The sequence below is a fragment of the Rhizobium sp. 10N414 genome (assembly GCF_056394785.1).
Map to the genome: position 1 here is coordinate 112,203 of NZ_JBFTIN010000005.1, position 98,682 is coordinate 210,884.

At 60.0% G+C, this 98,682-nt stretch carries 104 protein-coding genes, 1 tRNA gene and 1 pseudogene (1 of these 106 cut by a window edge); 59 read left to right on the forward strand and 47 right to left on the reverse strand.

The features are described 5' to 3' along the window. The 4 genes from fabF to fabD all read right to left on the reverse strand — a co-directional run. Nucleotides 1–511 carry the beginning of a beta-ketoacyl-ACP synthase II gene (gene fabF / locus AC1DE4_RS07665; RefSeq protein ID WP_112656260.1) on the reverse strand. Its footprint begins 752 nt before the window's first position, so only the first 511 of its 1,263 coding nucleotides appear in the window; it begins with the start codon at nt 509–511; the stop codon falls past the left edge of the window. Between the two features lie 94 nt (nt 512–605). Then, complete coding sequence (locus AC1DE4_RS07670) at nt 606–842, reverse strand: acyl carrier protein (RefSeq protein ID WP_003547058.1); 237 nt, start codon at nt 840–842, stop codon at nt 606–608. 289 nt (nt 843–1,131) lie between these two features. Continuing rightward, nucleotides 1,132–1,869, reverse strand: a complete 738-nt coding sequence (fabG, locus tag AC1DE4_RS07675) for a 3-oxoacyl-[acyl-carrier-protein] reductase (RefSeq protein ID WP_018857373.1) — start codon at nt 1,867–1,869, stop codon at nt 1,132–1,134. Between the two features lie 30 nt (nt 1,870–1,899). Further along, entirely contained in the window at nt 1,900–2,844 is a 945-nt protein-coding gene (gene fabD, locus AC1DE4_RS07680; RefSeq protein WP_018857374.1) for an ACP S-malonyltransferase, read from the reverse strand. A gap of 207 nt (nt 2,845–3,051) precedes the next feature. Here fabD and AC1DE4_RS07685 point away from each other — a divergent pair, with 207 nt between their 5' ends. The 6 genes from AC1DE4_RS07685 (at nt 3,052) to rplI (ending at nt 8,780) form a co-directional block, all read left to right on the forward strand. Beyond that, a complete protein-coding gene (locus tag AC1DE4_RS07685; RefSeq protein ID WP_025659826.1) occupies nt 3,052–4,095 on the forward strand; it encodes an aldo/keto reductase in 1,044 nt (347 codons plus the stop codon). A 201-nt stretch (nt 4,096–4,296) separates the two neighbouring features. Continuing rightward, a complete protein-coding gene (locus AC1DE4_RS07690; protein ID WP_169681069.1) occupies nt 4,297–6,072 on the forward strand; it encodes an adenylate/guanylate cyclase domain-containing protein in 1,776 nt (591 codons plus the stop codon). Between the two features lie 253 nt (nt 6,073–6,325). Beyond that, on the forward strand, nt 6,326–6,784 hold the full coding sequence (rpsF, locus tag AC1DE4_RS07695) for a 30S ribosomal protein S6 (RefSeq protein ID WP_018857377.1): 459 nt from the start codon (nt 6,326–6,328) through the stop codon (nt 6,782–6,784). A 12-nt stretch (nt 6,785–6,796) separates the two neighbouring features. Beyond that, nucleotides 6,797–7,045, forward strand: coding sequence for a 30S ribosomal protein S18 (rpsR, locus tag AC1DE4_RS07700; RefSeq protein WP_004680498.1), 249 nt, complete (start codon nt 6,797–6,799; stop codon nt 7,043–7,045). Between the two features lie 154 nt (nt 7,046–7,199). After that, nucleotides 7,200–8,183, forward strand: a complete 984-nt coding sequence (locus tag AC1DE4_RS07705) for a YybS family protein (RefSeq protein ID WP_018857378.1) — start codon at nt 7,200–7,202, stop codon at nt 8,181–8,183. A gap of 21 nt (nt 8,184–8,204) precedes the next feature. Further along, a complete protein-coding gene (rplI, locus tag AC1DE4_RS07710) occupies nt 8,205–8,780 on the forward strand; it encodes a 50S ribosomal protein L9 (RefSeq protein ID WP_025659829.1) in 576 nt (191 codons plus the stop codon). 57 nt (nt 8,781–8,837) lie between these two features. Here the strand turns inward: rplI and AC1DE4_RS07715 are convergent, their stop codons facing one another. Genes AC1DE4_RS07715 through AC1DE4_RS07725 form a run of 3 tightly spaced genes read right to left on the reverse strand, consistent with a single transcriptional unit; the run spans nt 8,838 to nt 12,054 of the window. Continuing rightward, nucleotides 8,838–9,902 (reverse strand): HlyD family secretion protein, encoded by a 1,065-nt coding sequence (locus AC1DE4_RS07715; RefSeq protein WP_018857380.1) that lies wholly within the window; start codon nt 9,900–9,902, stop codon nt 8,838–8,840. Nucleotides 9,903–9,917: 15 nt separating this feature from the next. Then, on the reverse strand, nt 9,918–11,600 hold the full coding sequence (locus AC1DE4_RS07720) for an MFS transporter (protein WP_169681071.1): 1,683 nt from the start codon (nt 11,598–11,600) through the stop codon (nt 9,918–9,920). A 10-nt stretch (nt 11,601–11,610) separates the two neighbouring features. After that, nucleotides 11,611–12,054: a MarR family winged helix-turn-helix transcriptional regulator gene (locus AC1DE4_RS07725; protein WP_018116191.1), complete on the reverse strand. Its 444-nt coding sequence runs from the start codon at nt 12,052–12,054 to the stop codon at nt 11,611–11,613. Nucleotides 12,055–12,393: 339 nt separating this feature from the next. Here AC1DE4_RS07725 and AC1DE4_RS07730 point away from each other — a divergent pair, with 339 nt between their 5' ends. Beyond that, a complete protein-coding gene (locus tag AC1DE4_RS07730) occupies nt 12,394–13,890 on the forward strand; it encodes a replicative DNA helicase (RefSeq protein WP_018857382.1) in 1,497 nt (498 codons plus the stop codon). Nucleotides 13,891–13,921: 31 nt separating this feature from the next. Here AC1DE4_RS07730 and AC1DE4_RS07735 read toward each other — a convergent pair whose 3' ends face one another. The 3 genes from AC1DE4_RS07735 to AC1DE4_RS07745 form a co-directional block, all read right to left on the reverse strand. Further along, the gene (locus AC1DE4_RS07735; protein WP_018857383.1) at nt 13,922–14,224 is read right to left on the reverse strand and encodes an AzlD family protein; all 303 of its coding nucleotides are present in this window, start codon (nt 14,222–14,224) and stop codon (nt 13,922–13,924) included. Further along, nucleotides 14,221–14,925 (reverse strand): AzlC family ABC transporter permease, encoded by a 705-nt coding sequence (locus AC1DE4_RS07740; protein WP_018857384.1) that lies wholly within the window; start codon nt 14,923–14,925, stop codon nt 14,221–14,223. The genes AC1DE4_RS07735 and AC1DE4_RS07740 overlap by 4 nt, the downstream gene beginning before the upstream one ends. A gap of 72 nt (nt 14,926–14,997) precedes the next feature. Further along, entirely contained in the window at nt 14,998–15,819 is an 822-nt protein-coding gene (locus tag AC1DE4_RS07745; RefSeq protein ID WP_025659832.1) for an AraC family transcriptional regulator, read from the reverse strand. Nucleotides 15,820–15,998: 179 nt separating this feature from the next. Between AC1DE4_RS07745 and alr the strand changes: the two genes are divergently transcribed. Next, nucleotides 15,999–17,165 carry an alanine racemase gene (gene alr, locus AC1DE4_RS07750; RefSeq protein ID WP_192241505.1) on the forward strand — a complete coding sequence of 389 codons (1,167 nt, stop codon included), beginning with the start codon at nt 15,999–16,001 and terminating at the stop codon, nt 17,163–17,165. A gap of 4 nt (nt 17,166–17,169) precedes the next feature. Here alr and AC1DE4_RS07755 read toward each other — a convergent pair whose 3' ends face one another. Beyond that, nucleotides 17,170–17,805: a LysE family translocator gene (locus tag AC1DE4_RS07755; protein WP_113470709.1), complete on the reverse strand. Its 636-nt coding sequence runs from the start codon at nt 17,803–17,805 to the stop codon at nt 17,170–17,172. Nucleotides 17,806–17,955: 150 nt separating this feature from the next. Here AC1DE4_RS07755 and radA point away from each other — a divergent pair, with 150 nt between their 5' ends. The 4 genes from radA to AC1DE4_RS07775 all read left to right on the forward strand — a co-directional run bounded on the left by radA (nt 17,956) and on the right by AC1DE4_RS07775 (nt 22,566). Then, nucleotides 17,956–19,359, forward strand: coding sequence for a DNA repair protein RadA (gene radA / locus AC1DE4_RS07760; protein ID WP_018857388.1), 1,404 nt, complete (start codon nt 17,956–17,958; stop codon nt 19,357–19,359). A 93-nt stretch (nt 19,360–19,452) separates the two neighbouring features. After that, a complete protein-coding gene (locus tag AC1DE4_RS07765) occupies nt 19,453–20,082 on the forward strand; it encodes a CvpA family protein (protein WP_169681077.1) in 630 nt (209 codons plus the stop codon). 171 nt (nt 20,083–20,253) lie between these two features. After that, complete coding sequence (gene purF, locus AC1DE4_RS07770) at nt 20,254–21,744, forward strand: amidophosphoribosyltransferase (protein WP_018857390.1); 1,491 nt, start codon at nt 20,254–20,256, stop codon at nt 21,742–21,744. Nucleotides 21,745–21,822: 78 nt separating this feature from the next. Beyond that, complete coding sequence (locus AC1DE4_RS07775; RefSeq protein WP_062369333.1) at nt 21,823–22,566, forward strand: SDR family NAD(P)-dependent oxidoreductase; 744 nt, start codon at nt 21,823–21,825, stop codon at nt 22,564–22,566. Nucleotides 22,567–22,573: 7 nt separating this feature from the next. On the opposite strand, the gene AC1DE4_RS07780 is transcribed toward AC1DE4_RS07775, so the two are convergent. After that, nucleotides 22,574–23,320, reverse strand: coding sequence for a glycoside hydrolase family 25 protein (locus AC1DE4_RS07780; RefSeq protein ID WP_477880824.1), 747 nt, complete (start codon nt 23,318–23,320; stop codon nt 22,574–22,576). Between the two features lie 358 nt (nt 23,321–23,678). Between AC1DE4_RS07780 and cysS the strand changes: the two genes are divergently transcribed. The 6 genes from cysS to cimA are packed head-to-tail and all read left to right on the forward strand — an operon-like array spanning nt 23,679 to nt 29,102. Then, the gene (cysS, locus tag AC1DE4_RS07785; protein ID WP_025659838.1) at nt 23,679–25,070 is read left to right on the forward strand and encodes a cysteine--tRNA ligase; all 1,392 of its coding nucleotides are present in this window, start codon (nt 23,679–23,681) and stop codon (nt 25,068–25,070) included. Beyond that, a complete protein-coding gene (locus AC1DE4_RS07790; protein ID WP_018857394.1) occupies nt 25,067–25,543 on the forward strand; it encodes a GFA family protein in 477 nt (158 codons plus the stop codon). The genes cysS and AC1DE4_RS07790 overlap by 4 nt, the downstream gene beginning before the upstream one ends. Next, nucleotides 25,540–26,028: a GFA family protein gene (locus AC1DE4_RS07795; protein WP_169681079.1), complete on the forward strand. Its 489-nt coding sequence runs from the start codon at nt 25,540–25,542 to the stop codon at nt 26,026–26,028. Before AC1DE4_RS07790 ends, AC1DE4_RS07795 begins: the two co-directional genes overlap by 4 nt. After that, on the forward strand, nt 26,025–26,504 hold the full coding sequence (locus AC1DE4_RS07800) for a GFA family protein (RefSeq protein WP_169681081.1): 480 nt from the start codon (nt 26,025–26,027) through the stop codon (nt 26,502–26,504). Before AC1DE4_RS07795 ends, AC1DE4_RS07800 begins: the two co-directional genes overlap by 4 nt. Beyond that, nucleotides 26,497–27,456 carry a prolyl aminopeptidase gene (gene pip, locus AC1DE4_RS07805; RefSeq protein ID WP_169681082.1) on the forward strand — a complete coding sequence of 320 codons (960 nt, stop codon included), beginning with the start codon at nt 26,497–26,499 and terminating at the stop codon, nt 27,454–27,456. The genes AC1DE4_RS07800 and pip overlap by 8 nt, the downstream gene beginning before the upstream one ends. 29 nt (nt 27,457–27,485) lie before the next feature. Further along, nucleotides 27,486–29,102, forward strand: a complete 1,617-nt coding sequence (cimA, locus tag AC1DE4_RS07810) for a citramalate synthase (protein WP_018857398.1) — start codon at nt 27,486–27,488, stop codon at nt 29,100–29,102. Between the two features lie 3 nt (nt 29,103–29,105). Here cimA and AC1DE4_RS07815 read toward each other — a convergent pair whose 3' ends face one another. After that, nucleotides 29,106–29,972 carry a protein-L-isoaspartate O-methyltransferase family protein gene (locus AC1DE4_RS07815; protein ID WP_169681084.1) on the reverse strand — a complete coding sequence of 289 codons (867 nt, stop codon included), beginning with the start codon at nt 29,970–29,972 and terminating at the stop codon, nt 29,106–29,108. Nucleotides 29,973–30,077: 105 nt separating this feature from the next. On the opposite strand from AC1DE4_RS07815, the gene rarD reads away from it, so the two are divergent. After that, nucleotides 30,078–30,992, forward strand: coding sequence for an EamA family transporter RarD (gene rarD / locus AC1DE4_RS07820; protein WP_025659843.1), 915 nt, complete (start codon nt 30,078–30,080; stop codon nt 30,990–30,992). Nucleotides 30,993–31,001: 9 nt separating this feature from the next. On the opposite strand, the gene AC1DE4_RS07825 is transcribed toward rarD, so the two are convergent. Beyond that, complete coding sequence (locus AC1DE4_RS07825) at nt 31,002–31,628, reverse strand: LOG family protein (protein WP_026371809.1); 627 nt, start codon at nt 31,626–31,628, stop codon at nt 31,002–31,004. Between the two features lie 155 nt (nt 31,629–31,783). Between AC1DE4_RS07825 and AC1DE4_RS07830 the strand changes: the two genes are divergently transcribed. The 6 genes from AC1DE4_RS07830 to AC1DE4_RS07855 all read left to right on the forward strand — a co-directional run bounded on the left by AC1DE4_RS07830 (nt 31,784) and on the right by AC1DE4_RS07855 (nt 39,848). Next, entirely contained in the window at nt 31,784–33,736 is a 1,953-nt protein-coding gene (locus AC1DE4_RS07830) for a LysM peptidoglycan-binding domain-containing protein (protein WP_169681086.1), read from the forward strand. A gap of 203 nt (nt 33,737–33,939) precedes the next feature. Beyond that, nucleotides 33,940–35,817: an ABCB family ABC transporter ATP-binding protein/permease gene (locus AC1DE4_RS07835; protein WP_018857403.1), complete on the forward strand. Its 1,878-nt coding sequence runs from the start codon at nt 33,940–33,942 to the stop codon at nt 35,815–35,817. Between the two features lie 241 nt (nt 35,818–36,058). Then, nucleotides 36,059–36,757 (forward strand): phosphatidylserine decarboxylase, encoded by a 699-nt coding sequence (locus tag AC1DE4_RS07840; protein WP_025659847.1) that lies wholly within the window; start codon nt 36,059–36,061, stop codon nt 36,755–36,757. 13 nt (nt 36,758–36,770) lie between these two features. Then, nucleotides 36,771–37,619: a CDP-diacylglycerol--serine O-phosphatidyltransferase gene (gene pssA, locus AC1DE4_RS07845; protein WP_018857405.1), complete on the forward strand. Its 849-nt coding sequence runs from the start codon at nt 36,771–36,773 to the stop codon at nt 37,617–37,619. Between the two features lie 162 nt (nt 37,620–37,781). Beyond that, the gene (locus AC1DE4_RS07850) at nt 37,782–37,922 is read left to right on the forward strand and encodes a hypothetical protein (RefSeq protein ID WP_007531226.1); all 141 of its coding nucleotides are present in this window, start codon (nt 37,782–37,784) and stop codon (nt 37,920–37,922) included. A gap of 153 nt (nt 37,923–38,075) precedes the next feature. Further along, a complete protein-coding gene (locus tag AC1DE4_RS07855; RefSeq protein ID WP_477880829.1) occupies nt 38,076–39,848 on the forward strand; it encodes an adenylate/guanylate cyclase domain-containing protein in 1,773 nt (590 codons plus the stop codon). On the opposite strand, the gene AC1DE4_RS07860 is transcribed toward AC1DE4_RS07855, so the two are convergent. The 3 genes from AC1DE4_RS07860 to AC1DE4_RS07870 are packed head-to-tail and all read right to left on the reverse strand — an operon-like array spanning nt 39,845 to nt 41,638. After that, the gene (locus AC1DE4_RS07860; protein WP_113470698.1) at nt 39,845–40,468 is read right to left on the reverse strand and encodes a LysE/ArgO family amino acid transporter; all 624 of its coding nucleotides are present in this window, start codon (nt 40,466–40,468) and stop codon (nt 39,845–39,847) included. The genes AC1DE4_RS07855 and AC1DE4_RS07860 overlap by 4 nt on opposite strands. A 38-nt stretch (nt 40,469–40,506) precedes the next feature. Further along, nucleotides 40,507–41,271 (reverse strand): SOS response-associated peptidase, encoded by a 765-nt coding sequence (locus AC1DE4_RS07865; RefSeq protein ID WP_169681090.1) that lies wholly within the window; start codon nt 41,269–41,271, stop codon nt 40,507–40,509. 46 nt (nt 41,272–41,317) lie between these two features. After that, nucleotides 41,318–41,638: a YnfA family protein gene (locus AC1DE4_RS07870; RefSeq protein ID WP_169681092.1), complete on the reverse strand. Its 321-nt coding sequence runs from the start codon at nt 41,636–41,638 to the stop codon at nt 41,318–41,320. An 88-nt stretch (nt 41,639–41,726) separates the two neighbouring features. Between AC1DE4_RS07870 and AC1DE4_RS07875 the strand changes: the two genes are divergently transcribed. The 8 genes from AC1DE4_RS07875 (at nt 41,727) to AC1DE4_RS07910 (ending at nt 46,400) form a co-directional block, all read left to right on the forward strand. Continuing rightward, a complete protein-coding gene (locus AC1DE4_RS07875; RefSeq protein WP_169681093.1) occupies nt 41,727–42,146 on the forward strand; it encodes an NUDIX hydrolase in 420 nt (139 codons plus the stop codon). A gap of 60 nt (nt 42,147–42,206) precedes the next feature. After that, complete coding sequence (locus tag AC1DE4_RS07880; protein WP_026371811.1) at nt 42,207–42,638, forward strand: TIGR02301 family protein; 432 nt, start codon at nt 42,207–42,209, stop codon at nt 42,636–42,638. A gap of 100 nt (nt 42,639–42,738) precedes the next feature. Further along, nucleotides 42,739–42,996 (forward strand): hypothetical protein, encoded by a 258-nt coding sequence (locus AC1DE4_RS07885; RefSeq protein ID WP_018857413.1) that lies wholly within the window; start codon nt 42,739–42,741, stop codon nt 42,994–42,996. A 17-nt stretch (nt 42,997–43,013) separates the two neighbouring features. Then, a complete protein-coding gene (locus AC1DE4_RS07890) occupies nt 43,014–43,760 on the forward strand; it encodes a glycoside hydrolase family 12 protein (RefSeq protein WP_169681095.1) in 747 nt (248 codons plus the stop codon). Between the two features lie 61 nt (nt 43,761–43,821). Further along, nucleotides 43,822–44,655 (forward strand): CAF17-like 4Fe-4S cluster assembly/insertion protein YgfZ, encoded by an 834-nt coding sequence (gene ygfZ, locus AC1DE4_RS07895; RefSeq protein ID WP_169681096.1) that lies wholly within the window; start codon nt 43,822–43,824, stop codon nt 44,653–44,655. Next, nucleotides 44,652–45,257 (forward strand): YfbR-like 5'-deoxynucleotidase, encoded by a 606-nt coding sequence (locus tag AC1DE4_RS07900; RefSeq protein ID WP_477880833.1) that lies wholly within the window; start codon nt 44,652–44,654, stop codon nt 45,255–45,257. The genes ygfZ and AC1DE4_RS07900 overlap by 4 nt, the downstream gene beginning before the upstream one ends. After that, a complete protein-coding gene (locus tag AC1DE4_RS07905) occupies nt 45,254–45,790 on the forward strand; it encodes a tyrosine phosphatase family protein (RefSeq protein ID WP_477880835.1) in 537 nt (178 codons plus the stop codon). Before AC1DE4_RS07900 ends, AC1DE4_RS07905 begins: the two co-directional genes overlap by 4 nt. A gap of 34 nt (nt 45,791–45,824) precedes the next feature. Beyond that, on the forward strand, nt 45,825–46,400 hold the full coding sequence (locus AC1DE4_RS07910) for a hypothetical protein (RefSeq protein WP_169681100.1): 576 nt from the start codon (nt 45,825–45,827) through the stop codon (nt 46,398–46,400). Nucleotides 46,401–46,413: 13 nt separating this feature from the next. Here the strand turns inward: AC1DE4_RS07910 and AC1DE4_RS07915 are convergent, their stop codons facing one another. Both AC1DE4_RS07915 and AC1DE4_RS07920 read right to left on the reverse strand, forming a co-directional pair. After that, entirely contained in the window at nt 46,414–46,929 is a 516-nt protein-coding gene (locus AC1DE4_RS07915) for a superoxide dismutase family protein (protein WP_062369316.1), read from the reverse strand. A 117-nt stretch (nt 46,930–47,046) separates the two neighbouring features. Further along, complete coding sequence (locus AC1DE4_RS07920; RefSeq protein WP_018857420.1) at nt 47,047–47,364, reverse strand: hypothetical protein; 318 nt, start codon at nt 47,362–47,364, stop codon at nt 47,047–47,049. 455 nt (nt 47,365–47,819) lie between these two features. Here AC1DE4_RS07920 and AC1DE4_RS07925 point away from each other — a divergent pair, with 455 nt between their 5' ends. The 3 genes from AC1DE4_RS07925 to AC1DE4_RS07935 all read left to right on the forward strand — a co-directional run bounded on the left by AC1DE4_RS07925 (nt 47,820) and on the right by AC1DE4_RS07935 (nt 51,269). Beyond that, entirely contained in the window at nt 47,820–49,691 is a 1,872-nt protein-coding gene (locus tag AC1DE4_RS07925; RefSeq protein WP_477880838.1) for a putative bifunctional diguanylate cyclase/phosphodiesterase, read from the forward strand. A gap of 69 nt (nt 49,692–49,760) precedes the next feature. Further along, on the forward strand, nt 49,761–50,405 hold the full coding sequence (locus AC1DE4_RS07930; RefSeq protein ID WP_018857422.1) for an HD domain-containing protein: 645 nt from the start codon (nt 49,761–49,763) through the stop codon (nt 50,403–50,405). Nucleotides 50,406–50,414: 9 nt separating this feature from the next. Then, nucleotides 50,415–51,269, forward strand: a complete 855-nt coding sequence (locus tag AC1DE4_RS07935) for an MOSC domain-containing protein (protein ID WP_169681105.1) — start codon at nt 50,415–50,417, stop codon at nt 51,267–51,269. Here AC1DE4_RS07935 and AC1DE4_RS07940 read toward each other — a convergent pair. From AC1DE4_RS07940 to rpoZ, 12 genes are all read right to left on the reverse strand, one after another. Continuing rightward, nucleotides 51,266–52,267: an aldo/keto reductase gene (locus AC1DE4_RS07940; RefSeq protein ID WP_477880840.1), complete on the reverse strand. Its 1,002-nt coding sequence runs from the start codon at nt 52,265–52,267 to the stop codon at nt 51,266–51,268. The two genes, AC1DE4_RS07935 and AC1DE4_RS07940, sit on opposite strands and share 4 nt — an antisense overlap. Before the next feature lie 106 nt (nt 52,268–52,373). After that, nucleotides 52,374–53,132, reverse strand: coding sequence for a DNA repair protein RecO (gene recO / locus AC1DE4_RS07945; protein ID WP_477880842.1), 759 nt, complete (start codon nt 53,130–53,132; stop codon nt 52,374–52,376). 67 nt (nt 53,133–53,199) lie between these two features. Continuing rightward, nucleotides 53,200–53,562, reverse strand: a complete 363-nt coding sequence (locus AC1DE4_RS07950) for a response regulator (RefSeq protein WP_018857426.1) — start codon at nt 53,560–53,562, stop codon at nt 53,200–53,202. A gap of 231 nt (nt 53,563–53,793) precedes the next feature. Next, nucleotides 53,794–54,546, reverse strand: a complete 753-nt coding sequence (locus AC1DE4_RS07955) for a Crp/Fnr family transcriptional regulator (RefSeq protein WP_018857427.1) — start codon at nt 54,544–54,546, stop codon at nt 53,794–53,796. Between the two features lie 133 nt (nt 54,547–54,679). Next, nucleotides 54,680–55,618, reverse strand: coding sequence for a GTPase Era (gene era, locus AC1DE4_RS07960; protein WP_477880844.1), 939 nt, complete (start codon nt 55,616–55,618; stop codon nt 54,680–54,682). Nucleotides 55,619–55,626: 8 nt separating this feature from the next. After that, entirely contained in the window at nt 55,627–56,346 is a 720-nt protein-coding gene (rnc, locus tag AC1DE4_RS07965) for a ribonuclease III (protein ID WP_025659862.1), read from the reverse strand. Continuing rightward, the gene (gene lepB / locus AC1DE4_RS07970) at nt 56,343–57,086 is read right to left on the reverse strand and encodes a signal peptidase I (RefSeq protein WP_025659863.1); all 744 of its coding nucleotides are present in this window, start codon (nt 57,084–57,086) and stop codon (nt 56,343–56,345) included. The genes rnc and lepB overlap by 4 nt, the downstream gene beginning before the upstream one ends. Nucleotides 57,087–57,200: 114 nt before the next feature. Beyond that, a complete protein-coding gene (gene acpS, locus AC1DE4_RS07975; RefSeq protein ID WP_025659864.1) occupies nt 57,201–57,605 on the reverse strand; it encodes a holo-ACP synthase in 405 nt (134 codons plus the stop codon). Continuing rightward, nucleotides 57,602–58,186: a DUF2062 domain-containing protein gene (locus AC1DE4_RS07980; RefSeq protein WP_025659865.1), complete on the reverse strand. Its 585-nt coding sequence runs from the start codon at nt 58,184–58,186 to the stop codon at nt 57,602–57,604. Before AC1DE4_RS07980 ends, acpS begins: the two co-directional genes overlap by 4 nt. A gap of 141 nt (nt 58,187–58,327) precedes the next feature. After that, the gene (locus AC1DE4_RS07985; RefSeq protein WP_082728477.1) at nt 58,328–58,477 is read right to left on the reverse strand and encodes a DUF3563 domain-containing protein; all 150 of its coding nucleotides are present in this window, start codon (nt 58,475–58,477) and stop codon (nt 58,328–58,330) included. A gap of 182 nt (nt 58,478–58,659) precedes the next feature. After that, entirely contained in the window at nt 58,660–60,900 is a 2,241-nt protein-coding gene (locus tag AC1DE4_RS07990; protein ID WP_018857434.1) for a RelA/SpoT family protein, read from the reverse strand. 100 nt (nt 60,901–61,000) lie between these two features. Next, nucleotides 61,001–61,405, reverse strand: a complete 405-nt coding sequence (rpoZ, locus tag AC1DE4_RS07995) for a DNA-directed RNA polymerase subunit omega (RefSeq protein ID WP_018857435.1) — start codon at nt 61,403–61,405, stop codon at nt 61,001–61,003. A 285-nt stretch (nt 61,406–61,690) separates the two neighbouring features. Between rpoZ and AC1DE4_RS08000 the strand changes: the two genes are divergently transcribed. Next, on the forward strand, nt 61,691–62,272 hold the full coding sequence (locus AC1DE4_RS08000; protein WP_018857436.1) for a LabA-like NYN domain-containing protein: 582 nt from the start codon (nt 61,691–61,693) through the stop codon (nt 62,270–62,272). Between the two features lie 32 nt (nt 62,273–62,304). Here the strand turns inward: AC1DE4_RS08000 and smpB are convergent, their stop codons facing one another. Both smpB and dapA read right to left on the reverse strand, forming a co-directional pair. Beyond that, entirely contained in the window at nt 62,305–62,784 is a 480-nt protein-coding gene (gene smpB / locus AC1DE4_RS08005) for an SsrA-binding protein SmpB (RefSeq protein ID WP_025659866.1), read from the reverse strand. 103 nt (nt 62,785–62,887) lie between these two features. Further along, the gene (gene dapA, locus AC1DE4_RS08010) at nt 62,888–63,772 is read right to left on the reverse strand and encodes a 4-hydroxy-tetrahydrodipicolinate synthase (protein ID WP_477880848.1); all 885 of its coding nucleotides are present in this window, start codon (nt 63,770–63,772) and stop codon (nt 62,888–62,890) included. Nucleotides 63,773–63,985: 213 nt separating this feature from the next. Between dapA and AC1DE4_RS08015 the strand changes: the two genes are divergently transcribed. Next, nucleotides 63,986–66,058 carry a lytic transglycosylase domain-containing protein gene (locus AC1DE4_RS08015; RefSeq protein ID WP_477880850.1) on the forward strand — a complete coding sequence of 691 codons (2,073 nt, stop codon included), beginning with the start codon at nt 63,986–63,988 and terminating at the stop codon, nt 66,056–66,058. A 63-nt stretch (nt 66,059–66,121) separates the two neighbouring features. Beyond that, the gene (locus tag AC1DE4_RS08020) at nt 66,122–67,009 is read left to right on the forward strand and encodes an alpha/beta fold hydrolase (RefSeq protein ID WP_477880852.1); all 888 of its coding nucleotides are present in this window, start codon (nt 66,122–66,124) and stop codon (nt 67,007–67,009) included. Nucleotides 67,010–67,108: 99 nt separating this feature from the next. Here AC1DE4_RS08020 and AC1DE4_RS08025 read toward each other — a convergent pair whose 3' ends face one another. The 4 genes from AC1DE4_RS08025 to AC1DE4_RS08040 form a co-directional block, all read right to left on the reverse strand. Beyond that, complete coding sequence (locus AC1DE4_RS08025; protein WP_477880854.1) at nt 67,109–68,161, reverse strand: porin; 1,053 nt, start codon at nt 68,159–68,161, stop codon at nt 67,109–67,111. A 567-nt stretch (nt 68,162–68,728) separates the two neighbouring features. Next, a tRNA-Ser gene (locus AC1DE4_RS08030) sits at nt 68,729–68,819 on the reverse strand. Between the two features lie 80 nt (nt 68,820–68,899). Continuing rightward, the gene (locus AC1DE4_RS08035) at nt 68,900–70,117 is read right to left on the reverse strand and encodes an NAD(P)/FAD-dependent oxidoreductase (protein ID WP_025659871.1); all 1,218 of its coding nucleotides are present in this window, start codon (nt 70,115–70,117) and stop codon (nt 68,900–68,902) included. Nucleotides 70,118–70,201: 84 nt separating this feature from the next. Continuing rightward, nucleotides 70,202–71,317: a Gfo/Idh/MocA family protein gene (locus AC1DE4_RS08040; protein ID WP_477880856.1), complete on the reverse strand. Its 1,116-nt coding sequence runs from the start codon at nt 71,315–71,317 to the stop codon at nt 70,202–70,204. Between the two features lie 205 nt (nt 71,318–71,522). Between AC1DE4_RS08040 and AC1DE4_RS08045 the strand changes: the two genes are divergently transcribed. The 5 genes from AC1DE4_RS08045 to iolB all read left to right on the forward strand — a co-directional run bounded on the left by AC1DE4_RS08045 (nt 71,523) and on the right by iolB (nt 78,124). Further along, on the forward strand, nt 71,523–72,386 hold the full coding sequence (locus AC1DE4_RS08045; protein WP_018857444.1) for a MurR/RpiR family transcriptional regulator: 864 nt from the start codon (nt 71,523–71,525) through the stop codon (nt 72,384–72,386). 103 nt (nt 72,387–72,489) lie between these two features. Next, entirely contained in the window at nt 72,490–74,424 is a 1,935-nt protein-coding gene (locus AC1DE4_RS08050; RefSeq protein WP_477880858.1) for a bifunctional 5-dehydro-2-deoxygluconokinase/5-dehydro-2-deoxyphosphogluconate aldolase, read from the forward strand. A 23-nt stretch (nt 74,425–74,447) separates the two neighbouring features. Continuing rightward, on the forward strand, nt 74,448–76,298 hold the full coding sequence (iolD, locus tag AC1DE4_RS08055) for a 3D-(3,5/4)-trihydroxycyclohexane-1,2-dione acylhydrolase (decyclizing) (RefSeq protein ID WP_025659874.1): 1,851 nt from the start codon (nt 74,448–74,450) through the stop codon (nt 76,296–76,298). 65 nt (nt 76,299–76,363) lie between these two features. Next, a complete protein-coding gene (iolE, locus tag AC1DE4_RS08060; RefSeq protein ID WP_025659875.1) occupies nt 76,364–77,281 on the forward strand; it encodes a myo-inosose-2 dehydratase in 918 nt (305 codons plus the stop codon). Nucleotides 77,282–77,326: 45 nt separating this feature from the next. After that, nucleotides 77,327–78,124, forward strand: a complete 798-nt coding sequence (iolB, locus tag AC1DE4_RS08065; protein WP_025659876.1) for a 5-deoxy-glucuronate isomerase — start codon at nt 77,327–77,329, stop codon at nt 78,122–78,124. Between the two features lie 99 nt (nt 78,125–78,223). On the opposite strand, the gene AC1DE4_RS08070 is transcribed toward iolB, so the two are convergent. Continuing rightward, entirely contained in the window at nt 78,224–78,664 is a 441-nt protein-coding gene (locus tag AC1DE4_RS08070; RefSeq protein ID WP_025659877.1) for a glyoxalase superfamily protein, read from the reverse strand. 338 nt (nt 78,665–79,002) lie between these two features. Here AC1DE4_RS08070 and AC1DE4_RS08075 point away from each other — a divergent pair, with 338 nt between their 5' ends. Then, nucleotides 79,003–79,329 (forward strand): hypothetical protein, encoded by a 327-nt coding sequence (locus tag AC1DE4_RS08075; protein ID WP_025659879.1) that lies wholly within the window; start codon nt 79,003–79,005, stop codon nt 79,327–79,329. Between the two features lie 81 nt (nt 79,330–79,410). Here the strand turns inward: AC1DE4_RS08075 and AC1DE4_RS08080 are convergent, their stop codons facing one another. Continuing rightward, nucleotides 79,411–79,857, reverse strand: coding sequence for a baeRF12 domain-containing protein (locus AC1DE4_RS08080; RefSeq protein ID WP_477880885.1), 447 nt, complete (start codon nt 79,855–79,857; stop codon nt 79,411–79,413). A 275-nt stretch (nt 79,858–80,132) separates the two neighbouring features. On the opposite strand from AC1DE4_RS08080, the gene AC1DE4_RS08085 reads away from it, so the two are divergent. Then, entirely contained in the window at nt 80,133–80,528 is a 396-nt protein-coding gene (locus AC1DE4_RS08085) for a hypothetical protein (RefSeq protein ID WP_018116335.1), read from the forward strand. 94 nt (nt 80,529–80,622) lie between these two features. Next, on the forward strand, nt 80,623–81,735 hold the full coding sequence (locus AC1DE4_RS08090; RefSeq protein WP_018116336.1) for a pyridoxal phosphate-dependent aminotransferase: 1,113 nt from the start codon (nt 80,623–80,625) through the stop codon (nt 81,733–81,735). 133 nt (nt 81,736–81,868) lie between these two features. Here the strand turns inward: AC1DE4_RS08090 and AC1DE4_RS08095 are convergent, their stop codons facing one another. Then, nucleotides 81,869–82,135, reverse strand: a complete 267-nt coding sequence (locus AC1DE4_RS08095) for an SEL1-like repeat protein (RefSeq protein WP_477880862.1) — start codon at nt 82,133–82,135, stop codon at nt 81,869–81,871. Nucleotides 82,136–82,571: 436 nt separating this feature from the next. Here AC1DE4_RS08095 and AC1DE4_RS08100 point away from each other — a divergent pair, with 436 nt between their 5' ends. Beyond that, nucleotides 82,572–82,910 carry a DUF2147 domain-containing protein gene (locus AC1DE4_RS08100; protein ID WP_018116338.1) on the forward strand — a complete coding sequence of 113 codons (339 nt, stop codon included), beginning with the start codon at nt 82,572–82,574 and terminating at the stop codon, nt 82,908–82,910. Between the two features lie 74 nt (nt 82,911–82,984). Here AC1DE4_RS08100 and AC1DE4_RS08105 read toward each other — a convergent pair. Then, nucleotides 82,985–83,671, reverse strand: a pseudogene (locus AC1DE4_RS08105) (glutathione S-transferase N-terminal domain-containing protein). Between the two features lie 168 nt (nt 83,672–83,839). Between AC1DE4_RS08105 and AC1DE4_RS08110 the strand changes: the two are divergent. Both AC1DE4_RS08110 and AC1DE4_RS08115 read left to right on the forward strand, forming a co-directional pair. Continuing rightward, entirely contained in the window at nt 83,840–84,016 is a 177-nt protein-coding gene (locus tag AC1DE4_RS08110) for a hypothetical protein (protein WP_018116339.1), read from the forward strand. Nucleotides 84,017–84,111: 95 nt separating this feature from the next. Then, complete coding sequence (locus AC1DE4_RS08115) at nt 84,112–85,608, forward strand: AMP nucleosidase (RefSeq protein WP_018857456.1); 1,497 nt, start codon at nt 84,112–84,114, stop codon at nt 85,606–85,608. 10 nt (nt 85,609–85,618) lie between these two features. Here the strand turns inward: AC1DE4_RS08115 and AC1DE4_RS08120 are convergent, their stop codons facing one another. Continuing rightward, nucleotides 85,619–85,843 (reverse strand): hypothetical protein, encoded by a 225-nt coding sequence (locus tag AC1DE4_RS08120; RefSeq protein ID WP_018116253.1) that lies wholly within the window; start codon nt 85,841–85,843, stop codon nt 85,619–85,621. A 147-nt stretch (nt 85,844–85,990) separates the two neighbouring features. Here AC1DE4_RS08120 and AC1DE4_RS08125 point away from each other — a divergent pair, with 147 nt between their 5' ends. Genes AC1DE4_RS08125 through AC1DE4_RS08140 form a run of 4 tightly spaced genes read left to right on the forward strand, consistent with a single transcriptional unit; the run spans nt 85,991 to nt 88,332 of the window. Further along, entirely contained in the window at nt 85,991–86,350 is a 360-nt protein-coding gene (locus tag AC1DE4_RS08125) for a YciI family protein (RefSeq protein WP_477880865.1), read from the forward strand. A 10-nt stretch (nt 86,351–86,360) separates the two neighbouring features. Then, entirely contained in the window at nt 86,361–86,720 is a 360-nt protein-coding gene (locus AC1DE4_RS08130; protein ID WP_018857459.1) for a YciI family protein, read from the forward strand. 4 nt (nt 86,721–86,724) lie between these two features. Then, complete coding sequence (locus AC1DE4_RS08135) at nt 86,725–87,084, forward strand: YciI family protein (protein WP_018116256.1); 360 nt, start codon at nt 86,725–86,727, stop codon at nt 87,082–87,084. 3 nt (nt 87,085–87,087) lie between these two features. Further along, complete coding sequence (locus AC1DE4_RS08140) at nt 87,088–88,332, forward strand: RNA polymerase sigma factor (RefSeq protein WP_477880867.1); 1,245 nt, start codon at nt 87,088–87,090, stop codon at nt 88,330–88,332. On the opposite strand, the gene AC1DE4_RS08145 is transcribed toward AC1DE4_RS08140, so the two are convergent. Continuing rightward, complete coding sequence (locus AC1DE4_RS08145) at nt 88,300–89,262, reverse strand: lysylphosphatidylglycerol synthase domain-containing protein (protein WP_477880868.1); 963 nt, start codon at nt 89,260–89,262, stop codon at nt 88,300–88,302. The genes AC1DE4_RS08140 and AC1DE4_RS08145 overlap by 33 nt on opposite strands. A 69-nt stretch (nt 89,263–89,331) precedes the next feature. Between AC1DE4_RS08145 and AC1DE4_RS08150 the strand changes: the two genes are divergently transcribed. Both AC1DE4_RS08150 and AC1DE4_RS08155 read left to right on the forward strand, forming a co-directional pair. After that, a complete protein-coding gene (locus tag AC1DE4_RS08150) occupies nt 89,332–90,348 on the forward strand; it encodes a glycosyltransferase family 2 protein (RefSeq protein WP_025659884.1) in 1,017 nt (338 codons plus the stop codon). After that, entirely contained in the window at nt 90,341–91,837 is a 1,497-nt protein-coding gene (locus tag AC1DE4_RS08155; RefSeq protein WP_477880870.1) for a glycosyltransferase family 39 protein, read from the forward strand. The genes AC1DE4_RS08150 and AC1DE4_RS08155 overlap by 8 nt, the downstream gene beginning before the upstream one ends. 72 nt (nt 91,838–91,909) lie before the next feature. Here the strand turns inward: AC1DE4_RS08155 and AC1DE4_RS08160 are convergent, their stop codons facing one another. Next, a complete protein-coding gene (locus AC1DE4_RS08160; RefSeq protein ID WP_477880872.1) occupies nt 91,910–92,854 on the reverse strand; it encodes a diacylglycerol/lipid kinase family protein in 945 nt (314 codons plus the stop codon). Nucleotides 92,855–93,170: 316 nt separating this feature from the next. Between AC1DE4_RS08160 and AC1DE4_RS08165 the strand changes: the two genes are divergently transcribed. Both AC1DE4_RS08165 and mgtE read left to right on the forward strand, forming a co-directional pair. Then, nucleotides 93,171–94,391 (forward strand): MFS transporter, encoded by a 1,221-nt coding sequence (locus AC1DE4_RS08165; protein ID WP_477880874.1) that lies wholly within the window; start codon nt 93,171–93,173, stop codon nt 94,389–94,391. A gap of 313 nt (nt 94,392–94,704) precedes the next feature. Next, nucleotides 94,705–96,081: a magnesium transporter gene (mgtE, locus tag AC1DE4_RS08170; RefSeq protein ID WP_477880876.1), complete on the forward strand. Its 1,377-nt coding sequence runs from the start codon at nt 94,705–94,707 to the stop codon at nt 96,079–96,081. A 30-nt stretch (nt 96,082–96,111) separates the two neighbouring features. Here mgtE and AC1DE4_RS08175 read toward each other — a convergent pair whose 3' ends face one another. Continuing rightward, nucleotides 96,112–96,585, reverse strand: a complete 474-nt coding sequence (locus AC1DE4_RS08175; RefSeq protein ID WP_018857467.1) for an Lrp/AsnC family transcriptional regulator — start codon at nt 96,583–96,585, stop codon at nt 96,112–96,114. A gap of 146 nt (nt 96,586–96,731) precedes the next feature. Between AC1DE4_RS08175 and AC1DE4_RS08180 the strand changes: the two genes are divergently transcribed. Beyond that, nucleotides 96,732–97,637, forward strand: coding sequence for a DMT family transporter (locus AC1DE4_RS08180; protein WP_025659889.1), 906 nt, complete (start codon nt 96,732–96,734; stop codon nt 97,635–97,637). Nucleotides 97,638–97,695: 58 nt separating this feature from the next. On the opposite strand, the gene AC1DE4_RS08185 is transcribed toward AC1DE4_RS08180, so the two are convergent. After that, nucleotides 97,696–98,217: a GNAT family N-acetyltransferase gene (locus AC1DE4_RS08185; protein WP_477880879.1), complete on the reverse strand. Its 522-nt coding sequence runs from the start codon at nt 98,215–98,217 to the stop codon at nt 97,696–97,698. 9 nt (nt 98,218–98,226) lie between these two features. Beyond that, the coding region (locus AC1DE4_RS08190) for a 4Fe-4S dicluster domain-containing protein (RefSeq protein WP_477880881.1) at nt 98,227–98,682 on the reverse strand (456 nt) is incomplete at its 5' end.

Genomic DNA, 98,682 nt, shown 5'->3' on the forward strand with positions numbered 1-98,682 from the left:
AGCATGCCGTGACCACCGAGTGGTTCGGCCCGCGCAGCTTGTGGCGGATCGACACCTGTCCGGATACGAGGTTGATCAGACGGCCAGGAATGAAGAAGGGCGAAATGCGGCGCGGGCCCTTGTCGCGCAGCGTGTAGCCTGCTTCGACAATGCCTTCGATGCCGCCAATGCCGGAGCCGATCAAGACGCCGGTCGCAACCTGGTCCTCATCGCTCTCGGGGTGCCAGTTCGCATCTTTAAGCGCCATATCGGCGGCGGCCATGCCATAAATGATAAACGGATCAACCTTGCGCTGTTCCTTAGGCTCCATCCAGTCGTCGGCGTTGAAGGTGCCGTCGCTGCCGTCACCAACCGGAATGCGGCAGGCAATCTTTGCGGGCAGATCGTCGACTTCGAACTCAGTGACCAGGCGGGCGCCGTTTTGACCCGCAAGCAAGCGGGACCACGTCACTTCCGTTCCGCATCCCAAGGGCGATACCATGCCGGTACCTGTTATGACGACCCGTCTCATCGACTGCATTCCCCCGCCTTTTATGTTCTTGGAGAACCATGCCAGAAATAAAAAGGGCGGACTCCGGGTCCGCCCTTTTCTCAATCGCTCAGGATTAAGCCTGAGCCTTTTCGATAAACTTCACGGCATCGCCGACCGTCAGGATCGAGTCTGCAGCGTCGTCCGGAATCTCAACGCCGAATTCTTCTTCGAACGCCATGACCAGTTCGACGGTGTCGAGCGAGTCAGCGCCCAGATCGTCGATAAAGCTGGCGCTTTCAACAACCTTGTCGGCGTCGACGCCAAGATGATCAATAACAATTTTCTTTACGCGTTCTGCGATATCGCTCATGTCGGTTTCCTCGACCTTATATCCTGATCAGAATGCCTTGTGACATCCCTACCCTGTTTCAGCCTGCGGCGCCGTTAAGCCACCCTCGGCAAACTCTTTGAACCCGGCTACCAGAAATGTCCCAGGCTTGCACAAAAGCCCGCCGGTCCGTCTGCTTTCTCGGGAGACTGTTCACAGTCATGGCCCGCTTAACACGGTTTAAGTCTGCCGCAAAGCCAGAAAATCAACCCCATCGGGTTGCTCAACACGCTATTGCGGCGAAAACTGCCTCGAAACGCAGTTTCCCGTTTCAGATCATGGCCATGCCGCCGTTTACGTGCAGCGTCTGGCCTGTCATATAAGCAGCTTCCGACGAGGCGAGATAGGCAACCGCAGAGGCGACTTCCGCGCCGGTGCCCATGCGTTTCATCGGGATCGCTCCCATGATCGCTTCCTTCTGCTTGTCGTTCAGCTTGCCGGTCATGGCGGACTCGATGAAGCCAGGCGCCACGCAGTTGACCGTGACGTTGCGGGTTGCGATCTCCTGAGCCAGTGACTTCGTGAAGCCGATCATGCCCGCCTTGGAGGCGCAGTAATTGGCCTGGCCCGGATTGCCGGTCACGCCTACGACCGACGTGATGTTGATGATACGGCCATAGCGGCGGCGCATCATCGGGTGGGTCATCTCGCGCGTCAGGCGGAACATCGCCGTCAGGTTCACTTCGATGACGCTATCCCAGTCCTCGTCGCTCATGCGCACAAACAGGCCGTCCTTGGTGATGCCGGCGTTGTTGACGAGGATGTCCACACCTTCGAGATCGGCTTCCGCCTTGACGCCGAGCGCCTTGACTTCGTCGCGGTCTGCGAGGTTGGCCGGGAAGATCTTGACGCGATCGCCGAGATCGTTGGCCAGCGCCTCAAGCTTCTCGACGCGGGTGCCATGAAGGCCGACGATTGCGCCCTGCTTATGCAAGATACGGGCGATTTCTTCGCCGATGCCGCCGGATGCGCCGGTAACCAGAGCCTTGCGGCCGGAAAGGTCGAGCATGGGTAGTGTTCCTTGTAATCGTTAAATCTATCAGGCCATCAGGGCGGCAACGGCCGCGTCGATATCAGCAGGCGTGTTGACGGCGATGCCGTTCACCGTCTTGTCGATGCGGCGTGCAAGGCCGGTCAGGACCTTGCCGGAGCCGACCTCGTAAAGCGTCGTCGCGCCATTGGCCGCGAACCACTCGACAGTCTCGCGCCAGCGGACCTGGCCCGTCACCTGCTCCACCAGCAGCTTTGCAATCTCGTCGGCGTCGGTCACCGGCGCAGCGCGCACGTTGGCGATAAGAGGCACGACCGGGTTGGACTTCCTCACGCCGGCCAGCGCTTCGCGCATCGCTTCTGCAGCTGGGGCCATCAGCGAAGAATGGAAGGGAGCGGAGACCGGAAGCAGGATCGCGCGCTTGGCGCCCTTCTCGGTCGCAATCGCAGCGCCCTTTTCGACGGCCGCCTTCTCGCCTGATATGACGATCTGACCGCCGCCGTTGTCGTTGGCGATCTGGCAGGAGCCGACGGCCGAGGCTTCCTCGCAGACGGCGGCGACATCGGCATGTTCAAGGCCAATAATGGCCGCCATCGCGCCGACGCCGACCGGTACGGCGGCCTGCATGGCGTTGCCGCGGATGCGGAGCAACCGTGCAGTGTCGGCCAGCGAGAAGGTTCCTGCGGCGCAGAGCGCTGAGTATTCGCCTAGCGAATGACCGGCGACATAGGAGACCTTTGCCTTTAGGTCGACGCCGTTGGTTTCGAGGACCCGGATAACCGCCATCGACACCGCCATCAAGGCCGGCTGCGCATTGGCCGTCAGGGTCAGCGTATCTTCCGGCCCATTGAACATCGTCTCGGACAGCTTCTCGCCCAGCGCTTCGTCGACTTCTTGGAAGACGGCGCGTGCCTCGGCGAAGTTTTCAGCGAGATCCTTGCCCATGCCGACAGCCTGGCTGCCCTGCCCCGGAAATGTGAAAGCGATGGTCATCCTATGTCCTTTATAATTGGACCTCTGGTTATTTCGCCTCCAATTGACATTCTTTCCTGCAGAGTCAAGTGCCGGAGCCCCGCGCTCCAAGGCTTTTGCAGCTGCGAGAACGCAGCGTTTTGGCCCCTTGCGCTTACTCAATTCCAGTCTAGATTTGCGCCGCCCCTCCAGACCATTTCTTTTTCAGATCACTTTCAAGGCTTTCAGATGAAATACAGGAAACTTGGCCGCACGGATATTTCCGTGTCCGAAATCTGCCTCGGCACCATGACGTGGGGCACGCAAAACACCGAGATCGAAGCGCACGAGCAGATGGACCATTCCGTCGAGAAGGGCGTCAACTTCTTCGACACGGCCGAGCTCTATCCGACTACGCCCGTTTCGGCGGAAACGCAGGGGCTGACCGAAGACTACATCGGCAGCTGGTTCCAGAAGACGGGCAAGCGCAAGGATATCGTGCTCGCGACGAAGGTCGCGGGCCCCGGCCGTTCCTACATCCGCAACGGCGACGGTGCCGACGCGAAGAATATTCGCCTGGCGATCGAGGCAAGCCTGAAGCGCCTGCGGACCGACTATGTCGACCTCTACCAGATTCATTGGCCGAGCCGCGGACATTTCCATTTCCGTCAGGCTTGGCACTACGATCCCTTCAAGCAGGACCACGCCAAGGCCGTCGCCAATATCACGGAGATATTGGAAACGATGGGTGCTCTTGTGAGGGAAGGCAAGGTTCGCGCCTTCGGCCTTTCCAACGAAACCACCTGGGGCACCCAGAAGTATCTGACGCTCGCCGAACAGCTCGGCCTGCCGCGCGTTGCCACGATCCAGAACGAATATAATCTGCTCTACCGCCACCACGACCTCGATCTGGCGGAGCTGTCGCATCACGAGGATGTCGGCCTGCTCGCCTATTCCCCCCTCGCCGGCGGCATCCTGAGCGGCAAGTATATCGACGGCGCCAAGCCGGAAGGCTCGCGCGGGGCGATCAATGGCGATCTCGGCGGTCGGCTGCAGCCTTTGCAGGAAGCACCGACGAAGGCTTATCTCGATATCGCTGCACGGCATGGGCTCGATCCTGCTGCGATGGCGCTCGCCTTCTGCCTGCATCGCCGATTCATGGCTTCGGTGATTATCGGCGCGACGACGATGAAACAGCTCGATACAGACCTGAGCTCCGTCAATCTCAAGCTGTCGCACGACGTTCTCGTGGAAATCGAGGCGGTTCATCGCCAGTACCCGATGCCGATCTAAGGCAACCGGACGATGCATCACGATCTGGCCGTCGACGGCCAGATCACTGCCCTGAAACCATTGCATCGGGGCCCGCCCCACGCAAGTCGCCACAACGACAAGTTTCGAGAACTTTGCCCGCGCGGCAATTTCCGCTTCTCCGTCCTGCGCAATTCAGCTACGTTTATAGGGCTCTGTGTAGGGCCGCGGGGAGCTCATTCCGTGGAACGGAAGCTCGCAGTCATCCTTGCCGGCGACGTGGCCGGTTACAGCCGCCTTGTTGCAGCCAACGAGGAGGATGCGCTTGCGACCCTGAGCGTCTACAGCACCACGATTGGTGACCTCGTTTGCGAGCATGGCGGGCGGATTTTCGGCAGCTCCGGAGACAGCGTGGTGGCGGAATTCCACAGCGCAGTGCAAGGCGTTCGCGCAGCGGTCGCCATCCAGCGCGCGCTCAATCGCCGAAACGCCGACTTGCCTGTGGATCGCCGAATGGAGTTTCGCCTCGGGCTCAATCTCGGGGACGTCGTGGTTTCCGGCGATAACCTGCTCGGCGACGGGGTGAATGTCGCCGCCCGCCTTCAGGAGGTGGCGCTACCTTCGGGTATCTGCATCTCTGGCGCCTTGCGCGAGCAGATCGAAGGAAAGCTGGACTTCCCTCTCGTGCCGATGGGCGATCGTACGCTGAAGAACATTCCGCGCCCGGTGCCTGTGCATAAGGTCGACTGGACCGGCGAGGACCCCGTGGAGGGCGGCGCGCTCGGGGGGCCGCTCCGACTGCCTGACAAACCCTCGATTGCGGTATTGCCCTTCGTCAACATGTCCGATGACCCAGAGCAGGAGTTCTTCGCCGATGGCTTGACCGAAGACATCATCACCGCGCTTTCGCTCTACCGCTGGTTTTTCGTCATCGCCCAGAATTCTTCCTTCGCCTATAAGGGGCGGGCCGTCGACGTGAAGCAGATTGGACGCGATCTCGGTGTCCGCTATCTCGTGGAGGGTAGTGTGCGCAGGTCCGGGACGCGGGTCCGCGTCACGGGGCAGCTGATCGAAGCGGAGAGCGGCGTTCACCTCTGGGCACAGCGCTACGACCGCGAAATCGCCGACATCTTCGCCATCCAGGACGAGCTCACCCAAAATGTCGTCGGCGCCATCGAGCCGGAAATCCTGATAGGCGAAAGCCGCCGGGCACTGCTTAGAACGACGGACAATCTTGATGCCTATGAAAGCCATATGCGCGGCACATGGCTCCACAATGCCCAGGATACCGCCGAACACTTCATCGAATCCATAGCCTGGCATCGCCGAGCCATCGAGCTCGACCCCGAATTCGCACGCGCTCACATGATGCTGGCTCGCTCGCTCTACGCGCGCTGTTTCCACGGCTTCAGCAGCGATGTCGACAGGGACAGCACGGAACTTCGGGCGGAGGCAGAGCGCGCAGTGGCGCTCGATCCGCGCGATCCCTATTCCCACTACGCCATGTGTCTTGGCCATTTCGTCGCTCACAACGCCCCGGCCGCAGTAGAAGAGGCACAGCAGGCGATCGATCTCAATCCCAATTTCGCGCTGGCGCATATGGGACTTGGGTGGGCCAGAATCTTCACTGGCCACTTTGCGGCAGCTTGCGATCCACTCCATATGGCCCTGCGGCTCAGCCCGCATGATCCCCTGGCCTACCTCATCCTCGACCGGCTGGCGCTGTCGAACTACCATCTCGGCAACTACGAGGAAGCGATCCACTATTCCGAGCGCGGCCTTTCCCTGCGACGCGCCTATTTCAATCGCGTCGTTCTTCTTGCAAGCCTGGGGCAATTGCAGCGGCGCGAGGAGGCACAGCGCCTGATCCCGGAAATTCTCGCGAATGTCCCCGCCGACCTGGAGCATTACTGGAAGATCCTGACGCCCTACGTCGACCCCGGTCACTACGACCATTTCGTCGACGGGCTGCGCAAGGCCGGGCTACCGTCGTTGAACTCGCAACGAGAACATTGCTGACTGTCCCTTGCGTTTCCGCCAAAAATCCGTATAAGCGCCCTGTTCGCAAACCCGGTCTTCTGGCTGGTGGCTGAACGGAGGGCCGGTTTCCTACGGGAAATCGTTCGGAACGGAAGCGTTCCAGCCTCCCGTGTCTCCGCTCTCGACCGTCTCGGAAACGCTTTTCTTGCCTGGGTCCGCCCATTCAGGAGCAGTCGTTGAGGCTTAGCCGCCGAATATCGGGTTGAATAAACGCAAGAAAGGCAAAGCTGTCATGGCTCTTTATGAACATGTATTCCTTGCCCGACAGGATATTTCCGCTCAGCAGGTTGATGCCCTCGTAGAACAGTACAAGGGTGTTATCGAAGCTAACGGCGGTAAGGTCGGGCGCGTAGAAAACTGGGGCCTCAAGTCCCTCACCTACCGTATCAAGAAGAACCGCAAGGCTCACTACGTTCTCGTCGACATCGACGCCCCGGCTGCTGCCGTGCAGGAAATGGAACGTCAGATGCGCATCAGCGAAGACGTCCTGCGCTACATGACGATCGCTGTTGAAAAGCACGAAGAAGGCCCGTCTGCCATGATGCAGAAGCGCGACCGCGACGACCGCGGCCCGCGTGAAGGCGGCGACCGTGGCCCGCGCCGCGAGTTCGGCGACCGTCCGCCGCGCCGGGATGGCGACTTCCAGCGTGGTCCGCGTCCGGACCGTGCTCCCCGCGAAGACCGTGCATAAGGAGATCTAAGAATGTCTGAAGCTTCCTCCGCTCCGGTTCGTCGCCCGTTCCACCGTCGTCGCAAGACTTGCCCGTTCTCCGGCGCAAACGCTCCGCGCATCGACTACAAGGACGTTCGTCTCCTGCAGCGCTACATTTCCGAGCGCGGCAAGATCGTTCCTTCCCGTATCACGGCTGTTTCCCAGAAGAAGCAGCGCGAACTCGCCCAGGCGATCAAGCGCGCTCGTTTCCTTGGCCTGCTGCCGTACGTCGTCGCTTAATCAGCCGACGAGACCAAATCGAGGGAAGGCAGCAGTGCCTTCCCTTCTCCCTTTCGCGATGGGCGCGGATCGGAACTCTTAAAACCCATGTTGAGGCTTTTCTGAAGCTGTTCAGAAGAACCCTCTAACTGCTCGATGAAGCAGGACAGCGACCGTGAACCGACTGAACACAAAAACGCTAAGCATTGGCGCACTCGCCGGAGTGACCGCAGCACTTCTGGTGCTCGGCGCGAGCCTGCAGCCGTCGTTCAGCGCGGTCCTCTACGCTGCTTCGGCACTTCCCATTCTTCTCGTCGGCCTCGGCTGGGGCAACATGGCGGCAATCTCTGCCGTCGTCGCAGCCGCTGTAGTCGGCGCGATCGCCATCTCGCCGTCCTTCGCGCTGATGATGACGCTGGTCACGCTGCTTCCGGCCGGGTGGCTCAGCCACCTTGCGAATCTTGCCCGTCCCGCCTCGGAGCTTGGCGGGCCTGAGCATCTGATGGCCTGGTATCCGCTTTCGGATATCCTGCTGCATCTCTGCGGCCTCGTCACCATCGCGGTGATCGTCGTTGGCGTGATGATCGGTTACGGTCCTGAGCTCATCGACCGGCTGGTCGATGTCCTGTTCGGCTCGCTTGCGCAGCAGCAGCCAGAGTTTTCGCCCGATCCGGCAGTGACGGCACAAACCAAATCGCTGGTCCTGCTCATGCTGCCTGCCATCCAGGGCGGCATGTGGGTGGTCATGCTGTTTTCCGCCTACCACATCGCAACCCGGATCGTCAGTGCATCCGGCCGTGGTCTGCGTCCGCGTGAGGACATTCCTTCGGCACTGCGCATGAACCGCAATTCAATCTTCGTTTTTCTCGTTGGGCTTGCCGCCACGTTCTTCGGCGGCATACCGGCGATGATCGGAGCAACCGTCGTCGGCACCTTCGGCGCCGGCTTCCTGCTTTCCGGCTTCGCCGCGCTGCACTTCCGCACGCGCGGCAAGGATTGGCGCCTGCCGGCACTCATCCTCTGCTACCTGGCATCGCTCGTCCTGATGGTGCCAGCCTTTTTCATCCTCGTGGTGGGACTGAGCGATACCCGCAAGGCGATCGCACTGACCCCGAACAAGGATGTCGATGCCCCCAAACAGACAGACACGAAAATCTAAAGACACGAAAGGAACACCAACATGGAAGTCATTCTTCTTGAACGCATCTCCAAGCTCGGCCAGATGGGCGAAACCGTAAAGGTTCGCGACGGCTTCGCTCGTAACTACCTCCTGCCGCTCGGCAAGGCTCTTCGCGCCAACGAAGCCAACAAGAAGCGTTTCGAATCCGAGCGCGCAACGCTCGAAGCTCGTAACCTCGAGCGCAAGTCGGAAGCACAGAAGGTTGCTGACGTTCTCGACGGCAAGTCCTTCATCGTCGTTCGCTCGGCTGGCGAAACCGGCCAGCTGTACGGCTCGGTTGCTGCTCGCGACGTCGTTGAAATCCTCGCTGCCGAAGGCTTCAACATCGGCCGCAACCAGGTTCACCTGAACACCCCGATCAAGTCGATCGGCCTGCACAAGGTTGAACTGCAGCTCCACGCTGAAGTCGAAATTCACGTCGAGCTCAACGTTGCGCGTTCGGCTGAAGAAGCTGGCCGTCAGGCGAAGGGCGAAACCCTCACCTCCGTCGATGCCATCTACGGCGTTGACGAAGACGCCCTGCGTCCGGAAGACTTCTTCGATCCGGAAGCCGACCTCGAAGGCGACGAAGCTTAATCTTCAGAGAAACCTCTCTGGAATGTACGAAAGCCCGGCTCACGCCGGGCTTTCTGCTTATTTGGATGCTGTGTTCTGTTGCGGCGCGGCACTTTTGTCGACATCGACGACGACCGAGAGACCCGGGCCCAAGTCCTTGACTGCCGGCTGGTCGGGATCGAAGCGGATGCGCACGCCGACACGCTGCGCGATCTTCACGAAATTGCCGGTCGCATTGTCAGCCTTGATGACCGCGAACTCCGATCCGGCGGCCGGCGAGAAGCGCTCGATGTACCCCCTCAGCTGCCGCCTGCCGAGCGCATCGACGGTGATGGTTACCGGCTGGCCGACCTGCATGCCGTAAAGCTGCGTTTCCTTGAAATTCGCGACGACCCAGACGTCCTCCGGCACGACCGCCATGAGCTGCGTGCCGGCCGTCACGTACTGCCCGATTCGAACCCCGACTTCGCCGAGGTGACCGTCGCGTGGCGCCAGGATCCTGGTGTTCTGGAGGTCGATTTCCGCCAGATGCACCACGGCTTCAGCGCTTGAGACGTTGGCTTCCAGCAGCGAACGGTTGACGATGATCGTCGCAAGGTTTTGCTTGGAAACCTCGAGTGCGGCCTTCGCCTGGTTCAGGGCGGCCTTTGCCTGGTCAAGCGTCGCCTGTGCGGCCTCTGTCTCACTCTGCGATGCGATCCCGCGGTTGCTGAGGTTGTTTACGCGATCCCAGGCCTGCTGCGCGCGCGTCAACGCTGCGTTCGCGCTATCGATCTGCGCCTCGCTGGAGGCGATACTCGCCTTTGCCGCAAGCTCGGACTGGCGGGAATTCTCGAGCGACGCCTTCTGCCCGTCGAGCGCAGCACGCGCCTGGGCAAGCTTCTGGACGTAAATGCGGTCATCGATCTGGGCGAGCGTGTCGCCCTGCTTGACCTGCTGATAGTCCTTCACGGGCACATCGACGACATAGCCGCTCACCTGTGGACTCAAGATCGTGACGTAGCCTCGAACATAGGCATTGTCGGTCGTCTCCACTGACGTGACGAACGGCGGAAGGCGCCATGCATAGAGAACGAGAAGGACGCCGGCGATGCCGGCGAGCACTGCGATGATGGTCGAGGGGGACCGAAGAAATTTCAACATGCTGACGCCCTGAGATCACGATTGAGCGGGGATTGCATCGGACTGGCCTGTCCCTGACCACGGCAGCCGGCGCCACGCTTGATGCAGAAGAATGACGATCAGGCCGAAGACGGAGGAGTAGCCGATGACAAGGAACGTATCGTTGTAGGCGAGAATATAGGCCTCGCGGCTGACCTGCTGCGCGAGCAACATCAGGGCCTCCGCGTTGAGCAGCGTCTTGTCGCCAAGCACTTTGCCGTAGGCCGCGCTCATCTGGGAGATGCGCTGCGCCACGATCGGATCTTGCAGCAGAATATGCTCGACGAGCACGTTCGAGTGGAACTTCTCCCGGATCGTCACGAAAGTCCCGAGCATCGCCGAGGCAAAGAGCGAGCCAATGCTCTGCGTGAAGACGAAGATCACCAGGAAATTCACGATATACTGCACGCCGCGGGAGATCGCCGCCTTGAAGCCATTCGCCATGACAGGCGGCAGGAACATCGCCGCACCGGCGGCGACCATCGCCTGGCTCAGATACATCTGAGGCGGACGCGTCAGGCTCGTCGACTGGCTGTCCATGAAGGCGCCGGCTGCAATAAGGGCGAGCGCCAGCACGTGGGCGGTCTCGACGTAACGGGTCGTCATCAGAAATGCGCAGAAAAGACCACCAACCAACGAGGCGAGGAGAATGATCGCGTAGAGCGTCACGGTCTGATCGTTCAGAAGCCCGAGCTGCTGATAGAAATTGGCAGCGGTTGACGACTGCTCGGAGGAGACGAAGCGGAAGAGCAGCAGGACGCCTGCCATCCGCAGGTTCGCGCCGGTGAACAGCCAGCGGAAATCGATCAGGGGACTGGCGCGTGGCAACTCCATGGCGAGCATGAGCGCAAGCGAGCCGACCGACACCGCCAGCAGCACGCCGATCCACGGCGCCTCGAACCACCAATAGAGCCGGCCAAGCGTCAATACGACGGCGAGACATCCGAAGCCGACCGCCAGCAGGAGATAGCTCACTATATCCTGCCGCTGGATGACATTGGCCCGCGGCGGTGCTGTGAGCGGCAGCAGATAGATGATTGGAAAGGCGACGAGCGCGAGCCCCATCTCGAACATATAGAGCGCCTGGTAGCCGCCGAAATGAAGCAGCGAGGGCGAGACGATGCGCGCCACCGGCGAAGCAAACAACGTACACATCAGCGCAAGGCTGATCCCCAGCGAGAGCTTCTTTTCCTGGGGGAAAGGCTCCAGCATGTAGAGGAAGCCGAGCGTCGACAGCGGTGCTGCAGCCATGCCGCTCAGCGTGCGCACGACGATTGCGGAATGCAGGTCGGTGATAAGAAGATTGAGCACCGCCGCAGCGACGAAGCAGATAATGCCGAGTTCAGCGAAACGGCGAAGGCCGTATTGGCTACGGATCTTGAAGAGTGCAATCGACATGCTGGCGTAAGGCGCCATGTAAGCCGCCGACAGCCAGGAGAGTTCAGTCGTGGTCGCCGAAAACGAACCCTGCAGCTGATAGATATTGGCGGTGAGCAGGTTCATGCCGAGGCCCTGCGTCAGAAAAAGCAGGACCGACGCCGCCATGTAGAGCGGCATTTTCCAGGCCGGCATCGGTACGCCCGCCGCTGGAGGCGGCGACGGCATCGGTTGCGTGTCCGGCTTCGCCTCCCCGGCTGGCCTTGGCGCCACATTGTCGTTGGCGGTCTGGGCGAGGCTCATCGGCAGGACCTCAAATTCCCCGAATGCCCTGCAGGTTGGCTTGCATGGCCCGTATCACGTCCAAAGTAGTCTTCAGATCGCTTTCGGGAATACCGGCAATGACCTGCGCCCGCACTTTTACTGCGATGTCTTCAATCTCACCCGCCACGACCTTGCCGGTCTCGGTGATGTAGATTTCCTTGGCACGGCGATCGGAGCCGGCCACGCGCCGCTGCACGAAGCCCTGCGCTTCCATCGCATCGAGGATCCTGACGAGCGTTGGCGTCTCCAGCTCCAGCCGTTCGGCAAGTTCGCGCTGATTGATCCCATCTTTCTTGTTGAGCGTGAAGAAGACCCGGGCGCGCGGCAACGTCATGCTGCGCTCCCGCACTATCTTGTCGAAGACGGCCCTAAGCTTGCGATTGAAGGCAGCAAGGTCTTCGATTAGCTCACGCCCAAGGGTGGGTTTTGCCATATATTTCAGCCCCATTTTGTTAGTGCACTAATTATATCCTTACTACCTATATTATTTTCCGTTGTTTTTCAAGTGCCGACGCGCCTGCTCGGATGCAAGTCTCCTCCGACAGGCCTAGACTACCAAATAAGGCACAATGGAAGTGAGTCGTTTTGGCCGTGTTCCGCAGGTGACACTTTCGGTATTTTTGCATTAACCGCAAGTGAGACTGTGGAGAAGTCGAACAATGGGCAAAGCTCCCCTGTATCGACGGCGGCATTGGCGTCTTCTCTCTTCCGCACTTGATTTTGTCGCGCGCGCGCGCCACACCCGAAGCTGAACAAGACAGAACGGATCAAGATGAACGACGTCGCTCGAAAGATTGCCGCCGTTGCTCCCGCGGAGCAGCACTACCGGGAAGCCCCGAACAATATCGAGGCCGAACAGGCGCTTCTCGGCGCGATCCTGATGAACAACGACGCCTATTATCGGGTGTCGGACTTCCTGAAGCCGATCCATCTCTACGAACCGCTGCATCGCAAGATTTTCGAAGTCGCGGGCGACATCATCCGCATGGGCAAGATCGCCAATCCGGTGACGATCAAGACCTTCCTCAAGGCTGAGGAAAAGGTCGGTGACATGACGGTCTCCGAATATCTGGCGCGTCTTGCCCGCGAAGCCGTCACCATCATCAATGCCGAGGACTATGGTCGCGCGATCTACGATCTGGCGCTGCGTCGCGCGCTGATCACCATCGGCGAAGACGTCGTCAACATCGCCTATGACGCCCCGCTCGACATGCCGCCGCAGACACAGATCGAAGATACGGAACGTCGTCTGTTCGAACTCGCCGAGAACGGCCGCTACGATGGCGGCTTCCAGTCCTTCAACGATGCCGTGGCGCTTGCGATCGACATGGCAGCCGTCGCCAAGGAGCGCGACGGGGGTCTGTCCGGCATCTCCACCGGCATCCATTCGCTTGACGGCAAAATGGGCGGTTTGCAGCGTTCTGACTTGATCGTGCTTGCCGGTCGTCCGGGTATGGGCAAGACTTCGCTAGCGACCAACATCGCCTACAATATCGCGGCTGCCTATGAAGGCGAAGTGCAGCCCGATGGCAGCTACAAGGCCAAGAACGGCGGCGTCGTCGGCTTCTACTCGCTCGAAATGTCCTCCGAACAGCTGGCCACCCGTATCATCTCGGAACAGACGGAAGTCTCCTCCTCGAAGATCCGCCGCGGCGACATCAACGATGCCGACTTCGAAAAGCTCGTTGCCTGCTCGATGATGATGCAGAAGGTGCCGCTCTATATCGACCAGACCGGTGGTATCTCGATCGCGCAGCTTTCCGCCCGCGCCCGCCGCCTGAAGCGCCAGCGCGGCCTCGATTGCCTGGTCGTCGACTACATCCAGCTGATGACCGGCTCGGGCAAATCAGGCGAAAACCGCGTGCAGGAAATCACCCAGATCACGACGGGCCTGAAGGCGCTCGGTAAGGAACTCAACGTTCCGATCATTGCACTCTCCCAGCTGTCGCGTCAGGTCGAAAGCCGCGACGACAAGCGCCCGCAGCTTTCCGACCTTCGTGAATCCGGCTCGATCGAGCAGGACGCCGACGTCGTGCTCTTCGTGTTCCGTGAGGAATACTACGTCAAGAACCTCGAGCCGCGCGATCCGAACGATCCGAAGTATGCCGAATGGGAAGCGCTGTTCGACAAGGTGAAGGGTACGGCCGACGTCATCATTGCCAAGCAGCGCCACGGGCCGACCGGTACGGTGAAGCTCGCCTTCCAATCGGAATTCACCCGATTCGCCGACCTCGCCGATCCCTCCTTCATTCAGTACGAAGAGCACTGACGGGACCCTTTCCGTGAGCACACTGCTCGATCTACAAGCCGGCAGTTCGCAGGATGGCAACGGTCGCCACACCGACGGCAACACTTGCGAGCATCGGCAGCCGCCGCGCTGCGAGCGCCGTCACCAGGGAGGCCGCCGTTTCGGCCCAGCCTGTCGCAAAGGCGGTGGGCGCGATGACAGCCATCAGAACCGCTGGCGGTATCGCCTCGATGGCCGTGCGAGTCTGTTCCGTCATCTCGACATGGCGAAGGAGAAACAGGCCGCTCATGCGGGTCAGCACCGTTGCAGCCGCCATGGCGAGGATCGCAAGAAGCGTATGTAAGTCCAGGGTCATGCCGTGACTGCCTTTGTCTTGCCTGTCCAAAGCGCCGCGGCAAGTCCAGCGAGGGCCCCAGCTGCGATGTACCAAACGCCGGGCACGAATTGGTGCACCAGAACAGCGGCCAGCGCACTGGCGGCGAGCACCGAGCCCGTCGCGCGTCCCTTCCAGAAACCCATTGTCAGCACGACGAAGACTGCCGGAAAGGCGAAGTCGAGCCCGATCGCGGCAGGGTTGCCAAGGAAGGCCCCGAGCGATGCGCCAACCAGGGTCGACCCGACCCAGGCTGCATAGAACGGCGCCGCGACGCCCGCAAACCATGATGGCGTCAGTCGCGCTACGCCCACACGGAACTCTGCGATCGCCCATATCTCATCGGCGAGGAACAGCATGGCGGCATACTTCCGCAAGCCCGAGAAGGCCTGCATCTTCGTGCCTATCGATGCGCTCATCAGGACATGGCGGATATTGACAAGCAGGGCGGCAAATCCGACGCCCGCCCAACTGGCGGGGTGCGTCCAGATATCCATAGCGACAAACTGCGAGCCACCGGCAAAGACGAGTGCGCTCATCAGAGTGGCTTCGAGAGCAGACAGCCCTTTCGTGGCCGAAACCGCGCCAAAGACAAGACCGATCGGAATGACGGCGACGACGAGCGGCAGGATTGCCTTTGCCCCGGCAAGAAAATCGTCTGTCCGTCGCCTTTGAGTGAACATTGAAACCTCCAGAACTGCGAAAGTTCGGAGGGTGTTAAGCCGTTGCACGGCGATGGTCTTGAACGAAAGTGATCAACCCACGCGATACTGCCCCGGCGTGACGCCCGTGCGTGCCTTGAAATGGCGGGTGAAGTGCGCCTGGTCGGCGAAACCGCATTGGATCGCCACATCGGCGGGCGCTTGCCCTGCCCGCAACAGCTTGCGCGCCTCGCGCACCCGCTTGTCGGTCAGGAAGGCATGCGGAGTGATGTGATATTCGCGCCGGAATGCCCGGATGAGATGCGCGCGACTCAGACCCGCGACGTTAGCCAATTCGTCCAGCCCGACGTCGCTGTCGAAATTGTCGGTCAGATAGTCTCGCGCGCGGCCGACTGCGGTGCGCTCCTTGGTGTCCACCGGCACGACGATCGTGCTGCCGTAACGCTGGAAGATCGCAGCAAGCACGCGAAACATCGCCTCCTCGGATTCCAACGCTCCGGCGCCGCTCTCCAAGACGCGATGGGCGGCGTGGAAGGTGGCGGCCATCTCGGGATCGCTGAGAAGCTCCTTGGGGAAGGATGGGGTGGCGTTGAAGGCCTTGCCGGTCACGTCTTCGAGGATATCGACGAAGAGTTTGGTGTCCGGATAGATCATTCGGTAGCGATAGCCATCGCCACCCGGCACACCGTCATGCACGACGCCCGGGTCGATGAGATAGAGATCGCCTGCGCCGGTTTCCTCCCGGACGCCCTTCATCGTCGCGATCTGCGTGCCGCTTTCGATCGCGCCGATCGAGAAGGTGTCATGGGCATGCGGCGCATATTCATGCGTCACGAAGCTCGCGCTCAGGCACTCCATGTTACGGAAACGCCGGTCGCGCCAGAACCGTGCCCGCTCCATGCCTGCCAGCGGCATCGCGTCGGCCGCCTCTTTCTGCGATACGTTCTCCATCGAACCAAACTACTGCAGGCGCGCCCCTGCGTCTTGAACAAAAGTGATCGCAAGATGGATATCTCCTTGGCTTGCTTCCACTTTGCCTTATTGATCTCTAGACTGCGACCCGACTAGCACTCTCCCTATTTTTGTGAAGCACGATGACTGATTTTGTTGATAGTTTCGAAGATGAAGACCCATTCGACTCCGCTGGCCTGCGCCTGACCGTCGATCTGACGGCGCTGACGGAAAACTGGAAGGACATGGCGCGGCGCTCCGGCAAGGCGCGAGCCTCCGCGGTCGTGAAGGCGGATGCCTACGGCACCGGGATCGAAGACGCAGGCGAGGCGCTTTTCATGGCCGGCGCACGCGATTTCTTCGTGGCGACCGTCGATGAGGGCGTGACGCTTCGGCCTTATGCGCCCGACGCCCGCATTTTTGTCCTGTCCGGCGTCTGGCCTGGTACAGAGCGGCGGCTCTTCGAAAACGACCTCGTCCCGGTCATCTCATCGGAGGAGCAACTCGCCTTTTGGATGGCGGTTCTTGCCGACTACGGCGACTACCCCTGCGCGCTCAATGTCGATACGGGCTTCAACAGGCTGGGCCTTTCCATGGAAGAGGCAATGGCGCTCGCTGACGACGTTTCACGCCCGGCAAGTTTTGCGCCGGTGCTCGTCATGAGCCATCTCGCATGCAGTGACGACCATTCCTCGGAGATGAACAAGCAACAGCTTGAATCATTTCGGCAGTTTAGCGCGGCGTATGAAGGCATCGATTCAAGTCTTGCGGCGTCGGGCGGCATCTTCCTCGGCAGCGACTATCACTTCGATCTCACGCGCCCCGGCATAGCACTCTATGGCGGCGAAGCGGTCAACGGCCTGGCGAACCCGATGCGACCGGTGGTGACCGCCGAGGCGCGGATCATTCAGGTGCGCACGGCCAAGGCAGGCGAGTTCGTCGGCTACGGCCGTGCCTTGCAACTGACCCGCGACAGCAGGCTCGCCGTCGTGTCGGCGGGCTATGCCGATGGCTACCTGCGTAGCCAGTCGAGCGGTGGCGTGCCACTGCGACAGGTCGTGCCCGAGGGAGGTTATGGCTTCCTGGCTGGCCGGAAGATTCCCATTGCCGGCCGAATCACCATGGACCTGACGATTTTCGACGTCACTGACCTTCCGGAAAACGCAGTGCGCGCAGGCGATTACGTGGAATTGTTCGGAAAGAACGTGCTGGTCGACGACGTCGCTAGGTCGGCGGGTACGATCGGCTACGAAATCCTGACCAGCATCGGCCTTCGGCACGAGCGGCGTTACCTGCACGAGGAAGACTAAGGACCTAGCGCGTCGTTAGCGCCAATCGCACGCCCAGTGCCACCAGCAGCGCGCCAAGGCCGCGATCGAGCCAGAGGCCGATACTCTTTCTGCGTTTGATGAGATCGGCGAGGCGCCCTCCCGCCAGGATGAGCGGCGGCTCGATGAAGGCTGCAACGACAATGATGAAGACGCCATGGACCGCCAGCTGCAGCCACGTCGGTCCGGCACCCTCCACCACGAACTGCGGGAGGAAGGCGAGGAAGAAGACCGCGACTTTCGGGTTCAGCAGCGAAACGAGGATGCCCTCCTTGTAGACGCGGCTCCAGGGCAGGACATCCTTCGCCGCATTGACCAGGCCTCCTCCGCCCTTCGAGCGCAATGCCTGAATGCCGAGCCAGACGAGGTAGATCGCGCCGACCCACTTCACCACCGAGAAGGCCAGCGCGGAGGCGGCGAGGATCGCCGAAAGACCAAATGCCGCCATCGCCACATGCAGGCCGGCGCCCGTCCAGATGCCGAACAGCGCGGCGAAGCCGGTCCTCGTGCCGCTTTTGACGGTGTGGCCGAGAATGAAAGCCATGTCCGGACCGGGCGACAGATTGAGCAGGACCGCCGCGGTCAAGAACGCGATCCAATGCGCAAGCGAGTAATCCAGCATCGTCGTGGCCTCCAAGACAGTGGAGAACAGGTGCCACCGCAGCCCCTGATAGGGAAATCATTAGTTTTGATCGGTGCCGGGAATGATTATTTGAGCCATCAAAGTGATTCGATGCGACGCGTTGCGGCCATCCAACCGAAAGCATGATTGATGGCGAAGGCCAGGACACATTTCATCTGCCAGAGCTGCGGCGCGGTCCACAACCGCTGGGCGGGCAAATGCGATAACTGCGGCGAGTGGAATACCATCGTCGAAGAAGACCCGATGGGCGGCATCGGCGGCGGCCCGGCGAAGACGCCGAAGAAGGGCCGGCCGGTCACCCTGACGACGCTGTCAGGCGAAATCGAGGAAGCTCCACGCATCCACACAGGCATTTCCGAACTCGATCGGGCTCTCGGCGGCGGCTTCGTGCGCGGCTCGGCCGTGCTGATAGGCGGCGATCCCGGCATCGGCAAATCGACGCTGCTGATGCAGGGAGCGGCAGCTCTATCGCGCCATGGCCACCGCGTCATCTACGTATCGGGTGAAGAGGCGGTCGCCCAGGTACGGCTGCGTGCGCAGCGCCTGCAGGCTGCCGACACCGATGTGCTGCTCGCCGCGGAAACCAATGTGGAGGACATTCTGGCGACGGTCGCCGAAGGCAAGCGGCCCGATCTCGTGATCATCGACTCGATCCAGACGCTTTGGAGCGAACTGGCCGAGTCCGCGCCCGGAACCGTAACGCAGGTACGCACCGGCGTTCAGTCGATGATCCGCTTCGCGAAACAGACCGGTGCAGCCATGGTTCTTGTCGGTCACGTCACCAAGGACGGACAGATCGCGGGGCCGCGTGTCGTTGAGCATATGGTCGATGCCGTGCTCTACTTCGAAGGCGATCGCGGTCACCACTATCGCATCCTGCGAACGGTCAAGAACCGCTTTGGGCCGACGGACGAGATCGGTGTCTTCGAGATGTCGGACAAGGGATTGCGCGAGGTTGCCAATCCATCCGAGCTATTCCTTGGCGAGCGCAACGAGAAATCACCGGGAGCGGCCGTCTTTGCCGGCATGGAGGGCACGCGCCCGATCCTGGTCGAAGTGCAGGCGCTCGTTGCCCCGACATCGCTCGGCACCCCGCGCCGCGCAGTGGTCGGCTGGGACTCGGCGCGCCTGTCGATGATCCTTGCCGTACTCGAGGCGCATTGCGGCGTTCGGCTCGGTCAGCACGACGTCTATCTGAACATTGCAGGCGGTTACCGCATCTCGGAACCGGCGGCCGATCTCGCCGTGGCCTCGGCCTTGGTTTCATCGCTCGCCGGTATTGCCCTGCCGGCCAATTGTGTCTATTTCGGCGAAGTCAGCCTGTCGGGCGCCGTCCGGCCGGTTTCACAGACGTCCCAGCGCCTCAAAGAAGCCGAGAAGCTGGGCTTTTCTGCCGCGCTGCTTCCCTCGGCGTCAGCCGACCTGCCAAAGGGTTCCGGCGGTCGCTGGAGCGAGATCGAGAGCCTTCCGGACCTGGTTGCACGCATTGCCGGTTCGAAAGGCGCACTGCGACGTGTGGAAGAAGAGGTTTGATCCTTTCATCGCCTACACCGGTGATGTTATAGGAAGCACGCAATGAGGCGCGACCAAGCCGTATATAAACGGCGGTCCTGGAGTTGAATTTATATGCCCATTACGATTTTCGACGGTATTGTCATCGGCGTCGTTCTTTTCTCCGCCGTACTTGCAATGGTCCGCGGCTTCTCCCGCGAAGTTCTTTCTATCGCAAGCTGGGGCGGCTCTGCAGCCGCCGCATACTATTTCTATCCCTACCTCGTCCCCTACGCGAAGAAGTACACCGACGACGACCGCATCGCGCTCGTCGGTTCGGCAGCTGTCGTGTTCCTGATCGCGCTGATCGTGATCTCCTTCATCACCATGAAGATCGCGGACTTCATCATCGACAGCCGGATCGGGGCGCTGGACCGCACTTTGGGCTTTCTCTTCGGCGCGGCTAGGGGCATACTTCTTCTCGTCGTGGCCGTCGCCTTCTGGAACTGGCTCGTGGACGCGGATCACCGCCCGGCCTGGGTGAACAACGCCAAGTCGAAGCCGTTCCTGGACTCGATGGTCGTCAAGTTGCAGTCCGTACTACCGGCGGAATTCGCGCAAATGGTGCGGGCGAGCGTGATGGACAAAATTCAGCCGCAGGGCGGCAATACTGACAGCGGCAACGCGCCGGCATCCGACCAGGCGGCGCCAGCCGAAGATGCAGCTCCTGTCCCTGCAACCGGCGCACAGCAGCCGTCTAATTGACGCAGTGTTCAACAGCTTGACCCGCCGCCTGGCAATTGCCATCTGAGCGGAACGTGAATAAAGGTCCGGCCGGGCATCCGCTCTGCCGGGCCTCAGCCGTTTAAAACGCATGATCACGGCGTCATGCTATGGAAAGCCGATCCATTCTTGTGAGAGCAAAGGCCCGCATCGATGAACCAGTCCCATTCCTTGACGCTTAATGACGAATTCGATGGAGACACCCTCCACGAAGAATGCGGCGTCTTCGGCATTCTTGGCCATGACGATGCGTCTACCCTGACCGCGCTCGGCCTGCATGCACTTCAGCATCGCGGGCAGGAAGCAGCCGGCATTGTCTCGTTCGATGGACTGCGCTTTTATTCCGAACGTCACATGGGTCTCGTCGGCGACCATTATACCAATCCGACCACGCTTGCTCGCCTGCCCGGAAACATCTCCATCGGCCACAACCGCTATTCAACGACCGGGGAAGTCGCCCTCCGCAACGTGCAGCCGCTCTTCGCCGAACTTGAAGTCGGCGGCATCGCTATCGCCCACAACGGCAACTTCACAAATGGCCTGACCCTTCGTCGCCAGTTGATCGCCGGTGGCGCCATCTGTCAGTCGACCTCCGATACGGAAGTGGTTCTCCACCTCATCGCCCGCTCGCGCTACACCTCCACGGCCGACCGCTTCATTGATGCTATTCGCCAGATGGAAGGCGGCTATTCGATGCTCGCCATGACACGCACGAAGCTCATCGCGGCACGCGACCCCACGGGTATCCGCCCGCTGGTTATGGGCGAACTCGACGGCAAGCCGATCTTCGCTTCCGAGACCTGTGCACTCGATATCATCGGCGCGAAATTCATCCGCGACGTCGAGAACGGCGAAGTCATCATCTGCGAGATCCAGCCTGATGGTTCAATCTCGATCGACGCGCGCAAGGCCGGTAACGGCCAGCCGGAACGCCTCTGCCTGTTCGAATATGTCTATTTCGCCCGCCCTGACTCGGTGGTCGGCGGTCGCAGCGTCTATGTCGCGCGCAAGAACATGGGCATCAATCTTGCAAAAGAAGCCCCGGTTGACGCCGACGTCGTCGTTCCGGTTCCGGATGGCGGCACGCCGGCTGCACTCGGCTATGCTCAGGAAAGCGGCATCCCCTTCGAATACGGTATCATCCGCAACCACTATGTCGGCCGCACCTTCATCGAACCGACGCAGCAGATCCGCGCCTTTGGCGTCAAGCTGAAGCATTCCGCCAACCGGGCGATGATCGAAGGCAAGCGCGTCGTGCTCGTCGACGATTCGGTCGTGCGCGGCACGACGTCGCTGAAGATCGTGCAAATGATCCGCGATGCCGGTGCCAAGGAAGTGCACCTGCGCGTCGCAAGTCCGATGATCTATTATCCTGATTTCTACGGCATCGACACGCCTGATCGCGAGAAGCTTCTCGCCAACCAGTACGACAGCCTAGAGGCCATGTGCAAATATATCGGCGCGGACTCGCTGGAATTCCTGTCGATCAACGGCCTTTATCGCGCCGTCGGCGGCGAGGATCGCAATGACGCCCGTCCGCAGTTTACCGACCACTACTTCACCGGTGACTATCCGACCCGCCTCCTCGACAAGGAAGGCGAAACGATGGGCCGCAAGGTTTCCCTGCTCGCGACCAACGGCTGACAGCCATTGGCTTTGACATTTGATTAAGGGGCGCTTATTGCGCCCCTTAATTCTTCAGCGACGCAGGACCGGGGCACAATGACTATCAACCTTGAAGGCAAGATCGCGCTCGTTACCGGCGCATCCCGAGGTATCGGCTATTTCACGGCGCTGGAGCTGGCAAAGGCCGGAGCGCATGTGATTGCCTGCGCCCGCACGGTCGGCGGCCTCGAGGATCTCGATGATGCGATCAAGGCCGCTGGTGGCTCCGCCGCTACCCTCGTCCCGTTCGACCTCGCCGACATGAACGCCATCGATGCGCTCGGTGCCTCGATCTTCGAGCGCTGGGGCAAGCTCGACATTCTCGTCGCCAACGCAGGTGTGCTCGGCGTGATTTCGCCAATCGGACATGTCGAGGCAAAGACCTTCGAGAAGGTGATGAACATCAACGTCACCGCGACATGGCGGCTGATCCGCTCGGTCGATCCGCTGCTTTCGCGCTCCGACGCCGGCCGCGCCGTCATTCTCTCATCGGGTGCTGCGCACAAGTGTCGTCCGTTCTGGGGCCCCTACTCCGCTTCCAAGGCAGCCGTCGAAGCACTGGCGCGCACGTGGGCTGGCGAAACGCAGCGCACGCCGCTTCGGATCACCAGTGTCGATCCGGGTGCGACCCGCACTGCTATGCGTGCCCAGGCTGTCCCGGGAGAAGATCCCGAGACGTTGCCGCATCCCTCCGAGGTCGCCAAGGCGATCCTGCCGCTGGTCGGCCCTGATGTGACCGAAACCGGTAAGCTCTTCATCGTCCGCGAGAACAAGCTCGTCGACTACCGCCTACCGGAATAAGCACGCTTCACTTGGCGGCCAGAGCCGGGAACAGGTGCGCGAAACCTGTTTCCGATGGGCAGAGCGCGTTAAGGTCGACCGAACCCTTAATGCCATCCAGCCCGCCGTTGTCAGCGAATTGCCAGATCGACCAACCGCCGCAGTCCTCCCGTTTCGGCGCCTGGCCGATGCTGCGTAGCCAGAGATAGTGATCAGGAAAACGTGCCTCGTTGCCCTTCAGGTACTGATCGAAGAATTGCTGGTTCAGGTAGAAGATCGGTTTGCCGGGATAGGCACCGTTCAGCTCATCAAAGAACGCGCTGATCTCGGCGCTCAACTCCTCGAGCGTCGGCACCTTGCCGCAGTTTCCGGTAAATTCGAGGTCGATCGCGATCGGCATCGCATCCATTTCGACCGGGACGGTTCCCATGACATTGCGCGCCTGTTCGCGGCCGGGGCGGCAGAAGGTGAAGAAGTGATAGGCGCCACGCACGATGCCGGCGTCCCTCGCCGCCTTCCAGTTTTCGGCAAAACGCTTGTCGCGGTGGTCGCCCCCCTCGGTCGCCTTCATGATCGCGAAACGGACGTTCGGCTGGCGTGCCAGCGCTTGCCAATCTATGGCACCCTGATGGTGGCTGATGTCGACGCCCTGTATGGGATAGTCCGCAAGCGTCGGAGGTGTGAACGGTGCCATGGCGCGATCGTCTGACAGATACGATGCGACCGCGACAGCTAGAATCACCACCGCGAGGACTGTTCGATAGAGGGTTTTCATCACTCCAATGGTCTTTCGTTTTCCTTGACGCGTTGTAGCAGAATTTCGTGAGGTCGCGGCGGATGGCATCAGCCCGGCCCTGCGCTTGCGCTTCGGGCGTTCGGCGCTGCAATCGATTCACTGGATCGATTGCTCCGGTTAGGGGCCGGACCGCTTCTCACCCCCCTTGACCAAACCGGGTTAGCGCGCCATAAAACCCGCCATGAAAACGGTTATCTGCATTATCTGCCGGAAGATTATTCGCTAGCGCGCTCGCTGGCCTGGCCGTTTTCGTCTCCTGAAAAGTCCAAGATGAGAAACGCCCCGGCCCGCCGGGTAGCAGCATTTTTTTCGGATCATTGCATTTGGGAGAGTAGACATGGCCGGCGCGCCAGACACAAAGAAGCCGGAACTGAAGCTTTACAACACGCTGACGCGCGAAAAGACGGCCTTTGCGCCGATCGATCCGCAGAACGTGCGCATGTATGTCTGCGGCCCTACCGTCTATGACTACGCCCATATCGGCAATGCACGCCCGGCCATTGTCTTCGACATTCTGTTCCGCCTGCTCCGGCACGTCTATGGCGCCGAGCACGTCACCTATGCGCGCAATATCACTGATGTCGATGACAAGATCAATGCAAGGGCTCTGCGGGACCATCCCGGTTTGCCGCTGAACGAGGCGATCCGCCTGGTCACCGAAAAGACCGAGACGCAATATCTCGAAGATGCAAAGGCGCTCGGCTGCCTCGACCCGACGATCCAGCCCCGGGCGACAGAAAACATCGCCCAGATGATCGAGATCATCGAGAAGCTGATCGCCAAGGGCCATGCCTATCAAGCGGCCGGCGAAGTGCTGTTCGACACGAAATCGATGGTCGACTATGGCCAGCTTTCGAAGCGCAATCTCGATGAACAGCAGGCCGGAGCCCGCATCGCCGTCGATGCGCACAAAAAGAACCCCGGCGACTTCGTGCTCTGGAAACTCTCGAGCGAGAGCGAGCCAGGCTGGGAGAGCCCCTGGGGCCGTGGCCGCCCCGGCTGGCATATCGAATGCTCGGCCATGAGCGAGCGCTATCTCGGCGAGGTCTTCGACATCCACGGCGGCGGTCTCGACCTGATTTTCCCGCACCATGAGAACGAGATCGCACAGTCGCGTTGCGCCCATGGCACCAAGGTCATGGCGAATGTCTGGATGCACAACGGCTTCCTGCAAGTCGAAGGCCGCAAGATGTCGAAGTCCGAAGGCAACTTCGTCACCATCTATGAACTGCTGCATACTCAGAAGTTCGGCGGTCGGCAGTGGCCAGGCGACGTGCTGCGCCTTGCAATGCTGATGACTCATTATCGCGAGCCGATCGATTTTTCCGTCAAGCGGCTGGAAGAAGCCGAGCGCCTTCTCGCCAAATGGCCAGCAGCCGATGCCGCGGGCGCAGAGCCCGATGCCACGGTGGTCAGGGCCTTGGCCGACGACCTCAACACGGTGGCGGCGATCCAGGCGCTGCATACGCTTGCCCAGTCCGGCGATCACGCAACGTTCGCCGCGAGTGCCGCGCTGCTCGGCGTCCTTCCTGAGATGGCCGAGATCGACGAGGCGGTTGCGATCGAAATCGACCGGCGCGTGAAGGTACGGCTCGAATTGCTGAAGGCGAAGAACTTCGCCGAGGCCGACAAGATCCGCGAGACGCTGCTTGCCGAAGGCATCCAGCTCAAGGACGGCAAGGATCCGGCTACTGGCGAGCGGGTAACGACATGGGAGGTGAAGAGATGAACACCTATACCGGCGGATGCCAGTGCGGAGCAATCCGCTTCCGGGTTCGCGGAACCTTGAAGGATTCATCCATCTGCCATTGTCGCATGTGCCAGAAGGCGTTTGGCGCCTACTACGCACCTCTGGTTTCCGTCCGTGGCGCAGAGTTCGAGTGGACGCGCGGCGAGCGCAAGCGCTTCCGCTCGTCGAACCTGGTCGAGCGCGGCTTCTGCGCCGATTGCGGTACGCCACTGACATACGAGGCGCCGGATGGCATGGCGATCGCGGCTGGCGCCTTCGACGATCCCTCGGCGCTTCCGCCGGTCATTCAGTTCGGCACGGAGCGCAAGATCGGCTTCGTCGATCACCTGCATGAGTTGCCCGCGCGCGAGACCGAAGAGGACGTTGAGGCTGCGCCCTTCGTGCTCGACATCGTTTCCTACCAGCATCCGGATCACGACACGACCACCTGGCCCGAGGAGAGGAACCCGTGACAACAGCTGCGGCTCTGAGCGGAGGTTGCCAATGCGGCGCGGTTCGCTACCAGGTCGTGGGTGAACTCGGCTATCCGCACCTTTGCCACTGCCGCATGTGCCAGAAGGCGGCTGGAAACTACTTCATGCCGCTCGCCGCCGCCAAGCGAAGGGTTTTTGCGCTGACGCGTGGCGAACCGAAGTGGTTTCACTCGTCCGATATCGTCCGCCGCGGCTTTTGTGCCGACTGCGGGACGCCGCTTTTCTATGATGTTCCGGATGCGGATTTCGTCAACATCGTGCTCGGCTCCTTGGACGATCCCGATAGCGTCAAGCCGGTGATGCAATCGAACACCGGACGCAAGATGAGCTGGTTTCATGAGCTCGACGTACTGCCCATCGAGCCCGAAGCGGAAACGCCCGAGAGCGAAAACGCGATTGCCGCCAGCAATCACCAGCACCCCGACCACGACACAGCACATTGGCCAACCGGAGCGTCAGCATGAGCGAACCCATTCGTACCGGCGGCTGCCAATGCGGCGCGGTCAGATTCCGCACCAGCGGCAAGCTTGGCCGCCCCTCGATCTGCCATTGCCGCATGTGTCAGAAGCAGTTCGGCGGCCTCTTTTCCGCCCTTGTGACCGCGCCTGACGAGGGGATGGAGTGGACACGCGGCGAACCCAGCTATTTCCAGTCGTCGGTCAATATCGAGCGCGGCTTTTGCAAGAACTGCGGCACGCCGATGACCTACCGCCACCCGGGCGGCCTCGAACTGGCGATCGGCACGTTCGACGAGCGCAGCGACCTGGCCCCGCAGATCCAAGTCAACTACGACGCCCGCATTCCCTGGGTCGAGACTATCTTCGACCAACGCATTCACAAAGAACCCGATTTTTATGCACGGCAGGAGGCGATCATCTCCTTCCAGCATCCCGATTACGATACTGCAATCTGGCCAACCGAAGGCGTAGAACATGACTGAAGTGCTCCGTACTCTCTATCCCGAAATCGAACCCTATGCCTCAGGGCATCTCGACGTCGGCGATGGCCACAAGATCTATTGGGAACGTTCGGGCACAGCGGGTGCAAAGCCGGCAGTCTTCTTGCACGGCGGACCGGGCGGCGGCTTCTCTCCGAGCCACCGCCGCCTGTTCGATCCCGCACTCTACGATGTGCTGCTGTTCGACCAGCGCGGATGCGGCAAGTCCACGCCGTATGCCGATCTCAATGCCAACACCACCTGGCATCTCGTCGCCGATATCGAGCGACTGCGTGAAATGGCAGGCGTCGAGAAGTGGCAGGTGTTCGGCGGTTCGTGGGGCTCGACGCTGGCGCTCGCTTATGCCGAGACGTACCCGGAACGCGTTTCCGAACTGGTCGTGCGCGGTATCTATACGCTGACCAAAGCCGAGCTCGACTGGTACTATCAGTTCGGCGTGTCGGAAATGTTCCCCGACAAGTGGGAGCGCTTCATCGCGCCGATCCCGCCCGAAGAGCGCCACGAGATGATGCTGGCCTACAATCGCCGGCTCACTGGTGCGGACCGGTCCGTTGCCCTTGAGGCCGCTCAAGCCTGGAGCATCTGGGAAGGCGAGACAATCACGCTGCTGCCGGAAAAATCGACCAGCGGCAAGTTCGAGGATGCCGACTTCGCCTACGCCTTTTCCCGGATCGAAAACCACTTCTTCGTCAATGCCGGCTGGATGGACGAAGGCCAACTGCTGCGCGATGCCTACAAGCTGAAGGATATTCCAGGCGTCATCGTGCATGGCCGCTACGACATGCCCTGCCCGGCAAAATACGCCTGGCTGCTGCACAAGGCGTGGCCGCAGGCTGAGTTCCATCTGATCGAAGGCGCCGGACACGCTTATTCGGAGCCCGGCATCCTCGACCAGTTGATCCGGGCTACGGACAAGTTCGCCGGAAAGCAATAACGAGGCACAAGGCCGACAGGACGACCATCATGACACGCGAAAAGATCTACCTCTTCGACACGACGCTCCGCGACGGGCAGCAGACGCCCGGCATCGACTTCTCCGTCGAGGACAAGATTGCGATCGCGAGCATGCTGGATGAGTTCGGCCTTGATTATGTCGAAGGCGGATATCCCGGCGCCAATCCGACGGACTCCGCCTTCTTCAGCGAGAAGCGCACGACACGGGCCCGCTTCGTCGCCTTCGGAATGACGAAGCGAGCCGGCATCTCGGCCTCAAATGATCCGGGCCTCGCAGCCCTCCTGCAGGCTGAGAGCGACGCGATCTGTTTCGTTGCCAAGAGCTGGGACTACCATGTGAAGGTCGCGCTCGGCTGCACCAACGAGGAAAATCTCGAAAGCATCGCCGAGAGCGTCAAGACCGCCGTTGCCGCCGGTAAGGAGGCAATGGTCGACTGCGAACATTTCTTCGACGGCTACAAGGCAAACCCCGCCTATGCCATCGCCTGTGCAAAGACGGCCTATGACTCCGGCGCGCGCTGGGTCGTTCTCTGCGACACCAACGGCGGCACGCAGCCGCCGGAAATCCGCGCGATCGTCGAGGCGCTGATCGTGGCGGGCGTTCCCGGGCACTGTCTCGGGATCCATGCGCATAACGATACCGGTCAGGCGGTGGCCAATTCGCTCGCAGCCGTGGAGGCAGGCGTTCGCCAGATCCAGGGCACCTTGAACGGGATCGGCGAGCGCTGCGGCAATGCCAATCTCGTGACGCTGATCCCGACACTGGCGCTGAAGGAAACCTATTCCCATCGCTTCGAGACAGCGATCGACAGTGAACGGCTGACCAACCTGACGCGCCTGTCGCATGCATTTGACGAACTTCTGAACCGCTCGCCGGACCACCAGATGCCCTATGTCGGCGCTTCGGCCTTCGCGACCAAGGCCGGCATCCATGCCTCCGCGCTGCTCAAGGATCCCCGCACCTACGAGCACGTGACGCCTGATAGCGTCGGCAATTTCCGCAAGGTCATGGTCTCCGACCAGGGCGGCAAGGCGAATTTCATCAACGCTTTGAAGCGCCGCGGCATCGAGGTCGGCAAGGATGATCCGAAACTCGACCGCCTGATTGCGCTGGTCAAGGAGCGGGAGGCTTCCGGTTACGCCTACGAGGGCGCCGACGCGAGCTTCGAACTATTGGCGCGCCGCACCCTCGGAACCATCCCGGAATTCTTCTCGATCGAGGGCTTCCGCGTCATGGTTGAGCGCCGCTTCGATTCCCATGGCCGCGTGAAGATCGTCTCGGAAGCGGTCGTGAAGATCGTCATCGAGGGGCAGACGATCATGTCGGTTGCCGAAGGCGACGGCCCGGTCAACGCGCTCGACCTCGCGCTGCGCAAGGATTTCGGGAAGTATCAGCATGAGATCGACGATCTGGTGCTGGCCGACTTCAAGGTGCGTATTCTCAATGGCGGCACCGAGGCCATCACCCGCGTTCTCATCGAATCCACCGATAGCGACGGCGTGCGCTGGTGGACGGTCGGCGTGTCCGAGAACATCATCGATGCGTCGTTCCAAGCGCTTGTTGACTCGGTCATCTACAAGCTGATGAAGAACCGGCAATTGGCGGGCAAGATCGCGGCGGAGTAGCCGTCAGCGGCTGTAGACAAGGCCCCAATCCTTCTCCGAATACCATTCGTCGCCCTGTCGCTCGGTTTTCCAGCGCAGGGCGCAAACATGTTGCATCCCGCCGCGGCCGAACGAGGCTTCAAGCCGTCTGTAGCTGTCAAATCCGCCGGATACGGCCTCCGCCCAAACGAAAGCCACCGGGCACAGAAACTCCACCGCGTAAGCATCGTCTTCACGGCGAAAAAGGAAAAAGCCGGCATAGGAAGCCAATCCCGTCGGCCCCGTGGCATCGACGTCGGGAACGCCGAGCGGAAAGATTAGCCGACCACCGATCGACAGGTGCTCCACCCAGGGATCGGCGGGACGGTGAACCGCAAAATTGACGTAGACGGCATTGGTCAGTTCGCGTGGCCACTCCACCCCGTTGCCATGGACGACCTTCACATTTGGATAGTCCCGAAGATTGGCCTCAGCGCGCGCCGCCAGTTCCCCGTCGAACTCCACGGCAATCACGCAACCCTCGGCGCCAACGAGCAGGGACATGATCGCTGTATAATAGCCGCTGCCGGCGCCCACATGACAGACCATGTCGCCGCGCCGGAGCGCCAGCTTGTGTATTCCCCGGGCGTGTAGGCTCGGGCTGCCGTTGTTGACGTGCCGCTTGTGCTGAAGCGCAAACAACGCATCCTGATAGACGACGGAGGCATCGCCCGAGGGAACATCGACGTAGCCGTACCAACCTGCCATCCTCCACGGTGGCGGCCCCAGAAAGCGCTCGCGCGGGACAGTCGCGTAGGCCTGCAACAACGCATCGTCGTCCTGAATGCCTTCCTTCGTAAGCACCCGTGATGCATATGCTCTGCGACACTGCGCAAGAGCTTCGTCGTCCATATCCTTCACCATCGCGATGGCCGGCAATATTCACCGAAATGAATTGGCCTATTCACGTCCGTTAAGTTAAGCGGCTCATAACGAGAACAAATATGGAAACACTCGATGTCTGCTAATGCAAGCGCCGCGATTGCCAAAAACGAAGACAGTCCCCGTGGCTTCGCCTTTGCGCTGGTAGCCTATCTTCTGTGGGGTTTCCTACCGATCTACATGAAGGCCGTCGCTCATATCTCGCCGGCCGAGGTCATTGCTCATCGAATTCTCTGGTCCTTGCCCCTGGCAGGTCTGGTGCTCATCGTTCTCGGCCGCACCCAGGATATCCGGATAGCCCTGCGGTCACCGCGGATGCTGGCCATGGCAGCGCTCACGGCAGCGCTGATCACCGTCAACTGGGGTACCTATGTCTGGGCGATCGGCGCCGGCCATTCGCTCGATGCGGCGCTCGGCTATTTCATCAACCCGCTATTCAGCATCCTACTCGGCTCCGTGCTATTGAAGGAGCGGCTGCACCCCATTCAGATCGGAGCGATTGCGTTGGCTGGACTTGCAGTCGTCGTGCTGGCGCTCGATAGCGGCGGTGTTCCATGGGTGTCGCTGACGCTGACGATTTCCTGGGGGCTTTACGCTCTGTTTCGCAAGACGTTGCCGCTCGGCCCGAACCAGGGTTTCTTTCTCGAAGTGCTGATCCTCAGCATCCCGGCGTTTTTCTACATTCTCTATCTCGAACTCGGCAGCGGGGAAGGACACTTCTTTCGCACCGGCGGGGCCGATACGGCCCTGCTGCTCGGTTGCGGCGTCGTTACCGCCGTACCGCTGATGATCTACGCCAACGGCGCCAAGCTGCTGCGGCTTTCGACCATCGGCATCATGCAATACATCGCGCCGACGATGATCTTCCTGATTGCGATCTTCGTGTTCCACGAACCTCTCGGCACCGCACGCATGATCGCCTTCCCACTGATCTGGGCGGGACTCTTCCTCTACAGCTGGGCGATGATCAAAGGGAACCGGGAGCGCTAACTCCCGGCCCTACATCTTCGAAATAACGGCGTCCTCGCCGTCACTGTCGACCGAAGCAATTTCAGCCGCCTGCGCCATGATGCCAGGGATGATCTCGGATATGTCGTCGATGACGAGCGGCTGAACGCGATGGGCGGTGTGGACGAAGCCTTCGTCCGTCATGTGGCGCATGAGCTCCATCATCGGGTCCCAGAAGCCGTTGACGTTGGCAAAGACCATCGGCTTCTCGTGACGGCCGAGCTGCGCCCAGGTCATGATCTCGACGATTTCTTCGAGCGTGCCGATGCCGCCCGGCAGCGCGACGAACGCATCAGAGCGCTCGAACATCGCATGTTTGCGGGTATGCATGTTAGGCGTTACAATCAGTTCATTGAGCTGGCCGAGGGAATGGCGAGTAGCCTCCATGTCGATCAGGAACTCGGGAATGATCCCGGTCACCTGGCCCCCGTTCGAAAGCACGCCGCTCGCCACAGCCCCCATGATGCCCTTGGTGCCTCCGCCATAGACGAGGCGCAGGCCGTAGTCCGCGATTTCCTTACCCAGCGCACGGCCGGCCGCCATATGGCGAGGATCGCTGCCCGGTCGCGAGCCGCAGTAAACACAAATGGAGCGAATGGAATGAGATTGATCTGTCATAGGGGCAAACAACTATTCTCTCTGTCTCCAGTCAAGAAAAATGACGGAAAAGCTGCGTCGTACTATTGCCTTACCGCTTTGACTGCTTGTGCAAAGCAGCGGGAATCGCTAGCAATTTTAGTAAGTCCGGCAAGATTGCCGCCTGGGGAGACGTGATGATGAGAAACCGTGCCGGCTTGCTGGCCCTTGCAGTGCTTGTAATCGCAATTCTATTGATGGTCTTTTTTGTCATGCCCCGCATCGGCGGAGACGCCGCCAAAGTTGGTGATGCAATTAACCAGGCCGGCTCCGAAGTAAAGAAAACAGTCACCGAAACCGCCAAGACATCGCGCCCTTCAGTTCCCGACGATGCAGAGACCACGCAGAAAGTCGGTCGGCTTGCTTCGGAGGCGGGCCAATCCATCTCCGAACTTAAGGCGCTCTTTGCAGACGGCAAGGGTCCGACACAGGAAGTTTTCGAGACAGCCAAGTCGAAGGCGACGACCTCACTGCAGGCACTTGCGGACTTTGCGATTCCTGATGGCACGAACCCGGTCACGGCTGCCGCCGCCACCAAGGCAAAAGACGATGCAGCCAAGGCGCTGACGATCGTCAAGGCGCTACCGGAGAATATTGCCGATGCGGCAACGGCGATCGCAAAAGCCGAAGCGGCGCTGACAGGCTCCCCGGAGCCGGCCAGCGAACCGTCGGTCGCGGCCTCGCCTGCGGAAAACACCAACAAGCTCCCCACTTTCGACGTGCTGCGCGTAGAACCGGATGGCTCTACGGTCATCGCCGGTTCGGCAGTACCGAACAGCAAGCTTGAAATCCTGGATGGGGACAAGGTCGTAGCGACGACGGACGTCGGCCCGACTGGCGATTTCGTTGCGGTGCTCGATAATCCGCTCTCCGCCGGCGACCACCAGCTCGTCCTGCGAGCCACCGGCAAGGATGGCAAAGCTTCGACATCGGAAGAAGTTGCGACCGTATCCGTTCCCACGGATGGCAAGAACTCCGAACTGCTGGCGATGGTCTCCAAGCCGGGCACCGCCAGCCGCGTCATAACCGCGCCCAAGCCGGATACTCAGGTCGCCTCCAATGGCAGTACTGCTCCGAGTTCGTCGGATGCCGCGAGCGCGCCGGCTGGTGCAGGTCCGACGACGGCTAACGATGTCATGGTCAGCGCCGTCGAGATCGAAGGCGACAAGATCTTTGTCGCAGGCATGGCGAAGGCCTCGGCGAACGTCGTCGCCTATGCCGACGACCAGCTGATCGGCAAGGCGAAGGCCGGTCCCGACGGTCATTTTGTTGTCGATGGCGTGATGCCGCTTTCGGTCGGCGATCACAAGATTCGCGTCGATGTTCTCAATGACGCCGGTAAGGTCGCCGTTCGCGCGTCGGTGAATTTCAACCGCCCGGAAGGAAATCAGGTCACTGTTGCCGCGCAGAGCGTGAAGCCTAACGGCGGAAGCGCGGCGGGGACCGTGCCACTGGATGAAAGTACGCTCGGAAAGCTGAAGAATGATGCCGCCAAGGCCTTCTCCCTGCTCAACGGGCTCTTCGCCGACGGCAAGATACCGGGAGTGGAAGAGCTCGCGGCTGCCCGCTCTGCCACCGAGTTCGCCCTGCGTGCCATCGTGGAATTCCGCACCGCGGCCGATGCCACAGCCGACGTCAGGCAGCAGGCTTCGACCACAGCCCAGGCCGCAGCCGATGCCCTGAGCATGCTGCAGGCTCTGCCAAAGGATGCGAAATCCGTCGGCGATGCGCTGGGCAAGCTCGGCGCCGGCATCGCCCAGCTGACCGCTCCTTCCACTGCACCGGCCGCGCCGAATGCACCTGCGACCAACGAGATCGCTGGAGACCAGGGCGGTCCGACGACGATCGAGCAGGCGCCGCTCGCACCGAGCAACGAGACGGTCATTATCCGCCGCGGCGATACGCTCTGGCAGATATCGCGGCGCGTCTATGGTGCGGGCGTTCGCTACACGACGATCTATGTCGCCAACGAGGACAAGATCACAAACCCGGACCGCATCTTGCCGGGACAGATCTTCGGCCTTCCCAAGGATGCCCTGCCGAACGCGGAAGAGCTTCACCGCAAGCGGCTGTCGGGCGAACACCTCTAAGGCGATCCCATCTTGATAGAGCGGCCGGACGGATATCACGTCCGGCCGCTCTTTTCCTGCGGCACCCATTTGTTGTATTGGTCCCGCCAACCCCTGTGTGGCGGTGACGACGATCATGTCCGGCGAGCCTCTTTCGGCATTTCCGCGGCTCCCAAATTTGTCGGCAACGCAGCGCCATCAGCGCCTTTCGGCGGGAGATTCGCATGGCAAACGACAAGACAGTCTCTGATTCCAACCTCCTGCGGACGCTGTTCAATCTGTGGCCCTACATGTGGCCAACAGGTCGCCCGGATCTCAAGATGCGGGTCGTCTGGGCTTCGGTTTACCTCCTCGTTTCCAAGTTCGTACTGCTGCTCGTCCCCTATTTCTTCAAGTGGTCGACCGATGCGCTGAACGGGAAGATGGACCTCGCCGGCAAGCTGCCGGACCTGCTTGTCGGCGCGACGGCGTTGGTCATTGCCTACAACCTCACCCGCCTCATCCAGCTCGGTCTGAACCAGTTGCGCGACGCGCTCTTTGCCAGCGTCGGGCAGCATGCTGTCCGGCAATTGGCCTACAAGACCTTCGTGCACATGCATGAACTGTCGTTGCGCTTTCATCTCGAACGCAAGACGGGTGGACTTTCGCGTGTCATCGAGCGTGGCACCAAAGGGATCGAGACCATCGTGCGGTTTACGATCCTCAACTCCGTGCCGACGCTGATCGAATTTTTGCTGACGGCCATCATCTTCTGGTGGGGCTACGGCTTTTCCTATCTCGCCGTCACCGCGTTCACCGTCTGGGCCTATATCTGGTTCACGATCCGCGCCAGCGACTGGCGCATCGCGATCCGCCGGGCGATGAACGACAGCGATACCGACGCCAATACCAAGGCTATCGACTCCCTCCTCAACTTCGAGACGGTCAAGTATTTCGGCAACGAGGAGATGGAGGCCCGGCGCTTCGACAGGTCGATGGAACGCTACGAGAAGGCGGCCACGGATGTCTGGACCTCGCTCGGCTGGCTCAACTTCGGCCAGGGCGTGATTTTTGGCCTGGGCACGACGGTGATGCTCATCCTGTCGGCCCTTGCCGTCCAACGTGGCGAGCAGACGGTCGGCGACTTCGTCTTCGTCAACGCCATGCTGCTGCAGCTTTCCGTTCCCTTGAACTTCATCGGCTTTGTCTATCGTGAAATTCGCCAGGGGTTGACGGATATCGAGCAGATGTTCGATCTCCTCGAAGTCAAGGCTGAAGTGATGGATGCGCCCGAGGCGGCGCCTTTGGATATCAGGCAAGGTGCCATCTCCTTCAAGGATGTGCACTTTTCCTATGACCCTGCCCGTCCGATCCTAAAAGGTATCTCCTTCGAAGTGCCTGCGGGCAAGACGGTCGCCGTGGTTGGTCCGTCGGGCGCCGGTAAATCGACCTTGTCGCGCTTGCTCTATCGTTTCTATGACATTCAAAGCGGTTCGGTCTCGGTCGATGGCCAGGACATCCGGACAGTGACCCAGAAGAGCCTGCGATCGGTCATCGGGATGGTCCCGCAAGACACCGTCCTTTTCAACGATACGGTTGCCTACAACATCCGCTACGGGCGTCCATCGGCTACTGATGCAGAGGTCAAGGCAGCAGCCGAGATCGCCCAGATCGCTCACTTCATCGATCTGTTGCCCGAGGGCTTTGATACCAAGGTTGGCGAGCGTGGCCTGAAACTCTCCGGCGGTGAGAAACAGCGCGTTGCGATCGCCCGAACGGTCCTAAAGGCGCCGCCGATTCTGATCCTCGACGAGGCAACATCGGCCCTCGACACCACCACCGAGCGCGATATCCAGACCGCACTCGATGTCGTATCCAAGAACCGCACAACGCTCGTCATCGCCCACCGGCTGTCAACGGTTATCGGCGCGGACGAAATCATCGTTCTGAAAAGCGGCGAGATTGCTGAACGCGGCACCCACACCGCACTTCTCCAGAAAAATGGCCTATATGCCTCGATGTGGAACCGCCAGCGCGAGGCCACGCAGGCCGAAGAGCATCTGAAGCAGGTCCGCGAGAGCGATGACATGGGGGTTGTGAACAGGCTTGCTCCGGCGAGCTAGCCTGAATGGACGGCATTTGAGCTGCTTTGCTGTTCAGAAGCCCGTCATAGATGTGTGGTCAAGGAGCCGCAGCATTGCCCCAGCTGCGGTTTCCCTGTAACCAGCGATGAGAAAAGAGCGTCAAAGCACAACGCGATCTTTCAGATTCGCTTGTTGCGCTTTAGTTCTTTGTTTTCACGCATGTCTTTGGCCCGAAACCGGTTGCCGCTTTCGGGAGACATGCTTTAGGAGCGCGGCATAAATGAGCTTGTTCAATACGGTACGCAACACGATCGTTCCGGTGCACAAGGAAGGTTATCCCTTCATCGCCGCCTTCTTCGTCGCCTCGCTCATTCTGGGCTGGATCTTCAAGCCGCTGTTCTGGATCGGGCTGATCCTGACGCTGTGGTGCGCCTATTTCTTCCGTGATCCCGAGAGAATGACGCCGCAGGATGACGATCTCGTCATCTCGCCGGCCGATGGCAAAGTGTCGTCGGTCCAGATGGTCGTACCGCCCGCCGAACTGAATCTCGGCAGCGAGCCGATGCTGCGGATCTCGGTGTTCATGAACGTCTTCAACTGCCATGTGAACCGCTCCCCGGTGCGCGGGCGGATCGTCAGCGTCAACTACCGGTCGGGCAGCTTCGTGAATGCCGAACTCGACAAGGCAAGCGAAGACAACGAACGCAACGGTCTTGTCATCGAAACCTCGCACGGCCAGATCGGGGTCGTTCAGATCGCCGGCCTCGTTGCTCGGCGTATCCTTTGCTGGGCCAATACCGGCGAGCCTCTGGATGCCGGCGAACGCTTCGGCCTGATTCGCTTCGGTTCGCGCCTTGATGTATTTCTCCCGGCCGGCGCAGCGCCCCGGGTGACGCTCGGCCAGACGGCAATTGCCGGAGAAACCGTGCTGGCCGAATTCGGCTCCACCAAGGGCCCGGTCGTCAGCCGTCGAAGCTAGACTGGAGCGCGACATGGAAACGCCCTTCCCGCCTTTCGAGCCCAACGGTCCGCCTGACGATTCGGGCCGCGGACCACGGCTTCGCGAGATCCCGCTTCGCCTTATCATTCCCAATCTCATCACGATCCTGGCGATCTGTGCCGGCCTCACCGGCATCCGCCTTGCATTCGAGAACCGGTACGAGCTTGCGGTCGGCATGGTGCTTCTCGCCGCGTTCCTCGATGGGATCGACGGCCGCGTTGCCCGCCTGATGAAGGCGACGTCGAAGTTCGGCGCGCAGATGGATTCGCTGGCTGATATCGTGAATTTCGGCGTCGCGCCCGCGCTTGTCGTCTATGTCTTTGCACTGGATCAGGCCCGCTCCATCGGCTGGATCGCCGCCCTGATCTACTCCATTGCGGCGGGCCTTCGTCTGGCTCGCTTCAACGTCATGGCCGAGCGCGAGAACAAGGCAACCTGGCAGTCGGAGTATTTCGTCGGCGTGCCCGCGCCAGCCGGCGCAATGCTGGTGCTGCTCCCTGTCTATCTCGGCTTCCTTGGGCTGACGACCGATCGCACTTTCGCTTATTTTTCATCCGTTTATACGGTTCTGATCGCGTTCCTGCTCATTAGCCGCCTTCCTGTCTGGTCGGGCAAGTCCGAGGGCAGCAGGCTGCGGCGTGATCTGGTGCTGCCGGTCATGCTCGGGGTCGTTCTCTACGTGGCGCTACTGTCGAGCTTCACATGGGAAGTCATGGTCGTGACCGCCGTCATCTACCTGCTGACGTTGCCGTTCGGCGCGCGCAAGTGGAAGCGGAAATACGGCACGCTGACCATCGAGGAACCGGGTGTCGGCGAGGACGATATCGGCCGTCACATCTGACATTTTTCAACTCTCCTTTGCCGAAGAATGCCTGACTCAAGCCTCGCGAAATATGCATCGGATACACAATTCCTGATAAGCGGCGCCTCGATTTTGTCGCTATTACACGCAAAAGAGCAATAAATATAAGAGTCTAGGGACAGCACACGTGAGGAGAGTATTGTGACCCCGAAGAAGACAAGCGTCGAACAGCCGGCGAAGTCCGACCTCAGCGCCAACTACCGCCCGCTCGGCCTGAAGGCCGTTCTTGCGGCCGCCCTGATGCTCAAGAGCAAGCCACCGCTCGTCAAGAAGATTGCCTAGGGCGAGGCAAATGCCGCGCTGTCGATGGGACCGACAGCGCCAAGACCAGGCTCTTGCCTCCATGCTTCATTGAAAATCCAACGCGCGTCCTTATCCCGCGCGACGTGGTTGAACCGAACTGCTAGGATGTCCATAGGCCAGTTCGGAGGCGATATGACCGACGTCCAGACAAATCGCAAGCTCAGTGCGATCCTTGTCGCTGATGTCGTTGGCTATTCGCGGATGATGGCAAAGGATGAGGCAGGCACGCTTGCCGCGTTGAAGCATCACCGGCTGTCTGTCTTCAATCCYGAGGTCGAGAATCACAACGGCCTCGTCATCAAGCTTGTTGGCGACGGCGCTCTCGTCGAGTTTGGCAGCGCCGTTGATGCGGTCAAGTTTGCGCTTTCGGTGCAACGCACCGCCGCCGCTTCGGGCAACGACGCCTCCCATCCAGGAATCACGCTGCGCATCGGGATCAATCTCGGCGATGTCGTTATCGATGGTGACGATATTTATGGTGACGGCGTAAACATTGCCGCGCGTCTGGAACCGCTGGCGGAACCCGGCGGTGTCTGCATCGCATCGAGCGTCAGGGAGAACATCGTAGGCCGCGTCGACGCGGAATTCGAGGACGGTGGCGACGTCCAACTCAGGAACATCGATCGGCCAGTCCGGATCTGGAAATGGCAGCCGGACGCTCACCCAAGCCCTACCAGTGCTCTCTTGCAAAAGGCAAAAGACAACCTCCGGCCGTCGCTGGCCGTGCTTCCCTTCCAGAATATGAGCGGCGATGTCCAGCAGGAGTATTTCGCCGATGGCGTTGTCGAAGACATGATCACGGCGCTCAGTCGTTTCCGCTCCTTCGCGGTGATCGCCCGCAACTCCTCCTTTATCTACAAGGGCCGCGCGATCGATGTGCGCCAGGTCGCTCGCGAGCTTGGCGTACGCTACGTGCTGGAAGGCAGCGTGCGGCGCGCCGGTAACCGCTTGCGCATTACCGCACAGCTCGTCGAAGGCGCGACCGGTGCGCACCTGTGGGCAGAGCACTACGATGGCTCTGCGGAAGAAATTTTTGATTTCCAGGATCGCATCACTGAGAGCGTCGTCTCGATTGTTGAGCCCCAGATCAAGTCTGCCGAGATCGCGCTTTCACGAAGGGAGCGGCCAGAGAGCATTGAAGCCTATGATTTCTACCTTCAGACCATGGGAAGCTTCTACTCCGACATGCCAGAGCGGAACGACGCCTCCCTCGCCCTGATCAACAAGGCAATCGCCCTCGAGCCTAACAACGCGACCTATCTTGCGACGGCAGTCGGGTTGCTCATGCAACGCGGCACTCTGGGCTGGAAGCTGCCGGGGGTCGAGGATCAGCGAGCACTCTGCGAGAACTACATCGAGCGGGCGCTTGTGCATGGCCACGGCGACGCGTCCGTCGTGGGGATCTGCGGCAATACTCTGATGCAGTACCTGAAGCAGTACGATCGAGGTTTCGAGTTGGTCTGCCAGGCCGTTGCCTTCAACCCCAACAACCTCGACGTCGTCAATTATGCGGGCGTCGCGAACCTCCATTGCGGCAGTCTCGATGAGGCCGTCACATATTTCCTGCGCGCCGAACGACTGAGTCCAAACAGCCTTGGTGCTCATTGGAACCTTACCGGGCTGGCTCATGTCGAAATGGTCCGCGGGAACTATGAAGAGGCTCTGGCCTGGGGGCGCAAATCCATGGCGGCGAATGCCTATTACGGTCCGTGCTTCTGGATGATGATTGCGGCCAATGCAAAACTCGGACGCATGGACGAAGCGCGGCGGCACCTTGCGGGTCTGCTTGCATTCTCGCCCGGCGTCACAGTCGCCCGCATCCGCGCCGGCCAAGCCGCCAAGAACCCTAACCGGATCGAACCGATCCTCACAGGGTTGGCGCTCGCCGGCATGCCGGAAGCCTAGGCCGGGTGGAAGAAGCGGACCAGCAGACTGATCGCCAGCAGCCCCATGACAATGCCGATGATGACATCGAGAACCCGCCAGGCTGCGGGTTTTGCAAAAACCGGCTGCAACAGGCGAGCGCCGTAGCCTAGGCCGAAAAACCAGATGAACGACGCCGTCGCGGCACCGACACCGTAGGCGATGCGGTCTGCACCGCTATAGGGCGCGGACAGACTGCCAATCAGAACGACCATGTCCAGATAGACGTGCGGGTTCAGAAAGGTAAAGGCTAGGCAAGACGCGACTGCAGCCTTCAGACCCAGTGTCTGCGGAGAACCCGCCTGCATCGCGCCGGGATGGAGAGCGCGACGGAATGCCAGAACGGCATACGAACCGAGAAAAATTGCCCCACCTAGCGTCACAGCCGAGATGAGAGTCGGCGACTGGGCAACAAGCGTTCCCAGCCCGGCAACGCCGGCTGCGATCAGCACTGCATCCGATACGGCGCAGATCAGGCACAGGATGAAGACGTGTGAGCGCAGCAGGCCTTGGCGCAGAATGAACGCATTCTGTGCACCAATGGCGATAATGAGCGACGCACCAAGGAAGAAGCCGGAAAGCGCGGCAGAAATGGAGATCATGTGATTTTCCGGAAGAATTATGCGGTGGGATTATCAGCTTAGAAGAAGCTGAGCTGGCCGTCATCCGGCTTTTTCTTTTCAGGCGGCGACGGCAGCTTATCAACAGCCACCTTATCCTGGAGGTCGGACCCCATATTGGTCACTTTGTTGACCTTGTCGGAGACGGGGATCGCCTCGAAGAAATCTTCTTCGACCGGCTTCATCAAGTCGGCGACGTCCCGTGGCTCCTGTGTCTTGCAATCCAGCCAGCGCGAAAAGTCTTCCGGCTTGATGACGACGGGCATGCGGTCATGGATCCGAGCGATGGCGGCATTTGCCGCGGTCGTCAGGATCGCGCCGGTGTCGACTTCCGAACCGTCTGCGGACGACCATGTTTCCATCAGGCCGGCGAACGCCACAATGCCGCCGCGGCGCGGCCTGATCCAATAGGGCTGGGACTTCTCGCCCCTCTCCCTGCCGGGGCGATGCCATTCATAGAAGCCGGAGGCTGGCACGAGCACGCGCCGATGGCGCATCGCCGCACGAAACGACGCCTTGCCGATCGCCGTTTCGGCGCGGGCGTTGATCAACAGCGGAAATTGCTTGGGACCCTTCACCCATCCCGGCGTAAAGCCCCATCGTACGAGCACCGCGCGCCGCTCCGGGAGGTTGCTGCCTTTCTCCCGCGTTTCATCCGAAACGACGACGAGGATGGGCTGGGTCGGCGCAATGTTGTAACGCGCGGGAAAGTCCTCGAGATCCATGATCCCCAGAACTTCCTTCAACTCCTCCGGGGATATTGTCAGGGCATAACGTCCACACATTCTGATGTCTTTGCACTCCGTCCGGCGACGGTCAAGGCTAGCCGCCTCAGCCGCGCGGTGCGAGTAGGATGATTGCCGAGCCGCAAAGGCAGACGAGCGCGCCACCAATGTCCCAGCGGTCGGGCACACGGTTCTCGACGATCCACAGCCAAATCAGAGAAGCCACGATATAGATGCCGCCATAGGCAGCGAAGGTGCGGCCGGCGGCCTCACTCGGCACGAAAATGAGGAGCCATGCAAATAGCGCGAGGGACACCATACCAGGCGCCAGCCACCAGACGGGCTTTGCCATTCTCAGCCAGGCCCAGAAGGTGAAGCAGCCGGCAATCTCGAAAACAGCGGCTGCAGCATAAATGATATAAGTCACGAGGGCTCCATCGAATCGCCGCGTTCAATATCCGGCGGAACGATGGCGGCGCCAAGCACATCCCAACAGAGACCAACGCGGCAACCCCATGAGTTCCATTCCGAAGGCGGCCTCCTCAGCCATCCTCCAGCGCGGCAACCGGTTCCTCCTCGTGCTTCGGCGCAATCCGCCGGCGGCCGACATCTATGCGTTTCCGGGAGGACGGGCCGAACCGGGCGAAACGCCGGAGGAAACAGCGTTGCGCGAGTTGGAGGAGGAGACCGGCATAAAAGCTCGCAGCCCTCACCTCTTCGCGACATACGATTTGAAGACGCACGCCCCTGACGGCGCGGTCGTCAACCACTTCTTTCTTTCCGTATTTCGGGTCGAGGCCGGCGAGACGGCTATCGGCCTTGCGGCCGACGACGCCGCCGATATCGGCTGGTTCACCGTTGAGGAGATCCGCCGGTTACCCGTGCCTCAAAGCGTGCTTGAATGTGCCGAGCGCCTGGCGTCCGGCAGCGAATAAGCAGGTGGAAACTCAAGCAAGCGCCTTGTTCCCGTCACTGTCAGGGTATCAACTGTCAACATGATTCCCGTTCGACGCGCGTTCCTGTTTCTTGCATTGTGCGCAAGCGCCGCCCTACCCGCCCCTGTATGGGCACAGGGTACAACGCCGCCAGTGTTGCCAGAGCAGAGTGCGCCAAAAGCGGTCACCGTGCCATACGACGAAAAGCTATCGCGGCTTGCCGAAGTGTTGGGCTCGGTTCACTACCTGAGGACTTTGTGCAAGGCGGAAAACAGTAGCGAGTGGCGAGGGCGCATGCAGCAACTGCTTGATTCAGAAGCCAAGGACGAGCCGCAGCGCAAGGAACAGCTGACCGCGGCTTTCAATCGCGGATACCGCGCTTTCGCGTCTGTTTACACGGATTGCACGCAGGCAGCCATCGTGGCAGAAGAGCGATACCGTGCCGAAGGTGCAACACTCGCCACAGAAATAACATCAAGGTTCGGAAATTAACGGTTAATTAACCTCTTTTCACTGGCGGCCGTGTCGTTTTGGGAAAAGGCTGATAAGGTCGTTAACTAGGCAGTAAGGCATGCAGTTTGAGGAAATGACAATGGAACCAAGCCTCAATGACATCGACGACATGATCGTTCATGAGAAGACTCAGGCGGCTTTGGAGTACCATAACGAAGCCTGGGCTGATGGCATGGCAGACGGAATCGAACCCGAGATCATCGCCGATACAGCAATCATCCACGCGCTACGGGAAACTATTCGCCTCCATGGCGAGAATAGTGCCGAAGCGCTTCTGGATTCCTTGCGCGAGCGCATGCTTGCCGGCGAGTTTTCTCCGAACCGCACCCTGCAATAACGATCACAGAGAGTTTGATGCATTCCGCTAGGGACAATGCTTCGCGGCCCGCGATCGCGCCGCTTTTGCTTGCAATCGGCCTTAGCGCCAGTAGCTTTCTGACCGGGACTTCGGCCCTGGCACTCTCAGAGCTGCAGAAGACCCCAGGACAGGTTGAACAAAGCGCTCCTGGCCAAGGCGGCGACAAGCCAGCCCCCTCCCCAACCTCACCCGGCGTTCCGATGCCCGACCCGCTGGTCAATTCGCAGGCCGGCCAAAGCAACGACAAGACGCCCGGCGCCGAGGACAGCTCGAAGCCAGTCGAAGTCATCTACGATATCAGCAAGGTCCCCGAGCCCGTTCGAAAGATGCGGGAGCAGATCGTCGAGGCTGCCGCTTCGGGCGATCTCGAGCGGCTGCGCCCCCTGCTCGGCACCGGCGCCACTCAGACACAGGTGACGGTCGGAGAGCCGACGGACGACCCCATCAGCGCGCTCAAGGATCTTTCGGGCGATCCGGAGGGCGATGAGATCCTGGCGATCCTGCTTGATGTCATTTCCACCGGCTTCGTTCATGTCGGCCAGGGCACACCGGACGAAATGTTTGTCTGGCCCTATTTCGCCGAGAAGGACCTGAAGGCTCTGACTCCCCCCGAGCGAGTGGAATTGCTGCGCATCGTTACGGCCGGCGACCTGTCCGACATGCAGGAGTTCGGCGGTTATAATTTCTATCGATTGGGCATCACCCCCGGCGGCAAATGGAAGTACTTCACCGCCGGCGACTGAGGCTTGCGATCCCCTCACCGAAGACATACTTCTGAGCGATAACGAACGCGACAGGTGCGCCATGCCAGCCGTATTTCTGAAGAACCGCTCGCTTATACGGGTGAGCGGTCCGGAGGCCCAATCCTTTCTGCAGAACCTGATCACGACCGATCTTGCCGCGCTCGCAGCGGATGAAGCACGGCCGGGCGCGCTGTTGACGCCGCAGGGCAAAATCCTGTTCGATTTCATGATCTGGCAGGACGGCGATGGGTTCATCATCGATACGGACGATGATCAGCGGGATGCGCTGCTTAAGCGACTGGGGATGTACAAGCTCAGAGCCGCCGTCGACCTTTCGCCTGCCGGCGAGGGCGTCACGGTTTCTTGGGACGGCGCAAATACGGGTCCAGCCGATAGCCGCTTTGCCAAAGCTGGCGTGGCGCTCGTCCGCCAGGCGGGGCAGCACGGTGCCAATGACCGCGAAATCTATGACGCATTGCGCATCGCGAGCGGCGTTGCCGTATCCGGGCAGGACTATGCGCTGCAGGATGCCTTCCCGCACGATGTCCTGATGGACTTTAACGGCGGCCTCTCCTTCAAGAAGGGCTGCTATGTCGGCCAGGAGGTCGTCTCGCGCATGCAGCATCGCGGCACGGCGCGCCGCCGTGTCGTCACCGTGAAAGCCGAGACGGCGCTGCCGCCCTCCGGGACGGAGATCACCGCCGGGGGCAAGCCGGTCGGCACGCTCGGATCGGTCGTCGGAAAAGGCGGCCTCGCGATCGTTCGCATCGACCGTGCCGGTGAGGCCATTGCGACAGCGACGCCTCTATTGGCAGGCGAGACGGCCGTCATTCTCGAACTACCCGCCTGGACAGGGCTGACGTTCCCGTCGGCGGCGGACGAGGCCAGCGCGTGACGACAAGGGCGCCGCGCGCGTGGCAGCGCATGCTCTCGGGCCGCCGGCTTGATCTGCTCGACCCCTCTCCTCTCGACGTCGAGGTGAGCGATATTGCGCATGGGCTTGCGCGCGTTGCCCGCTGGAACGGGCAGACCTCGGGAGATCACGCCTTCTCCGTCGCCCAGCATTGCCTTGTCGTGGAGGATATTTTCCGCCACCTCAACGAGGCGACAGCCGATCAGCGCCTGATGGCGCTGCTGCATGATGCGCCGGAGTATGTCATCGGCGACATGATCTCGCCGTTCAAGTCGGTCGTCGGCGGCGGATACAAGGCCGTCGAAAAGCGGTTGGAAGCGGCCGTCCACCTTCGGTTTGGCCTGCCGCCCCACCCTACGCGCGAACTCAAGGAGAAGATCAAGAAGGCTGACACCATCRCTGCGTATTTCGAGGCAACTCAGCTTGCCGGGTTTACGTCCATTGAGGCAAAGAAATTCTTCGGCCAGCCGCGCGGAATCACAAAAGACATGTTGCTGATGACGCCACTGCCGGCAGTCGAGGCGCAGCGCCTGTTTTGCGAGCGCTTCGAGACAATTGAGGCCATGCGGAGCAGCAAAGCATGACTGTCATCATTGTCGCTCCGCTTGCCCGGATCGCCGAAATGGCAGTCCGGCATGGCGCCCGTGAGATGATCAGCCTGATGGCGAAGGAACGGGCTTTCCACCGGCCTGCCGTGATTCAGGCGCACCGGCATCTTCTCCTCCATATGAACGACATCGCGTTCAAGGGAACCGGTAACCTTGTCGCGCCGGATGAAACGCATGCGCGGGAGATCATCGGTTTTGCCCGCGAGTGGGATCGCGCTGCGCCACTCTTGATCCACTGTTGGATGGGCGTCTCCCGGTCGCCGGCGGCGGCCTTGATTACCGCCCTTTCCGTGTCGCCGGAGCAGGAGGATGCGGCGCTCGTTCGCCGGCTGCGCACTGCATCGCCTTTTGCCACGCCGAATGCGCGGCTGATCCAGATCGGCGATGACCTGCTCGGCCGCGGAGGGCGGCTGGTCGATGCGGTTCGAACCATCGGCCGTGGCGCGGACGCGGATGGAAACGCACCTTTCACACTGGCTTTGGACGAGCCGACCGCTGGAACGTTTTGAGTCGATACCGGTTATCCCTCGAGGAGGTTGATCGATGTCGCTGCAGAACTATCGCGATACGTTTGTGCGATGCTTGGCTACACTCAGGAGCCTGACAAGCGCGCGCGACGAATATGCGTGGTTCCGGTGGCAAGCGATCTATCTCACACGTGATCGATTTTCCTACTTCTTTCGCGGCGATCTGGATGGTGTCAAAGTCCGCTTCCTCGGCCAACAGATAGATTTGACCACCGGCGCCACCAGCTCGGTTCCGATACGTTCGATTGCGCTGTACGGGGCAACATTCGGCCTGAATGAGGCAATCACTGCTTATCGCGGGCCTCAGAAGTCTGTTATCGACGTTGCGCATACCTTCAGCGAAAAAGGCGCTGCAGATTACCAGGCCGAGTTCTTCTATGTCAGGATGCGGCTGCTCTACTCGGCCGATGACAGCCGCACGGGTTTCGGCACCGATCCCAGACTGCGTGAAAACACGAATATCATATTCGTCGGGCTGGAAGATCACGCGACGGCCGACCTGCTCGAAACAAGTCGCGTCGGGCAATGGGTCGCGACGGATAGACCGGTTGCATCAAGCGAGTGGTATGCGGAGCGATACTACTATCACTGACCGGAAAGACTGCCTACTTGATGACGCCGCAGGCAAGGCGCTCACCCGCATCGCCTGCAGGTTGGCTGCGATAGTCATCAGAATTGGCATGAACGATCAGCGCTCGGCCGCGGACGCCATCAGTCTTGCCGTCGAGTGTTACCATGCCGTCAAACACCTGCGCTCGCAGAACGCCATCCTGATCAACATACTGGTTGGGCATGTCGCCGGCATGGGGTCCCATTGCGGACAGCAGGCCGTGCTCGGCATTGGTCGGATTGAAGTGCTTTCCGGCTGACTCGTGATGGCCGGCTGCATCGCAACTGCCGGTCTCGTGGACATGGAATGCGACCCATTTGTTGGCAGGCAGCCCAGCCACTTCGGCTTCGATCAATACGCCGCCATTTGCCGCCGCCGTTAGCGTGGCCCGACCGCTTGCCTTTCCGTCACGCCCGATAAAGTCCGCCGTGGCCGTTTGCTTGTCCTGAGCCATCGCAGCGGAGGAAACGGCCAAGAGCGTCAGAGCCGCGAACGAGAGGATTGTTTTCATTGGAGCTTCCTTTGCATCGTCGTTTCCCAACGTGCGAGGCACGAAGCAGTTCCCAAAACGGCGGCAACGAAAAAGCCGGCTCTGAGGCCGGCTTCGCAAATTCAGCGCACCACGTGATCAGGCGACAGTGTCGAGATCATACTGACCGTATGTGCTCTTATACAGATCGTAAGAGGCGTTCTGCTGGGACTGCGGATAGAAATTACGGCTACCCGTCTCACTTGCAGCCATCATGAAGGCAAGCACGCCATCCGAGAGCTTTGGTGCAAAGTCCTGAGCATTGCTCCCTTCTGAGCCCAACTGCTTCAGAATGCCCGGCTTGTCATCAGCCGCCCGCTCGCCACGGCTCAGCACGCCGTCGCCATTTGTGTCCAATCGCGACAGGGTCGCGAGATACGCATAAGATGTATCACTAACCGATGAAACTTGGCTCATACAAACCTCCATTCACCGCTGTTTCGGTGATGTTTGTACGCAATACGAAATGGAAAAATCTAAGACTAAACGGTCGTTAAACTGATTTGCGCACTGCGTCAATAAGCTGTTAACACGCCATTAACCATGATTGACAAAGTGTGATTTCAGCGCATCCGCCGCGCGCGGTCTGGGCTCAAATGCCCACATTTCCAGGCAGTTCGTGACCAGCAGTCAAATATAATGCCAGCAATATATTCGTTTGCGTTGCAATAGAATTTTAATGCGACCGATGGATTATCTTCGCCACGTCAGCATAGGGGCCGGTCGAATTTGAGATTGCCTAGACGATAAATTTTGGATTGTTTCAGAAGGTCTTTTCATGTCTGGCGCGCCGCGTCGAAACTGCAGGCTGGCAGCACGCTCACAGGGCTCCGCTCACCCTCCCCTCGCTCCCGAAACAAAGATTGCCGAAAATGGACGCTGAAGCCCTTTTCCGGCAACAGTGCACGACCGCCCTCAATGAGGATGGCTCTGCCAACGCTGAGCGCCTGATGAATCTTGTCGCCGAGACATATCGACTGCAGGCAGGAAAGAAGCGCGCCGCGGAAGACCATTCGCACCTGCTGAGCGAAGAAAACACCACGATTAAAGGCAGCCTCGTTGCCACGAAAGAAGATCTCGCGGAACAGCAACGCCTGTTCGGGATCGTTCTCGACAACCTGCCGCAAGGTCTGAGTGTCTTCGACACTGAGCAGCGATTGATCGTCTGCAACACGCGCTTCCGACAAGTTTTCGGCTTCAGCGTCGAAGCTGCCTCTCCCGGCGCCTCGCTGAAAACACTCATCTCGATGATCCGCGGCACCGAGCGGATCGAGAAAAAGGTCTCGCGTCTGCGCGCCGCCACCGAAGGTGGACATATCCGCCACCGCGAATGGATCATGGAAGACGGGCGCACCATCCAGAGCGTCATCACCGTCCTCCCCGATGGCAGCAACATTTCCATTCATGCGGACGTTACCGAAGACCGAAAGGCGGCCGAGCGCATAGCTTATCTCGCTCATCACGACCCGCTGACCGGACTGCCGAACCGCATCAGCCTCAGGGAGCGCATCGACGCCGCGCTGGCCGCCTGTAAGCCGGACGAGCAGATTGCCCTTGTGCACCTTAATCTTGACCGCTTCAAATCGATCAATAACACCCTCGGCGTTTCGGCCGGTGACAAGATCCTGCGGCAGGTGGCTGAGCGCATCCGCATGTCGGCAGGCGGTAATGTGCTGGCGCGCCTCGGCTCGGACGAATTCGCGATTCTTCAATCCGGACGGCAGCAGCCATGGAACGTCACGGCTCTGGCCGACCAGATTCGCCGCGAACTCTCGGAGCCGTTCTTTCGTGGAGACAAGGCCGTTGAACTCAGCGTGTCGATGGGGATCGCAATCAGTCCGCAGGACGGAATTGAAACGGACACCCTGCTGAAATACGCCGGCGTCGCACTGTCGCATGCCAAGAGCAGCGGTGGAAAGGGCGAGCGCTTCTTCACGGCCGAAATGGAAGCGCAGATCGAAGCACGGCATACACTGGAAGCGGATTTGCGCAAGGCGATCGAAGGCGAGGAGTTCGAGCTTCACTATCAACCGCTCTATGACCTCGGCCAACAGAAGATCTGCGGTTTCGAGGCGCTTCTGCGATGGAACCACCCGACGCGCGGACGGGTGCCGCCCATGGAGTTCATTCCCCTTGCCGAGGAGGTTGGCCTCGTGGTCGATATCGGACGCTGGGTCATACGCCGCGCCTGCCGCGATGCCATGGATTGGCCAGAAGATATCAAGGTTGCGGTCAACGTATCGGCGATCCAGTTTACGAACAGTGATTTGCCGAGCGATGTCGCCGCGTCGCTGGCCGAAGCGGGGCTGCCAGCTAACCGTTTAGAAATCGAGATCACCGAAAGCGTGCTGATGGAAAACCTCGATGAGGCCCTGCCTGTACTGCACGCGCTCAAGCAGAGCGGCATCCGGATCGGCATGGACGACTTCGGCACCGGCTATTCGTCGCTGAGCTATCTCCGACGGTTCCCCTTCGACAAGATCAAGATCGACAAGTCGTTCGTCAACGGTATCGTTGAAGACAAAGAAGCCTTTGCGATCATGCGTGCCATCATCCTTCTCGGCGATGCGCTCGGCATGCGCGTGACCGTGGAAGGCGTCGAAACGGCCGAGCAGTTGGCCATGCTCCAGCGCGAAGCCTGCGATGAAATCCAGGGCTACCATATCAGTCCGCCACGGCCGGCCGTGGACGTACCTTACCTGTTGACTTGGCCGCAGGCGCACCCGAGCGCCCGCGCCAGCTAGTACGCTCTTCGTTGCGACTCGTGGTTCCTGCGTTTATGGAAGGACACCCTCTTCCCACGCGGTGATCCCATGTTCCAGGCGAAGGCCTTCGCTCCATTTGAAAAGCTTGCCGCCGCGCTCGTACCGCATTCGTCGGAAGGCGATGACGGCTCGCATGACGTGGCGCATGTCTTGCGCGTTTTCAAGAACGCCATGCGCATTCAGGCTGTCGAGGGTGGCGATGCCAGGATCCTTGCGGCTTCCGTCCTCCTGCACGATTGCGTCGCCGTGGAGAAGAACTCCCCCATGCGCTCAAAGGCGTCCGCTTTGGCAGCAGCGAAGGCCTCGGCCGTTCTCGCGAAGCTTGGCTGGGCCAGTGACGACATCACCGCCGTTGCGCATGCGATTGTCGCGCATAGCTTTTCCGCCAATGTTACGCCCGAGACCCTGGAGGCAAGGATCTTGCAGGATGCCGATCGCCTGGATGCGATCGGCATGGTCGGCGCGGGACGCTGCTTCTACATTGGCGGCCGAATGTCCTCCGCGCTCTACGATCCGTTCGATCCGGCAGGCAGCAACCGCGAGCTTGACGACAAGCGCTATGTCATTGACCACTTCCAGACAAAATTGTTCAAACTCGCGGACGGCTTTCAGACGAAGGCCGGGCGGGCGCTCGCGGCCACACGCGACCAGCGCCTGCGCGACTTCCTTGCGGCTTTCATGGACGAAATCTAGGAGCACTTGATGCGTATTACAGGCCTTTTCATCTATCCGCTCAAAAGTGCTCGGGGTATCGCGCTGCAGTCCTCGGAGATCGATGCATTCGGGTTGCCGGGCGACCGGCGCGCCATGATCACCGATCGGGACGGACACTTCATCACCCAGCGGGAGTTGCCCGATCTCGCTCGCATCGCCGTGCAGGCGGGACCGTCGGGCCTCCATCTCACCATGGGCGACAAGAAGATTGACGCGCAGATTCGAACGGCCTCAAAACGGATGGACGTCTCGATCTGGAAGTCCATCGTCAATGCGGCGGTTGCCGATGATGCTGTGAATGCTGAACTTTCGGCCTGGCTCGGGCGAGAGGTGAGACTGGTGTTCTTCGATCAGGATGCCAAGCGTTCCGCCAGTGCGGAATGGGCCGGCGAAGGCACACCGGTCACATTCGCCGATGGCTACCAGATCCTTGTCACCACGACAGGCTCCCTGCGGGCACTGAATGCCGATCTCGAGGCGCACGGCGAAGGGCAAGTGGGCATGGAGCGGTTCCGGCCCAATATCATCCTTGATACCGAGGAAGGTTGGCAGGAAGACCGGTGGGCTGCGATTGAGATCGGCGGCATTCGTTTCGATCTCGTCAAACCTTGCGCACGTTGCATCATGACCACCCAGGACCAATCGACCGGATCGCGCGACGTTCCTAGTCCGATGCCCGCCATGGGGCGCATTCGGATGTCTGCGGACCGGCGTGTACCCGGTCCGCTCTTCGGCTGGAATGTCACGCCTCGCGGGACCGGTCGGATTGCGGTCGGCGATACAGCCAAAGTCATCGAGGAGAGGCCCGAAGGCTGGGCCTTCAAGGTCCGCAACCGCGGCTAGGCGCGAAGCTGCGCGAGTGCCTCATCGATTTCATCCGTGATAGCCGGCGATAACGGGCCTTTGGCCAGCGCGCCGGCGTTTTCTTCAACCTGGGCAACGGTGCGAAAGCCCGGGATCGGCAGGGTTCGGGGCGAGCGCGCCCACAGCCACGCCAGGGCGCCTTGTGTGAGAGTTCGACCATCGGACTTCAGCAACTCGCGAACCGCTTCCAATCGCGCCGCAAATTCCGGCGCGATCCGGCCGTCCTTGAAGTAGACCATCCAGTCAAGGCTCGCGCCGCGAACATCCTTCTCACCGATTTTCGTGTCGGCGCCAAATTTTCCGCTGAGCAAGCCCATCGCGAGCGGCCCGCGGTTGATCGAAATCAGCCCCTGCCGTTCGATCACCGAGATCATGTCAGGCATCGGCTCGAAGACGTTCATCGTGTGTTGGACGGAAACAAAACCCGGGCGTTCCGCGTGTCGCGCGGCACGATCGGGATAATCCGTGCTCCACCCGAAGGCGTCGATCTTCCCCTCGTCACGCAGCGTCTCAAGGGTTTCGAAGACCTCGTCCGACTGCTCGAGCGGAAAGTCGTTCAGATGAAATTGAAGCAGATCGAGGCGATCCCGTTTCAACCTGCGCAGCGACGTCTCGGCCGAGCGGCGAATGAAGACAGCATCGGCGAAGGCGCCGGTTGCCTGCTTCGTCTCCGGATCGGTGGCAAAGCCGAACTTGGTCGCGATGACAATGTCGCTGCGACTACCGATCGCACGCCCGAGAACTTCCTCTGAATGCCCGGCCCCATAGTTCGAAGCCGTATCGAAGAAACGGATGCCGAGTTCGATCGCGCGATGAATGGCGGCGACGGACTCGTCGTCATCGACCTCGCCCCAGCCGAGCGGCGTGTCGCCGGCATAGAAGGGACCGCCGATTGCCCAGCAGCCCATACCCAACCGGGGTATTTCATGATCGTTCCAGAGATTTATCGTCGTCATCGCATCCGGTTTGGTCAGCATCGCATTCCTCCAATCGCTGGGCTCCATGCGATCGAAATAGGAAGATGCGTGAGACACGTAAAGCGCCTGATCCGAATGATGTTTTTCGCCAATGAAAAACGGTCGGTCAGGCGGACAATTCGTCCTGCGGTGCGGCCGCCTTGAGTGCTTTAAGAGCTGCCTGTACGAAGCCCTCGCGCGCAGCTGCCGCTTCCACGCCGCGCGGCTCATAGACATGGCGATGGAGAAAGAATGCCGTCAGGCGGAACGCCGCGCTGAGGCCGTCGATATCAGCCGCGCGGTTTTCCTCACTGTTCAGGAATGGTGGCAGGAGCAACATCTTGTCCGCCCAGGGAGTACCCGCAGTCCGGCTGACCGCCCTGCCCGACTTCGGCGACACATAAGCAAGGTCGGAACGACTACCCGTCGCGGCGCACTCGGTCAAATCGAGACCAAAGCCGAGGTCGTTCAGAACGGCAAGCTCGAAACGGACGAAGAGCTCACCGGCATCCGCCGGATTGTGGAGATTGTCGAGGATGACTTCGAGCGCTTCGAAGAGATGCGGATGCGGATCGCGCTCCGGCAGCAAGCGCAGCAGTGCGCCCATCGCCTGCACGCCATAGACGGCAGTCGCCGTTTCCATCAGCCGCGCGGCCCGTAATGTCAATGGCTCTACACGGAATTCGCCAAGGTGCTCGTCTAGGCGCGCACGCCACGTAACCTCGACCTCGTTGCCGGGTTGAAGAACCGGTTGCATGGCACGAGACCGACCAGAGCGGACCATGCCAAGATGGCGTCCGCGCTCGCGCGTCATCACCTCGGCGATGACGCTGGTCTCGCCATGGCGCTTGACGCCCAAGATGATTGCCCGGTCATGCCACTGCATCGGAAGCGAACCCTAAATTTACGATTCGATCCTAACGCAAGACCATTGCCCTGTCATAAAAAGGCATTCAGGCGCTGGCTGGGAACAGTTTCTGGAGGAAGTCGCGCATCGCCGATTCTCCAAACGGCTTGACGAGCAGCGGCACGTTCCGAAGGTCTTCGGGGAAGTCCTTTGTATCGGAATAACCGCTCACAAACCCAAAGGGGATGTTGCTGTTCGCCAGATGACGGGCAAAGTCGAAGCTCATGACTTCGCCAAGATTGACGTCCAGCAGCGCGAAATCGAAGGTCGCGGTCTTGGTCGCCTCCATCGCCTGTTCAAGGCTGCTGACGATTCCAATCGTTTCCACGCCCACCTGGCGGAGAATATCCTCCGCCTCCATCGCGATGATCAAACTGTCCTCGAGGACAAGAACACGGTTTGCCTTCATACCCAATACGCCCCTCGCTGAGTATCAACTAAGATGCTCGGCACCTGCATTTCCCGGATTTCAACCTCTGACGCCCCATGGCTCATTGGCGACGACTATATACCGCTTAGCTTGCATAGCCGCTTTTTCGTTTCGGGTCGATAAAAAGCAAGGCAGGAAGAAAGATGGCAGGGTGACCTTACGGGCGCGCCGCTCAGAAGGCATTTAAATAAGACATGTCGCTTACAGCTATTATATGAACGGACGGCCCCTCTCTCCAAGCCCCTCCCAACCGGCAGCGGCCTTAAGCCCCTCCCCATCAAGCACCTCGCAGGCACGCTCCTGCCAGCGGATGAGGTTGCGATTGGCGAGCTTTTTCAATGTCTTGTTTGTATGCACGATCGAAAGTCCCAATGTATCCGCAACGTGTTGCTGCGTGATTGGAATCGATGCGTGGCCGTTGAAGAGCTTCAGCTGCCTGCCGCGCTCGAACAGGAAAGCGATGAGATAGGCGGCGCGCTCGAGCGCTGTCCGGCGACCAATGCTCAATAGGTGTTCGTCAAGGATACGTTCTTCCTGGGCAGCAATCCAGGTGATGTCGAAGGCCAGGGACGAATGCTTGTTGTAGAGGGTCATCAGCTTGTCGCGCTCGAAAACGCAAAGCGATACAGGCGACAATGCCTCGACGGAGTGCTGCATCTCCCCCATGATCGTTCCCTGAAGACCGATCAGATCACCCGGCATCACGTAGTTCAGGATTTGCCGGCGTCCGTCCTCCAGCGTCTTGTAGCGAAAACCCCAGCCGGAAAGGACGGTGAACAGGTGAGCGCTGTGCGCACCCTCGACTATGATCGTGGCACCAGCATCCGCGGCCAGCTCGCCTCTCTTGAATTTCGAAACGAAGTCGAGTTCATCGGCGGTGAACTCCCGAAAGACCCGGTTGGCACGCAGCGGACAGTGCTCGCAGGGCGTTTTGAACGAGTGGGTGGGACGCGCGGTCGGCATACAGGCCCTTGTGCTCGAATGAAGGACGCTGCCGGAATTGGCAGCGCTCCCGACGAGAACACGCAAATGGCAAGGGTTGTTCCACCCGCGCGGGAATTTTTAACGCAGAAACAACGCGGTAGAAGCCGTCAACTTACGTCGGAAAATCCAGACCCATTTCGCGGAAGCGCTCGGGGTCATCGCCCCAATTTTCACGAACCTTCACGAACAGGAAGAGATGAACCGGCTGCTCGAGGATTTCGGAGAGCTCTCGTCGGGACGCCGACGAAATCGCCTTGATCGTTTCGCCACCCTTGCCGAGCGCGATCTTCTTCTGGCTATCCCGTTCGACGTAGACTACCTGCTCGATTCGAACCGAGCCGTCCTTGCGTTCTTCCCACTTTTCCGTCTCGACATGCGACGAATATGGAAGCTCCTGATGCAGACGCAGGAACAGCTTCTCGCGGGTGATCTCCGCAGCCAGCTGGCGCATCGGAAGGTCGGAGATCTGGTCTTCGGGATAGTACCAGGGGCCTTCTGGCAGCGTCTTTGCCAGATAATCCATGACGTCGTCACAGCCGGAGCCGTTCTCGGCCGAGATCATGAAGGTATGCGTGAAGTCAATCTTCTGGTTGGCCGCCGCCGCAAGCGCCAGCAGATCTTCGCGTTTGACCCGATCGATCTTGTTCAAGACGAGAATCTTTGGCTGATGTACCTCCTTGAGGCCCTCAAGAATGGCTTCCGCATCGCCGCGCAGACCACGTTCGCTGTCGATCAGCAGCATGATCAGGTCAGCATCCTTTGCGCCGCCCCAGGCTGATGTCACCATCGCGCGGTCGAGCCGCCGACGCGGCTTGAAAATGCCGGGCGTATCCATGAACACGACCTGCGCATTGTTGTGGATCGCGATGCCGCGCACGATGGCACGCGTCGTCTGCACCTTATGGCTGACAATCGAAACCTTGGCGCCGACGAGGCGATTGACCAGCGTGGACTTGCCGGCGTTGGTCGCTCCAATCAGCGCGACAAAGCCTGACCGTGTGGCACCCGCAGTTTCAGGGGCGTCGTCCGCCATATCGTGTTCTTCCGTCATTTGTCCCGTCAGTTTCCGGCAGAGGACCTCTGCCAAATGCCTTCGCGTTCCAGCATTCGCGTGGCTGCGACCTGTTCCGCGGCCCGCTTTGAGCGTTCGATGCCCGTTTCGGGCTTAACACCTGTGACCTCTACCGTCACCGTGAAACGCGGATCATGATCCGGTCCGGTGCGTTCTTCAACCCGGTAGATCGGCGTGATGCCGAATTTGGCGTGCGACCACTCCTGCAATTCGGTCTTCGCGTCGCGCCGCGCGCCGTCGGCGCGCGCTGCCCGCTTTTCCCAGAACTTCAGGATGAAACGCCGGGCGACCTCCAGGCCGCCATCGAGGTAGATCGCCGCAATAAGGCTTTCGACGACGTCGGCTCGCACGTTCATCATGCGCTTGCCGGTCAGCTTCTTGACGTCGGCGCCAGTGCGGATGAAGAGATGCAGGCCGAGTTCATCAGCGACCTCAGCACAGGTGTCGGCACTGACGAGCTGATTGAGGCGCACCGAAAGTTCGCCCTCGGTCGCCGTACCGAACGTCCGGAAGAGCAGTTCGGCAACGCAGAGGCCGAGGACTCGGTCACCGAGGAACTCCAGCCTCTCGTAGTTGCCGCCCTTCTGCGTGCGGGCACTTGCATGCGTCAGTGCCCGATCCAGCCGCTCCTTTTCGGCGAACTCGTGACCGATCAGGGCTTCAAGCCGTGTTCGATCCGCCGCCGAAAGCGTCTGTGACTTGCTCATTCAACGCCCTTGAACAGACGATCCCACCGCATGTTCGTCGGCCACTTCCAGATCTCGCGGAACGAGGTGTCGTTGCCGAGCGAGAAGAAGATGACGCTCGCGCGACCGACCAGATTTTCCGCAGGCACAAAGCCAACGTCGAAGCGGCTGTCGAGCGAATTATCGCGATTATCGCCCATCATGAAGTAATGGCCTTCCGGAACGATAAACTCGCGGGTGTTGTCGCCACGCGAAACCGGGGACTGATCCAGCGTGTCAAAGCTGACGCCGTTATCCAGCGTCTCGCGATACACCGGCACATCCTGGCCCGGATCCTGCGCGTAGTCGGAATTGAACGTGCCATTCGGCACCCTCGGAACCGCCGTGCCGTTCACGTAGAGGACGCCTTCCTTGACCTGAATGCGATCACCGGGAAGACCAACCAGCCGCTTGATGTAATCGACGTCGGGGTTCGGCGGGAACCGGAAGACAACGATGTCGCCGCGCTTCGGCTCGCTCGCGAAAATGCGACCGCTGAAGAGGTTCGGCGAGAACGGCAGCGAGAACCTCGAATAGCCGTAGGCAAACTTGTTGACGAAGATGTAGTCACCGACAAGCAGTGTCGGCATCATGGAGCCGGACGGAATGGTGAACGGCTGAAAAAGCACCGTTCGGATAACCATCGCCAAAATCAGCGCCTGGGCGATGACCTTGATGTTTTCCCATAGGGCGTTCGGCTTGGTTTCGACTTTTTCGGACACGCAGTCTTGTTCCTTCAATGCACCGCCAGGGCGCAACTCTTGTTTGCTTCTCTCTAGCGGCTTCGACCGATTGCGGCAATGGCGCCAACATTAAAAGCGACTCTACGTCGCTGCTCAGACATCTTCCGGCAGGGCCTCAATGATGACGAACGCCTGCGCCATGGGATAATCATCCGTTATCGTCAAATGAATGGCAGCCTTGTGGCCAGCCGGCAGCAGCGACTTCAGCACATCGGCCGCGCCGCCCGTCAGCCGCATCGTCGGCTTGCCGCTCGGCAGGTTCACAACGCCGAGATCCTTCCAGAACACACCTTGCGCCATGCCCGTCCCGAGAGCCTTGGAGCAGGCTTCCTTGGCGGCGAAACGCTTGGCATAGGAGGCGGCGCGATTGGCGCGCCGATCGGACTTTGCCCGCTCAATCTCGGTGAAGCAGCGATTGGTGAAGCGCTCGCCGAAGCGTTCGAGGGATTTCTCGACGCGCCTGATATCAATGAGATCGCTGCCGATACCGATGATCATACGGTTTCCTGCACTGGATTGGACAGCCGCACGCGGGCACGCGTCATAAGGCGTTCGCGGCGGCGCGTCTGAAAGCCCTTCACGGCATAAAAGGTTCCGAAATAAACGATGACGGAGGTCAAGAGCGCCGGCGGGATGGAGCCGACAAGCATCGGTTCGAGCACCGGTTGCCAGAGTTCGCTGAAATGCAGCTCATGAAACAGCGCCCCAAGGTCGATCGAATGCCCTTGCATCGTATCCTGACGCGCAAGCAGCAGGTGACCGATCTCCCAGGTCGCGCCCCAGATGAACGGATAGGTCAGCGGATTGCCGAAGGCAGCACAGCCAAGAGCAGCGGCGACCATATTGCCCGCGAATAGATAGCTGAGTACGAAGGCCATGATAAAATGAACGCCGATAAAGGGCGTCCAGGAAACGAAGATCCCTGCGGCTACGCCCATGGCGACGGCGTGCGGCGACGCCGTCAAGCGCAGAACACGCATCGTGAGATAGCGGAGCGGCCGCAAGAATCCCTTGCGAGGCCACAACAACTCGCGCATCTTTTCACGAAATCCGGCAGGTTTTCGACGTCTGAACAGCATGGCGCGTATGTAGTGCAACTCGCACCAGCGTTACAAGAGCGTCAAACTATCTCAGTCATTATTTGATCACTGCAGACTGAGCACTCACCAGGGGCGCGATATGCAATACGCCCCTTTCATTCCTCAAGTATAGAACCGATATTAACGGGTGCGAAACATACCACGGTCAACCTGACGCTGACGATATTCAAGATCGATACGGTCAAACGAGCCGTTCAGATAGTCCATTTCGCGTTCTTCAGTGGTCGGAGCGCGCAATGCGCGGGCGATCTTCTTGATCGGCTTAAACATTTCTTTGCCTCATCTTCTGTTCGTTTCCTGATGACTGGAAGATAGGCGCTCGCAGCAGCAATTACCAACGCTCTAACAAGGGCACAGCCATGCGATTCACGCATACCAAGCCTTATATCAGTGCGTTTTCCGTCATGAAACGATCACAAAATGTGCAAATGCCAAGTGTGGCGGTTGCCGACTTACTCGTAAAGCCGGCGAACCGTCGCGACGCACTCGAGGTCCTTCAGCTGGGCAAGCAGCTGGTTCAACTGCCGAAGGTCCCACACTTCGACGTCGAGCGTCATTTCGGTGAAGTCGGTTGCGACGCGCACCGTATTGAACACCCGAATATTGACGTCGACGCCAGCAACGGTCTGGGCAAGCTTTGCCAACGTACCGGGCTCATTCAACGCATTGACCATGATGCGCGCCATGAAACGCGACTTGTTGGCCTCGTCGAGATCCCAGCGAACATCAATCCAGCGGTCCGGCTGATCGTCGAAACGTTGCAGCGTCGGTGACTGGATCGGATAGATCGTAATGCCGTTGCCTTTTTCCGTCGTATTCATGATCCCGACGATGCGGTCACCGGGTACGGCGCCCGTCGGCGCAAACTGCACATCAACATTGCTCGAAATGCCGCGGATCGGCACCGTGTCCATTTCCAGAGCACTGAGATCTGCACCATCGATGCCGGACTTCGGCTTGCCGGGGATCTTGAAGATCATGCCGGAGGCGCTGCGAACGTTGAACCAACCGTCGTCACCGCTCGGCTTGGCCGTCACGCGTTCTTCGAGATGATCCGGATAGACGGCGCGCAATACGTCGAGCGACGACATTTCACCGCGACCGACCGCAGCGATGGCGTCTTCCACATCCTTCTGGCCAAGGCGATGGAGCGCGGGCTTCATCGCTTCACGGGAGAAGATCTTGCCTGCTCGCTCGAAGGTGCGCTCCAGGATGCGATGGCCGAGACCGGCATATTGTTTGCGGATTGCAAGTCGGGTGGCCCGGCGGATCGCCGCACGCGCCTTGCCCGTTACCACGATCTCTTCCCAGGCAGCAGGCGGCACCTGCACGCCGGAGCGAATGATCTCGACCTCGTCGCCATTCGCCAGTCGTGTCACGAGAGGCATGATGCGCCCGTTGATCTTGGCGCCGACGGTCGTGTCGCCGATATTGGTGTGAACGGCATAGGCAAAGTCGATCGGCGTCGCACCCCGCGGCAGCGCGATCAGCTTGCCCTTCGGCGTGAAGCAGAAGACCTGGTCCTGGAACAACTCAAGCTTCGTGTGCTCCAGGAATTCTTCAGGACTGTCGCCTTCCGCCAGCGCCTCGATCGTGTGCCGTAGCCATGAGTACGCGTTGGACTCGCGCGAGAGGATATCGTTGTCGGAAGTCGAAGCCCCGTCCTTGTAGAGCGTATGGGCGGCAATACCGAATTCCGCGATCTCGTGCATGCGCTTGGTACGGATCTGCAGCTCGATACGCTGCCTGGATGGGCCGACGATCGTCGTGTGCAGCGAACGGTAGTCGTTCTGCTTCGGCGTCGAGATATAGTCCTTGAAGCGCCCGGGGACGACGCGCCAGCGGGTGTGGACGATGCCGAGCGCGCGGTAGCATGCGGAAATATCTTCAACGATGATACGAAAGCCGTAGACGTCGGACAGCTGCTCGAAGGACAGCGACTTCGACTGCATCTTGCGGAACACGGAGTAAGGCTTTTTCTGTCGTCCCTTGACGATGGCGCCCGTCAGCCCGTTCGTAACCAGCAGATCGCCCAATTCGGTCTCGATCTTCTTGACCAGACCCTCGTTGCGCTTGGAAAGCTCCTCGAGCCGCCTGGTGACGGTCTCATAGGCTTCGGGATTGATGTGGCGGAAGGAAAGGTCTTCCAGCTCCTCGCGCATGTCCTGCATACCCATGCGCCCGGCCAGCGGCGCATAGATGTCCATCGTCTCCTCGGAAATGCGCGCGCGCTTTTCCGGCGACATGTGGTCGAGGGTGCGCATGTTGTGCAGGCGATCTGCCAGCTTGACGAGCAGCACGCGTACGTCGTCGGAGATGGCAAGCAGCAGCTTGCGCAGGTTTTCTGCCTGTTTCGCCTTCTTGGTGACGAGGTCGAGCTTCTTGATCTTCGTCAGCCCTTCGACCAGCCGACCAATATCCTCGCCAAAGAGCTCATCGATTTCGGCGCGGGTGGCTGTCGTATCCTCAATGGTGTCGTGAAGCAGCGCGACTGCGATCGTCGACTCATCGAGATGCATGTCCGTCAGAATGGCGGCGACTTCCAGCGGATGCGAGATGTAGGGATCGCCGCTGGCACGCTTCTGTTGCCCATGCTTTTGCATTGCATAGACATAGGCTTTGTTCAGCAGGGCTTCGTTGGCGTCGGGCTTATATTTCTGAACCCGCTCCACGAGCTCGTACTGCCGCATCATCCCGAAACCACTCCATTACAAACGAAAAGCGCGCCAATCACGGATTGGCGCACATGATATGCGATAATATGCCGAAGCTATAATCGTGCAAGGTTGACGATTAGTAATCGTCGCTCTTTTCCGGTGGCACCAGGCCTTCGATGCCAGCCAAAAGCTCCTCTTCCGACATCTGGTCGAAGGTGATCGTTTCCGGCAGGTCTTCCTGCTCTTCGCTGTCGGCCGCAGCGACGCCGCCGGCTGCGATGAGGCTCGCCGGATCGGGCTCGGGCTCGTCGATTTCGACATGCTTCTGCAGCGAGTGGATCAGGTCTTCCTTGAGATCGTCCGGCGACAGCATCTCGTCCGCGATCTCGCGCAACGCCACGACCGGGTTCTTGTCGTTGTCGCGATCGATCGTGATCGAGGCACCCTGGGAAATCAGCCGGGCACGGTGGCTGGCAAGCAGAACCAGCTCGAAGCGGTTCTCAACTTTATCAATGCAGTCTTCTACGGTGACACGGGCCATTGCCTGTCCTTTACGTCGTGATCTCGGGATTAACACGCCCGATACAATTAAAACCGGGCAAATTCAAGTTTTCATTGCACGACGCCTCTGCGGGCGAATGAGACGAATTTTGGAACGAAAGCGGATTTCGACCAGAAGTTGCTTGGAATATCACGAATCGTGCCCTAAATCTTTCTTATATGAAAAGTTCATAAAGTACGATTTGTTCCAGGCGGCCTCATAACTCATTGTTTTGTTGGGTTTTTGACGGAAGCACGACGATTGCTCACATTGGATTGGTACGGGATGTTTGATCCACGCGAAAAAATTGCTCTTTTTATCGATGGCGCCAATCTCTACGCTGCGTCCAAAAGTTTGGGTTTCGATATCGACTACCGCAAGCTGTTGAAGGCGTTCCAGAAACGCGGCTATCTCCTGCGCGCCTACTACTATACGGCCCTCATCGAGGACCAGGAATACTCCTCCATTCGCCCGCTGATCGACTGGCTGGATTACAACGGCTACAAGGTCGTGACGAAGCCGGCAAAGGAATTCACGGATTCGATGGGTCGCCGCAAGATCAAGGGCAACATGGATATTGAGCTTGCGATCGATGCCATGGAGCAGTCGGAAACCGTCGATCATCTCGTCATCTTCTCCGGCGACGGAGATTTCACGACGCTCGTCGAGGCGCTGCAGCGGCGGGGCCGAAAGGTCTCGGTCATCTCAACGATGGCAACACAACCTCCAATGATTGCCGACGATCTGCGTCGTCAGGCAGATCACTTCATCGACCTTCTATCGCTGAAGAGCGAAATCGGGCGTGATCCTTCAGAGCGACCACCGCGGCCAACCGAAACGGCAACGCCAACCGATCTGGAAGCTTGAAGCCAGCAATTCACCGCCGGCTATGCCTTTGACTAGCCGTTATCCTTGAGAAGACGGCTCTTCTGCCGGTTCCAATCGCGTTCCTTCTCGGATTCGCGCTTGTCGTGCAGCTTCTTGCCCTTGGCGAGCGCCAGTTCCATTTTGGCGCGGCCGCGATCGTTGAAATAGATCTTCAGCGGTATCAGGGTCATGCCTTCGCGATTGATCCCCGCTCGCAGACGGTTGATCTCGCGGCCGGAAAGCAGGAGCTTGCGGCGGCGGCGCGGCTCATGATTGAAACGGTTCGCCTGCAGATATTCCGGCAGATAGGAATTGATCAGCCAGATCTCACCATCCTCATCCGAGGCATAGGATTCTGCGATATTGGCCTTGCCCTCGCGCAACGACTTGACCTCGGTGCCCTTGAGCACGAGTCCAGCTTCGTAGGTATCGATGATCTCGTAGTTGAAGCGCGCCTTGCGGTTTTCCGCCACGATCTTCTTGACCACGCGCTCGCTGCCTTTGGGGGCCATGACACATTCCAAATGCTTAGGGGCGCGACGACCGCGCCCTTCTCTCTTCTCCCCTATGTAGGGGAACATCGACCGCCTGTGAAGGCGGGCCGAATGGCTTGCCTCAGTTCAGCAGGCCGGCATGGCGCATGGCTGCGTCAATCGCCGCTTCCGTCGCAGGTTCCAGTGTCGAAATCAGCGGCGAACGCACGTTGCGGCTCATTCGCCCCAGCTTCGACAAGCCATACTTCGCTCCGCAGAGGCCGGGCTCCATGAAGATGGCCTTGTGTAGCGGCATCAAGCGGTCCTGATACTCCAGCGCCTTCGCATAGTCACCTGCAAGCGTCGCAGCCTGGAACTCGGCGCAAAGGCGCGGCGCCACGTTAGCGGTCACCGAGATGCACCCGACGCCACCGTGGGCATTAAACCCGAGTGCCGTGGCATCTTCACCCGACAACTGCTTGAATTCCTTGCCGCAGGTAAGACGCTGCTCGGACACGCGCTCGATCTTGCCCGTCGCATCCTTGACGCCGACGATATTCGAGTGCGCCTTGGCAAGCGCGCCCATCGTCTCCGGCGTCATGTCGATAACGGAGCGACCCGGGATGTTGTAGATGTAGATCGGCAGCTTCACTGCCTCGGCGATCGCGGAGAAATGCGCGACCAGCCCCTTCTGGGTGGGCTTGTTGTAATAGGGCGTGACCACGAGGACCGCATCTGCCCCGGCCCTCTCGGCGTGCTGAGCAAGTTCGATTGCTTCACGCGTGTTGTTCGAGCCGGCGCCGGCCATGATAGGCACGCGCTTGGCTGCGGATTCAATGCAGAGTTCCACGACCCGCTTATGCTCGGCATGCGACAGCGTCGGAGATTCTCCGGTCGTCCCAACCGGAACGAGACCGCTGCTGCCTTCCTTGATCTGCCAGTCGACGTGGTTCGCGAACGAAGCTTCATCCACTTGGCCGGCATCGGTGAAGGGAGTGACGAGAGCGGGAATGGATCCCTGGAACATGCAGAACTCCTCATGGCCAAATCCACGCTTCGGCCGCATTCCTTGAATATTGGTGGGGCACCATAGTGCGGTGAAATCGCCGCGACAAGCGCGCATGGATCGGTTTAGGGCAAATTCCGATAGCAAATGTGAACGAATTTTACTGACGTTAGTAAGCTTTCGTTAAGATGGCTCCCGCCAAATGGTCGGGCGTGTTTTCGTTGTGAGTGTCCCATGAAGAGAGCAGTCCTGATCGTGTCCGCCCTCGGCTTTACCGCCGCCGCGTGGAGCAGCGCCGCGTCGTCGCTTCCGAATGAGGGCGCGCCCGTTCCGGACGTGAAGCCCATTGGTTTCGTCCCCCAGACGACAATACCGGAATCGATCGTTACCGGCTCAATTCCGCGCGGCCAGGCAATTGCACCCGTTAACAGTGATTTGAAATCCGGCCTGGACGCGCTTTCGGACAACAATCCCCTGCAAGCGCTATCCATTCGCGACGGCATGGGACGTGGGACGCTTGACCGGCATATCCTGACCTGGGCGATTGCGGTCTCGGGGCAGAAGGGCATTCCCTCGACAGAGATCGCGGCTGCGGCGCAGGAGTTGCAGGGATGGCCCGGGCTCGCAAAGCTGCGGGCTTATTCGGAGCGGGCACTTTACGATGAAAACCCTAACCCGACCGCTGTCTTGGCGGCCTTCGGCCATTCCGCGCCAGAGACCACGCCGGGCGCGATGATCCTTTCGCGTGCGCTTGTCGCGATGGGTAAACAGAGCCAGGCGGCGAAGACCATTCGCAAGGTCTGGCGCGGCGAGATGCTGGACAAACCGACCGAAGACAAGATTTTGGCTGAGTTCTCCGGCTTGCTGACCTCGGCCGATCACAAGGCGCGAATGGACTACCTGATGTACCGCAATCGCACTGAGCAGGCCAAGCGCTTTGGCGACATGGGTCAGGCCCAATCCCTCTACAAGGCATGGGCCGCTGTGATGAGCAAGGCACCCAACGCCGGGGCGCTTCTTGCCGCGGTCGATGGCCAGTGGAAAGGCGATGCCGGTTACCTCTTTGCGCGCATCGAACATCTGCGAAAACAGGACAAGTATACGGAAGCCGCCAAATTGTTGCGGCAGGCCCCACGCAATCGGGATGAACTGGTCAATGCCGGCGAGTGGTGGAACGAGCAGCGGATCGTGAGCCGCGGCCTCGTCGATCAAGGGGAATTCAAGGCGGCCTACGGAATCGTTGCCAATTATGCTGCGACGACGCCGACCGACATCGTCGAGGCCGAATTCCACGCAGGCTGGTACGCGCTGCGCGGGCTGCAGGATCCTGCGGCGGCACAGGCCCATTTCCGGAAGATTCTCGATTTCTCCAATGGGCCGATATCCGTATCGCGCGCCTGGTACTGGATGGGTCGATCTGCCGAGGCGGGTGGGCCTGGCAAGGCCTCGGAATTTTACGCCAAGGCCGCAAGCTATCCGACCACCTTCTATGGGCAGCTCGCCAGCGACAAGCTCGGCCGCAAGACACTGAACGTGGCGTACCCGTCTCCGACTGCTGCGGATCGCCAGCGCTATCTGGCGCGTGAGGCCGTGCAGGCCATCGCTCGTCTCGACGCGGCCGGGCATGGCTGGCGGGCCAATAGCCTCTACCTCGCGCTCGCCGAGCAACTGCAAAGCCCTGGAGAACTTGCGGTTCTGAGCGCGCAGGCCGAACGGTCCGGCGACCACCATCTGTCGCTGCAGATCGGGAAGATTGCTTACTCCCACGGCGTGGATGTCGCGGCGCTGGCCTTCCCACTCGGCGTCATTCCGACGAACGCCAACATCTCCGGCTCCGGGAAGGCCCTCGCCTACGCGATTGCCCGGCAAGAGAGCGCCTTCAATCCCGCGGCCGTTTCGGCAGCCGATGCTCGCGGATTGCTGCAGATATTGCCGGGCACGGCAAAGGCCGTCGCCAAGCGTCACAACATCGCCTATTCGAAGGAGCGACTGACCGCCGACGCCGGCTATAACGCGACCCTTGGGGCGCATTATCTCGGCGAACAGATCGACGCCTTTGGCGGCTCCTACATCATGACGTTCATTGCCTATAATGCCGGTCCCAAGCGGGTGCCCGAATGGATCGGCCGCTATGGCGACCCGCGCGGCCAATCGATCGACGCCATCGTCGACTGGATTGAGCGCATCCCCTTCCCCGAGACGCGCAACTATGTTCAGCGGGTGATTGAGAATTACGAAGTGTACAAGGCAAGGTTGGGTCAGCCGAGCGACATCGTTCGCGACCTGACCTACGGCCGCGCCTCCTGATCGCCATTGGCGTCTATTGCCGGTCGCGCTAATCTGCTCCCATGCAACAGGGGACGACGGAGCGTGGATGAAGCAAGAGACGACGGTTTCCGAGCGACAACCTACCAGAGCGACGACGGACTCACGCTCCATGCGCGAGACTACGGTGGCCCTGACATCACTGAGCGGCTGCCGATCATCTGTTTGCCGGGATTGACGCGGAACTCGCGTGACTTTCATCAGCTGGCGCTGCTCTTGTCGACCGACCGAACGACACCGCGACGCGTTATCACGCTCGACTATCGCGGGAGAGGCCTGTCCGATTGGGATGCCAACAAGGCGAACTACAATCCCGGCGTCGAGACGCGGGATGTCATTTCGGCCTGCCGGCATTTCGCCATTGAACGCGCCATCTTCATCGGCACCTCGCGGGGCGGGCTGATTCTTCATCTGCTGGCTGAGATGAGGCCGGATCTGATCGCCGCCGCCATTCTCAACGACATCGGACCGAAGATTGAACCCAGCGGCCTCAAGCGCATCCGCGACTATCTCAATTCTGCCGCGCCGCCGCGCAACTGGCCGGAAGCAATCGCATTCCTCAAGGCCTGTCATGGCCCCTCCTTCCCTGCCCTTGGCGAGCACGACTGGCGGGAGATGGCTGGTGCGATCTATCGGGAACTCGACGGGAAGCCGATCGCGGACTTCGATCCGGCCATTGCCGCTCAATTACAGATGATCGACTTCAATCAGCCGCTGCCTGATCTCTGGCACTATTACGACAGGCTCGCGACGATGCCTCTCATGGTCGTCAAGGGTGAGAACTCCGATCTCATCTCCGACAAGACGCTTGCGAAGATGCGCGCTCGGTGTCCAGCCATCGTGATGCTGGGGGCACCTGGCCAGGGACACGCACCGCTGCTGCATATGCAGCCACTGCTCCAGCAGATCAGACGGTTCGTTGCGGAGGCGTAGGACTTCTTCACGCAAGTCGCCCTAAATTAGCAGTGATCCCGCAACAAAAAAGCCCGGCTCGAAAGCCGGGCTCTCCTGATTGACTGAGGTCAGATCAGATTAGAACGCACGCTGCAGGCGGAAGTAGCCCTGCGTCTGGTCTTCGATGCCGTCGCCATCGAGGTACTGGACCGAAGCCTTAGCGTAGAAGTTGTCGGTGATCTGGTAATCAACCGTCAGACCAACCTTCCAGGCGTCGTCGTTGGTGAAGTCTTCGTCGCTAGCGTCAATACCGTAGTTGAAGAAGTACTGAGCACCGGGGGTGATCTTCAGCTTGTCGGTAGCCTGGATGGCGTACTCAGCTGCGATCGTCCACTCGGAAGCGTCGTAGTAGGAGTTGCCGCCAGATGCCCAGACAGCTGCGAGGCCAAGGGTACCCGGACCAACAGCAACCGTACCCATCGCACGGATCGCACCTTCTTCGTTGTCGGTGTCATAGCCACCGATAACCTGGTAGGTAAACGCGCCAGCCTTGCCGCCGAGGCCGAGAGCAACGCCAACGTTGTTCGGGTTTTCGTCGGAGTTAAAGTGACCGTCTTCCAGCTCGTCAACCGAGATACCGGCATAGAAGTCGCCAGACTCATACTGGTAACGGATGGAGTTGTGCAGCGTTTCGTGGCTTGCGAGAACGTCGGTTTCGCCCGAGAGGCCGTCATCCCACCAGCTGTAGAACAGACCGGCGCGGAAGCCAGCGATGTCGATGTAAGCCGAGTCGAGGATCGAGTTCTGGTAAGCAGAGTTGGCAGCATCAGCATTGTGCTGCAGAACGATCACGCCGGTGAGCGGGCCGTACTCGGTGTCGCTCTTGGCCGTGAACTGAACCTGGCCGCGGGTGAACGCATCCCAGTCAGACGTGCCATGATGACCATTGTCCAGCACGTCGCCGTGGTCAGACTGATYCCGACCAACATCAACCTGGAAACGGATGTAACCTTCGATCTTCAGGCAGGTTTCCGTGCCCGGGATGTAGAAGTAGCCGGTGCCGTAAGCGTCGCAGACGCGGACGTATTCAACCGGTTCCGGCTCAGCAGCAACGATAGCGTCAGCAGCCTGAGCACCGGAAACTACTGCAAGAGCAGCAGCGGAGCCGAGAAGAAGGCTCTTGATGTTCATATTGACCTCCAATTCAAAGTTTCGATCGGGTCTGGGTTTTTCGCCGTTAGAGCAGCGTTCCCTGCCCCATCCCCATGTTTCAAGAAGTCGGACGATCAACCGCCCTTGCTTCCGAGGTTGAAAATACAAGACCGGGACTGTCACGCAATCACCAACTTGCCCGTTTGGGGTGTTTGCGACAGCCTTCCGCATACGCTGTTGCTGAAAGGTCACAAATGCGGCATCCGCCCCTCTCGTTTCTTTATACTTTATTAAGAAACCCCTGATTTTGCGGGAGTTTGCCGCCGCTGAGCTGGGGTGTGCGGCTGTGGATTGTGCCACATTGGAACCAGTTTCCTGCTGGATTCGCGTCTTTTACAGGAGATGAGGGAGACAGCGTGTTGGCGCCTGCCCTCGGCCTCAGTGCTATCGCAGCAGAATCAGCTTTGTTGACGAAAGATGATTCTCGGTTCGATTCTGCTGACGCGAGATTCGGGACGCCAAACGCGGAGGTCGTGGACAGCGCACCGAAAGACGACGCACTCGAAGAGCGGTCATTCGTCGAAACAGTTTGTGCGATGATCATGGTGGCGGAGAGGAAGGGATTCGAACCCTCGATACGCTTTTGACGTATACTCCCTTAGCAGGGGAGCGCCTTCGACCACTCGGCCACCTCTCCGGTGGGAGCCTGATAGAGTCATTCGACAGGTGACGCAAGCGCTTTTTCGGCTTTTTCACCTGATGCCGAGGCCGCCGGCCTCAGCTCAGCAGTTGCTTGAGATCGGTAGATGCGTCAGCAATGATCGCCCTGTCAGGATTGATCCCGGATTCCAACATCTTCTTGCCGCTGACGTAGGCCCTGGCGTCATTGATGGCATCCACGGCGATGAACGCCCCATTCTTGAAATACCAGATCGAGTGGGCGCCGTCGCGCGAGCCTGGACGCAGGACTGTATCGTCATAGCCCATGTTGAAGCCGGCGATCTGCAGCTTCACGTCATACTGATCCGACCAGAACCAAGGCTTGGGATCGTATGCTTCGTTGCCGCCGGCGATGATGGCGGCGACGGCTTCTGCCTGGTCGACGGCGTTCTGCACCGATTCGAGACGGATGCGTCCGCCTTGCCACGGCAGGGCCGCACAGTCACCCGCGGCAAAAATCGACGGATCGGACGTGCGGGCGAATTCATCCACGATGATTCCGTTGGCGACCTCGAGACCCGCCTCCTTGGCGAGTTGATCGTTCGGGACGACGCCGATGCCGACAATGACGAAATCGACCTCGATCGTGGATCCGTCGGAGAGTTCGGCAGCGACAACCCTGCCTTCATGGCCGACAAGATGCTTGAGCCCGGTCTTCTCCCGGATGACAACGTCATGTGTCTCATGAATCACCCGCATGATGTCGGCCGTCTCCCTGGCAGCGACGCGCTGCAGGATTCGGTCAGCCATCTCGATCACGGTAACCTCGAGACCGCGGTGACGGGCGACAGCAGCTGCCTCAAGTCCGATATAGCCACCACCAATAATGAGGACTCGGCGACCGGGCCGCATTTCATCGGCAAGCAGGTCGGCGTCGCGTTTGTCGCGCGCCACATAGACACCTTCAAGATCTCCGCCGATTGACGCCGGCAGCGCGCGCGGCGTCGAGCCAGTGGTCAGCGCCAGGGTGCCGTACTCTAGCGAGGAACCGTCCTGCAGCAGGACCTGTTTCTTGTCGCGAACGATCTGCTCCGCCCAGGTGGAAAGCCTGATCTCGACATTGTTGTCGGGGTACCAGTGTTCCGGCCGGAACAGTAGTCGATCGAAACTCATCTCGCCAAGCAGGTACTTCTTCGTGAGTGGCGGCCGCTGGTAGGGCAGCGCGTCTTCCGCACCGATGATGGTGATTGGGCGCATATCCTTGAGCGCACGCAGTTTCGCGGCCAATGCAAAGCCCGCCTGCCCCGCGCCGATGATCACCAGTCTGTCCGTCACGTTTTCACTCCCAGCATGCAGCCGCTCGTTCCAGAAAATGGGTATCCCCTGCCTCCAGCGCCGTCAACCGGAAGCGGACAGACCTCAATCGATCTCGATCCAGCGGCGCTCGTGGAATGACTGTGCCATGGCGTGAACGGACTTCTCTATCCTAAGACCGTCTTCGAATGTCACGATCGACGACGGCTCACCGGAAATTGCGCGGATCAGTTCGCGGCATTCGATGATTTTCAGGTCGTTGAAGCCGAGCCCGTGGCCAGGCGCCGGGATGAAGCGATCGTAGGGCAGATGTGCCGGGCCGGCGAGTATCTTGCGGAAGCCCTGCTCCGAGCCGCGCCCTTCGGCCTGATAGAGTTCGAATTCGTTCATGCGCTCTTGATCGTAAGTGATGGCGCCATTCGAGCCGAAGATCTGCAGCGCGATTCGCCCTTTCCGCCCCCAAGCGGTGCGGTTTGCCATCAGCACCGCAGAGATCCCACCGCCAAGTCGCATCAGGACATTGGCCGCATCGTGATTCTCGACATCGCGGCGACCGCCTTCCTTCAACGGCCGGCTGGCGTAGGGCTTTACCATGTCGGTGATGACAGCCTCGACGTGACCGAACAGATACCAGAGCAGCGACAGCGGGTGCACGGCGAAATCATCAAGCGCGCCGTAGCCGGCGGAAAGCTCGCTCTTCCAATAGAAGAAGACATCGGGATCGGCCATGAAGTCCTCGTCCATCTCGACGCGGATGTGATTGACCGCACCGATCGCCCCCTCCTCGATCAGTGCCTTGATATGCCGGATGATGGGGTTCTGGATATAATTGTAACCGAGAACGGCGATCTTGCCCGAGGCCCTTGCCGTCTCCAGCATGCGTTCGGCATCGGCATAAGCCGGTGCCATCGGCTTTTCGCACCAGACGTGCTTCCCCGCTTCGAGCGCGGCAATCGCCATCTCGGCGTGGAACTGGTTCGGCGTGGTGACGGAAACGACATCAACTTCGGGATCGGCGATCAGCCTGCGCCAATCGGCGGTTGCCTTTTCGAAGCCGAACTCGGAGGCGCGCTTCTCGGCAAGCTCGGCATTGGCTTCGGCCAGATGGACCAGGCGCGGGCGTTCGACGTCGCAGAATACGGTCTTGACCGCATTCCATGCGAGTGCGTGGCACTTGCCCATATAGCCAGTGCCGATCAGGCCGATTCCCAGTGCTTTCATTGTATCTCCTCCAGATGTCGGGCGGATTTTTGGAATATTTAGATCATTTTGACAAGCGGCCTTTCTCGCGCACTTTTGCCGCCCGGCTCCAAAAAACTGTTCAAAACACTTGGATTTCAATAGAATAAAAACAATTGGGCTCCCGAATGAAAATCATCTATGCTCATAAATATGGAATGTTTATTTCGTTCAATGGACAGCGTGGATGGACAGTGACAGCAAAACGCCCGCCAGGGTTCCTCGCGACTTCGAGAGCCTACGCAGCATCATCATCGAACGGAAAGCAAACATGCCGAAGCGGCTTGCGCAGGTCGCAGCTTTCGCACTCGGCAACCCGGACGAAATCGCCTTCGGCACGACGGCAAGCATCGCTGCGGCATCCGACGTGCAACCGTCGACCCTGGTGCGTCTGGCCCATCATCTTGGCTACGAGGGCTTTTCGGACCTGCAGAGCATCTTTCGCGAACGCCTGCGTGACCGAACGCTGACATATGAAGAGCGACTGGTGACGCTGGAGCAGGCAAGCGGCGAGGACGAGGACGCCAACCTGCTTTCGGGTTTCATTTCGGCTGCGAGCCAATCGGTCAACAGGCTGGCGGCTACCGTTCAGACGGATACCTTTACCAAGGCAGTCGATATCCTCGCGGCTGCCGAGACGATTTACCTGATCGCCAAGCGACGCTCTTATCCGCTGACGGCGCATATGACCTACGCCTTCTCGAAGCTGAACATTAGGCACCAGATCGTCGCATCGCCAAATGGCGTCGACCCGGAAATGGTGCAGTTCGCGACGGGGAAGGATGCAGCAATCGCGGCGAGCTTCTCTCCCTATGCCGCCGACAGCCTCAGCCAGGCGGAAGCGTTGGCGGATCGTGGCGTACCTGTCGTTGCCATCACCGATTCGGCCTTTTCGCCCCTCGCCGCCCGCGCCACCTGCTGGTTCGAGGTGGCGGAGGCAGACTTTGCCGGCTTCCGCTCGCTTTCCGCTTCGATGGCCCTGACAATGGCAATTCCGGTGGCGATCGCCGAGCGGCGGCGCAAGCGAGCCCACGCAAAATCGACTAAATGAAAATGGAACAAACATTCCGAATTGACAACAATACGGAACCGATGTTTCATTGTTCGCAATCAGCAGGCGTCATGCCGTAGCCAAAATCTAGCGGGAGGACATCATGGCACAACCGAACCCGGGCTCGCAGCCAGAACCGTCGCTTGACGTGATCACGATCGGGCGTTCCTCGGTCGACCTCTATGGGCAACAGATCGGCTCGCGCCTTGAGGATATCGGTTCTTTTGCCAAATCTGTCGGCGGTTGCCCTGCGAACATTGCCATCGGGACAGCCCGTCTCGGGCTCAAGTCGGGCCTGATTACCCGCGTCGGCGACGAGCAGATGGGCCGGTTCATCATTGAGCAATCTGCGCGCGAAGGGGTCGAGACGAAAGGCATCAAGACCGACAAGGAGCGCCTGACGGCGCTGGTGCTCCTCGCCGTCGAAGCCGAAGGCGTATCGCCGATGATCTTCTATCGCGCGGACTGCGCCGACATGGCGCTCGATGAAGGTGATATCGACGAAAGCTTCATCAAGTCGTCGTGCGCCGTGCTGGTGTCGGGCACGCATTTTTCCCGGCCGAACACGGAAGCCGCACAGCGCAAGGCCATCCGCATCGCCAAGGCCAATGGCCGAAAGGTAATCTTCGACATCGACTATCGGCCGAACCTCTGGGGCCTCGCAGGCCATGCCGAGGGCTTTGAGCGCTATGTGAAGTCGGACCGTGTCTCCTCCAAGATGAAGGAAACGCTTCCAGACTGCGACCTGATTGTCGGAACGGAAGAGGAAATCCTGATTGCGTCAGGCGCCGACGACGTCCTTGGCGCACTCAAGGAAATTCGCCGCCTGTCGCCGGCAACGATCGTTCTCAAGCGCGGTGCGATGGGTTGCATCGTCTATGACGGTCCGATCAGCGACAATCTGGAAGACGGCATCGTCGGCGAAGGCTTCCCCATCGAGGTGTTCAACGTGCTCGGCGCCGGCGACGCCTTCATGTCAGGCCTGCTGCGCGGCTGGCTGAAGAACGAGCCGCTGAAGACCTGCGCCACCTGGGCCAACGCCTGCGGCGCCTTCGCCGTCTCCCGCCTGCTCTGCTCGCCTGAGTATCCGACCTGGGCGGAGCTCGACTTCTTTCTGAAGCACGGCAGCAAGCATCGCGCGCTGCGCAAGGACGAAGCGATCAATCACATTCACTGGGCCTCGACGCGCAAGGGCGACATTCCGCTTCTCATGGCGCTTGCCATCGACCACCGGTCGCAGCTCACCAGCGTCTGCGACGAACTCGGCGTAGATTACAAGAAGATCGTCGCCTTCAAGCGCCTTGCGGTAGAAGCCGCCGCCCGTGTCGCGGATGGCCGCAACGGTTACGGCATGCTGATCGACGAGCGCTTCGGACGCGACGCCTTCTTCGATGCGGCAACCAAGAACTTCGCATGGATCGGTCGCCCGGTGGAATTGCCGGGTTCCAAACCGCTTCGCTTCGAGTTCAGCCAGGACATCGGCTCGCAGCTTGTGGAATGGCCTCTCGATCATTGCATCAAGTGCCTGTGCTTCTACCATCCGGACGATCCGGCAGCCCTGAAGACCGAGCAGCAGGAAAAGCTGCGGACGCTCTTTGAAGCCGCCCGCAAGGTTGGCCGCGAATTGCTCGTCGAAATCATCGCAAGCAAGAACGGACCGCTGACCGATGATACGATCTCGATGGCGCTGGAAGAGCTCTATGCGCTCGGCATCAAACCGGATTGGTGGAAGCTCGAGCCTCAAGCTTCGACGGCCGCCTGGAAGAAAATCGATGCCGTGATCGCCAAGAACGACCCCTGGTGCCGCGGCATCGTGTTGCTCGGCCTTGAAGCGCCGGCCAACGAGCTGGTGAAAGGCTTCGAGGCGACGCTTGCAGCTCCTTCCGTGAAGGGATTCGCCGTCGGCCGCACGATTTTTGCCGAGGCAGCCCGCGGCTGGCTTTCCGGCAAGTTGAATGATGAAGAAGCGATCGCAGACATGGCCGGACGCTTCCGCCAATTGACCGAGGCCTGGTTGAAAACCCGCGGCCTACATTAATTAGAGCATTTGGGAGGTGCCCCATGGGCAAGACTGTACGATTGACGATGGCGCAGGCCGTTGCGCATTTTCTCAAGAAGCAGATGACTGAGGTCGACGGGAAGAAGGTGCCGATCTTCGGCGGCGTCTGGGCGATCTTCGGGCACGGCAACGTCGCCGGCATCGGCGAGGCCCTATACCAAGTGCGTGGCGAATTGCCGACCTATCGCGCCCATAACGAACAGGGCATGGCCCATGCGGCGATTGCCTATGCCAAGGCGAATTTCCGCCAACGCTTCATGGCCTGCACGACCTCGATCGGCCCCGGTGCACTCAACATGGTGACGGCCGCCGGTGTCGCCCACGTTAACCGCATTCCGGTTCTCTTCCTGCCGGGCGACGTCTTTGCCAACCGTGCACCGGATCCGGTGCTGCAGCAGATCGAGGATTTTGGCGACGGCACCGTTTCAGCCAACGACGCTTTTCGTCCGGTCTCCCGCTATTTCGATCGCATCACGCGCCCCGAGCAGATCATCTCGGCGCTCAAGCGCGCCATGCAGGTGCTGACCGATCCCTATGATTGCGGCCCCGTCACGCTGTCATTGTGCCAGGACGTGCAGGCGGAAGCTTTCGATTATCCCGAAAGCTTCTTCCAGGAGCGCGTCTGGACCATGCGCCGTCCGCGCCCGGATGCCGATGAACTGGCAAACGCCATCGCGCACATCAAGAAATCCGAAAAGCCGGTCATCATCGCGGGCGGTGGCGTGCTTTACTCCCAAGCAACCAAGGAACTGACGGCATTTGCGGAGGAACACCGGATCCCCGTCGTGGTCACGCAGGCCGGAAAGTCGGCGATCGACGAGAGGCACCCGCTGGCGCTTGGCTCGGTCGGTGTCACAGGGACATCGGCGGCCAATGCGATTGCAACGGAAACAGATCTGATCATCGCTGTCGGCACTCGCTGCCAGGATTTCACGACCGGCTCCTGGGCACTGTTTCAGAACGAGAAGCTGAAAATTCTCGGCCTGAACATTGCCGCCTACGATGCCGCAAAGCACGACGGCCAGACATTGGTGGCTGACGCCCGTGAAGGGCTGAAGGCAATCTCAAGTGGGCTCGCAGGCTGGAAAGCACCGACCGCGCTGGCGGAGAAGGCCGAACGGGAAAAGAAGGTCTGGGTGGAGGCGGCCGCCAAGGCGATGGCGAGCACCAATGCCGCCCTGCCCTCCGACGCCCAGGTGATCGGCGCCGTTACGCGCACGATCGACCTCGAAAGGGCAATCGGCCTTTGCGCCGCCGGCGGTCTGCCGGGTGAGATGCACAAGCTATGGCCGGCGACAGCACCTGGCAGCTATCACATGGAATACGGCTTTTCCTGCATGGGCTACGAGATTGCCGGCGGGCTCGGCGCCAAGATGGCGCATCCCGAAAAGGAAGTCTTCGTCCTCGTCGGCGACGGCTCCTACATGATGCTGAATTCCGAGCTCGCGACGTCGGTCATGCTCGGCCTGAAGCTCAACATCGTCCTGCTCGACAACCGCGGCTACGGCTGCATCAACCGGCTGCAGATGGCGACCGGCGGCGCGAACTTCAACAACCTGCTGAAGGACGCACACTACGAAGTCATGCCCGAGATCGACTTCCGGGCGCACGCCGAGAGCATGGGCGCGATTGCGGTCAAGGTTGAGTCGATCGCCGAGCTTGAAAAGGCCATCGCCGACGCGAAAAAGAATGACCGTACATCGGTTTTCGTCATCGACACCGATCCGCTGATCACGACGGAAGCTGGGGGCTATTGGTGGGATGTGGCTGTCCCTGAAGTCAGCCCGCGTGAACAGGTCAACAAGGCGCATGCGGCTTACGTCAAGGCGCGCGCCGGCCAGCGTATCGCCTAACCGGCTGTTTTAATTTTCGGAAGAGCGGTCCCGCTCTTCCAGCAATGCCTTTGAGGAGACTATTGATGAAGGCCAAACTTGGCATGTCGCCGATCGCCTGGTGGAACGACGATCTTCCTGAGCTCAGCGACGACGTATCCCTGGAAGAATGCCTGCGCCAGTCGCGCAGCGCCGGCTTCACCGGCATGGAACAGGGCCGCCGCTTTCCGAACAATCCGGCCGAGATGCTGCCGATCCTGCGCGCCGCCGACGTGACGCTCTGCGGCGGCTGGTTCTCCGGCACGCTTGTCGACGAGGACCTTTCCGCCAACAAGGAGCGCATTGCGCCAATGATCGAGCTGTTCAAAGCCGTCAACGCGCCTTGCATCGTCTATGGCGAGGTTGGCCGTTCAATTCAGGGGGACCGCTCCAAGCCGCTTGCCACCAAGCCGCGCCTCTCCGACGACGAGATGAAGGCTTATGCCCGCAAGGTCACGCAGTTTGGCGAATGGTGCGCCGAGCAGGGCATGCCGCTTTCCTATCACCACCACATGGCGGCCGTCGTCGAGACCGAGCCGGAGCTCGATGCCTTCATGCGCAATTCGGGCGAAGGCATTCCCCTTCTGCTCGACGCCGGGCATCTGGCTTTCGCCGGCGGCGACGTCTTGCGCGCCATCGATAACCACCAAGCCCGCATTAACCACGTCCACGTCAAGGACATCCGCAAAGCCGTTGTCGACGGGCTCGACCGCAGCAAGCAGTCATTCCTCGATGCGGTAGCGCTAGGCGCCTTCACGGTACCCGGCGATGGCTCGCTTGATTTCGGCGCCATTGTCAAGCGGTTCGCCGGTTACGGGTATGAGGGATGGTTCGTCGTCGAGGCAGAACAGGATCCGCGCAAGGCGCCGCCGCAGAAGATGGCGGAGATCGGTCACGCCGAACTGATGCGGGTGATGACGGCCGCTGGCTACACGGTGGAAACCGAAGGCTTCCCGAAGGGATAACACGCCCGTTGAAGCGCATTGATGTGGAATGAAGGACATACGTTCATGCCGAACCTTCTCGTAAAGCCCAAGGGTGACAGCGGTCGCGTCACCCACGTCACGCCCGACACCGCCGGCTGGACTTATGTCGGCTTCGACATGCATCGGCTGAAGCCGGGTGAGACCGTCTCCGGCGCCGCAAGCGACCGTGAAGTCTGCCTCGTCTGGGTGGCCGGCAAAGGCAAGGCGACCGCCGCTGGAGAGGATTTCGGTTCGGTCGGCGGGCGCATGAGCCCATTCGAGGGTGCGCCGCACTCGCTCTATGCTCCGGCTGGCACAAGCTGGTCGGTGACGGCGGAAACCGATCTCGAACTTGCCGTCTGCTCGGCGCCTGGCGGCGGCGATTACAAGGCGAAGCTCATCCCGCCCGGCGTGCACCCGCAATTCCAGCGCGGTAAGGGCTCGAATGTTCGCCTCGTGACCAACATCATGCCCGAGGACGACAACTCCGCTCATTCGCTGCTGGTTGTCGAGGTCATCACGCCGAACGGCAATACATCCTCCTACCCTTCTCACAAGCATGATCAGGACAATCTGCCGAACGAGAGCCTGCTGGAGGAGACTTATTACCACCGCATGAACCCGCCGCAGGGCTTCGCCTTCCAACGCGTCTATACCGATGATCGGTCGCTCGATGAGGCGATGGCGGTGGAGAATGGCGACGTGACGCTGGTGCCGAAGGGTTACCACCCGTGCGCCACCGTCCACGGCTATGATCTCTACTATCTCAACGTCATGGCCGGCCCGAAGCGGGTATGGAAGTTCCACAACCAGCCAGAGCACGAATGGCTGCTGAAGGCGTAGGCGAAATCACGATCGGCAAATAGCCTGACAGCGCGGCAGCGTGTTGATGGTCCAATCCTCCATCAAGTGCCGCCAACGCTGCGCACACTAAGTGGCCACTTAAATCTCGAGCACGAGATGTGGGACGCCGTTCGAGGTCTTGCGCGGAGATACGCCATTGCTGTCGACCTGCGCGTTGATGCGCTGCCGGAAGGCGGAGAAGCTCTCGAAGGTCACGACATCCACCGGTTCGTCGAAGTGGATGGTGATCTTGTGGAGCCCGCCGCCCGGTTGAGCGGCAAGCGCCAGGACCTTGCCGGTGAACGGCTGGTTCAAATAGCGGCCGCGCACCAGGGAGCCTACGGAGATGGCGGCGATCGGTTCCTCGTTCGGCCGGGTGGCGAGTGCGGAGAGCGTGTTCCAATCACGCACGCCATGCTGCTGGGCAATGAGTTCCAGCGCGGCACTATGAGAGATCGCGGTGCCGCGCGCTTCCATGGCCTGGCGGAGGCGCTTGGCTTGCGATTTCAATTCTTCGATTGTCGGATATGCGGTGGTCACGGATTCAGCCTTTCGGAAGGCATGCCATTTCGACCTGTACAAGGGTGCTCGCATTGCCTGCAGTCAGCATGCACCAATTGGCTGCGACTGATCCTATCGAGTACTTCACCATGGACTTGTCGTCCGCGAGCGGCAGGCGCCTCGAGCCAAGTTCGATATGCTTGAACGGCGGCGAACTGTCAAGCGATGCCAAGGAGGCCCATCCCTGTCTAATAACGAGCCATTTTGATCTCCAGACAGGCATAAGCTTCGGATTGTAGGGCGTCATTCAGAAGTTGTCAGCAATCTTGCGCTAATCTCGAAGCGTACAACAAGCGGACGCTACCATGGCCTTTCAGATGCACCTCGACACAGAGCAGCCCGAGCAGGCTTACCGGGAGTTTTCGCTCAACCGCCCCGGAAAGATCATCTTCGTTGGGCATCACCTCAGCACGGGAACGCAGGTCCGCTGCCTGATCCGCACGATCACGCTTGCCGGCGCGGTGCTGGAGGTCAATCCGAGCCTCGAGGTCCCGAACCACTTCTTCCTCGAAATCCTCGGCATCCACGACGAGATCGGCTCGACGGTGGTCAAGCGCGAGGGCGACCTCGTGACGATCAGCTTCAACATGCTGATCAACCCGGAATTCCTGCATCACGTCTTAAGGCTGAATTTCGAATCTTAGCCTCGATGTATTGCTCTTGCATCTTGTCTGCGAAACCGCCGCTTCCCTGGTGGCGGTGCGCCGCGGCCGTAGGAGGTTGCGTCAAGAAGCTAGGTGCCGCTCTATTTGGTCGACCGGCAGATTAATGTAATCCTTCGGCACCTCAGCCGAAACTGCAGCCTGAACATCGGCCGATAGGTTGGCTCGCAGCGTACCGAGCGCCTTTGGCGGCGCAACCAAAATGATGCGACGCGCGTTTTTTTCACGCACCAGCACCTCCAGCTTTGCGGCAACCAGCTTCAGGAACTTTGCCTCGGCCTGCTCGTGCCAGTCCGTCTGCTCAACGGCACTGGCACTCTGCCCATCGGCCGCATGCGTTCGACCCGGTTTGTCTGCGCCTATTTCGCGGTCCGGTTCGTTGGGCTGACTGAGGGTTTCTTCAACCTTGAGATTCATCAATTCCGCATCGCCTGCGTTCCGCAGGATCAATGCCTTGGCACCATCGCAAACGACGACCCACGACTTCGACGGAACTCTGACATCAACCATTGTGATTTCCTCGCTCTGCAATTTTGAAGCGCTGTGCGCCGTCGACAATTAGGCAAACGTGCAAATCGACAAAGAGTTCGATGACATTTCGCGACAACTACGGTCCGGCGAATCCATTCGCACTCGACGCGAGAAGATGTTCGCCCAGCTGGCCGAACGGGCGGAAATGGCCGCATCGCTAAAATTGTATTTTCCTCGTTCACAATTGTGCAAGGCATTCGTGTGAGGCTTCAATTGAAGAGGACCGGGATTACCTTGGTTCAGGGAAACGCGGAATGTCGATGCTTCGTGCCACACACCTTGCAACCGTGAAATCCGCGGTTTACGAGACGCGCTGGGAAAAATTCAACGTAAGGCGCCCCGCCCGGATCGTTGCGGTTCGGCCCTGTCTTACCGGCATCTCCGTCCGGAGTGCGGAGATCGTCGATATCTCGCAGGGTGGCGCTACGTTTGTCGTGTCATCCACCGCGGGCCTGCCAAAGCACTACTACCTTAACATTCTCGGCCTTGCCTATCGGATCGGTTGTGCGGAAACCTATCGCAACAACGAACGTATCGGCGTCCGCTTCATCAATACGATCGAGCCCGACGTGCTGCGCCGCGTTTTGCGCGCCGACTTCATGATTGGCAACATGGAAGCGATCGAAGCCCGCGGAATTGTGCGGATGTAAATCGTGAATACCGGGGAATAATGTTTCTTGCCTTGGCGGCAGCGGGGCCTATTGTCGGTCCGAATTTTCACAGCATCCAGGAAATTGCCCCAGCATGTCCGCCTTCTCGCGCTTCACGCCGCTTGCTAACGCCCTTCCCTCCACCGTTCCGTTCGTCGGCCCAGAAGCAATCGAGCGTCAGCGCGGCTTTCAGGTCAAGGCGCGTATCGGCGCCAACGAGAATGGCTTTGGCCCTGCCCCATCCGTACTCGCAGCCATGCGCGTCCAGGCTGGCGAGATATGGAAGTACAACGATCCTGAAAACTACGAGCTCAGGGAAGCACTTGCCAACCATCTGGGCGTCGGAATCGACTCCATCGCGATAGGGGGCGGCATCGACGAACTGCTCGGCCAGATCGTACGGCTCGTCATTGAGCCGGGCGCACCCGTCGTGACATCGCTCGGCGGCTATCCAACGTTCAATTTCCACGTTGCCGGCTTCGGCGGGCGGCTCGTGACCGTGCCCTATGCCAGCGATCGCGAAGATCTCGACGGCCTCCTCGCAGCCGTCAAACGCGAGAACGCGCCGCTGGTCTATTTCGCCAATCCGGACAATCCGATGGGAAGCTGGTGGGATGCCGACAGTGTCGTCGCCTTTGCCCGTGCGCTACCGGAAACCACGTTGCTCATTCTCGACGAGGCCTACAGCGAAACCGGCCCGGCGGGATCGCTGCCCCCCATCAGCGCGCTGATCGACTTGCCGAATGTTGTGCGCACGCGCACCTTCTCGAAAGCCTATGGCCTGGCGGGCGCCAGGGTCGGCTATGTCATCTCGACATCAGGTACGGCGCGCGCATTCGACAAGATCCGCAATCATTTCGGCATGAATCGACTGGCCACGATCGCTGCACTGGCGGCACTCAAGGACCAAGCCTATCTCGCCGAGGTCGTGGCCAGCATCCACGGCGCGCGCGACCGGATCGCCGCCATCGCCAAGGCCAACAACCTCGTTCCGCTCGCCTCCGCCACAAATTTCGTTGCGATCGACGCCGGACGTGACGGCACCTATGCCCGTGCCATTGTCGATGGCCTGATGCAGCACGGCGTCTTCATTCGCATGCCCGGCGTTGCCCCGCTCAACCGCTGCATCCGCGTCAGCGTTGGACCGGAAGCTGACATGGCGCTTCTCGAGGAAGCCCTGCCGCAGGTACTTAAGACATTGGGTTAAACGCAAGGAACCGCGCCAGCCTTGTTCCTGCCGGTCGCGGTTGATGTCCTGGCATTGGCGCGTCCAAGCACCGCGCCAGCCCCCTTTTGAGGTTGTTATCGATCTTGCCCGCGCCTTTGCGGGCAAACGGTTCTCAGTGGATCGTCATCCATTCGCGGGCAGCGCGCAGCGCTTCCACGATCTGCATCTTGTCCATGCCTGCGACAACGTCAGCCCGAAGCTCGGCGGCGCGGTCGTTGCCTTTGATCGCTGCGATGTTCAGCCACTTGTGAGCGGCGACCAGATCGACAGCGCAGCCGCGGCCGGTCGCATACATCAGACCCATTTCGCAGAAGATGTCGGCGTTGTTCTCGCCACCCATGGTGGCCATTTCAGCATTGTGCATTTCAAAGCGTGCCATCGGTTTATCCCTGTTTTGCCTGTTATCGACTTGCCCTGTTTTACCTCCGGAGACCTGCCGTCTATCGCGGTTTTAAGTACCCTTCGGTTCGGCGGGTTTGCCCCGCTCGTTTGATGGATCCACTATGCCGATGCGCTTTCAAAAAACGCCTAAAACGCATGATTAATGTGAGACAAACAAAGTGCAAACGCTTGGTAAAATTGGATTTTTGTTAAGCATCGGATCCCTTGCGGATTAAGGATTTTCGACACAATTTTACGGAATATTCAGATCTGAAAATCAACCTTCCGTTCACCACGAAATCAGCATCAAATGCCCAGAACGGAAGATTTCGCCGCTGTCGGTCTGCGAAAACGCTCGCCTGAAGCAGTGAATAACACATTTACGTTTACGTTCGCGTCATCTATTTTCGCGGCTGGACATTAGGGAGGAACGAATGATCCGAACACTTATTCTCTCTGGCGCATTGATGTTTGCCGCCGGGGCAGCTTCTGCTGACGAACCGATCGTCGGCAACTGGAAGACAGCTGCGGGCGATACGGCCCAGATTGCATCTTGCGGCGGCAGCTACTGCATCGTGCTGAAATCCGGCAAGTATGCCGGCAAGAAGATCGGCATTCTCGCAGGAAGCGGTGTTACCTATACCGGCCAGATCACCGATCCAGCCAATGACAAGACCTATAGCGGATCCGGCAATATTTTCGGAAATTCACTGAAGATGAAAGGCTGCGTCCTCAACGTGCTCTGCAAATCGCAGACCTGGACACGCCTGTAAGAAACGGCTTTCCAAAAGAAAGCGCCCGGAAAGCCGGGCAGCCCGGAAAGCCGGGCGCTTTTCTGCGTCAATTGTCAGCGGGCGCGCTGATTGAAAAGGATCTTTTGCGCTTCCTTGTCATCGGCAAGATTGCTGCGTTCGCGTTTTTCCTTGCCGATTGCCGTGCCGCCGACCACGGCCGGGCGCTCCATCATCGTCTCGAACAGCGCTCGAGGTTGGGAAACTCGTTCAGGTCCTGTCCCTGCTTCTCGTATGGAACAACACAGCCGATGCAAGCCATGTCGGCGATCGAGTAGTCCACGGCGAGATATTCGCGCTCTGCCAACCGCTTGTTCATCACACCGTATAGGCGGTTCACTTCATTGGTATAGCGGTTGATGCCGTATTCGATCTTCTCCGGCGCATAACCGCGGAAGTGATGCGCCTGTCCGGCCACGGGGCGCAAGCCACCGACCTGCCAAAAAGGCCATTCCTCGATCTGGACGCGTGTGCGCTCGTCCGTCGAATAGAACTTCCCGAACTTGCGACCGAGATATTGGAGGATGGCGCCGGAATCAAACACCGAGACCGGTTCGCCGCCGGGGCCATCGGGATCGACAATTGCCGGCATGCGATTGTTCGGGACGATCTTCAGGAATTCCGACGTGAACTGCTCCCCCTTACCGATGTTGATGTACTTGACCTTGTGGGGAACGCCGAGTTCCTCGAGCATGATGCTGATCTTCCAGCCGTTGGGGGGTGGGCCAGTAATAAAGCTCAATCGTGTGCCGTCATGAAAATCTCCTTTGCGGGACAAAAGAGATAAGCAGTAGCAGCCGCGCTTCAAGCTGCCCGGCTTCATGAACGCCTGATGAACCATGATCTCAGCACCCGTTCAGCCACAACGTGGCAAGACTGTCTCAACGCTAAGGCGATACCGGGGCAAAGTCATGGATATGCTCATTTTGGCAAGACGTTTCACCATCATCACGCTGTTTGCAGCAGTCTTCGCCGTCAGCTTTTCGGTTGCGGTCAACCGCAATGCCGGTGGCGGTGCGCAGTCACACTTCGGGGCCAACTATACGTGCTTCGACGCCAGCCGCCCGTTCTGTAGAACAAGCAACTGACTGGCTGCGCGGCAGCACATCGCAGCCCCCAAAAATCTCTGCAATCCCTTTAGCCGCGTCGTTTGCTTGTTAGGAACAACACCCTATAATGCCGCATGAACAAACGAATCTCTTCCCCTCTCGACATTTCGTCTCCGTCACCTTTCGCGCCGCAAACCTTTGACGATCCCGTCGAGGCAGTCGACGCGCTGACAGAACTCTACGAACGCAACACCCATTTCCTGGTTGAGAGCTTCGCCACGCTAGCCAAGGGCGCGCCAATTACATCGCGCTATCGCGCCTTCTACCCACAAGTGAGCATCGAGACGACGAGTTACGGCCACATCGATACTCGTCTGTCCTACGGGCACGTTACCGCTCCCGGTATCTACACGACGACGATTACTCGGCCGCAGCTGTTTCGGCACTATCTGAAGCAGCAGCTTGGCTTGCTGATGAGAAATCATAACGTGCCGGTCGTCGTTTCAGAATCGACGACACCTATTCCACTGCACTTTGCGTTCGGTGAGGGTGCCCATGTCGAGGCATCCGCCGCGGCGTTCATGGACATTCCGATGCGTGATCTGTTTGACACGCCGGACCTGAACACAACGGACGACGAGATTGCCAACGGCGAATACATTCCACCGCCAGGCGAACCTTCGCCGCTTGCCGCCTTTACCGCTCAGCGCATCGACTACTCGCTTGCCCGTCTTGCCCATTACACCGCGACCGGCGCGCAGCATTTTCAGAACTTCGTGCTGTTTACGAACTACCAATTCTACATCGACGAATTCTGTATTTGGGCACGCAAGCTGATGGCGGAAGGCGGAGACGGCTACACGGCCTTTGTCGAGCCGGGCAATATCATCACGCATGCCGGCTCCAATCAGCCCGAGACCGACGTTACGCTTTCGCGCCTCCCGCAGATGCCGGCCTACCATCTGAAAAAGAAAGGGCATGCCGGGATCACCATGATCAATATCGGCGTCGGCCCATCCAATGCCAAGACGATCACCGACCACGTGGCCGTCCTTCGCCCGCATGCCTGGCTGATGCTCGGCCACTGCGCCGGCCTGCGCAACAGCCAGCGCCTGGGTGATTATGTCCTTGCTCACGCGTACATGCGCGAAGACCACGTCCTTGACGACGATCTGCCTGTCTGGGTGCCGATCCCGGCACTGGCGGAAGTGCAGGTCGCCCTGGAGGGCGCCGTGGCAGAGATCACCGGCTACGAAGGCTTCGAGCTGAAGCGCATCATGCGCACCGGCACAGTCGGCACGATCGACAACAGGAACTGGGAGTTGCGCGACCAACGCGGCCCGGTCAAGCGTCTGTCCCAGGCTCGTGCCATCGCGCTCGACATGGAATCGGCGACGATCGCCGCAAACGGCTTCCGCTTCCGCGTGCCCTACGGCACCCTGCTCTGCGTATCGGACAAGCCGTTGCATGGCGAATTGAAGCTGCCCGGCATGGCGACCGCCTTTTACAGGACGCAGGTCAACCAGCATCTGCAAATTGGTATCCGTGCGATCCAGAAACTCGCAGCAATGCCGCCGGAAGCACTGCATTCGCGCAAGCTCAGAAGCTTCTTCGAAACGGCCTTCCAATAGGCCGTTTCCCTTATTGGCGAGTGGCTGCGACCGCGCTAGTCGCAAGTTGGCGCTCATAGTGCTCGCCCGCGGCATCCAGCACCACAATCGTAACCGCAAAAAGGGCTGCGACGGCAACGAGGCGTGCGATTGTGGCCCGCATCATTGGCAGTTCCGTATCAGCCTGATAGGGCTGTTTGTTCTGTTGGCGACTTGCGCGGATGGCGTTCGCCAGCACGATCTCGAAAAAACCCATCGTCGTCACTCCATATTGTTGACGACACTTGGTCGAAGCCAGTGTGCTCGTTTCGACCCAAATTTCCGCAAAAAGATTTTTTCGCTTCCTGTCGAAATCACCCTAGGCTGAGCGTCCAATGATCGTGACAGCCAGGGAGAGCGAACGATGAAATATCTCTGCCAGGTCTGGTTCGAGCCGGCGACGCTTGAAGCCATGACCGAGGAGGAAAAAAGGAACCTCGACAGAGCGTCCCTCGCTTACGACGATGATCTGATCGCCAGCGGGCACATGATCGCCGCGCAGGCGCTGCAATCGCCAAAGAATGCCGTGACCGTCCGCGTTCGAAATGATGAAATGTCAGTGACGGACGGCGCTTTTGCAGAAACAAAAGAACAACTCGGCGGCTTCATTCTTATCGACGCAAAAGATCTGAACGATGCCATTCGCGTTGCGGCCGGTATCCCGCTTGCAAGACTAGGGTCAATAGAAGTCCGGCCGATCTACGATATTCCGGTCTATAGTTGAGGGAGACGTCATGAAATATCTCTGCCAGGTCTGGTTCGACACCGAGAAGAGCAAGCTCGTCCCGCAGGAAGAGTGGGATGTGGTCACGCAGGAATGCATCGCAAGCGACGATCACTGGCATGACCGCGGCGTCCTGCAAGTCGCTCTTGCGCTGCACGAGCCCGAATCTGCAGTTACTCTTCGAGTGAGGCAGGGCGTCACGACGGCAACCGACGGTCCCTTCGCCGAAATCAAGGAACATCTTGGTGGTTTCGTATTGATCGACGCCGCCGACATGGAAGAAGCCGAGAGGATCGCCTCGACGTTCCCCATATTGAAATACGCTTCGATCGAGATACGGCCGGCCTATTCCATCAAAGACGGGAGATAATGCGATGCGCTATGTTTGCCTGATCTACAATTCGGCCGATGTCGACGGTCGTCAGGCCCCTGCCGAAACCGAAGCTGTCGTTCGCGCGCATTTCGGCTTCGACGAAGGGTTGCGCGAACGGGGCACGCTGATTCATGCCGATGCGCTCGAAACGCCCGATAAGGCTGTCGTCCTGCGGGTGCGCAACAACGAGCTTAGCATGACTGATGGCCCTTACGTCGAGACGAAGGAGCATCTGGCCGGCCTGTATGTTATCGATGCCTCCGATATGGATGAGGCAAAGGCAATCGCCGCTGGAATTCCATGTGCGCGAATTGGCGCTGTGGAAATCCGCCCGGTGCGGATCCTGACATTGCCGGAGTAGACCTTGGAACGTCTGATCGAGGATATTTACCGATCGCAGTCTCGCCGGGTGCTTGCGACACTCATCCGTCTCCTTGGAGACTTCGACAGGGCCGAAGAAGCCCTGCACGACGCGTTTGCAGCCGCCGCGCGGACGTGGCCCCGCGATGGTGTTCCGGCAAACCCGTTCGGCTGGCTCGTTTCCGCCGGGCGATTTCGCGCGATCGACCACATCAGGCGCCGGTCGCGTTTCGATATGTCGGCGAAGGACATCGAGGAAAATCTATACGGGTCTTTCGATGAAACGGAGATTGGCGACGTGGACCTGATCCAAGACGACATGCTCCGGTTGATCTTCACCTGCTGTCATCCGATCATACCCGCCGACGCGCAAATGGCGATGGCGCTTAGAGAGATATGCGGACTTACGACTGAAGAGATCGCCCATGCATTTCTAGTCCCCGCCCCAACTGTGGCACAGCGCATCGTACGCGCGAAGAACAAGATCCGCACAGCGAAGATTCCCTACGAGGTTCCCGAGCGCGAGGAATTGCCGGAGCGGCTCGACCGGGTGCTGCATGTGATCTATCTGGTTTTCAACGAGGGATACTCCGCTTCGTCCGGCGGGGAGGTCGTCCGGGCGGATCTCACCTCGGAGGCCATCCGCCTAACACGGCTGCTCGCGCGCCTTCTGCCTCATCCTGACGTTTCTGGGCTGCTTGCCCTCCTTCTTCTTCAGGATTCGCGTCGCGCTGCCAGGCGAAGCCCGGAGGGAGGCCTCATTCTCCTGGCCGATCAGGATCGCAGGCTTTGGCACGGTGAAAAGATTCGCGAAGGTCTCGAGCGCCTCGACGGCGCCCTGCGGAATGGCGAGGTCGGTATCTACACGCTGCAGGCGGCCATCGCTGCGGAGCACGCGCGAGCCGAGACGCCTGAGAGAACGGATTGGCGCCGCATCGTCGGCTTCTATGATCTACTGCTATCGGCCCAGCGGTCGCCGATTGCCGAACTCAACAGGGCCGTCGCCGTGGCGATGGTGGAGGGAGCAGAAAGAGGTTTGCAGCTCGTTAACGCCATCCTGCAGGCAGGAGAATTGGAGAGCTATCATCTTGCGCATTCGGCCCGTGCCGATTTTCTGAGGCAACTGGGACAGAAGGCCGAGGCGATTGCAGCCTACGAGACAGCCTTGAGGCTGTGTCAACAGGCGCCAGAGCAGACATTCCTGAGAAAACGGATTTCAGAGCTTACGGCTGCGGCCGAGCGGCAGTGATATCGCAGTGCCCGTCAGTGCCGAGACGATGATCAGCAAGTGCGCATTGATGCTTGCTTGCGCCAAGGCAGCAAGGGCCGTCTTCTCGCTGGATGCGCCTAGGGCAACGGCACCGGCAGTGATCCCGGCCGGATAAGTGCCGACGCCACCCGGCGCGTGCACCGGAAGCACAGAGGAGAGCTCGCCGCCAAGCGCCCCGCCGAAACTTGCTGCCATCGGCAATACGCCCATCAGGTTGAGGGCCCAGGCGAGCACCAGAACCTTGACGAGCCAGTTGATGACGGTCATCGCCCAGGCGCGCGTGAAAGCCGCGGCATCGACCGGAAGTCCCCTCTCAACCTCAACCACCAGCTTCTGCCCTTTTACCGGCAGCATCGTGCCGGCAAGCCGCAACAAGGGTCGCCTCAGAGCAAAAGCGACTACCGGAAGTGACAGGAAGGACACCCAGACGATCCATGCAACGATGTTGTGCGGTGACGCGATCGCGAAGCCTATGCCGGCGGCAGCCAGCAAGGCGTGCAGATCAAGCAGGCGCATGACGAACAGCGCCGACGTGCCGCGCGCCAGCGGAATACCGAACTCGGTGCGCATCAACACCGGAAAGCTTGTCTCCCCCGTTCGAAACGGCAGCATGATATTCAGGAGATTGTGAATCTGCGTGACGCGAAAAAGCACCTTGAAGCGGCCCGCAGTTTCTCTCGGAAAATAATCGTAGATGCGCCAGGTCCTGAGAAAGTAGGTGCTGGTCAGAAGTGCGAGAGCGGCGATAATCGGGATAGCACCGACCTCGGCCCATTGTCCGAGAATGACCGGCCAGCCCCAAAACCACTGGATGAAAAGCGCGTAAGCCGCCACGATCACGATCGTCAGCAGCGTCATCCGATTGCGGATAATCCAGGATTGTCGGCTGGCAACAACCGGAAACTTCATATAGTAGGCTTTCCTGACTATCGCGGCGAATGCCGCTTTTGGCCGTGCGCCTTGTAGGAGAATTCAAACGTGCAGACAACAGTAGACCCACGTCAGGGCCTCGTGGAAGCGATGCGGCCGGTCGAATTGTCGCTCGTTGTGCCTGTCTTCAACGAGGAAGAGAGCGTCGGCCCGCTTGTCGATCGCATCTGCTTGGCCATGGCCCGCTACTCCGATCGCTGGGAGCTTATCCTGATCGACGATGGCAGCACCGATGCCACGCTGGTAAATGCGCGCAAGCACATCGGCCGCGAGGGCCTTACGCTGAGGATCGTCGAACTGCAGCGCAATTTCGGCCAGACGGCCGCGATGCAGGCAGGCATCGACGCCGCGACCGGCCGATTGATCGCCACAATGGATGGCGATCTGCAGAACGACCCGAAAGACATTCCGTCCATGGTCGCCGAACTGGAGCGGCGTGAGCTCGATCTTTTGGTTGGCTGGCGCAGGAACCGCCAAGACGGTCTCCTGCTACGCAAGATTCCCTCATGGTGTGCCAATTACTTGATCGGGCGCATTACCGGCGTGAAGCTGCACGACTACGGCTGCAGCCTGAAGATCTACCGCGCCTCGATCATCAAGCAGGTGAAGCTGATGGGCGAAATGCACCGCTTCATCCCCGCCTGGGTCGCCGGCGTCGTGCCAAGCTCGCGCATCGGCGAAATGGTCGTGACCCACCATGCCCGCCAGCACGGGCAGTCCAAGTATGGCATCTCGCGTACTTTTCGCGTGATCCTCGACCTGCTTTCCGTCATGTTCTTCATGCGATACAAGGCACGGCCAGGCCATTTCTTCGGCTCACTGGGCCTCGGACTGGGTGGGATCTCCGCTCTGGTGATGCTCTATCTGTTCGTCGACAAGTTCGTCTTGGGCAACGACATCGGCACCCGCCCGATGCTGATGGTCGGCATCGTTTTCATGCTGTCCTCCGTGCAGTTGATCACGACCGGCATTCTTGCCGAGATGATTGCCCGTACCTATTATCGCGACGACACCTCGCCGAACTACATCGTCCGCCAGGTCTTCGACGGAAGTGAGAATGCGTAATCTGCTGGCTCGCAAGCCGGACGCGGTTGTCCTGCTGCTGGCGGCATATTTTGTCGTCAGCTTTGTCGTTCGCCTCCTCGTGCCAAACGGCCTGCGGGTCGATGAGTCCCAGCAGGCGTTCTTCTCGCAATGGCTTGTGGCCGGCTACGACACCCAGCCGCCGCTCTACAACTGGCTGCAGGCGATGGTGGTGTCCGGCTTCGGATTGTCGATCGCAACGATTGCCGCAACCAAGAACCTGGTGCTGTTTCTTCTTTTCCTGAGCTACTACAAGCTGGCCAAACTGGTGCTCGATGATCGCCTGTTTGCTGCCATCGCGACGCTTTCGCTGTTCACGATTCCACAGGTTTTCTGGCAGGCACAAAGGGACCTGACCCATACAGTCGCCCAGATGCTGATGATAAACCTCTTCATCTACAGCATCATCAAAACGCTGAAGGCCCCATCCCTGTTCTCCTACGCGGCAATCGGCGTCACGCTGGGACTCGGCATGCTGTCGAAGTACAACTTCACTCTCGTCGTGTTTGCAGCGCTCATTGCAGTGTTTCTGCATCCAGAGGGACAGAAGCGCCTGTTCGACCGTCGCTTCTTGCTTTCACTGGCTATCGCGGTCCTCATCTTCGCGCCGCACGGCCTTTGGCTCCTTAACAATATCGGCCTGGCCGCAACCCGAACGCTGAATACCATGGCGCAGGAAGCGCCGGCCAGCGTACTCGCGAAACTGATCAAGGGGCCGACCGAGTTCTTCGGTCAGGTGCTCGTGATCATGGCGCCTCTTGTTGCGGTTTATGCAATCGTTTTCGGCAAGAAGTTCCTCCGCAGTCTGCGACCGACGACCATCTGGGCTCACTTTTTCGACACGATATTTCTGGCGATTGGCGTGCAGGTTCTCGTGCTGGTTTTCGCCATCGGCATAACATCCATGCGCGACCGATGGGTGGTGCCCCTCCTGTTCTTGATGCCGATTGCGTTTTGCCTGAAGATACAGGCCCGAGGCATTCGACCGCAGGATTTTGCGCGGCGCTTCTTTATCGCACCTCTCGCGGTCATGATCATCGTCCCGTCGCTGAGTCTGGTTCTCGCGCACGCGCCGTCACTCTTCGGCCGGCCTGAGGCCTACAACGCGCCTTACGAGGAGTTTGCCGGCAAGATCATTGCTGAGGAAGGCAAGCGTCCTGGGCTTGTGCTCACCGACAGCTGGCCGGCGTCGGGAAATATACATATGCAGTTGCCTGATGTTCCAACGATGTCCACGTTCTTCGGCAACCTGGCTATCGATTACGATTGGACCGCGGAGAAGCCGATCCTGGTGGTTTGGCTTCCCTCCAAGGATCGAACGGCGCTACCGCCGGTACTGGTTAACTGGATTGAACAGAACCTCGGCCCGCAATACTCCGCAGTGGCGACCAAGTACACAAGCATCGGTTACATCGGCGGGCGACCGGAGGATCAACGGCTCTTCGGCTACGCCTGGATATATCCGCGCTAGCTCCGGCGTCCCCCTCAGCTCGTCCGACCGATCCAGAGCGATTTCTGGGATGCGCGCCACCAGCAGGAGCTGCTAGGGAGCGACTTCGCGCCGCTCCGCTTCGTCAACTTGCGCTGCAAGTCCTTGCTGGACCAATACCTTGAGTTCGCCTGGATGCAATTTCAATGCAACGTCTCGCTCCAGGGGACGCAGCTCGCCATCCATCACGCAATTCGCCTTTGACGGCAGCTTTGGAAAGTGCAGATGCACTTCTGCCGGATGCATGATCATCACGTCCGCATTCTCCCTCACCTTGCCTCGCAAGAGATCGATCGCCAGACGCGCGACGCCGAGCGGCCTTAGTGGATTGGCGGTATAGAAGCCTAGTTCGCCACCTGTGAGGCTGTCGGCATAAAGCAAGGCATTCTGGCCGAAAGGGTTGTTTGAAACCGAGACCGCGGAGACCCGGCGCCTCTCATAAACTCCCCCCGCTTCGAACTCGACCTCGAATTCGGGTGGATTCAACACGACACCAAATGCGGCCCGCGCGCTTGCCCCCATCTTTCCAAGTCGGGAGCGGTACGAGTAGGAATTTCGATAGCGCACCATGCGCGCATGCAGCCCGGCCGAGAATTGGTGAATGAACGGCCTGCCGTTGGCGCTAGCGATATCCACACGATCGACTTCGCCAAAGGCGAGTGTTTCAAGCGCTTGCCAGATATCGAGTGGAACGCGCAAGGAACGGGCGAAAAGGTTCATTGTCCCGGCCGGCACAACGCCGAGTGCAATACCGTTTCTCCAGGCTATGGACGCTGCCGCCGATATCGTCCCGTCGCCACCGCCAGCGACGATGCCATCGATGTTTCCCCAGCGGGCCGCCCGCTCCATCGCGGGTACAATCTCCTTGCCGGAAAAGACGATTGCATCGAAATCGTGACCCGCTTCCCTGAAGATCGCCTCAGCGCGCCTTTCATAGGCTTCCATGTCGGTGGTCCTGAACGTTCCACCATCTCGATTGAAAAAGCCAACTAGTTTCATCAGGCTCCCGTTGATCCATCCCGACAGGCAAAGTCTGTTGGCGCTGCAAAGCAGATGGTTTCCGCAGCGGCAATTTCAAGCTGAAGCGCGTCTCACGGCCGCCGCGAGCGGCGACAGAGCCCCCAAATTTGCAAGGGACGTATGCAAATCGGGGGACGCTGCACTGCAGAAAACGCACTCGACCTGCAGCAATCGATCGTTGATAGATGGGATATTGGAGCATCGTCTTCATCTCCCTTCATCTCCGGCCTACCGGTCACCGGCGCATCTTGCGTCCCGTCCCGTATGTCACCTATCGAATGCCAAGGAGTGCCTCTTGAGCCAGGTCGCCGTAAACGATTCCATAGATACGATGGCGGTAGAAGAGGCCCCGTCTCCGGCGGCAATTGCGCTCGTACAACTGGCGCTTGCCTGCGGCGGCTTCGGGATAGGCACCGGCGAATTCGCTATCATGGGTCTTTTGCCTAACGTCGCCGACACCTTCTCGGTGACGACGCCGCAGGCCGGCTACGTGATCAGCGCCTATGCGCTCGGCGTCGTTATCGGTGCTCCAATCATCGCGGTTCTCGCCGCAAAGATGGCGCGCCGCTCGCTGCTTCTCCTCGTCATGGGCATCTTTGCCGTCGGCAACCTGTTGAGCGCGATGGCACCGACCTTCGAGAGCTTCACGTTGATGCGCTTCATCACGGGGTTGCCGCATGGCGCCTACTTCGGCGTTGCCGCGATCGTCGCGGCATCCATGGTGCCGATGCACAAGCGCGCTCGCGCCGTCGGCCGCGTGATGCTCGGGTTGACGGTTGCGACCCTCCTGGGAACCCCGCTCGCCACCGTTTTCGGGCAGTCTCTCAACTGGCGGCTTGCCTTTACGATCGTTGGAATCATCGGCCTGCTGACGGTCGCCCTTATCTGGTACTACGTGCCACGCGACCGAGTTGCCGAGGGCGCAAGCTTCAAGCGGGAGCTCGGCGCATTCAAGCGTCCGCAGGTCCTGTTGACGCTCGCCACGGCATCCGTCGGCTTCGGTGGGATGTTCGCCATGTTCAGCTATATCGCACCAACCACGACCGAGGTCGCAATGCTGCCGGAGAGTATGGTCGCCGTGATGCTGATCATCTTCGGCATCGGCATGAACGTCGGCAATGTCGTCGGCTCCTGGTTCGCCGACAAATCGCTGATGGGAACGATCGGTGGTTGCCTTGTGTTCAACATCGTCGTGCTGACACTGTTCTCCCTCACGGCTGCCAATCCGTTCATGCTGGCGCTTTGCGTATTCTGCATCGGTTGCGGCTTTGCTGCCGGTCCCGCTGTCCAGACCCGATTGATGGATGTCGCGGCGGATGCGCAGACGCTTGCTGCCGCATCTCACCACTCGGCATTCAATATTGCGAATGCGCTGGGCGCCTGGCTCGGTGGCCTGGTTATCGCACAGGGCTATGGCTTCGCCGCCACAGGCTATGTCGGCGCGATCCTGTCGTTTATCGGCATCTTTGTGTTCGTGGCATCTCTAAGCCTCGATCGCCGAGACCGGAGCGCCTGACGCGGCCGCCCCCGGCGTCGACGCATAGTCGACAGCAATTCCGAAAGAATGCTGCTCGAACGATATGCCGCGTCGGAAGGTGCGGCATTCTGGCATCAAGCACCTCAAGCGCTTGACTTTTTTGCCAATTGAGACCACCTACAGCCTTACGCGGATCACCTCCATTTTCCGCGGATATCAACGGAGCCATCATCACGATGCCAAGCGACAGTAGCAGTCGATTGCCTTTGCCGTACGCGGCCCTCGTGCGCTGACCTGACTCTGTCGGGCTCGCCCGTCGGACGCTACGGCGGATCGACGGAAAGGCGAGCCTATGAACATCAATCGCTTCCCACTGCGGGCGGGCCATGCCGCTCGTTTCTTCAGCAGCGACCACCTCGGCCCGATCACCACGGCCGAGCGCGTCGAACAGCTGAACACACTTGAAATATCCGAAGCCGCAGCAATCCTGGTTACGCTGCCGCAGCAAAAGGCTGTGCGAATTCTCGGACGTCCCGAGTTGCATCACGCCGCCGCGATCCTTGCAGACATGCCGGTCGAGCATGCCGCACGGCTGCTGAACGCCGTGGCAAACGACCGTGTCGCCGACCTCTTTCAGGAAATGAACGAGGAGGTTCGTGCACACCTCTTCTCGGGGCTGGACCGCACGACCTGTCTCGCCGTCCAGCACCTGATGGGGTATCCGCCCCGCACGGCCGGCAGCATCATGACGACCGAATTCGTCAGCGTGCCCGACACCTGGACTGTCGAACAGACGCTGGAGCACGTGCGCAAAGTCGAGCGTTCGCGCGAGACGGTCTATGCGATCTACGTTCTCGATGCCGTCAGCCGCGTACTAACGAGCGTCGTCACACTCCGCCGCCTCATCACCGGCGACCCCGGTGAATCCGTTCTGACCGTTGCGCAGAAGGAAGGGGTTGTGCGTGCCGATCCGCTGATGACGCAGGAAGATGTCGCCCGGCTAATCCGCAAGCATAATCTGCTCGCCCTGCCCGTCGTCAACCAGGACGGCCACATGCTCGGCATCGTTACAGTCGACGACGTCATCGACACGATGATCGCTGACCAGACCGAAGACGCCCAGAAATTCGGTGGTATGGAAGCCCTCGGCAAGCCCTACACCAAGATCAGCTTTGCCGGCATGATCCACAAGCGTGCTGGCTGGCTGTGCGCCCTCTTCCTCGGCGAAATGCTGACGGCAAGCGCCATGCAGCACTTCGAAGGCGAGCTTGAGAAGGCGATCGTGCTGACGCTGTTCGTGCCGCTGATCATGAGCTCCGGCGGCAACAGCGGATCGCAGGCGACATCGCTGATCATCCGGGCGCTGGCGCTCGGCGAACTCAAGCTCTCCGATTGGTGGCGCGTGCTGCTGCGCGAGCTGCCGACAGGCATCGTGCTCGGCACGATCCTGGGATTGGTCGGTTTCGCCCGCATCGTGCTCTGGCAAAAAATCGGGCTCTATGACTACGGCGAGCACTGGGTCCTGGTCGGCGTAACGATCTTTACCGCACTGATCGGCATCGTCACGTTTGGTTCGCTGGCGGGCTCCATGCTACCCTTCATCCTGCAGAAGCTGCGGCTTGATCCGGCAAGCGCCTCCGCCCCGTTGGTCGCCACGCTGGTCGATGTGAGCGGGCTGGTGATCTACTTCTCGGTCGCGCTGCTGATTCTCAGTGGCACGCTGCTCTAAGCACGAAAACGGGGCCGATTGGCCCCGTTTCTATTTCAGTTCCGGCAGCTTCAGCGCTCCATGGGTTTTCATGCTGCGAATGGCAAAGTTCGAGCGGATATCGCTGACATTCGGCAGGGTCAGCAGCGTGTCCGTCAGCAGCCGCTCATAGGCTGCGAGATCCTCGACCACCACCTCCGCAAGAAAGTCGGCCGTTCCCGATATTAGAAAACACGACACCACCTCGGGAATGGCGAGCAATGCCGCCTCCTGCGCCTGCGCGTTCTCGCGGCTGTGATGGGCGACCTTGAGCTCGACGAAAACCGTCAGGCCGAGACCGACTTCCTTGCGGTCGATATCGGCGCGGTAGCCGCGGATTACGCCGGTCTTTTCCAGATTGCGGATACGCCGCAGACAGGGGGACGGCGACAAATTGACCTTTTCGGCAATCTCCACGTTGGTCGCCCGGGCATCCTCCTGGAGGCATTCCAATATCGCCAGATCGAATTTATCAAGATTTGGCATGTTCGATAAAATCCTTTGGCGTGATTGGCAGATAATTGCTCATACCAGTATTCTGGCGGCATAGATAGCAAGGACATGCTTCGCCGTTTCCGCTTATTCTTCTCTCAACCGGACAGCAATCCGGACGATCACGAGAGGAGAGATCGATGAGCGCCGTTACCTTCACGAACAATGAAAAGTCCACGTCGACATCTGTCGGATATGCCGGCGCCGTCGTCACCGTCCTCATTTGGGCAGCGTGGATCCTGGCGACGCGTCACAGCGCGGCGACGCAGCTTGGCACGATCGATATCGGCCTGATCCGCTACGGTATTCCGGTGCTTGTTCTGGCGCCCGTCTGGCTGAAGACTGGATTGCTGCCGAAAGGCGTGCCGCTCCGCCTACTTGCCACGATGGTCGCGGGCGCTGGCGCCGTTTTCTTCCAGCTGACCACGTCGGCCATTCACTCGACCCCGGCATCCGCCGCCGGCATTCTGCTCGGGGGCTCCATGCCACTTGCCACTGCGCTGATCGGCGTCATCGTCTTCCGGGAACGACCGGACTTCATGCGCGTGCTCGGTCTTGCCGCGATCGTCGGCGGCGTTGCCATCCTACTGGTCCGCAGTCTCGCCGGTGCGGCGCTACCCTGGACCAGCTTTGTTTTGCTACCGATGGGAGCGATCCTATGGGCAAGCTACACGCATGCCTTTCGCCGCTCCGGCCTGACGGCTCTGCAGGCCAGCGCGCTCATCGCCATCTGGTCATTTCTAATACACATCGGTCTGGCCGTAGCCTTCGGTACGTCGATTGCCAGCGCACCACTTGGTGAGGTCGGCTTGCAGGTACTGAGCCAAGGCGTGCTGTCCGGCCTTGCTGCCACGGTCGCCTACGGCCTTGCGGTTCATGCGCTGGGCGGCACCCAGGCAGCTGCCTTCACGGCAATCACGCCGGTGCTGGCAACGATCGGCGGCGGCCTATTGCTTGGGGAGGAAATCGGCATCGCCGAGATTGCCGCCGCTGTTATCACCGGGCTCGGCGTAGCACTCTCGACCGGCATCGCCTCACGCCGATAGCAACTCCGCAGTTCGGGTCGGCGGCCAATCCGCCGGCTCACTCTATTGTTCCATGCCGCTATCGCTTCAGCGTAAGAACCATCGCAACCCGTCGTTCCRGATCCATCCCAACCGCGATTTCGTGATCCAGCTTTTTCTTCAGGAAGTGCGGAACGGCTTCGACACTCGGCAGCACAAAGCCGAGGGAGGCGTAGAAGGGCGCGTTGAACGGAACGTAGCGATCCGTTGTCAGCGTCAGTGCCGATAGCTGACGCTGCTGCGCCATCTCGATTGCAGCCGACATCAGACGCCGCCCGACACCCCTGCGCTGCCAATCCCGGCAAACATCCAGTTCGATCACATAGAGCGTGCCTTCGATTTCCTCGACCGCGAGAAAGCCGACCGGACAGTCGCCGTCATCGGCGGCAACGAGCAGCAGGCCCGCATCGAGCGACCCCCGCAACAAATCGTGTGGCAGCGTGTGCGCTTCCCTGATAACACCGAGCGCCTCCGCCAGCGTCGCGAAGGCATCGAGCTCGATCTCAGTCAGGCGCGGCAGCTCATCGAGACGCGCCTGCCGTATGGCGCAGGCGTTGCTCATGACTGCTTCTTACATATTCGGATAGACCGGCCCCTCGCCGCCCTGCGGCGGCACCCAGTTGATGTTCTGGTTGGGGTCCTTGATGTCACAGGTCTTGCAGTGGACGCAGTTCTGGGCGTTGATGACAAAGGTCTCTTGCCCATCCTTCTCCACCCATTCGTAAACGCCGGCCGGACAGTAGCGCGTCGAAGGACCGGCATAGATGTCGTGCTCGGACGACTTCTGGAGCGCCATGTCCTTCACCTGCAGATGCACCGGCTGGTCTTCCTCGTGGTTGGTGTTCGACAGGAACACCGAGGACAGACGGTCGAAGGTGAGAACGCCGTCGGGTTTCGGGTAGGCGATCGGCTTGTGCTTGGCGGCCGGCTCCAGCGAGGCCGCATCCGTCTTGCCGTGCTTCAGCGTACCGAAGATCGAAAGGCCGAAGAGCTGGTTCGTCCACATGTCGAAACCGCCGAGCGCCAC

Bases quoted from the DNA above. Each gene is read 5' to 3' on its own strand.
- AC1DE4_RS07670 (WP_003547058.1), bottom strand. From the start codon at position 842: ATGAGCGATATCGCAGAACGCGTAAAGAAAATTGTTATTGATCATCTT.
- fabG (WP_018857373.1), bottom strand. From the start codon at position 1,869: ATGCTCGACCTTTCCGGCCGCAAGGCTCTGGTTACCGGCGCATCCGGC.
- fabD (WP_018857374.1), bottom strand. From the start codon at position 2,844: ATGACCATCGCTTTCACATTTCCGGGGCAGGGCAGCCAGGCTGTCGGC.
- AC1DE4_RS07685 (WP_025659826.1), top strand. From the start codon at position 3,052: ATGAAATACAGGAAACTTGGCCGCACGGATATTTCCGTGTCCGAAATC.
- rpsF (WP_018857377.1), top strand. From the start codon at position 6,326: ATGGCTCTTTATGAACATGTATTCCTTGCCCGACAGGATATTTCCGCT.
- rpsR (WP_004680498.1), top strand. From the start codon at position 6,797: ATGTCTGAAGCTTCCTCCGCTCCGGTTCGTCGCCCGTTCCACCGTCGT.
- rplI (WP_025659829.1), top strand. From the start codon at position 8,205: ATGGAAGTCATTCTTCTTGAACGCATCTCCAAGCTCGGCCAGATGGGC.
- AC1DE4_RS07715 (WP_018857380.1), bottom strand. From the start codon at position 9,902: ATGTTGAAATTTCTTCGGTCCCCCTCGACCATCATCGCAGTGCTCGCC.
- AC1DE4_RS07720 (WP_169681071.1), bottom strand. From the start codon at position 11,600: ATGAGCCTCGCCCAGACCGCCAACGACAATGTGGCGCCAAGGCCAGCC.
- AC1DE4_RS07725 (WP_018116191.1), bottom strand. From the start codon at position 12,054: ATGGCAAAACCCACCCTTGGGCGTGAGCTAATCGAAGACCTTGCTGCC.
- AC1DE4_RS07730 (WP_018857382.1), top strand. From the start codon at position 12,394: ATGAACGACGTCGCTCGAAAGATTGCCGCCGTTGCTCCCGCGGAGCAG.
- AC1DE4_RS07735 (WP_018857383.1), bottom strand. From the start codon at position 14,224: ATGACCCTGGACTTACATACGCTTCTTGCGATCCTCGCCATGGCGGCT.
- AC1DE4_RS07740 (WP_018857384.1), bottom strand. From the start codon at position 14,925: ATGTTCACTCAAAGGCGACGGACAGACGATTTTCTTGCCGGGGCAAAG.
- AC1DE4_RS07745 (WP_025659832.1), bottom strand. From the start codon at position 15,819: ATGCCGCTGGCAGGCATGGAGCGGGCACGGTTCTGGCGCGACCGGCGT.
- alr (WP_192241505.1), top strand. From the start codon at position 15,999: ATGACTGATTTTGTTGATAGTTTCGAAGATGAAGACCCATTCGACTCC.
- AC1DE4_RS07755 (WP_113470709.1), bottom strand. From the start codon at position 17,805: ATGCTGGATTACTCGCTTGCGCATTGGATCGCGTTCTTGACCGCGGCG.
- radA (WP_018857388.1), top strand. From the start codon at position 17,956: ATGGCGAAGGCCAGGACACATTTCATCTGCCAGAGCTGCGGCGCGGTC.
- AC1DE4_RS07765 (WP_169681077.1), top strand. From the start codon at position 19,453: ATGCCCATTACGATTTTCGACGGTATTGTCATCGGCGTCGTTCTTTTC.
- purF (WP_018857390.1), top strand. From the start codon at position 20,254: ATGAACCAGTCCCATTCCTTGACGCTTAATGACGAATTCGATGGAGAC.
- AC1DE4_RS07775 (WP_062369333.1), top strand. From the start codon at position 21,823: ATGACTATCAACCTTGAAGGCAAGATCGCGCTCGTTACCGGCGCATCC.
- AC1DE4_RS07780 (WP_477880824.1), bottom strand. From the start codon at position 23,320: ATGAAAACCCTCTATCGAACAGTCCTCGCGGTGGTGATTCTAGCTGTC.
- cysS (WP_025659838.1), top strand. From the start codon at position 23,679: ATGGCCGGCGCGCCAGACACAAAGAAGCCGGAACTGAAGCTTTACAAC.
- AC1DE4_RS07790 (WP_018857394.1), top strand. From the start codon at position 25,067: ATGAACACCTATACCGGCGGATGCCAGTGCGGAGCAATCCGCTTCCGG.
- AC1DE4_RS07800 (WP_169681081.1), top strand. From the start codon at position 26,025: ATGAGCGAACCCATTCGTACCGGCGGCTGCCAATGCGGCGCGGTCAGA.
- pip (WP_169681082.1), top strand. From the start codon at position 26,497: ATGACTGAAGTGCTCCGTACTCTCTATCCCGAAATCGAACCCTATGCC.
- cimA (WP_018857398.1), top strand. From the start codon at position 27,486: ATGACACGCGAAAAGATCTACCTCTTCGACACGACGCTCCGCGACGGG.
- AC1DE4_RS07815 (WP_169681084.1), bottom strand. From the start codon at position 29,972: ATGGACGACGAAGCTCTTGCGCAGTGTCGCAGAGCATATGCATCACGG.
- rarD (WP_025659843.1), top strand. From the start codon at position 30,078: ATGTCTGCTAATGCAAGCGCCGCGATTGCCAAAAACGAAGACAGTCCC.
- AC1DE4_RS07825 (WP_026371809.1), bottom strand. From the start codon at position 31,628: ATGACAGATCAATCTCATTCCATTCGCTCCATTTGTGTTTACTGCGGC.
- AC1DE4_RS07830 (WP_169681086.1), top strand. From the start codon at position 31,784: ATGATGAGAAACCGTGCCGGCTTGCTGGCCCTTGCAGTGCTTGTAATC.
- AC1DE4_RS07835 (WP_018857403.1), top strand. From the start codon at position 33,940: ATGGCAAACGACAAGACAGTCTCTGATTCCAACCTCCTGCGGACGCTG.
- AC1DE4_RS07840 (WP_025659847.1), top strand. From the start codon at position 36,059: ATGAGCTTGTTCAATACGGTACGCAACACGATCGTTCCGGTGCACAAG.
- pssA (WP_018857405.1), top strand. From the start codon at position 36,771: ATGGAAACGCCCTTCCCGCCTTTCGAGCCCAACGGTCCGCCTGACGAT.
- AC1DE4_RS07860 (WP_113470698.1), bottom strand. From the start codon at position 40,468: ATGATCTCCATTTCTGCCGCGCTTTCCGGCTTCTTCCTTGGTGCGTCG.
- AC1DE4_RS07865 (WP_169681090.1), bottom strand. From the start codon at position 41,271: ATGTGTGGACGTTATGCCCTGACAATATCCCCGGAGGAGTTGAAGGAA.
- AC1DE4_RS07875 (WP_169681093.1), top strand. From the start codon at position 41,727: ATGAGTTCCATTCCGAAGGCGGCCTCCTCAGCCATCCTCCAGCGCGGC.
- AC1DE4_RS07880 (WP_026371811.1), top strand. From the start codon at position 42,207: ATGATTCCCGTTCGACGCGCGTTCCTGTTTCTTGCATTGTGCGCAAGC.
- AC1DE4_RS07885 (WP_018857413.1), top strand. From the start codon at position 42,739: ATGGAACCAAGCCTCAATGACATCGACGACATGATCGTTCATGAGAAG.
- AC1DE4_RS07890 (WP_169681095.1), top strand. From the start codon at position 43,014: ATGCATTCCGCTAGGGACAATGCTTCGCGGCCCGCGATCGCGCCGCTT.
- ygfZ (WP_169681096.1), top strand. From the start codon at position 43,822: ATGCCAGCCGTATTTCTGAAGAACCGCTCGCTTATACGGGTGAGCGGT.
- AC1DE4_RS07905 (WP_477880835.1), top strand. From the start codon at position 45,254: ATGACTGTCATCATTGTCGCTCCGCTTGCCCGGATCGCCGAAATGGCA.
- AC1DE4_RS07910 (WP_169681100.1), top strand. From the start codon at position 45,825: ATGTCGCTGCAGAACTATCGCGATACGTTTGTGCGATGCTTGGCTACA.
- AC1DE4_RS07915 (WP_062369316.1), bottom strand. From the start codon at position 46,929: ATGAAAACAATCCTCTCGTTCGCGGCTCTGACGCTCTTGGCCGTTTCC.
- AC1DE4_RS07920 (WP_018857420.1), bottom strand. From the start codon at position 47,364: ATGAGCCAAGTTTCATCGGTTAGTGATACATCTTATGCGTATCTCGCG.
- AC1DE4_RS07925 (WP_477880838.1), top strand. From the start codon at position 47,820: ATGGACGCTGAAGCCCTTTTCCGGCAACAGTGCACGACCGCCCTCAAT.
- AC1DE4_RS07930 (WP_018857422.1), top strand. From the start codon at position 49,761: ATGTTCCAGGCGAAGGCCTTCGCTCCATTTGAAAAGCTTGCCGCCGCG.
- AC1DE4_RS07935 (WP_169681105.1), top strand. From the start codon at position 50,415: ATGCGTATTACAGGCCTTTTCATCTATCCGCTCAAAAGTGCTCGGGGT.
- AC1DE4_RS07940 (WP_477880840.1), bottom strand. From the start codon at position 52,267: ATGCTGACCAAACCGGATGCGATGACGACGATAAATCTCTGGAACGAT.
- recO (WP_477880842.1), bottom strand. From the start codon at position 53,132: ATGCAGTGGCATGACCGGGCAATCATCTTGGGCGTCAAGCGCCATGGC.
- AC1DE4_RS07950 (WP_018857426.1), bottom strand. From the start codon at position 53,562: ATGAAGGCAAACCGTGTTCTTGTCCTCGAGGACAGTTTGATCATCGCG.
- AC1DE4_RS07955 (WP_018857427.1), bottom strand. From the start codon at position 54,546: ATGCCGACCGCGCGTCCCACCCACTCGTTCAAAACGCCCTGCGAGCAC.
- era (WP_477880844.1), bottom strand. From the start codon at position 55,618: ATGACGGAAGAACACGATATGGCGGACGACGCCCCTGAAACTGCGGGT.
- rnc (WP_025659862.1), bottom strand. From the start codon at position 56,346: ATGAGCAAGTCACAGACGCTTTCGGCGGCGGATCGAACACGGCTTGAA.
- acpS (WP_025659864.1), bottom strand. From the start codon at position 57,605: ATGATCATCGGTATCGGCAGCGATCTCATTGATATCAGGCGCGTCGAG.
- AC1DE4_RS07980 (WP_025659865.1), bottom strand. From the start codon at position 58,186: ATGCTGTTCAGACGTCGAAAACCTGCCGGATTTCGTGAAAAGATGCGC.
- AC1DE4_RS07985 (WP_082728477.1), bottom strand. From the start codon at position 58,477: ATGTTTAAGCCGATCAAGAAGATCGCCCGCGCATTGCGCGCTCCGACC.
- AC1DE4_RS07990 (WP_018857434.1), bottom strand. From the start codon at position 60,900: ATGATGCGGCAGTACGAGCTCGTGGAGCGGGTTCAGAAATATAAGCCC.
- rpoZ (WP_018857435.1), bottom strand. From the start codon at position 61,405: ATGGCCCGTGTCACCGTAGAAGACTGCATTGATAAAGTTGAGAACCGC.
- AC1DE4_RS08000 (WP_018857436.1), top strand. From the start codon at position 61,691: ATGTTTGATCCACGCGAAAAAATTGCTCTTTTTATCGATGGCGCCAAT.
- smpB (WP_025659866.1), bottom strand. From the start codon at position 62,784: ATGGCCCCCAAAGGCAGCGAGCGCGTGGTCAAGAAGATCGTGGCGGAA.
- dapA (WP_477880848.1), bottom strand. From the start codon at position 63,772: ATGTTCCAGGGATCCATTCCCGCTCTCGTCACTCCCTTCACCGATGCC.
- AC1DE4_RS08015 (WP_477880850.1), top strand. From the start codon at position 63,986: ATGAAGAGAGCAGTCCTGATCGTGTCCGCCCTCGGCTTTACCGCCGCC.
- AC1DE4_RS08040 (WP_477880856.1), bottom strand. From the start codon at position 71,317: ATGAAAGCACTGGGAATCGGCCTGATCGGCACTGGCTATATGGGCAAG.
- AC1DE4_RS08045 (WP_018857444.1), top strand. From the start codon at position 71,523: ATGGACAGTGACAGCAAAACGCCCGCCAGGGTTCCTCGCGACTTCGAG.
- AC1DE4_RS08050 (WP_477880858.1), top strand. From the start codon at position 72,490: ATGGCACAACCGAACCCGGGCTCGCAGCCAGAACCGTCGCTTGACGTG.
- iolD (WP_025659874.1), top strand. From the start codon at position 74,448: ATGGGCAAGACTGTACGATTGACGATGGCGCAGGCCGTTGCGCATTTT.
- iolE (WP_025659875.1), top strand. From the start codon at position 76,364: ATGAAGGCCAAACTTGGCATGTCGCCGATCGCCTGGTGGAACGACGAT.
- iolB (WP_025659876.1), top strand. From the start codon at position 77,327: ATGCCGAACCTTCTCGTAAAGCCCAAGGGTGACAGCGGTCGCGTCACC.
- AC1DE4_RS08075 (WP_025659879.1), top strand. From the start codon at position 79,003: ATGCACCTCGACACAGAGCAGCCCGAGCAGGCTTACCGGGAGTTTTCG.
- AC1DE4_RS08080 (WP_477880885.1), bottom strand. From the start codon at position 79,857: ATGGTTGATGTCAGAGTTCCGTCGAAGTCGTGGGTCGTCGTTTGCGAT.
- AC1DE4_RS08085 (WP_018116335.1), top strand. From the start codon at position 80,133: ATGTCGATGCTTCGTGCCACACACCTTGCAACCGTGAAATCCGCGGTT.
- AC1DE4_RS08090 (WP_018116336.1), top strand. From the start codon at position 80,623: ATGTCCGCCTTCTCGCGCTTCACGCCGCTTGCTAACGCCCTTCCCTCC.
- AC1DE4_RS08095 (WP_477880862.1), bottom strand. From the start codon at position 82,135: ATGGCACGCTTTGAAATGCACAATGCTGAAATGGCCACCATGGGTGGC.
- AC1DE4_RS08100 (WP_018116338.1), top strand. From the start codon at position 82,572: ATGATCCGAACACTTATTCTCTCTGGCGCATTGATGTTTGCCGCCGGG.
- AC1DE4_RS08110 (WP_018116339.1), top strand. From the start codon at position 83,840: ATGGATATGCTCATTTTGGCAAGACGTTTCACCATCATCACGCTGTTT.
- AC1DE4_RS08115 (WP_018857456.1), top strand. From the start codon at position 84,112: ATGAACAAACGAATCTCTTCCCCTCTCGACATTTCGTCTCCGTCACCT.
- AC1DE4_RS08120 (WP_018116253.1), bottom strand. From the start codon at position 85,843: ATGGGTTTTTTCGAGATCGTGCTGGCGAACGCCATCCGCGCAAGTCGC.
- AC1DE4_RS08125 (WP_477880865.1), top strand. From the start codon at position 85,991: ATGAAATATCTCTGCCAGGTCTGGTTCGAGCCGGCGACGCTTGAAGCC.
- AC1DE4_RS08130 (WP_018857459.1), top strand. From the start codon at position 86,361: ATGAAATATCTCTGCCAGGTCTGGTTCGACACCGAGAAGAGCAAGCTC.
- AC1DE4_RS08135 (WP_018116256.1), top strand. From the start codon at position 86,725: ATGCGCTATGTTTGCCTGATCTACAATTCGGCCGATGTCGACGGTCGT.
- AC1DE4_RS08145 (WP_477880868.1), bottom strand. From the start codon at position 89,262: ATGAAGTTTCCGGTTGTTGCCAGCCGACAATCCTGGATTATCCGCAAT.
- AC1DE4_RS08155 (WP_477880870.1), top strand. From the start codon at position 90,341: ATGCGTAATCTGCTGGCTCGCAAGCCGGACGCGGTTGTCCTGCTGCTG.
- AC1DE4_RS08160 (WP_477880872.1), bottom strand. From the start codon at position 92,854: ATGAAACTAGTTGGCTTTTTCAATCGAGATGGTGGAACGTTCAGGACC.
- mgtE (WP_477880876.1), top strand. From the start codon at position 94,705: ATGAACATCAATCGCTTCCCACTGCGGGCGGGCCATGCCGCTCGTTTC.
- AC1DE4_RS08175 (WP_018857467.1), bottom strand. From the start codon at position 96,585: ATGCCAAATCTTGATAAATTCGATCTGGCGATATTGGAATGCCTCCAG.
- AC1DE4_RS08180 (WP_025659889.1), top strand. From the start codon at position 96,732: ATGAGCGCCGTTACCTTCACGAACAATGAAAAGTCCACGTCGACATCT.